117 protein-coding genes and 1 tRNA gene (1 of these 118 only partly in view) are annotated in these 109,831 nt (G+C 64.1%); 75 read left to right on the top strand and 43 right to left on the bottom strand.

Annotated features, from left to right (window positions below):
• The 4 genes from FJ527_RS09320 to leuC form a co-directional block, all read left to right on the top strand.
• Window positions 1-403: the 3' portion of a transporter substrate-binding domain-containing protein gene (locus FJ527_RS09320; protein ID WP_140719745.1), read on the top strand. Its footprint begins 395 nt before the window's first position; the window shows 403 of its 798 coding nt (coding positions 396-798); the start codon falls outside the window, past its left edge; the stop codon is at window positions 401-403.
• Between the two features lie 90 nt (window positions 404-493).
• The gene (locus tag FJ527_RS09315) at window positions 494-1,303 is read left to right on the top strand and encodes an amino acid ABC transporter permease (protein ID WP_140719747.1); all 810 of its coding nucleotides are present in this window, start codon (window positions 494-496) and stop codon (window positions 1,301-1,303) included.
• A gap of 53 nt (window positions 1,304-1,356) precedes the next feature.
• The gene (locus tag FJ527_RS09310; protein ID WP_140822821.1) at window positions 1,357-1,992 is read left to right on the top strand and encodes a class I SAM-dependent methyltransferase; all 636 of its coding nucleotides are present in this window, start codon (window positions 1,357-1,359) and stop codon (window positions 1,990-1,992) included.
• Between the two features lie 255 nt (window positions 1,993-2,247).
• Window positions 2,248-3,657, top strand: a complete 1,410-nt coding sequence (gene leuC, locus FJ527_RS09300) for a 3-isopropylmalate dehydratase large subunit (protein ID WP_140822819.1) — start codon at window positions 2,248-2,250, stop codon at window positions 3,655-3,657.
• A gap of 39 nt (window positions 3,658-3,696) precedes the next feature.
• On the opposite strand, the gene FJ527_RS09295 is transcribed toward leuC, so the two are convergent.
• Window positions 3,697-4,014, bottom strand: coding sequence for a hypothetical protein (locus FJ527_RS09295; protein WP_015315031.1), 318 nt, complete (start codon window positions 4,012-4,014; stop codon window positions 3,697-3,699).
• A gap of 149 nt (window positions 4,015-4,163) precedes the next feature.
• Between FJ527_RS09295 and FJ527_RS09290 the strand changes: the two genes are divergently transcribed.
• Entirely contained in the window at window positions 4,164-5,360 is a 1,197-nt protein-coding gene (locus FJ527_RS09290; protein WP_140822816.1) for a GGDEF domain-containing protein, read from the top strand.
• A 75-nt stretch (window positions 5,361-5,435) separates the two neighbouring features.
• On the top strand, window positions 5,436-6,653 hold the full coding sequence (locus FJ527_RS09285; RefSeq protein ID WP_140822814.1) for a GGDEF domain-containing protein: 1,218 nt from the start codon (window positions 5,436-5,438) through the stop codon (window positions 6,651-6,653).
• Here the strand turns inward: FJ527_RS09285 and FJ527_RS09280 are convergent.
• Entirely contained in the window at window positions 6,637-6,999 is a 363-nt protein-coding gene (locus tag FJ527_RS09280) for a hypothetical protein (protein ID WP_140823081.1), read from the bottom strand. The genes FJ527_RS09285 and FJ527_RS09280 overlap by 17 nt on opposite strands.
• A gap of 253 nt (window positions 7,000-7,252) precedes the next feature.
• On the opposite strand from FJ527_RS09280, the gene FJ527_RS09275 reads away from it, so the two are divergent.
• The 7 genes from FJ527_RS09275 to FJ527_RS09245 all read left to right on the top strand — a co-directional run bounded on the left by FJ527_RS09275 (window position 7,253) and on the right by FJ527_RS09245 (window position 12,568).
• Window positions 7,253-7,678 carry a hypothetical protein gene (locus FJ527_RS09275; RefSeq protein ID WP_181166315.1) on the top strand — a complete coding sequence of 142 codons (426 nt, stop codon included), beginning with the start codon at window positions 7,253-7,255 and terminating at the stop codon, window positions 7,676-7,678.
• A gap of 255 nt (window positions 7,679-7,933) precedes the next feature.
• Window positions 7,934-8,350: a succinate dehydrogenase, cytochrome b556 subunit gene (gene sdhC, locus FJ527_RS09270; RefSeq protein ID WP_140618350.1), complete on the top strand. Its 417-nt coding sequence runs from the start codon at window positions 7,934-7,936 to the stop codon at window positions 8,348-8,350.
• Window positions 8,350-8,745 (top strand): succinate dehydrogenase, hydrophobic membrane anchor protein, encoded by a 396-nt coding sequence (gene sdhD, locus FJ527_RS09265; RefSeq protein ID WP_023771889.1) that lies wholly within the window; start codon window positions 8,350-8,352, stop codon window positions 8,743-8,745. Before sdhC ends, sdhD begins: the two co-directional genes overlap by 1 nt.
• Before the next feature lie 4 nt (window positions 8,746-8,749).
• Complete coding sequence (gene sdhA, locus FJ527_RS09260) at window positions 8,750-10,585, top strand: succinate dehydrogenase flavoprotein subunit (protein ID WP_015315038.1); 1,836 nt, start codon at window positions 8,750-8,752, stop codon at window positions 10,583-10,585.
• A gap of 2 nt (window positions 10,586-10,587) precedes the next feature.
• Complete coding sequence (locus FJ527_RS09255; RefSeq protein ID WP_140822812.1) at window positions 10,588-11,022, top strand: DUF3052 family protein; 435 nt, start codon at window positions 10,588-10,590, stop codon at window positions 11,020-11,022.
• Window positions 11,022-11,801, top strand: coding sequence for a succinate dehydrogenase iron-sulfur subunit (locus FJ527_RS09250; RefSeq protein WP_140822809.1), 780 nt, complete (start codon window positions 11,022-11,024; stop codon window positions 11,799-11,801). Before FJ527_RS09255 ends, FJ527_RS09250 begins: the two co-directional genes overlap by 1 nt.
• A 137-nt stretch (window positions 11,802-11,938) precedes the next feature.
• Window positions 11,939-12,568 carry a DUF480 domain-containing protein gene (locus FJ527_RS09245; protein ID WP_140822807.1) on the top strand — a complete coding sequence of 210 codons (630 nt, stop codon included), beginning with the start codon at window positions 11,939-11,941 and terminating at the stop codon, window positions 12,566-12,568.
• 157 nt (window positions 12,569-12,725) lie between these two features.
• Here FJ527_RS09245 and FJ527_RS09240 read toward each other — a convergent pair whose 3' ends face one another.
• Window positions 12,726-13,151 (bottom strand): OsmC family protein, encoded by a 426-nt coding sequence (locus FJ527_RS09240; protein ID WP_015315043.1) that lies wholly within the window; start codon window positions 13,149-13,151, stop codon window positions 12,726-12,728.
• A gap of 212 nt (window positions 13,152-13,363) precedes the next feature.
• On the opposite strand from FJ527_RS09240, the gene FJ527_RS09235 reads away from it, so the two are divergent.
• The 3 genes from FJ527_RS09235 (at window position 13,364) to FJ527_RS09225 (ending at window position 14,616) form a co-directional block, all read left to right on the top strand.
• Window positions 13,364-13,591 carry a hypothetical protein gene (locus FJ527_RS09235; protein WP_140822805.1) on the top strand — a complete coding sequence of 76 codons (228 nt, stop codon included), beginning with the start codon at window positions 13,364-13,366 and terminating at the stop codon, window positions 13,589-13,591.
• Window positions 13,588-13,944, top strand: a complete 357-nt coding sequence (locus tag FJ527_RS09230; RefSeq protein WP_140822803.1) for a YciI family protein — start codon at window positions 13,588-13,590, stop codon at window positions 13,942-13,944. Before FJ527_RS09235 ends, FJ527_RS09230 begins: the two co-directional genes overlap by 4 nt.
• 141 nt (window positions 13,945-14,085) lie before the next feature.
• The gene (locus tag FJ527_RS09225; protein WP_015315046.1) at window positions 14,086-14,616 is read left to right on the top strand and encodes a hypothetical protein; all 531 of its coding nucleotides are present in this window, start codon (window positions 14,086-14,088) and stop codon (window positions 14,614-14,616) included.
• A gap of 117 nt (window positions 14,617-14,733) precedes the next feature.
• Here the strand turns inward: FJ527_RS09225 and FJ527_RS09220 are convergent, their stop codons facing one another.
• Window positions 14,734-15,993, bottom strand: coding sequence for a ubiquinone biosynthesis hydroxylase (locus FJ527_RS09220; RefSeq protein ID WP_140822801.1), 1,260 nt, complete (start codon window positions 15,991-15,993; stop codon window positions 14,734-14,736).
• Window positions 15,994-16,091: 98 nt separating this feature from the next.
• Between FJ527_RS09220 and tesB the strand changes: the two genes are divergently transcribed.
• The 7 genes from tesB to FJ527_RS09185 all read left to right on the top strand — a co-directional run bounded on the left by tesB (window position 16,092) and on the right by FJ527_RS09185 (window position 24,172).
• Entirely contained in the window at window positions 16,092-16,952 is an 861-nt protein-coding gene (gene tesB, locus FJ527_RS09215; protein WP_140822799.1) for an acyl-CoA thioesterase II, read from the top strand.
• Between the two features lie 298 nt (window positions 16,953-17,250).
• Window positions 17,251-17,589: a P-II family nitrogen regulator gene (locus tag FJ527_RS09210; protein WP_015315049.1), complete on the top strand. Its 339-nt coding sequence runs from the start codon at window positions 17,251-17,253 to the stop codon at window positions 17,587-17,589.
• Between the two features lie 31 nt (window positions 17,590-17,620).
• Entirely contained in the window at window positions 17,621-18,976 is a 1,356-nt protein-coding gene (locus tag FJ527_RS09205; protein WP_023784148.1) for an ammonium transporter, read from the top strand.
• 328 nt (window positions 18,977-19,304) lie between these two features.
• Window positions 19,305-19,583, top strand: coding sequence for a hypothetical protein (locus FJ527_RS09200; protein WP_140822797.1), 279 nt, complete (start codon window positions 19,305-19,307; stop codon window positions 19,581-19,583).
• Between the two features lie 208 nt (window positions 19,584-19,791).
• Window positions 19,792-22,452: a DNA translocase FtsK gene (locus FJ527_RS09195; RefSeq protein WP_140822795.1), complete on the top strand. Its 2,661-nt coding sequence runs from the start codon at window positions 19,792-19,794 to the stop codon at window positions 22,450-22,452.
• Between the two features lie 133 nt (window positions 22,453-22,585).
• Window positions 22,586-23,266 carry an outer membrane lipoprotein carrier protein LolA gene (locus FJ527_RS09190; RefSeq protein WP_140712495.1) on the top strand — a complete coding sequence of 227 codons (681 nt, stop codon included), beginning with the start codon at window positions 22,586-22,588 and terminating at the stop codon, window positions 23,264-23,266.
• 99 nt (window positions 23,267-23,365) lie between these two features.
• Window positions 23,366-24,172, top strand: a complete 807-nt coding sequence (locus tag FJ527_RS09185) for an exodeoxyribonuclease III (protein WP_140822793.1) — start codon at window positions 23,366-23,368, stop codon at window positions 24,170-24,172.
• Window positions 24,173-24,316: 144 nt separating this feature from the next.
• Here the strand turns inward: FJ527_RS09185 and FJ527_RS09180 are convergent, their stop codons facing one another.
• On the bottom strand, window positions 24,317-24,772 hold the full coding sequence (locus FJ527_RS09180) for a cyclic nucleotide-binding domain-containing protein (protein ID WP_015315055.1): 456 nt from the start codon (window positions 24,770-24,772) through the stop codon (window positions 24,317-24,319).
• A 123-nt stretch (window positions 24,773-24,895) separates the two neighbouring features.
• Entirely contained in the window at window positions 24,896-25,579 is a 684-nt protein-coding gene (locus FJ527_RS09175) for a response regulator transcription factor (RefSeq protein ID WP_015315056.1), read from the bottom strand.
• A 144-nt stretch (window positions 25,580-25,723) separates the two neighbouring features.
• Here FJ527_RS09175 and FJ527_RS09170 point away from each other — a divergent pair, with 144 nt between their 5' ends.
• Complete coding sequence (locus FJ527_RS09170) at window positions 25,724-26,260, top strand: L,D-transpeptidase (protein WP_181166327.1); 537 nt, start codon at window positions 25,724-25,726, stop codon at window positions 26,258-26,260.
• Window positions 26,261-26,340: 80 nt separating this feature from the next.
• Here the strand turns inward: FJ527_RS09170 and FJ527_RS09165 are convergent, their stop codons facing one another.
• A complete protein-coding gene (locus FJ527_RS09165; protein WP_140618370.1) occupies window positions 26,341-26,583 on the bottom strand; it encodes a hypothetical protein in 243 nt (80 codons plus the stop codon).
• Window positions 26,584-26,749: 166 nt separating this feature from the next.
• Here FJ527_RS09165 and gcvA point away from each other — a divergent pair, with 166 nt between their 5' ends.
• On the top strand, window positions 26,750-27,682 hold the full coding sequence (gene gcvA / locus FJ527_RS09160; RefSeq protein WP_015315059.1) for a transcriptional regulator GcvA: 933 nt from the start codon (window positions 26,750-26,752) through the stop codon (window positions 27,680-27,682).
• 4 nt (window positions 27,683-27,686) lie between these two features.
• Here gcvA and FJ527_RS09155 read toward each other — a convergent pair whose 3' ends face one another.
• Genes FJ527_RS09155 through tsaD form a run of 7 tightly spaced genes read right to left on the bottom strand, consistent with a single transcriptional unit; the run spans window position 27,687 to window position 32,466 of the window.
• Window positions 27,687-28,430: a glycosyltransferase family 25 protein gene (locus FJ527_RS09155; RefSeq protein ID WP_140822791.1), complete on the bottom strand. Its 744-nt coding sequence runs from the start codon at window positions 28,428-28,430 to the stop codon at window positions 27,687-27,689.
• 13 nt (window positions 28,431-28,443) lie between these two features.
• Window positions 28,444-28,860, bottom strand: a complete 417-nt coding sequence (locus FJ527_RS09150) for a DUF1761 domain-containing protein (protein WP_140822789.1) — start codon at window positions 28,858-28,860, stop codon at window positions 28,444-28,446.
• Window positions 28,861-28,882: 22 nt separating this feature from the next.
• Window positions 28,883-29,566 (bottom strand): methyltransferase, encoded by a 684-nt coding sequence (locus FJ527_RS09145; RefSeq protein ID WP_140822787.1) that lies wholly within the window; start codon window positions 29,564-29,566, stop codon window positions 28,883-28,885.
• Complete coding sequence (locus tag FJ527_RS09140) at window positions 29,563-29,988, bottom strand: EVE domain-containing protein (protein ID WP_140822785.1); 426 nt, start codon at window positions 29,986-29,988, stop codon at window positions 29,563-29,565. Before FJ527_RS09140 ends, FJ527_RS09145 begins: the two co-directional genes overlap by 4 nt.
• 39 nt (window positions 29,989-30,027) lie before the next feature.
• A complete protein-coding gene (locus tag FJ527_RS09135; protein ID WP_140822783.1) occupies window positions 30,028-30,324 on the bottom strand; it encodes a YciI-like protein in 297 nt (98 codons plus the stop codon).
• 37 nt (window positions 30,325-30,361) lie between these two features.
• A complete protein-coding gene (locus FJ527_RS09130) occupies window positions 30,362-31,384 on the bottom strand; it encodes an NAD(P)H-dependent glycerol-3-phosphate dehydrogenase (protein WP_140822781.1) in 1,023 nt (340 codons plus the stop codon).
• Window positions 31,381-32,466 (bottom strand): tRNA (adenosine(37)-N6)-threonylcarbamoyltransferase complex transferase subunit TsaD, encoded by a 1,086-nt coding sequence (gene tsaD / locus FJ527_RS09125; protein WP_174361985.1) that lies wholly within the window; start codon window positions 32,464-32,466, stop codon window positions 31,381-31,383. The genes FJ527_RS09130 and tsaD overlap by 4 nt, the downstream gene beginning before the upstream one ends.
• A gap of 101 nt (window positions 32,467-32,567) precedes the next feature.
• Between tsaD and hemC the strand changes: the two genes are divergently transcribed.
• The 6 genes from hemC to FJ527_RS09095 all read left to right on the top strand — a co-directional run bounded on the left by hemC (window position 32,568) and on the right by FJ527_RS09095 (window position 38,563).
• Complete coding sequence (gene hemC / locus FJ527_RS09120) at window positions 32,568-33,494, top strand: hydroxymethylbilane synthase (RefSeq protein ID WP_140822779.1); 927 nt, start codon at window positions 32,568-32,570, stop codon at window positions 33,492-33,494.
• A 2-nt stretch (window positions 33,495-33,496) separates the two neighbouring features.
• Window positions 33,497-34,213, top strand: coding sequence for a uroporphyrinogen-III synthase (locus tag FJ527_RS09115; protein ID WP_140822777.1), 717 nt, complete (start codon window positions 33,497-33,499; stop codon window positions 34,211-34,213).
• Between the two features lie 109 nt (window positions 34,214-34,322).
• Window positions 34,323-35,711: a COG4223 family protein gene (locus tag FJ527_RS09110; RefSeq protein ID WP_140822775.1), complete on the top strand. Its 1,389-nt coding sequence runs from the start codon at window positions 34,323-34,325 to the stop codon at window positions 35,709-35,711.
• A gap of 10 nt (window positions 35,712-35,721) precedes the next feature.
• A complete protein-coding gene (locus FJ527_RS09105) occupies window positions 35,722-37,314 on the top strand; it encodes a heme biosynthesis protein HemY (protein ID WP_140660480.1) in 1,593 nt (530 codons plus the stop codon).
• A 37-nt stretch (window positions 37,315-37,351) separates the two neighbouring features.
• Window positions 37,352-37,831 carry a TerB family tellurite resistance protein gene (locus FJ527_RS09100; protein WP_140618392.1) on the top strand — a complete coding sequence of 160 codons (480 nt, stop codon included), beginning with the start codon at window positions 37,352-37,354 and terminating at the stop codon, window positions 37,829-37,831.
• Window positions 37,832-37,846: 15 nt separating this feature from the next.
• Entirely contained in the window at window positions 37,847-38,563 is a 717-nt protein-coding gene (locus tag FJ527_RS09095) for a glutamine amidotransferase (protein WP_140618394.1), read from the top strand.
• A 58-nt stretch (window positions 38,564-38,621) separates the two neighbouring features.
• On the opposite strand, the gene FJ527_RS09090 is transcribed toward FJ527_RS09095, so the two are convergent.
• The 8 genes from FJ527_RS09090 to FJ527_RS09055 all read right to left on the bottom strand — a co-directional run bounded on the left by FJ527_RS09090 (window position 38,622) and on the right by FJ527_RS09055 (window position 47,802).
• Window positions 38,622-38,891 (bottom strand): hypothetical protein, encoded by a 270-nt coding sequence (locus FJ527_RS09090; protein WP_051041236.1) that lies wholly within the window; start codon window positions 38,889-38,891, stop codon window positions 38,622-38,624.
• A 15-nt stretch (window positions 38,892-38,906) separates the two neighbouring features.
• Window positions 38,907-40,145: an MFS transporter gene (locus tag FJ527_RS09085; RefSeq protein ID WP_140822773.1), complete on the bottom strand. Its 1,239-nt coding sequence runs from the start codon at window positions 40,143-40,145 to the stop codon at window positions 38,907-38,909.
• A gap of 158 nt (window positions 40,146-40,303) precedes the next feature.
• Complete coding sequence (locus FJ527_RS09080) at window positions 40,304-41,404, bottom strand: aminotransferase class I/II-fold pyridoxal phosphate-dependent enzyme (RefSeq protein WP_140822771.1); 1,101 nt, start codon at window positions 41,402-41,404, stop codon at window positions 40,304-40,306.
• 125 nt (window positions 41,405-41,529) lie between these two features.
• A complete protein-coding gene (locus tag FJ527_RS09075) occupies window positions 41,530-41,994 on the bottom strand; it encodes a MucR family transcriptional regulator (protein WP_140618397.1) in 465 nt (154 codons plus the stop codon).
• Window positions 41,995-42,201: 207 nt separating this feature from the next.
• Entirely contained in the window at window positions 42,202-42,906 is a 705-nt protein-coding gene (locus FJ527_RS09070) for an ROK family protein (RefSeq protein ID WP_015315077.1), read from the bottom strand.
• A 14-nt stretch (window positions 42,907-42,920) separates the two neighbouring features.
• Window positions 42,921-44,297, bottom strand: coding sequence for a glucose-6-phosphate dehydrogenase (zwf, locus tag FJ527_RS09065; RefSeq protein WP_140618399.1), 1,377 nt, complete (start codon window positions 44,295-44,297; stop codon window positions 42,921-42,923).
• Window positions 44,298-44,319: 22 nt separating this feature from the next.
• Window positions 44,320-45,336, bottom strand: a complete 1,017-nt coding sequence (gene gnd, locus FJ527_RS09060) for a phosphogluconate dehydrogenase (NAD(+)-dependent, decarboxylating) (protein WP_140618400.1) — start codon at window positions 45,334-45,336, stop codon at window positions 44,320-44,322.
• Window positions 45,337-45,384: 48 nt separating this feature from the next.
• A complete protein-coding gene (locus FJ527_RS09055; protein ID WP_140822769.1) occupies window positions 45,385-47,802 on the bottom strand; it encodes a glucan 1,4-alpha-glucosidase in 2,418 nt (805 codons plus the stop codon).
• A 210-nt stretch (window positions 47,803-48,012) separates the two neighbouring features.
• On the opposite strand from FJ527_RS09055, the gene FJ527_RS09050 reads away from it, so the two are divergent.
• From FJ527_RS09050 to FJ527_RS09030, 5 genes are all read left to right on the top strand, one after another.
• Entirely contained in the window at window positions 48,013-49,026 is a 1,014-nt protein-coding gene (locus FJ527_RS09050) for an ABC transporter substrate-binding protein (RefSeq protein WP_140822767.1), read from the top strand.
• 49 nt (window positions 49,027-49,075) lie between these two features.
• On the top strand, window positions 49,076-50,596 hold the full coding sequence (locus FJ527_RS09045) for a sugar ABC transporter ATP-binding protein (RefSeq protein WP_246677699.1): 1,521 nt from the start codon (window positions 49,076-49,078) through the stop codon (window positions 50,594-50,596).
• 1 nt (window position 50,597) lies between these two features.
• On the top strand, window positions 50,598-51,578 hold the full coding sequence (locus tag FJ527_RS09040) for an ABC transporter permease (RefSeq protein ID WP_015315083.1): 981 nt from the start codon (window positions 50,598-50,600) through the stop codon (window positions 51,576-51,578).
• A gap of 3 nt (window positions 51,579-51,581) precedes the next feature.
• On the top strand, window positions 51,582-52,529 hold the full coding sequence (locus FJ527_RS09035) for an ABC transporter permease (protein ID WP_140822765.1): 948 nt from the start codon (window positions 51,582-51,584) through the stop codon (window positions 52,527-52,529).
• Window positions 52,530-52,648: 119 nt separating this feature from the next.
• Window positions 52,649-54,718, top strand: a complete 2,070-nt coding sequence (locus FJ527_RS09030) for a 3-hydroxyacyl-CoA dehydrogenase NAD-binding domain-containing protein (protein WP_140822763.1) — start codon at window positions 52,649-52,651, stop codon at window positions 54,716-54,718.
• Window positions 54,719-54,735: 17 nt separating this feature from the next.
• Here the strand turns inward: FJ527_RS09030 and FJ527_RS09025 are convergent, their stop codons facing one another.
• A complete protein-coding gene (locus FJ527_RS09025; protein ID WP_140822761.1) occupies window positions 54,736-55,548 on the bottom strand; it encodes a LuxR C-terminal-related transcriptional regulator in 813 nt (270 codons plus the stop codon).
• Window positions 55,549-55,662: 114 nt separating this feature from the next.
• On the opposite strand from FJ527_RS09025, the gene FJ527_RS09020 reads away from it, so the two are divergent.
• The 10 genes from FJ527_RS09020 to FJ527_RS08975 all read left to right on the top strand — a co-directional run bounded on the left by FJ527_RS09020 (window position 55,663) and on the right by FJ527_RS08975 (window position 65,223).
• Window positions 55,663-56,799, top strand: coding sequence for an ABC transporter ATP-binding protein (locus FJ527_RS09020; protein WP_140822759.1), 1,137 nt, complete (start codon window positions 55,663-55,665; stop codon window positions 56,797-56,799).
• Window positions 56,780-57,943 carry a spermidine/putrescine ABC transporter substrate-binding protein gene (locus FJ527_RS09015; protein WP_015315088.1) on the top strand — a complete coding sequence of 388 codons (1,164 nt, stop codon included), beginning with the start codon at window positions 56,780-56,782 and terminating at the stop codon, window positions 57,941-57,943. The genes FJ527_RS09020 and FJ527_RS09015 overlap by 20 nt, the downstream gene beginning before the upstream one ends.
• Window positions 57,944-58,006: 63 nt before the next feature.
• Window positions 58,007-58,870, top strand: a complete 864-nt coding sequence (locus tag FJ527_RS09010; RefSeq protein ID WP_140822757.1) for an ABC transporter permease — start codon at window positions 58,007-58,009, stop codon at window positions 58,868-58,870.
• A complete protein-coding gene (locus FJ527_RS09005) occupies window positions 58,870-59,682 on the top strand; it encodes an ABC transporter permease (RefSeq protein WP_140822755.1) in 813 nt (270 codons plus the stop codon). Before FJ527_RS09010 ends, FJ527_RS09005 begins: the two co-directional genes overlap by 1 nt.
• Before the next feature lie 10 nt (window positions 59,683-59,692).
• Window positions 59,693-60,454 carry a glucose 1-dehydrogenase gene (locus tag FJ527_RS09000; protein WP_140822753.1) on the top strand — a complete coding sequence of 254 codons (762 nt, stop codon included), beginning with the start codon at window positions 59,693-59,695 and terminating at the stop codon, window positions 60,452-60,454.
• A 285-nt stretch (window positions 60,455-60,739) separates the two neighbouring features.
• The gene (locus FJ527_RS08995; protein ID WP_246677698.1) at window positions 60,740-61,438 is read left to right on the top strand and encodes a hypothetical protein; all 699 of its coding nucleotides are present in this window, start codon (window positions 60,740-60,742) and stop codon (window positions 61,436-61,438) included.
• 283 nt (window positions 61,439-61,721) lie between these two features.
• On the top strand, window positions 61,722-61,976 hold the full coding sequence (locus tag FJ527_RS08990) for a serine hydrolase (protein WP_246677697.1): 255 nt from the start codon (window positions 61,722-61,724) through the stop codon (window positions 61,974-61,976).
• A 336-nt stretch (window positions 61,977-62,312) separates the two neighbouring features.
• A complete protein-coding gene (locus FJ527_RS08985; RefSeq protein ID WP_041163291.1) occupies window positions 62,313-62,546 on the top strand; it encodes a hypothetical protein in 234 nt (77 codons plus the stop codon).
• Between the two features lie 5 nt (window positions 62,547-62,551).
• A complete protein-coding gene (locus tag FJ527_RS08980) occupies window positions 62,552-63,922 on the top strand; it encodes a glutamine synthetase family protein (protein ID WP_140823078.1) in 1,371 nt (456 codons plus the stop codon).
• Between the two features lie 2 nt (window positions 63,923-63,924).
• A complete protein-coding gene (locus FJ527_RS08975; RefSeq protein WP_181166312.1) occupies window positions 63,925-65,223 on the top strand; it encodes an FAD-binding oxidoreductase in 1,299 nt (432 codons plus the stop codon).
• Between the two features lie 54 nt (window positions 65,224-65,277).
• Here FJ527_RS08975 and FJ527_RS08970 read toward each other — a convergent pair whose 3' ends face one another.
• Window positions 65,278-66,048 carry an IclR family transcriptional regulator C-terminal domain-containing protein gene (locus FJ527_RS08970; protein ID WP_140822749.1) on the bottom strand — a complete coding sequence of 257 codons (771 nt, stop codon included), beginning with the start codon at window positions 66,046-66,048 and terminating at the stop codon, window positions 65,278-65,280.
• Between the two features lie 121 nt (window positions 66,049-66,169).
• On the opposite strand from FJ527_RS08970, the gene FJ527_RS08965 reads away from it, so the two are divergent.
• From FJ527_RS08965 to FJ527_RS08920, 9 genes are all read left to right on the top strand, one after another.
• Entirely contained in the window at window positions 66,170-67,027 is an 858-nt protein-coding gene (locus tag FJ527_RS08965; protein ID WP_140719808.1) for a CoA transferase subunit A, read from the top strand.
• Window positions 67,024-67,824: a CoA-transferase subunit beta gene (locus FJ527_RS08960; protein ID WP_140822746.1), complete on the top strand. Its 801-nt coding sequence runs from the start codon at window positions 67,024-67,026 to the stop codon at window positions 67,822-67,824. The genes FJ527_RS08965 and FJ527_RS08960 overlap by 4 nt, the downstream gene beginning before the upstream one ends.
• 1 nt (window position 67,825) lies before the next feature.
• Window positions 67,826-69,031: a 3-oxoadipyl-CoA thiolase gene (gene pcaF, locus FJ527_RS08955; RefSeq protein WP_140822745.1), complete on the top strand. Its 1,206-nt coding sequence runs from the start codon at window positions 67,826-67,828 to the stop codon at window positions 69,029-69,031.
• Window positions 69,032-69,184: 153 nt separating this feature from the next.
• Complete coding sequence (locus FJ527_RS08950; protein ID WP_140662476.1) at window positions 69,185-70,216, top strand: BMP family protein; 1,032 nt, start codon at window positions 69,185-69,187, stop codon at window positions 70,214-70,216.
• A 234-nt stretch (window positions 70,217-70,450) separates the two neighbouring features.
• The gene (locus FJ527_RS08940; RefSeq protein ID WP_140822743.1) at window positions 70,451-71,959 is read left to right on the top strand and encodes an ABC transporter ATP-binding protein; all 1,509 of its coding nucleotides are present in this window, start codon (window positions 70,451-70,453) and stop codon (window positions 71,957-71,959) included.
• Window positions 71,959-73,014, top strand: a complete 1,056-nt coding sequence (locus FJ527_RS08935) for an ABC transporter permease (RefSeq protein WP_140616528.1) — start codon at window positions 71,959-71,961, stop codon at window positions 73,012-73,014. The genes FJ527_RS08940 and FJ527_RS08935 overlap by 1 nt, the downstream gene beginning before the upstream one ends.
• Window positions 73,011-73,955 carry an ABC transporter permease gene (locus FJ527_RS08930; protein WP_140616529.1) on the top strand — a complete coding sequence of 315 codons (945 nt, stop codon included), beginning with the start codon at window positions 73,011-73,013 and terminating at the stop codon, window positions 73,953-73,955. Before FJ527_RS08935 ends, FJ527_RS08930 begins: the two co-directional genes overlap by 4 nt.
• Window positions 73,956-74,219: 264 nt before the next feature.
• Entirely contained in the window at window positions 74,220-74,375 is a 156-nt protein-coding gene (locus tag FJ527_RS08925) for a hypothetical protein (RefSeq protein ID WP_015315103.1), read from the top strand.
• A gap of 138 nt (window positions 74,376-74,513) precedes the next feature.
• Window positions 74,514-75,455, top strand: a complete 942-nt coding sequence (locus FJ527_RS08920; RefSeq protein ID WP_140822741.1) for an LLM class flavin-dependent oxidoreductase — start codon at window positions 74,514-74,516, stop codon at window positions 75,453-75,455.
• 6 nt (window positions 75,456-75,461) lie between these two features.
• Here FJ527_RS08920 and FJ527_RS08915 read toward each other — a convergent pair whose 3' ends face one another.
• The gene (locus tag FJ527_RS08915) at window positions 75,462-76,148 is read right to left on the bottom strand and encodes an isochorismatase family cysteine hydrolase (RefSeq protein WP_140822738.1); all 687 of its coding nucleotides are present in this window, start codon (window positions 76,146-76,148) and stop codon (window positions 75,462-75,464) included.
• A gap of 289 nt (window positions 76,149-76,437) precedes the next feature.
• Between FJ527_RS08915 and FJ527_RS08910 the strand changes: the two genes are divergently transcribed.
• From FJ527_RS08910 to FJ527_RS08895, 4 genes are all read left to right on the top strand, one after another.
• Window positions 76,438-77,229 (top strand): ATP-binding cassette domain-containing protein, encoded by a 792-nt coding sequence (locus FJ527_RS08910; protein WP_181166325.1) that lies wholly within the window; start codon window positions 76,438-76,440, stop codon window positions 77,227-77,229.
• 64 nt (window positions 77,230-77,293) lie between these two features.
• A complete protein-coding gene (exbB, locus tag FJ527_RS08905; RefSeq protein ID WP_140822736.1) occupies window positions 77,294-78,220 on the top strand; it encodes a tonB-system energizer ExbB in 927 nt (308 codons plus the stop codon).
• Window positions 78,221-78,233: 13 nt separating this feature from the next.
• On the top strand, window positions 78,234-78,701 hold the full coding sequence (exbD, locus tag FJ527_RS08900; protein WP_140822734.1) for a TonB system transport protein ExbD: 468 nt from the start codon (window positions 78,234-78,236) through the stop codon (window positions 78,699-78,701).
• On the top strand, window positions 78,698-79,642 hold the full coding sequence (locus FJ527_RS08895; protein ID WP_140822733.1) for an energy transducer TonB: 945 nt from the start codon (window positions 78,698-78,700) through the stop codon (window positions 79,640-79,642). The genes exbD and FJ527_RS08895 overlap by 4 nt, the downstream gene beginning before the upstream one ends.
• Window positions 79,643-79,693: 51 nt before the next feature.
• On the opposite strand, the gene FJ527_RS08890 is transcribed toward FJ527_RS08895, so the two are convergent.
• The 4 genes from FJ527_RS08890 to FJ527_RS08875 form a co-directional block, all read right to left on the bottom strand.
• Window positions 79,694-79,945 carry a hypothetical protein gene (locus tag FJ527_RS08890; protein WP_015315110.1) on the bottom strand — a complete coding sequence of 84 codons (252 nt, stop codon included), beginning with the start codon at window positions 79,943-79,945 and terminating at the stop codon, window positions 79,694-79,696.
• Window positions 79,946-80,013: 68 nt separating this feature from the next.
• Entirely contained in the window at window positions 80,014-80,217 is a 204-nt protein-coding gene (locus FJ527_RS08885) for a nitroreductase family protein (protein ID WP_224529567.1), read from the bottom strand.
• A gap of 240 nt (window positions 80,218-80,457) precedes the next feature.
• Window positions 80,458-81,204 (bottom strand): helix-turn-helix transcriptional regulator, encoded by a 747-nt coding sequence (locus tag FJ527_RS08880; protein ID WP_140822731.1) that lies wholly within the window; start codon window positions 81,202-81,204, stop codon window positions 80,458-80,460.
• A gap of 321 nt (window positions 81,205-81,525) precedes the next feature.
• Window positions 81,526-81,601, bottom strand: a tRNA-Ala gene (locus tag FJ527_RS08875).
• 147 nt (window positions 81,602-81,748) lie between these two features.
• Between FJ527_RS08875 and FJ527_RS08870 the strand changes: the two genes are divergently transcribed.
• The gene (locus FJ527_RS08870; RefSeq protein WP_015315112.1) at window positions 81,749-82,042 is read left to right on the top strand and encodes a YggT family protein; all 294 of its coding nucleotides are present in this window, start codon (window positions 81,749-81,751) and stop codon (window positions 82,040-82,042) included.
• A 7-nt stretch (window positions 82,043-82,049) separates the two neighbouring features.
• Complete coding sequence (locus FJ527_RS08865) at window positions 82,050-82,364, top strand: DUF167 domain-containing protein (protein ID WP_140662490.1); 315 nt, start codon at window positions 82,050-82,052, stop codon at window positions 82,362-82,364.
• A gap of 164 nt (window positions 82,365-82,528) precedes the next feature.
• On the opposite strand, the gene FJ527_RS08860 is transcribed toward FJ527_RS08865, so the two are convergent.
• Genes FJ527_RS08860 through FJ527_RS08850 form a run of 3 tightly spaced genes read right to left on the bottom strand, consistent with a single transcriptional unit; the run spans window position 82,529 to window position 85,270 of the window.
• Window positions 82,529-83,410, bottom strand: coding sequence for a MurR/RpiR family transcriptional regulator (locus FJ527_RS08860; protein WP_140662492.1), 882 nt, complete (start codon window positions 83,408-83,410; stop codon window positions 82,529-82,531).
• Between the two features lie 16 nt (window positions 83,411-83,426).
• A complete protein-coding gene (locus tag FJ527_RS08855; protein ID WP_140616538.1) occupies window positions 83,427-84,497 on the bottom strand; it encodes an ABC transporter ATP-binding protein in 1,071 nt (356 codons plus the stop codon).
• 2 nt (window positions 84,498-84,499) lie between these two features.
• Entirely contained in the window at window positions 84,500-85,270 is a 771-nt protein-coding gene (locus FJ527_RS08850) for an SDR family oxidoreductase (protein ID WP_140712357.1), read from the bottom strand.
• A 181-nt stretch (window positions 85,271-85,451) separates the two neighbouring features.
• Here FJ527_RS08850 and FJ527_RS08845 point away from each other — a divergent pair, with 181 nt between their 5' ends.
• From FJ527_RS08845 to FJ527_RS08825, 4 genes are all read left to right on the top strand, one after another.
• Complete coding sequence (locus tag FJ527_RS08845; RefSeq protein WP_140662496.1) at window positions 85,452-86,678, top strand: sugar ABC transporter substrate-binding protein; 1,227 nt, start codon at window positions 85,452-85,454, stop codon at window positions 86,676-86,678.
• Between the two features lie 431 nt (window positions 86,679-87,109).
• Window positions 87,110-87,979 carry a sugar ABC transporter permease gene (locus tag FJ527_RS08835; RefSeq protein ID WP_015315118.1) on the top strand — a complete coding sequence of 290 codons (870 nt, stop codon included), beginning with the start codon at window positions 87,110-87,112 and terminating at the stop codon, window positions 87,977-87,979.
• The gene (locus tag FJ527_RS08830) at window positions 87,976-88,800 is read left to right on the top strand and encodes a carbohydrate ABC transporter permease (protein ID WP_015315119.1); all 825 of its coding nucleotides are present in this window, start codon (window positions 87,976-87,978) and stop codon (window positions 88,798-88,800) included. The genes FJ527_RS08835 and FJ527_RS08830 overlap by 4 nt, the downstream gene beginning before the upstream one ends.
• Before the next feature lie 78 nt (window positions 88,801-88,878).
• Window positions 88,879-90,363 carry a M81 family metallopeptidase gene (locus tag FJ527_RS08825; protein WP_140822729.1) on the top strand — a complete coding sequence of 495 codons (1,485 nt, stop codon included), beginning with the start codon at window positions 88,879-88,881 and terminating at the stop codon, window positions 90,361-90,363.
• Window positions 90,364-90,397: 34 nt separating this feature from the next.
• On the opposite strand, the gene FJ527_RS08820 is transcribed toward FJ527_RS08825, so the two are convergent.
• From FJ527_RS08820 to FJ527_RS08795, 6 genes are all read right to left on the bottom strand, one after another.
• Complete coding sequence (locus FJ527_RS08820; RefSeq protein ID WP_140822727.1) at window positions 90,398-92,452, bottom strand: M3 family metallopeptidase; 2,055 nt, start codon at window positions 92,450-92,452, stop codon at window positions 90,398-90,400.
• Between the two features lie 90 nt (window positions 92,453-92,542).
• Window positions 92,543-92,977, bottom strand: a complete 435-nt coding sequence (locus FJ527_RS08815; RefSeq protein WP_140662500.1) for a nuclear transport factor 2 family protein — start codon at window positions 92,975-92,977, stop codon at window positions 92,543-92,545.
• On the bottom strand, window positions 92,974-93,618 hold the full coding sequence (locus FJ527_RS08810) for a carbonic anhydrase (RefSeq protein WP_140616544.1): 645 nt from the start codon (window positions 93,616-93,618) through the stop codon (window positions 92,974-92,976). Before FJ527_RS08810 ends, FJ527_RS08815 begins: the two co-directional genes overlap by 4 nt.
• 147 nt (window positions 93,619-93,765) lie before the next feature.
• Window positions 93,766-94,557 carry a DUF429 domain-containing protein gene (locus tag FJ527_RS08805; RefSeq protein ID WP_140822725.1) on the bottom strand — a complete coding sequence of 264 codons (792 nt, stop codon included), beginning with the start codon at window positions 94,555-94,557 and terminating at the stop codon, window positions 93,766-93,768.
• Window positions 94,554-95,438, bottom strand: coding sequence for a pyridoxal kinase PdxY (pdxY, locus tag FJ527_RS08800; protein WP_140616546.1), 885 nt, complete (start codon window positions 95,436-95,438; stop codon window positions 94,554-94,556). The genes FJ527_RS08805 and pdxY overlap by 4 nt, the downstream gene beginning before the upstream one ends.
• Before the next feature lie 13 nt (window positions 95,439-95,451).
• Window positions 95,452-95,703: a hypothetical protein gene (locus tag FJ527_RS08795; RefSeq protein ID WP_140822723.1), complete on the bottom strand. Its 252-nt coding sequence runs from the start codon at window positions 95,701-95,703 to the stop codon at window positions 95,452-95,454.
• Between the two features lie 163 nt (window positions 95,704-95,866).
• On the opposite strand from FJ527_RS08795, the gene FJ527_RS08790 reads away from it, so the two are divergent.
• From FJ527_RS08790 to ppa, 6 genes are all read left to right on the top strand, one after another.
• Window positions 95,867-96,505, top strand: coding sequence for a LemA family protein (locus tag FJ527_RS08790; RefSeq protein WP_015315127.1), 639 nt, complete (start codon window positions 95,867-95,869; stop codon window positions 96,503-96,505).
• 99 nt (window positions 96,506-96,604) lie between these two features.
• Window positions 96,605-97,417 (top strand): YgcG family protein, encoded by an 813-nt coding sequence (locus FJ527_RS08785; RefSeq protein WP_181166324.1) that lies wholly within the window; start codon window positions 96,605-96,607, stop codon window positions 97,415-97,417.
• Window positions 97,418-97,421: 4 nt separating this feature from the next.
• Window positions 97,422-98,312, top strand: coding sequence for a YgcG family protein (locus tag FJ527_RS08780; protein ID WP_181166311.1), 891 nt, complete (start codon window positions 97,422-97,424; stop codon window positions 98,310-98,312).
• Window positions 98,313-98,321: 9 nt separating this feature from the next.
• Window positions 98,322-98,960 carry a TPM domain-containing protein gene (locus tag FJ527_RS08775; RefSeq protein WP_140822721.1) on the top strand — a complete coding sequence of 213 codons (639 nt, stop codon included), beginning with the start codon at window positions 98,322-98,324 and terminating at the stop codon, window positions 98,958-98,960.
• 244 nt (window positions 98,961-99,204) lie between these two features.
• Entirely contained in the window at window positions 99,205-99,711 is a 507-nt protein-coding gene (locus FJ527_RS08770; RefSeq protein WP_015315131.1) for a GNAT family N-acetyltransferase, read from the top strand.
• A gap of 190 nt (window positions 99,712-99,901) precedes the next feature.
• On the top strand, window positions 99,902-100,435 hold the full coding sequence (ppa, locus tag FJ527_RS08765; RefSeq protein WP_140822719.1) for an inorganic diphosphatase: 534 nt from the start codon (window positions 99,902-99,904) through the stop codon (window positions 100,433-100,435).
• Between the two features lie 9 nt (window positions 100,436-100,444).
• Here the strand turns inward: ppa and FJ527_RS08760 are convergent, their stop codons facing one another.
• Window positions 100,445-101,038: a hypothetical protein gene (locus tag FJ527_RS08760; RefSeq protein WP_140719846.1), complete on the bottom strand. Its 594-nt coding sequence runs from the start codon at window positions 101,036-101,038 to the stop codon at window positions 100,445-100,447.
• 44 nt (window positions 101,039-101,082) lie between these two features.
• Window positions 101,083-101,700 (bottom strand): TetR/AcrR family transcriptional regulator, encoded by a 618-nt coding sequence (locus FJ527_RS08755; RefSeq protein WP_015315134.1) that lies wholly within the window; start codon window positions 101,698-101,700, stop codon window positions 101,083-101,085.
• Window positions 101,701-101,774: 74 nt separating this feature from the next.
• Here FJ527_RS08755 and FJ527_RS08750 point away from each other — a divergent pair, with 74 nt between their 5' ends.
• Window positions 101,775-103,058, top strand: a complete 1,284-nt coding sequence (locus tag FJ527_RS08750; protein ID WP_181166310.1) for an MFS transporter — start codon at window positions 101,775-101,777, stop codon at window positions 103,056-103,058.
• A 193-nt stretch (window positions 103,059-103,251) separates the two neighbouring features.
• Here FJ527_RS08750 and FJ527_RS08745 read toward each other — a convergent pair whose 3' ends face one another.
• Entirely contained in the window at window positions 103,252-103,533 is a 282-nt protein-coding gene (locus FJ527_RS08745) for a hypothetical protein (protein WP_140662511.1), read from the bottom strand.
• Window positions 103,534-103,731: 198 nt separating this feature from the next.
• On the opposite strand from FJ527_RS08745, the gene typA reads away from it, so the two are divergent.
• Together typA and FJ527_RS08735 are read left to right on the top strand one after the other, a co-directional pair.
• Entirely contained in the window at window positions 103,732-105,561 is a 1,830-nt protein-coding gene (gene typA / locus FJ527_RS08740) for a translational GTPase TypA (RefSeq protein ID WP_140712379.1), read from the top strand.
• A gap of 77 nt (window positions 105,562-105,638) precedes the next feature.
• Window positions 105,639-106,199 carry a hypothetical protein gene (locus FJ527_RS08735; RefSeq protein WP_140822715.1) on the top strand — a complete coding sequence of 187 codons (561 nt, stop codon included), beginning with the start codon at window positions 105,639-105,641 and terminating at the stop codon, window positions 106,197-106,199.
• Between the two features lie 45 nt (window positions 106,200-106,244).
• On the opposite strand, the gene FJ527_RS08730 is transcribed toward FJ527_RS08735, so the two are convergent.
• Entirely contained in the window at window positions 106,245-106,871 is a 627-nt protein-coding gene (locus FJ527_RS08730; protein WP_140822713.1) for a DUF1062 domain-containing protein, read from the bottom strand.
• A 438-nt stretch (window positions 106,872-107,309) separates the two neighbouring features.
• On the opposite strand from FJ527_RS08730, the gene FJ527_RS08725 reads away from it, so the two are divergent.
• On the top strand, window positions 107,310-107,921 hold the full coding sequence (locus FJ527_RS08725; protein ID WP_140616554.1) for a LysE family translocator: 612 nt from the start codon (window positions 107,310-107,312) through the stop codon (window positions 107,919-107,921).
• Window positions 107,922-107,923: 2 nt separating this feature from the next.
• On the opposite strand, the gene FJ527_RS08720 is transcribed toward FJ527_RS08725, so the two are convergent.
• The gene (locus FJ527_RS08720; RefSeq protein ID WP_140822711.1) at window positions 107,924-109,744 is read right to left on the bottom strand and encodes an aromatic amino acid ammonia-lyase; all 1,821 of its coding nucleotides are present in this window, start codon (window positions 109,742-109,744) and stop codon (window positions 107,924-107,926) included.
• Window positions 109,745-109,831 lie beyond the last annotated feature (87 nt).

The raw sequence follows: 109,831 nt of genomic DNA, 5'->3' as shown, positions 1-109,831 counted from the left end.
CACCGACGCCAAGACCTTCGGCGCCTTCAAGGACGGACTGATCGGCGCACAGGCCGGCACCACGCCTTTCTACACCGCCGTCTACAGTGTGCTCGACGGCAATGAGCAGAACCCGCGCATCAAACTGTTCGAGACGTTTGGCGCCACCGTCCAGGCACTGAAGTCCGGCGACGTCGATGTCGTGCTGACCGACGGCACCGCCGGCAAGGGTTATGTCGATGCTTCGGATGGCAAGCTGAAGCTGATCGGTGGCCCGCTCGGCACCGAGGATTTCGGCTTCATCTTCCCCAAGGGCTCCGACCTCGTGAAGCCGGTCAACGCGGCGATCGCAGCGCTGAAGGCGGATGGCACCTTCGATGCGCTGAACAAGAAGTGGTTCCTTGATTACAAGATGGGGCAGTGAGCCAATCTTGTTGAGGGCCCGGTCTGATGGGCAGGGATTTGCGTTGAGTCTGCGTCCCTCTCGCAGTTCTTGCGTCGCCGATCCCTGCTAATGGCAGCCCCCAGCATTTCCAAACCCGACTTCCCCTGGTGGCTCGCCGTTGCCGGTGTCCTTGCGCTGGCGGCTGCCCTCGCCATCGCCGCCAGCGATCTCTATGCGCAGGTCTTCGCCACTGTCGCCAAGGGCATCGGCATCACCGTCTTCGTCACCGTGATCGCCTTTGTCCTGGCGTCGGTGATCGGCCTCGGCATCGCTTTGATGGGACTGTCGGGTTCGGCCTGGCTGCGGCAGATCGCGCGCTTCTATGTCGAGATCATTCGCGGCGTGCCGATCCTGGTGCTGCTGTTCTGGATAGCCTTTGCCGGCGCGCCGGCCTTCGTCGCGGCCTGGAACGCGCTGACCGCGCCATTGCAGAATGCCGGCGTCCTCGGTGAATTGCTGGTGCGTGACGTGTCGTTGCTGTGGCGTGCCATCATGGCGCTGACCATCGGCTATTCGGCCTTCATCTCCGAGGTTTTTCGCGCCGGCATCCAGTCGGTCGAGAAAGGTCAGATCGAGGCAGCGAAGGCCTTGGGGCTGAGCCGTGCGCAGCGCTTCCGGCTGGTCGTGTTCCCGCAGGCGATCCGCACCATCCTGCCGCCGCTCGGCAATGATTTCGTCGCTCTGGTCAAGGATTCCTCGCTGGTCTCGGTGCTCGGCGTCGCCGACATCACGCAGATGGGCAAAGTGTATGCCGCCGGCTCGTTCCGCTTCTTCGAGACCTATTCGATAACAGCCTATATCTATCTCATCCTCACCGTCGGCCTGTCGCTGGCGCTCAGGGCGCTGGAGCGGCGGCTGCGCCGCACGCGCGAGGAATAGTTTTTGGGCCGCGACAGCGTTACGCTCGGTGCTTGCCGGAGGAGGAGCTGCCAGTGAACATCGACAAGGCCAATGCGGCGCTGGATTCGGTCTACACGGCCGATACGCCCGAAACGCTGGCGCGGGCCTATGCCGCATGGGCCGCGACCTATGATGGCGAAACCGCCTCGCTCGGGTATCTCCTGCCGTTCCTGATCACCGCCTGGGTGACCCGCCACGTGCCTGTGGGAGAAGGGCCGCTGCTCGACGCCGGCTGCGGCACGGGCCTGTCGGGACCGTCGCTGAAGGCGCTCGGCTACAGCGACATTGCCGGACTCGACCTATCGGACGACATGCTCAAGATCGCCGGCAGCCGCAACGCCTACAGCGAGCTGAAGCAGGCAATGCTGGGCGGGCCGCTGCCATGGCCGGACGGGCATTTCCGCGCCTTCTTCTCCACCGGCGTGTTCACCATCAGCCACGCGCCGGCCACCGGCCTGCACGAACTGGTGCGCATCACAAAAAAGGGCGGCCACGCCATCTTCACGGTGCGCGACCAGGTGTTTGAGAGTGGCGGTTTTCAGGCTGTGTTCGATGAGTTGGAACAGGCAGCGAAATGGCGGGCGGTCGAGGCAAGCCCGTGGTTTCGCTGTTACGCCATCGCCGAGCCCGACGCGCTGGTGAAGACTTTTGTGTTCGAGGTGATGTAAGCCGAGGGAAGAAGTGCTGGCGACATGCCGCAATTGCCGAAAAGCCAAAACATTGCTATCTAGCCCGCCATGGAAAAGCTTTTCAGCGATCCGGCCTACAAGGGGTTCGTGCTGCAGGACAGAAAACGCCTGCCGTCGCGCTTTTCCGCGCGCGTGTCCGGCGCCCTGACCAGCCGACTTCGCTGATCCCTGCCGGCCGGCCGCGGGCTTGCGGCATCAGCTCTTTCCCATTCTCATATCGACGGATTTACGCACATGAGCGCACCGCGCACCCTCTACGACAAGATTTTCGACGACCATGTCGTCGACCGCCAGGACGACGGCACCTGCCTGCTCTACATCGACCGCCACCTCGTCCATGAGGTGACCAGTCCGCAGGCCTTCGAAGGCCTGCGCATGAGCGGCCGGAAAGTCCGTCACCCGGAAAAGACGCTGGCCGTGGTCGACCACAACGTCTCGACCTCGCCCGAGCGCAAGTTCGGCATCAAGAACGAGGAAAGCCGCATCCAGGTCGAAGCGCTGGCCAGGAACGCCAGGGATTTCGGCGTCGAATATTATTCCGAGAACGATATCCGCCAGGGCATCGTCCACATCATCGGCCCCGAGCAGGGCTTTACGCTGCCCGGCATGACCATCGTCTGCGGCGACAGCCACACTTCGACGCACGGTGCCTTCGGCGCGCTGGCGCATGGCATCGGCACGTCCGAGGTCGAGCATGTGCTGGCGACGCAAACGCTGATCCAGCGCAAGGCCAAGAACATGCTGGTGCGCGTCGACGGCCAGCTGCCGGAAGGGGTCACCGCCAAGGACATCATCCTTGCAATCATCGGCGAGATCGGCACCGCCGGCGGCACCGGCTATGTCATCGAATATGCCGGCGAGGCGATCCGTGCGCTGTCGATGGAAGGCCGCATGACGATCTGCAACATGTCGATCGAGGGCGGCGCGCGCGCCGGCCTGATCGCGGCCGACGAGACCACCTTCGCCTATGTCAAGGACAAGCCGCGCGCGCCGAAGGGCGCTGCCTGGGACGCGGCGCTCGAATACTGGAAGACGCTGCAGACCGACGAAGGCGCGCATTTCGACAAGGTGATCGTGCTCGACGCGGCCAAGCTGCCGCCGATCGTCTCCTGGGGCTCCTCGCCCGAGGATGTCGTCTCCGTGCATGGCATCGTGCCGAACCCGGAAGACATCACCGACGAGAACAAGCGCACCTCCAAGCTGCGCGCGCTCGACTATATGGGCCTGACGCCGGGGACGAAGATCACCGACATCACCCTCGACCGCGTCTTCATCGGCTCCTGCACCAACGGCCGCATCGAGGATCTGCGCGCCGTCGCCAAGGTGGTCGAGGGCAAGACAGTCAGCCCGCATGTCGACGCCATGATCGTGCCGGGCTCCGGGCTGGTCAAGGAGCAGGCCGAAGCCGAGGGGCTGGACAAGATCTTCCGCGCCGCCGGGTTCGACTGGCGCGAGCCGGGCTGTTCGATGTGCCTGGCCATGAACGACGACCGGCTGAAGCCGCATGAGCGCTGCGCCTCGACCTCGAACCGCAATTTCGAAGGCCGCCAGGGCTTCAAGGGCCGCACCCACCTTGTGTCGCCGGCCATGGCGGCCGCCGCGGCGATTGCCGGCCACTTCGTCGACATTCGCGACTGGAAATAAGCCAGGCTGGAGTTGACCCGAGCCTTTGCAGGGCTTGGGTCAAGCCTTCCTGTCGCGCCGGATGAGTTCATGGAATTCCTCGCGGCGCCCAGGTTCGTCCGCCGCGACCACGAGCGCCAGCTGCTCTTCGTCGAAGAGCTTGAACCACTCGTCCCATTCGACAAGCTCATAGCCGCCGGCGTTGACGGGCCGTTCCGGCTGGTCCTGGTCCTGATAGGCGTGCTGGCCGAAGACCAGCCTAAGCATGGGCTGCGTCCCAGCCTCGGGCGATATGTCGACGATCGCGGGAAAGCCGGCACGCCCGGCAGCCCATGAACGGATTGCATCGTGGTCGGTCAATGTGATCGTGTCGGCCATGGCCTGCTCCTGGATTGTGAATTCAGGAACGCTTCCGACAGCACCGGGTTCCCGCAAACATACGGCGCCGACAGCCCAGGCTTAACGGCTTGTTTGGGCTTGCCCTCTAAGGTCTTCCGCGACGTCAACAGAGGGGAAGTCACAGTCCTTTGGACACCGGCCTGTTCATTGCGTTGCTCAACCCGACGATCGCGCTGGCGCTCGGCGCGGCCTTCCTCATGCTGTGGTTCCATCAGCGCCATCGCCCCTATCTGGCGGTGCTGGCGCTCAGCTACTGCGTCTCGGCGCCCGGCTTCCTGTTCCAATATTTCACCTTGCCCATCGGTGTGACGCTGACCAAGCTGGTGTCGAACATCTGCTTCACCATCGCCGCCTGCTGCCTGTCCGGCGCCATCATCGCCCGCTACGGCCGGAAGGTGCCCGGCGTCGGGATCGCCGTGCTGGCGGGCGGCGGCCTTGCGGCATTCGCGTGGTTCCTGTTCGTCACCCCGGATCTCACCTGGCGCATCCTGGCGATGAATTTCGGTTTCGGCGGCGTCAGCCTGCTCGTCGCCGCCGAACTGCGCCCGGTGCGCAACAACGGCCCGACAGAAAAGATCCTGTTCGTGCTGTCGCTGCTGTCCAGCGTCAATTTCTTCGTGCGCACCCTGGCGGTCGTCATCGCGCACGGGCCCTTCGCCGGTTATGACGGCTTCTACGGCTCGTCCTACTGGACGACGGCGCTGCTGTCGCACGCGCTGCTGTCGCTGCTGATCGCGCTTTGCCTCTTCACCGCCGCCGCGCTCGACGTGATGAAGGCGCTTAAGACGGAAACCCACACCGATCCGCTTTCGGGGCTGCTCAACCGCCGGGGTTTCGAGGAGCGCGCCGCCATGCTGCTGCAGCGTTGCGCCATGGCCAAATTCCCGGTGGCGCTGGTGCTGGCCGACCTCGACCATTTCAAGGCGCTCAACGATATGCACGGGCATGCCGCCGGCGACCGCGTGATCGCGGATTTCGCCGGGAAGCTGCGCTCGGCCACGGGAGCGCGAGGTGCCGCGGGGCGCATCGGCGGCGAGGAATTCGCCGTGCTTTTGCCGCTGACCGATCTCGCCGCGGCGCGGCTCTTCGCCGAGGCGGTGCGCACACTCTATTCGGCTGGCGGCGTCGACGGGCTTCCCGCCGGCACCAAGGTCACCGCCAGCTTCGGCGTGGCGGCCCGCAGCGGCGACGAGACGCTGGAACCGTTGATGCGACGGGCCGACGAGGCGCTTTACAAGGCCAAGAAAAATGGTCGCGACAGCGTGCGCCTCTCCTACGAGCGACCGGAGACGGTGTTCGTGCGGGAGCCGCTCAGGGCCAGCTGACCGCCGCGTCCGCGCTTCGCGTTAACGTCTTTTTCGCCCGTCGATGTTTAGCTGTCGGCGGGGGTTTGAGGATAGATGAGCGGCGCCAACTTCATCCTGTTGATCAATCTGGCGGTTGCCGGCCTGCTGGCGGCATCCTTCATGGCTGTCTCGTTCCATGATGCCGGGCGCGCGCCGGCGCGCTGGATGGCGTCAGCTTATGTCCTGGGCGTGGTCTATTCAGCGATCGAATTCAGCATTCCGGCCTTCAACGATGCGCGGCTTCCTGTGGTTACGGCCTTTGCCGTTTTCCTCGGCGCCACCATTGCCTTCAACGGCGGACTTGCCCGCAAATATGGCGTGGCGCCGCCATGGACGCCGATGCTGTTCTTCCTGGCCGCGACCACCGTCGCGGTCTATTTCGTGCAGGATCTGCCGCGCCAGTCGCTCGCCCGCATCATGGCCTACCAGCTTCCCTACGCCGCCATGCAGTTCGTTGGCCTTGGCATCGTCTGGGCGTCTAGGCAAAGCCGCGGTCGCCTCGATCTGATCCTGATGGCGGTGCTGGCGGCCAGCGGCCTGCAGTTTGCCTCAAAGCCGTTCATCGCGCATGCGCTCGGCGGCTGGGGCGCCAATCCGCAGGCCTATCTGCAAAGCAGCTACGCGCTGGTGTCGCAGTCGCTGGGCACTGTCTTTGCCCTGGCACTGGCGCTGCTGACGCTGGGCATTCTCGTTCGCGATGTGCTTGCCGAAGTGACGTCGAAGTCGGAGGTGGACACGCTGTCGGGCCTGCTCAACCGTGGCGGCTTCACGCGTCATGCGGAGCTGGCCGTACACGACGCCACGCGCCTGGGCGTGCCGGTGGCGATGGTCATTGCCGATCTCGATCATTTCAAGTCCATCAACGACAGCTTCGGCCATGCCTCCGGCGACCGGGTGATCGAGGCCTTTGCCGGCCTGCTGCGAGAAGCGGCCGAGGACCATCACGTGGTTGGCCGCATCGGCGGCGAGGAGTTCGCCGTTATCCTGACAGGCGCCAACCTTGCAGCCGCCCGGCTGTTCGCGGAAGGCACCCGGCACGCGTTCGGCGCATTGCCCATCAGCGGGTTGCCGGCCGACAACCGCTGCACGTCGAGCTTCGGCATTGCCGAGCTCCACGTGAGCGAGGGGTTTTCCGACCTGATGCGGCGCGCGGATGAAGCGCTCTACCTGGCAAAGAATGCCGGGCGCGACTGCGTGCGTGTCTCCACCGGGCCAGCCGATGGGCTGGCCGTGGTCAAAATCGGCCAGGCCCGCATCAACGGCAGGGGCTGAGCTCCGGCATTTCGCCGTCGGACAGGCCGTACATATAGGAGCGGCCCTTGACGAACACCGGCGGGCGATAGCAGTCGCCTTCGCCCGATATGTCGTCGGATTCGTTCTGGTAGATCACCTTGGGCTGGCCGGCGCTGGTGTAGTCGGACAATTGCCTGGCCAGCTTGCCTTCGCCGACGATGATGCGCTTGTAGCCGGCTGCGCTGTCGATGACGAGATTGCCGAACGAATCGGCGTAGACGCGGTCATGATGGCGCAAGCCGGCCTCGGCCGGCGCGGCCACCCCGACGGCAAGCGCTGCCAGCGTGAGGGCCGCGAGGGTCGTCCGCACTGATTTAGCCCGCACTGATCTAGAACGCATGTCGCTCTCCCTTTGTCGGCGCGAGAGATCGCGCCCCGATCTGGTCCGAATCGGAAATTAACCCTTTCTTAACCTTTGTTAAGGGGAGGAGTGGCCCGACGGCCGTTTCTTAATGAACATGGTTAATTTCGCGGTGGCCGCCGATGTCCCCAAGGATCGACATGGCCGGTCTAATCCGGGGTGAACTTGATCTTGGCGCGCCGCGTGGCTAGCGTGCCCGGCCATGAGGGGGCAGCACATGATGTTTGACCGAACGCTTCGGATGTCGTTCGCTATTCCGCTGCTTCTCGCGGCCGGCGCCTGTGTGCCGGAGGATGGCGCGCCCAAGGCCGCCAACACAGCGACACCCGTGGTGGCGCCTGCTGCTCCCGTCCAGCAACAGTCCGCGCGCCCGGCGACCAAGATCACCACCGACCCCACCGCCCCGCGCTTCACCACGGGCACGGCCACCTACAGATGCGGCAATGGCGGCATGATCACCATTCAGAATCTCGGCACGTCGCTGCGCGTGGTCGGCCAGGAAGGCGCCACCGAGGAGTTCGCGGCGTCACCGGCAAACCAGAGCAGCCGCTACCAGGGGGTCACGCATGACGCAATCGTGATCGACGGACGCGAGGCGCTGGTGATGAAGAAGGGATCGACGCCGCAGACCTGCACCCGGTGAGCCAAATCTCGACACGGCCGCGCCCTGGCGAGACATGCTGCACTGCAGCGATATCAAGCCGGCTTCGGCCGTTCGCCCGCTAATCGATTGAAGCCGCATCCGGGCTTTTAGTCAGACTAAATTACGTTTTCGAAACGGTTTTCTGGCTTTGACGCGGTGCAAAAAGAGCATTAGAAACCGGCTGTCCGAAGTCGCAACCGGAAGCGGCATTGCCGCATTTCCACCTGAGGCGGCAGACGCCGAACTGGGGCAGCCATGAGCAAATCACCAGCCACCCAAGCCAGACGCGAAAGGCCGCTTTCGCCGCACCTGAGCGTGTACCGGCCGCCGATCACCATGACGATGTCGATTATCCATCGCATCACCGGGGGCGCGCTTTACTTCGGCACGCTGCTGGTTGCCGTCTGGCTGATGGCGGCGGCATCCTCGCAGCCGGCTTTCGATTGGGTGAACTGGGCCTTCGGCACCTGGCTCGGGCGGCTGATCCTGTTCGGCTATACCTGGGCGCTGATGCATCACATGCTGGGCGGTGTCCGCCATCTGATCTGGGACACCGGCGCCGGGCTTGAAAAACACACGGCCTCGAAGATCGCCTGGGCGACGCTTGCCGGCTCGGTTCTGCTCACGCTGCTGATCTGGGTCGCCGGCACCATGGCGCGGGGAGCCTTGTGATGAGTGCGAAGAACACCGACATGCGCACCCCGCTGGCCAGGGTGCGCGGCCTGGGCTCTGCCCGCGAAGGCACCGGGCATTTCTGGCGCCAGCGATTGACGGCGATCGCCAACATCCCGCTGATCCTGTTTTTCACCGGGTTCCTGATCGCGCTCAACGGCGCCGGCTATGCGCAGGTGCGGGCAGCGCTCGCCAACCCGTTCGTGGCGCTGGTGATGGCCCTGGTGCTCATCTCGCCGCTCTATCATATGCGGATCGGCATGCAGGTGATCATCGAGGACTATGTGCATGGCGAAGGCATGAAGCTGGCGCTGATCGCCCTCAACACATTCTTCACCATAGCAGTCGGCGTCGCTTCGCTCTTCGCCCTGCTGAAACTGGCATTCGGAGGCTGAAGTCTTGGCCCAGGACACGAAATCAGCCAACGCGGCAGGCTACACCTTTGTCGATCACAAGTTCGACGTGGTCGTCGTCGGCGCCGGCGGCGCCGGGCTGCGCGCCACGCTTGGCATGGCCGAACAGGGCCTGCGCACCGCCTGCATCACCAAGGTGTTCCCGACCCGCTCGCACACGGTTGCCGCGCAAGGCGGAATCGCCGCGTCGCTGTCCAACATGGGCCCGGATTCCTGGCAGTGGCACATGTACGACACCGTCAAGGGCTCGGACTGGCTGGGCGACGTCGACGCCATGGAATATCTGGTGCGCGAAGCCCCGGCCGCCGTTTACGAACTCGAACATTACGGCGTGCCGTTCTCGCGCACCGAAGAGGGCAAGATCTACCAGCGGCCGTTCGGCGGCCACATGATGAACTATGGCGACGGGCCGCCGGTGCAGCGCACCTGTGCGGCCGCCGACCGCACCGGCCATGCCATCCTGCACACGCTCTACGGCCAGTCGCTGAAGAACAACGCGCAGTTCTTCATCGAGTATTTCGCGCTCGATCTGATCATGGAACCGGACGGCACCTGCACCGGCGTCGTGGCGTGGAACCTGGACGACGGCACCATCCACCGCTTCTCGGCCAAGATGGTGGTGCTGGCGACCGGCGGCTATGGGCGCGCCTATTTTTCGGCGACCTCGGCACACACCTGCACCGGCGACGGTGGCGGCATGGCGGCGCGGGCGGGGTTCCCGTTGCAGGACATGGAGTTCGTGCAGTTTCACCCGACCGGAATCTATGGCGCCGGCTGCCTGATTACCGAGGGCGCGCGCGGCGAGGGCGGCTATCTCGTCAACTCCGAGGGCGAACGCTTCATGGAGCGCTACGCACCGTCGGCCAAGGACCTCGCCTCGCGCGATGTCGTCTCGCGCTGCATGACGCTGGAAATTCGCGAAGGCCGCGGCGTCGGCAAGGCCAAGGACCACATCTTCCTGCACCTCGATCATCTCGATCCGGCGGTCTTGCACGAAAGGCTTCCAGGCATTTCGGAGTCGGCGAAAATCTTCGCCGGCGTCGACCTGACCAAGGAGCCGATCCCGGTGCTGCCGACGGTGCACTACAATATGGGCGGCGTGCCGACCAATTATTGGGGCGAGGTGCTCAATCCAACCGCGGACAACCCCGACCGGGTCTCGCCCGGCCTGATGGCGGTCGGCGAGGCCGGTTGCGCTTCCGTGCACGGCGCCAACCGGCTTGGCTCGAACTCGCTGATCGACCTGGTGGTGTTCGGCCGCGCCGCGGCGATCCGAGCTGGCCAGGTCATCGACCGCAAGGCGGCGATCCCGTCGCCCAACCAGGCTTCGGTCGACAAGATTATGGATCGCTTCGACCGGCTCCGCCACGCCAATGGCTCGACGCCGACGGCTGTCCTTCGTGAAAAGATGCAAAAGGCGATGCAGGAAGATGCCGCCGTGTTCCGTACGCAGGAATCGCTCGAAAACGGCTGCAAGCGCATTTCGGAAATCTGGACCGAGCTCAAGGATGTCAAAGTCTTCGACCGCTCGATGATCTGGAACTCGGACCTGGTCGAGACTCTGGAACTGGAAAACCTGATGGCGAACGCCATCACCACCGTCTACGGCGCCGAGGCGCGCAAGGAGAGCCGAGGCGCGCATGCTCGGGAAGATTTTTCCGCCCGCGACGACGCCAACTGGCGCAAGCATACGCTCGCCCATCTCAGCGAGGACGGCGCGGTGACGCTGACCTATCGGCCGGTGCACACCGAGCCGCTTTTGGCCGAAAAGGACGGCGGCATCAGTCTGGCCAAGATAGCGCCGAAGGCCAGGGTGTACTGAGGATGGCGACGGCGGCGGGATATTCCGGTACGTCCCTTCCGGCCAAGCTCGGCCTGAAGGATGGGATGATTGCCGCCTTCATCGCCCTGCCGCCGGAACTCACGGACCTCGCCAAGGCCGTCGATTTCGCCGAGGCCAACCGGCTGGCCGAATGGTCCGACATTTCGGGCGTGGTGTTGAAATACGACGCCGTCCACGCCTTCACCAGACAACGCGCCGAGATCGAGGATCGCCTCGGCGCACTTGAGGCGGCGATCAAGCGCGACGGCATGGTCTGGGTCTCCTGGCCAAAGAAGGCCTCGAAAGTGGCCACCGACGTCACCGAGGGCGTTGTCCGTGCTGAAGCGCTCAAGCTCGACCTTGTCGACGTCAAGGTCGCCGCCGTGAACGAAATCTGGTCCGGGCTGAAGCTCGTCATCCGAAAGGACCTGAGGTAATGGTCGAACTCACGCTCCCAAAGAACTCGAAGGTCCAGCAGGGCAAGACCTGGCCGAAGCCGGAGGGTGCCACCAATCTCAGGGAATACCGCATCTATCGCTGGTCGCCGGACGACGACGAGAACCCGCGCATGGACACCTACTTCGTCGATATGGACGATTGCGGGCCGATGGTGCTCGACGCGCTGCTGTGGATCAAGAACAAGATCGACCCGACGCTGACCTTGCGCCGCTCCTGCCGCGAAGGCATTTGCGGTTCCTGCGCCATGAACATCGACGGCTCGAACACGCTCGCCTGCACCAAGGGCTGCGACGACATATCGGGCGCGATCAAGATCTACCCGCTGCCGCATATGCCCGTGATCAAGGATCTGGTGCCCGATCTTACCAATTTCTACGCCCAGCACGCCTCCATCGAGCCATGGCTGAAGACGGTGTCGCCAACGCCGGCCAAGGAATGGCTGCAGAGCCACGAGGACCGCGAAAAGCTCGACGGGCTTTACGAGTGCATATTGTGCGCCTGCTGCTCGACCTCGTGCCCGAGCTACTGGTGGAACGGCGACCGCTATCTCGGCCCGGCGACGCTGCTGCAGGCCTACCGCTGGCTGATCGACAGCCGCGACGAGGCCAAGGGGGAACGGCTCGACAATCTCGAAGACCCGTTCCGGCTCTATCGCTGCCACACCATCATGAACTGCGCGCAGACCTGCCCGAAGGGGCTCAATCCCGCGAAGGCGATCGCCGAGATCAAGAAGATGATGGTGGAGCGGCGCGCCTGACGGCGATCGTTTTTCTTCTTTGTGCGCCTTCGGCGACACGGCTGCCGAGATCAGAAAGATGATGGTGGAGAGACGGGTTTAGGTTCGGCAGCACGGAGGGGTGCTGTCCCGCCAAACTCGAAAGGATAACCAATCCAATGAGCGAAGACCTTCCCATCCTCTCTCCCGCCGAAGCCCGCGTGCTCGGCTGCTTGATCGAGAAGAAGGAGCTGACGCCGGACGTCTATCCGCTGACGCTCAACGCGGCATTTGCCGCGGCCAACCAGAAGACGGCGCGCGAGCCTGTCATGACGCTGGAACAGACGGAGGTGCACAGGGCGTTGAAGCTGCTGGAGCAGAAAGGACTGGTCCGGCAGATGTTCGGTTCGCGCGTCGAGCGCTACGAGCATCAGATGGCGCAGCGTTTCTCACTGACCACGCCGCAGACCGCGTTGCTCGGTCTGCTCTTGCTGCGCGGACCGCAGACGGCACATGAACTCCTGGCGCGAGCTGAGCGCATGGCGCGGTTTTCATCGATCGAAGACCTGCGCGGCGAACTCGACATGCTGATCGGCCGCCGGCCGCCATTGGTCCAGGAAATCCCACGCGGGCCGGGCCAGCGCGAGGACCGCTACTCGCATCTGCTCGCCGGTCCAGTGGATGTTGCCGCTCTCTCGGCTCAGCGCAGTGCGCCGGCCGCGCCTGCCTCCCATCTGGAAGCGAGGTTGGAGGCGCTGGAGCAGGAAGTCGCGGCCCTTCGCGCCCGGCTTGATACGCTGGGGGGTTGAGGCCACCAATCCGAGACGTCGGGGGGACGGCGCCCCCCTCTGTTCTGCCGGGCATCTCCCCACGAGGGGAACATTGGATGCTGCGACCGCTTTCGCCAATCTCCGATGCAGAAACGCCGGCCCTGGAGCCGGCGTTTGTCACTTCAGGCCAAGCCCTTCAGCCAAGCCTGGCGTCGAGCGAAACCTTGATCGCGCCGAGCGCCTGAGAGACCGGGCATTCGGCCTTGGCCTTCTCGGCCAATTCCTTGAACTTCGCCGCATCGATGCCGGGCACCTTGCCGACCAGGGTGATGGCGCTGCCGGTGATGCCGGTGCCGGGAACCAGCGTCACCACGGCCTTGGCGTCGAGTTCTTGCGCCGGCGTGCCGTTTTCGGCGAGGAAATGCGACAGCTGCATGGCGTAGCAGCCGGCATGGGCGGCCGCGATCAGTTCTTCCGGATTGGTGCCGGATTTGCCGCTTTCGTCCTCGAAGCGCGCCTTGAACGAATAGGGCGTACCCTTCAGGGTCCCGCTCTGCGTGTCGAGCGTGCCCTTGCCGTCTTTCAAATTGCCTTTCCAGACGGCGTTTGCGGTGCGGTCCATGAAGTCCTCCTGGGTTGTCGTGAACTTGTCCTGGGTGAGCCAGCGTCCGGCCAACTATAGCGCGGACGTCGGCGAAGACCACTGCGCTGTTTGGACCACGGCACGATGACGGCCCTTTCCGCCGAAAAAATACCCACGCAAAAATGTCGGCCTCCATCCGGGCCGGCCGTCCTGCGGGAGGCCACGGGATTTGTGGCCGGATGGAGGTTGACATGGACAATCTGTTTTTCGCGCTGTGGAAGAGGCCAGGCCGCGGGCCTGGGCGACAGGAGGACTTCTGGCTGGACCCGCCGGCGTCCGGCCTCGGCAGGCTGCTGGTGGCGATTGCCATCATCACGGTCGCGGCATGCCTTCTCGACCATGCGGCAACGGCCGCGGGCAAGGCTGACATGGTTGTCGCCGCAGCCTATGGTTTTTCACAAGAAGGGAGCTCGAAATGAAATATGTCTGCCTGGTCTATGGTGAGGAAAAAGACCTCCATGCCATGACCGCCGAGGGTGCCGCCAAGCTCGATGCCGACTCGCTGGCCTATGACAGGTCATTGGATCAACAAGGCAAGCTGATCATCGCGCAGGCACTGCAATCGGTGAAGACATCGAAGACCGTACGGCGGCGCAAGGGCAAGCAGCTGATCACCGACGGCCCGTTCGCGGAAACGAAGGAGCAGTTGCTCGGTTTCGTCATGATCGAAGCGAAGGATCTCGACGAGGCGCTGGACATCGCCGGCGAGATTCCGCTGGCCGAAATCGGTACGATCGAAGTGCGCGCGATCTACAACGTGCCGGGGTCATAATTCCCTGTCATGCGTTGCGCTCCCTTATAAACCTGGGCGTTCGGTTGAGCGAAGGTCCCGTCTTGCCGGGGCTCAATTCTTGCGTGTTGAAGCAAGCCACGAGTTCTCCTATCGTCGCCCAAGACTTTGGGGGATTTGGACATGCCTTTCCTGATTGCTGTCCTTGGCGTGCTCGGAGCGGCGGCATTGTGGTGGTACCGGATGAAGGCGATGAACGACGCCGCGCGCGAGGTCGCCGAAGTCGTCGGGCGCGTTCAAGGCAACATCCGGCGCAAGAAGCTGCGCAAGCAGGCCGCGCTTTCGCCGCTGACGGCGATCGATGATCCGGTGGTGGCGGCCGCGACGCTGATCACCGCGATCGTTTCGGAAGACGGCCCTGTTCTGCCGCGGCGCGAGGCCGTCATTCGCGAGGTGATTTCGCAGATCGCAGCCGGGCCGAAGAAGACCGACGAGGCGGTTGTCTATGCCAAGTGGGCCGCGACGCAGATAGACGACACCACCATCGTCATCGACAAGCTGGCGCCCTTCCTGCGCGAACGCCTCGACCCGAACGAACGGGACGATCTGCTGCAAATGCTGAACCGGGTGGCTCAGGGCGGAGAGCAGAGCCTGAAGATACCCGACCAGCGCATGCTGCGGCTGCGCCAGAAGCTTGGTTTTGAAGTGAACTGAGATCGCCGGCCTCTGCGATTGGCGCGAAACTCCCGCTGCATCCTCATCCCATGGCGGAGCAAGGAGCGAAGCGACGCGGCGCAGCCCACAGGCCGCGACGTCAAGTCAGCGAGACGATCAGATCGCCTCGCCCTTCAGCAGGCGCGGCGTGCCCGCGGATAGTCCCGATGCCTGGCGGATGAAGAACTCCTTCAGCCGCGGCATACGCTCGACGAGACCGAGGCCGATGTCGCGGACGGTGCGCAGCGGGGTGATGTCGTTGGAAAACAGCCGGTTCAGCACATCGGTCGTGATGCCCATCTGCACCGTGTCGAAACGGCGCCATTGCTGATAGCGTTCCAGCACGTCGAGCGCGCCGATGTCCTGGCCGAGCCGGTCGGCCTCGACGATCACCTCGGCAAGGGCGGCCACATCCTTGAAGCCGAGATTGAGCCCCTGGCCGGCGATCGGATGGATGCCGTGGGCGGCATCGCCGGCAAGCGCGATGCGCGGTGCCACGAAGGCGCGCGCGATGGTGAGACCAAGCGGCCAGGCGCGCGGCTTGTCGGCGACGCGGATTTCTCCAAGTTTCAGCCCAAAACGTTGTTCAAGTTCGTGTTCGAAGACGAGATCGTCGCCTTCGACGAGCGTTTTCGCATCTTCCGCCCGTTCGACCCAGACGATCGAAGAGCGGTTGGTGCCGTCCTCGTCGGGTATCAGGGGCAGCGTGGCGAACGGGCCGGCGGGCAGGAAATGCTCTTCGGCGCGGCCGTTGTGCGGGCGTTCATGGGCCACGGTGCAGACGATGCCGGACTGACGGTATTCCCACTTGACCGTCTTGATGCCGGCCATGTCGCGCAGTTTCGAATTGACGCCATCGGCGGCAACCAGCAACCGCGCCGCCAACGTGGCGCCGTCCGCCAGATGCACTGACATGCCGGCTCCATTGGTCTCAAAACCTTGCACCGCCACGCCTTCGATGATGTCGATGCCGAGCTGTTCGGCTTTGGCCCGCAAGGCGCCGTTCAACGCCCTGTTGGCGACCATATGCGCGAAAGGCTCACCCGGCGCCACCTCGCCGCCGAAGGTCAGGAAGACCGGGCGCACCGGATCGGCGCTGCGTGAATCGGTGATGCTCATCTCGGTGATCGCCTGCGCCTTCGGCGCGATCTCGGCCCAGACGCCGAGCTGGTCGAGCATGCGGCAGGCCGCCGCGGCGATGGCGGAAGCGCGGCCATCCCTTTGCCAGGAACCGGCGGGCGCCGCGTCGACCAGCGCCACGGCGAGGCCCGGGCGAGCCTGTTTCAGCGAGACCGCGGCGGCCAGGCCGACATAGCCGGCACCCGCGACGAGAACATCGATCCCGGATCTGGCCTTGGCGTCCGCCTTGCGTTCCATTGTCTTGGCTCCTTGCGCGCCTACGGGGCTTGCGCCCTTGACGGCTCGTTCTTCCTGTCGGAAACCGCCATAGCAATTTTGCGGCGAGGTCACAAAACATGACGGCGGCGATCGACGAGCTTCTGCGCATTCTCGACCTCGAGAAGCTGGAACACAATCTGTATCGTGGTCGCAGCCCCCAGGTGGAGTGGCAGCGCGTGTTCGGCGGCCAGACCATCGCGCAGGCGCTGGTGGCGGCGCAGCGAACGGTGGAGCCCGACCGTTTCGTGCATTCGCTGCATGGCTATTTCATGCGCCCGGGCGACATCAAGGTGCCGATCATCTACGAGGTCGATCGCATCCGCGACGGCGGTTCCTTCACCACGCGGAGGGTGCTGGCAATCCAGCACGGACAGGCGATCTTTTCGCTGGAAGCCTCGTTCCAGGTCGACGAGAAGGGGCTCGAGCACCAGTTCGCGCTACCTGACGACGTGCCGCCGCCGGAAGGGCTGAAGACGCAGCGCCAACTGCTCGAAACGGCCGACCGGGTGCCGGAGGCGGTTCGCCGTTTCTGGGCGCGCGAGCGGCCGCTGGAGTTGCGGCCGGTCAACCTCCAGCACTATGAAAGCCGCGACAAGCTGCCGCCCCGGCAGAACGTCTGGATCCGCCTTGCCGGGCCGGTTCCCGACGACCGCGCGCTGCAGTCGGTGCTGCTCGCCTACCTCTCCGATATGACGCTGCTCGACACCTCGACCTTCGCCCATGGGCGCGGCCTGTTCGATCCCGACATCCAGGCCGCCAGCCTCGACCATTCGATGTGGTTCCATCGGTCGCATTCGCTCGACGGCTGGTTGCTTTATGCGCAGGACAGCCCCTCGAGTTCGGGATCGCGCGGTTTCAGCCGCGGCACGCTCTATGCCCGTGACGGCACGCTGATCGCCTCGATGGCACAGGAAGGGTTGATCCGGCTCAAGCGTTGAGCATTCGCGAGTCTTGTTTGAGAAAGATTCTTTGCGAAAGCCGATACCATTTTTCCTGATCATGCTCAAAGCCGGCAAATTAGGCAATTTCACAAAATTGCTTAAATTTTGAGCATGCGGCGTGCCGCACATGCATACAGCAATTGGCGGTGGGCGCTCCATTCCCTTTGTTTCCAATAGGTTAACGCCCTGCTTCGGCACTTGGCACGGAGCTTGAATCCTTGGGGGCACTCTCCGGCTCTTTGGGATCGGTGAAGTCGTGCAAACGCGGGGCACCGCAACAGCAAAGGGTGAACCTATGAAAATCGTGATGGCAATCATCAAGCCGTTCAAGCTGGACGAGGTACGCGAAGCGCTTACCGCCGTCGGCATCCAGGGCCTGACCGTCACCGAAGTCAAAGGCTACGGGCGTCAGAAGGGGCATACGGAAATCTATCGGGGGGCGGAATACGCGGTCTCTTTCCTGCCGAAGATCAAGATCGAGGTCGCGGTCGCGGCCGACATGGTCGACAAGGCCGTCGAAGCCATCACCGCCGCGGCCAAGACCGGCCAGATCGGCGACGGCAAGATCTTCGTTTTCGGCATCGACCAGGCGGTGCGCATCCGCACCGGCGAAACAGACAGCGACGCGCTCTGAGCGGCGAACACGTATTCCAATGGAGAGTTCAATGAATATTCCTTCCACCTTGAAGACGACGGGACGGGCGGCCCTTCTGGGCACGCTCGCTCTCGCAGCGCTGGGCAGCGTCGCCGCCTTCGCGCAGGAAGCCGCACCCGCTGCCGCTGCCGCGGCACCTGCCGCCGCGCCCACCCCGGTGCTCGATACCGGCAACACCGCCTGGATGCTGACCTCCACGGCGCTGGTGCTGATGATGACCATCCCGGGCCTGGCGCTGTTCTACGGCGGCATGGTGCGCAAGAAGAACGTGCTCGCCACCGTCATGCAGAGCTTCGCCATCACCTGCCTGGTGACGGTGCTATGGTTCATGTTCGGCTATTCGCTGGCCTTCTCCGACGGCGGCGGCATGAATGCCTATCTCGGCGGCACCTCGAAATTCTTCCACCACGGCATCACCACCGCCAGCCTGTGGCTGCCGGGTGTGGCCAACATCCCTGAATTCGTCTTCTCGATGTTTCAGATGACCTTCGCCATCATCACGCCGGCGCTGATTGCCGGCGCCTTCGCCGAACGCTTCAAGTTCTCGGCACTGCTGATCTTCATGGCACTGTGGCTGCTGATCGTCTATGTGCCGATCGCGCATTGGGTCTGGGGTGGCGGCTTCCTCGGTACGGCTGGCGTGCTCGACTTCGCCGGCGGCACGGTCGTTCACATCAATGCCGGTGTCGCGGGCCTCGTCTGTGCACTGGTTCTCGGCAAGCGCGAAGGCTATGGCACCACCAACATGGCGCCGCACAACCTCGTCTATTCGGTCATCGGCGCATCGCTGCTGTGGGTCGGCTGGTTCGGCTTCAACGCCGGTTCGGAACTGGCGGCCGACGGCCTTGCCGGTGCCGCCATGCTCAACACCCAGGTTGCCACCGCCGCCGCGGCACTGGCCTGGATGTTCGCCGAATGGATCATCGCCAAGAAGCCTTCCGTGCTCGGCATCATCTCGGGCGCCGTCGCGGGCCTCGTCGCGGTGACGCCGGCTTCCGGTTTCGTCAACCCGACCGGCGCCTTCATCGTCGGCATCGTCGCCGGCGTCGTCTGCTACCTCTCGGCGGTCAAGGTGAAGCACATGTTCGGCTATGACGACTCGCTCGATGCCTTCGGCGTGCATGGCGTCGGCGGCGTGGTCGGCGCCCTGCTGACCGGCGTGCTCGCCGACCCGGCGATCAACAGTCTCTCGTCGGGCGCTTCGCTCGGCAAGCAGATCTACGGTGTCGCCGTCACCATTATTTGGACGGCGGTTGCCACCTTCGTCATCCTCTACGTCGTCAAGGCGTTGGTCGGCCTGCGTCCGACGACCCAGGAAGAGGTCGAAGGCCTCGACATTTCCCAGCATGGCGAAGTGGTGCCGTAAGGCATCCTTGCCAATGGGGCCGGCGGAACCCTCCTCCCGCCGGCCCCATGTTTGCCGCGCAATTCCGGAGGGAAAACCGCGAATCCCTTCTGCTGGAATTGCTTTGAAAGGATCCCGTCGTGATGCTCCCGCAAGGAGGTCACGCCTTGAGGCCCGGATCGCTCCGGGCCTCTTTTTTTGCAAATTCGTTCTCGCTTCGTCCAAGTCCGCGCAATCACGTCCGCGTGAAGAAGCTTTCCAAGGAAACATCGACCACTCTGTCTCCGAACTCAGGAGGCGATCGTCGTTCTGACGCTCGTGTTTTTTGAAACCGGGAAGGAATTTTCTCATGAACCTCAAGAATATCTGCCTGGGGGCACTCGCACTTTCCATGGTCGGTGGCTTTGCATTTGCCGGCGCACTGGACGAGCCCGACAACATGGCGCCGTTCTTCACCGATTCCAGCATGAAAACCATGAAGCCGATGGAGGAATTCAAGGCAGCTTTCATGGCCATGCCGAAGGAGAAGCAGGACGCCATGATGAAGGAATGCCAGGACGCGGCGATGAGCAAGCCGCACGCCGAGTTCTGCGCCAATGTGAAGATGCTCGGCGGCGCCAGCAAGTAGCACGCTGCCCAGCCCAACGAATGGATGGCGGGCCAGGGCGCCCGCCATTTTTCTTATGGTGCGGTCACTGGTAGATGTCGGTGCCAAAAGGACGGCCCCCACGGTCTTATAGTTAATGCGCCCTTAACCTTCCCACGCCTAATCTGGCATCCGAATCTGCCGGAGTGCGTCATGCGCTGCGGCCAGGCAATCACTGACGGGGAAGAGCATGCGTTCAGGGGCTTCAGCACCGCTCGCGCTGACCGATACGGGGCACGGCATCCAGGCATTCGCGCGGCGCCAGGTCGGCCGTCTGGTCGGCACCGGCCTGTTCGCGTTCACGGCCTTCGCCGTCGCCAGCCTCGCAACCTGGAACGTCGCCGATCCAAGCTTCTCGCATGCCACCGCCAACATCGTCACCAACGCCATGGGCTATGCCGGCGCGGTGTTCTCCGACCTCGCCATGCAGTTCTTCGGCCTTGCCGCGGTCGCCGCGCTGGTTCCGGCAGTGATCTGGGGATACCTCCTGTTTTCGGCGCGCGGCGTCGACCGGCTGCCCAGGCGCGGGCTGTTCTGGTTCGGTTTCGCGCTGCTCGCCGCCGCCATCGCCGGCTGCATCGTTCCGCCCAAGACCTGGCCGCTGCCCACCGGCCTCGGCGGCGTCTTCGGCGACATGGTGCTCAAGATCCCCGGTGTCCTCATCGGCGGCTATCCAACCGGGCTGGTGGCCAGCGTGCTCGCCATAGTGCTGGCTGCGCCCGCGCTCTGGCTGTTCGCCCATGGCGCGGCGCTGCTCGGGCGCAAGAACGGCTTCGCCGTGATGGAAGAACCGGCCGCCGCGGACCCGCGCGAGGACGAGCTTCTGTTCGACAATGACGAGGACGAGGGCGACGAGGGCATACTGGCGCTCGGCGCAATCACCCATTGGTGGCTTTCTTTCCGCGCGTGGATGCATCGCCGCGCGGTGCGCCGCAGGCAGGAGCGCGACGAGTTCGAACCGGAGATGGAGCCGCGCGCCAGCGCCTGGCGCCGGGCCGCCGAACGCGTCGAGTCGGCCGAGTTCGCCGAGCAGCGCATGAGCCATGACGGCCGCGCCCGTGTCGAACCGGAATTCTTCGCCGCCATGGTCAACGACCGCAGCGTCTCCGTCGACCCGGACGACGACGATGTCTTCGGCCGCGACGACGCGGATATGGATTTCGATGACGAGCCCGTCGCGCAGCGGCGTGCTCCCACGGCCAAGGTCCAGCAGTTCCGCTCCGATGCCGCCACCCGGGTGGAGGCGCCGGCGGCGCGACCCGTGCCGGGCGCCCGCGTCCAGCGCGAGGCGCAAACCTCGCTGATCGGCTCCGACACTTTCGAAATGCCGTCGCTGCATTTCCTGTCCGAACCGAAGAATGTCGCGCGCGACCCAAGTCTTTCCAAGGACGCGCTGGAACAGAACGCGCGCCTGCTCGAAGGCGTGCTGGAGGATTTCGGCGTCAAGGGCGAGATCATTGCCGTCCGCCCGGGTCCGGTCGTCACCCTTTACGAACTCGAACCGGCGCCGGGCATCAAGTCGTCGCGGGTCATCGGCCTTTCCGACGACATCGCCCGTTCGATGAGCGCGATCGCCTGCCGCGTCGCCGTGGTGCCGGGCCGCAACGCCATCGGCATCGAACTGCCCAACGCCAAGCGCGAAACGGTTTACCTCCGCGAGATCATGGCCAGCCGCGACTTCGAGACGACCAAGGCCAAGCTGGCGCTGGCGCTGGGCAAGACCATCAATGGCGAAGCCGTCATCGTCGACATCGCCAAGATGCCGCACGTGCTGGTCGCCGGCACCACCGGTTCGGGCAAGTCGGTCGCCATCAACACCATGATCCTGTCGCTGCTCTACCGCCTCACCCCGCAGGAGTGCCGGCTGATCATGATCGATCCGAAAATGCTCGAACTCTCCGTCTATGACGGCATTCCACATCTGCTGACGCCCGTGGTCACCGACCCGAAGAAGGCGGTGGTGGCGCTGAAATGGACCGTGCGCGAGATGGAGGACCGCTACCGCAAGATGTCCAAGGTCGGCGTGCGCAACATCGACGGCTTCAACGCACGCGTGCAGCAGGCCGAGAAGAAGGGCGAAAAGATCTCGCGCACTGTGCAGACCGGCTTCGACCGCCAGACAGGCGAGGCGATCTACGAGACCGAGGATCTCGATCTCGAGCCGATGCCCTATATCGTCGTCATCATCGACGAAATGGCCGACCTGATGATGGTCGCCGGCAAGGACATCGAAGGAGCCGTCCAGCGCCTGGCGCAGATGGCGCGTGCCGCCGGCATCCACGTCATCATGGCCACGCAACGTCCCTCGGTCGACGTCATCACCGGCACCATCAAGGCCAATTTCCCGACCCGCATCTCCTTCCAGGTGACGTCCAAGATCGACAGCCGCACCATTCTGGGCGAGCAGGGCGCCGAGCAGCTGCTCGGCATGGGCGACATGCTCTACATGGCCGGCGGCGGCCGCATCCAGCGCGTGCACGGGCCGTTCGTCTCCGATGACGAGGTCGAGAAGATCGTCGGGCACCTGAAGCTGCAGGGCGTGCCGGAATATCTCGACGCCATCACCGAGGACGACGGCGAGGACGACGACGAGTCGTCCGGCAAGGGCGGTTCGGGCGGCGGCGGCGGCGGTGGCAATTTCGAGGATTCCGACGACCCTTACGATCAGGCGGTTTCGGTGGTTCTGCGCGACGGCAAGGCCTCGACCAGCTACATCCAGCGGCGTCTGGGCATCGGCTATAACAGAGCCGCCTCGATTATCGAGAAGATGGAAAAGGAAGGCATTGTCGGCCCGGCCAACCATGCCGGAAAACGCGAAATCCTGGTGCCGACAGAAGACGACAAGTTCTGATAGCGCAGAGTTCGCGGCAACTTTGAACCTTCTGGCGCGTTCACCGACTGAGCAGCGATCGCCTCGCCAAACTTCAGCCCAACTGGGGGTTCACGACAGCGACCAAATCAGGAACCGGACGAGAGTGACCGATATGAAAAACGATCTTTCAGCGCTCAGCGATTTTGCCCCGACACGCCGCCAATTGATTGGCCTGGGCCTGGTATTCGCGGGTGCCGCCGCACTCAACGTGGTGCCCGGATTCGAGTTGCTGGCCTCGGCGCAGGCGGCCGTGCCCGCGGCGGCACAGAAGATCGCCGACCATTTCTCGGCGGTCAAATCGATGAGCGGCGAATTCGTCCAGTTCGGCCCCAAGGGCGAGCAGACCGGCGGAAAGTTCTTCCTGGAACGGCCGGGCAAGATCCGCTTCAACTATGACGGGTCCTCGAATTTCCGGGTGATTTCCGACGGCAGATCGGTCGCCATACTCAACAAGAAACTGAACACGTCGGACCTTTATCCGCTGTCGAAGACGCCGCTGAAACTGCTGCTCGACGACCGCATCGACCTCTCCGGCAACCGCGTCAAGAGCGTCAAGGAAGAAGACGACCTCACCACCATCCAGCTTTCCGACAAGTCGGTTTTCGGCAATGCGCGGATCACCATGATGTTCGACCCGAAAACCTATGATCTGCGGCAGTGGACGATCACCGACGCGCAGGGCAAGGACACGACGGTGATGATCTTCAACACCAAGGAAGGCGTCAGCTTCGCGCCCGACACGTTCGCCATCGACTATACGGCCAATCGCGAGCTGAACACCAAGACGCGGTAGGCCCGCCGATATAGCCAGGCCCGTTAGCGGAGCGGGCTGGCTTGTTTTTGCGGCGCGCGACTGGCAGTAGAATGGCGATCTCCTGCCGGACCCCTCCGCATGCCCTTTTCGATCGCCACCTGGAATATCAACTCCGTGCGCCTGCGCATGCCGATCGTCGAACGCCTGCTCGATGAGTACGCGCCCGATGTGCTCTGCCTGCAGGAAACCAAGGTCCCGGACGAGCTCTTTCCCGAAAAAGCCTTTCGCAAGGTCGGCTATCCCTACATCGCGTTCCATGGCCAGAAGGGCTATCACGGCGTGGCGACGGTGGCGCGGCGGCCGATCGAGGTGGTCGAAAAGCGCCGCTTCTGCGACATCGAGGACAGCCGCCACCTGTCGGTGACGGTACAGGCCGGCGGCAAGACCATCCTGGTGCACAATTTCTACGTGCCCGCGGGTGGCGACGAGCCGGATCCCGAGATCAACAGGAAGTTCAGGCACAAGCTCGATTTCGTCGCCGAGATGAACGCCATCCGGGCCGAGCATGGCGAGGTATCGGCGTCGGTGCTGGTCGGGGACCTCAATATCGCGCCGCTGGAGCATGATGTCTGGTCGCACAAGCAATTGCTCAACGTGGTCAGCCACACGCCGGTCGAGACCGAAAACTTCGAGGCGATGCGGCGCGCCGGCGGCTGGGTCGACCTGATGCGGCACAACGTGCCACCGGAACAGAAGCTCTATACCTGGTGGAGTTATCGCGCGCAGGATTGGGAGGCGTCCAATCGCGGCCGGCGGCTCGACCATGTCTGGTCGTCACCAAACCTGGTGCCCAGTTTTGCCGGCTATGAGATCCTTAGAGCCGCCCGTGGCTGGGACCGGCCGTCCGACCATGTGCCAGTTATTGCCCGGTTCGACTTGGATTAGGTTTATCGATATCAGGTGAAGCCGGCCTGCAAACGGCGGCTTCCTCGCTTCCGGTGCTTACGTGATTTAGGTACGGTTCTCGGAATCCGCCGTTTTCGCCTCGGCCTGACCTGAATCTCGACACCTACGGCGCCAAATGCCAGGTCAACCCGAAAATCGTGGCGCCAATTCCTCGATGCGGCGGATCATGTCGTGGAATTCCTCGGAGATGCGCTGATGCAGCTTCACCGCCAATTCCGGGTATTCCTCCAGGATGCGCCGGAACATCTTGCGGCTCAGCCTTATCACTTCCGAGTCGATTTCGGCCGAGGCGCTGGTCAGCCGGTTGGTATCGGCGATCAGCGCCAGCTCGCTAAGCATCGTGCCTGGGCCGACCTTGCCGATCGGGATGCGCTCGCCATCCTGCTCGCGATAGAGCACGATACGCCCGCTGACCACGACATAAGCCGAGTCGGCCACATCGTCCTCGCGATAGAGCTTGTGGTCGGCCTGCACCAAAGTGGTCTCGGCACCGAAGGCGAGCAGGCGCAACTGTTCCTGCGTGAAGCCCTCGAAAAGCCTCACGGCGGACAGGATGCGGATGTCGTCATCCAGCGCCATCTAGCTGTGTCCCCGAACGGTCAGTCCAATCCCTCCTCTGCGGTACGGTCCCAGAATCCCCCTCCAACAGGATCGTACCCGAAAGCGGCCCCGCCCGAACCGCTCATTTGAATGGTGAAATGTTTAAGGAACCAGCTTGTAGCCGCCGCTTTCTGTCACAAGAATTTCAGCATTGGAAGGATCACGCTCGATCTTCTGGCGCAGACGGTAGACATGGGTTTCCAGGGTATGCGTGGTGACGCCGGAATTGTATCCCCACACTTCCTCCAGCAGCACGTCGCGGGTCACCACCTTCTGGTCGGCGCGATAGAGATACTTGATGATCGAGGCTTCCTTTTCCGTCAGCCGCACCTTGCCGCCGCGCTGATCGATGAGCAGTTTCTGGCTGGGCTTGAAGGTGTAGGGGCCGACCGAGAAGGTCGCGTCCTCGCTCTGCTCATGCTGGCGCAGTTGCGCCCGGATACGGGCAAGCAGCACCGCGAAGCGGAACGGCTTGGTCACATAGTCGTTGGCGCCGGCCTCGAGACCCAGAATCGTGTCCGAATCGGTATCGTGGCCGGTCAGCATGATGATGGGCGCCTTGTAGCCGCCCTTGCGCAGGATCTTCACCGCCTCCCGGCCGTCCATGTCGGGCAGACCGACATCCATGATGAGCAGGTCGATGAGCCCGCCGCGCGCAGCGGTGACGCCTTTTGCCGCAGTCGCTTCCTGCAGCACATCGAATTCCTCATAGAGGGACAGTTGCTCGACCAGTGTGCCGCGCAGGTCGTCATCGTCATCGACGATCAGGATGGTACGTGAGGTCATGGATCAATCCGTTGTTTTGAAAAGTGAATTCAGTTGACCGCTGCGTATTTATGCGGAAGCTGGCCGGCACAATAGCCGATCACAGTGATTTGTTCCGTGGCACGATCATACAAGAAAAAACGCGATCGCAATGCAGCCGGCGCAATTTTGGCAAAAGGGCTGCGCGTGCTGACCGTGCGGGCTCGCCCCGGCCATCCAAGCCAGGGCCTGCTGCAGGCCGGCAAAACGGTGTTTGCGTGCGCGCTGGGGCGTGGCGGCATCTCGGCCGGCAAGCGCGAAGGCGACGGCGCCACGCCGCTCGCTTCGATGCGCATACTGACGGGCTATTTCCGGGGAGATCAGTTTGCCGCCGGGCGCAGAACGCGGCTGGCGATGGCGCCGATCGGGCCGGACCTCGGCTGGTGCGAAGTGCCTGACGACCGCAACTATAACAGGCCGGTCAAGATTCCCTACGGCGCCAGCCACGAACGCATGCGGCGCGACGACCGGCTCTATGACGCCTGCCTGGTGCTCGACTGGAACATCGCGCCGCGCCGGCGCGGGCGCGGCAGCGCCATCTTCTTCCATCTGGCGCGTCCCGGCTTCACGCCAACGGAAGGTTGCGTGGCGGTGACCGCGCGCACGATGGCGCGGCTTTTGCCGCTGCTGTCGGACCGGACAGTGGTAAGGGTGGTGAGATAGGGGAATAGGGAATAGGGAATAGGGAAGTCGTCAGCGGCAGCAGACACGCTCAAGCTGCATCATCCTACTCCCCTGCTCGCTTATCCCTTCCTGTTCCGCTGCCAGCCGATGTCGAGAAGGCCCAACCGGCCTGTCTCGCGGTCCATGGCCCGGGCGATGTCCCTGCGGCCGGCCCCGATATCGCGCAACTGGCGATCGGAGAGATCCTCGACGTTCTGGTGAGGAAGGTTGACCGCGACCCTGGCCTGCCGCAGCCAGGTACGGGCAGCCGACAGCCAGTCTGGCCGGGCGATGTATGCGGGGCGAAGAGCAATGTGAGACATGAGGTCATCCGTATTCCCCGGACATCAAATCCGGTTTGATGGTGTCATTGATGCTGCAATCATGCCGTATTGAAAAACAAACGGGAAACGAGTAGTTCTTGTCTCATCATCAAGTTTTATTTGAGGATTGAGGCTCCATGGACCGCTTCGATCAGGTCGCACGCTGATGGCAGCGCTCTTGCCGGGAACGCGGGCGCTCAGGACGCTGGAGGCGGCGGCCCGGCACCTCAACTTCACCCGCGCCGCCGACGAGCTCGGCCTGACGCCTGCCGCCGTCAGCCACCAGATCAAGGAAATCGAGGATCAGCTCGGCATCGTGCTGTTCACCCGCACCAGCCGCACCATCCGGCTGACGGAGGCGGGCACGGTGCTTTACGAGGCGGCGACCGACACGCTCGACCTGCTTGGCCGCGCCGTGATGCGGGCGCGCAAGATGGCGCGCGGCACCGAATTCCTGAAGGTGACGCTGGACGCGCAGTTCGCGGCGAAATGGCTGATGCGGCGCGTCGAGAATTTCCGCCAGCAGCGGCCGGGCATCGAACTCAGGTTCGACATCGCCTATGGCTTGCGCGATTTCGATCTCGACGACGTCGATGTCGGCATCCGCTTCGGCGCCGGCAAATATCCGGGGCTCAGCGCACACCGCCTGTTCGACAACATCATCATTCCGGTGTGCAGTCCGGGCCTCCTGACATCGGGGCCGCCCCTGCGCGAGCCGCGCGACCTGTTCAACCACACGCTTGCCCATATCGAATGGGCTCGCCAGGGCGTGACATGGCCAAACTGGCGCATGTGGATGGCGGCGGCCGGCATCAACGATTTCGACGACAGCCGCACCGTGGTCTTCGGCACATCGACGGATGCGGTCCAGGCAGCGCTCGACGGCAATGCCGTCGCGCTCGCCGATTTCGCCATGGTGGCAAACGACCTGTCCGAGGGCCGGCTGGTGCGGCCCTTCGAACTCAGCATCAGGGTTGCGCCGGAATATGCCTATTTCCTGGTTTATCCCCAGGCCATGGCCGACGATCCCCGCATTGTCGCCTTCCGCGAATGGATCCTAGAGGAAGTTTCCAGGACGCGGACAGCGGACAAGGTGTAGTCCCTCAGGACCGGGCGTTGTGGCCGAAGATCATGCGTCGGTATTTCTTCACGTTCCATTTCAGCTTCTTGTAGAGCAGCGGCTGCATCTTGCCGGCGACGGAAGTCTGGAACGCGCCGTTTTCGCTGCCTTGCTCGACGATTGGCCGCTCGAACCACAGCATCTCAACGCCCAGCTTTTCGTCCATCTGCTCGATCTGGTGGTCGATCACGGTGTAGATCTTGTGTTGATCGATCCAGGCACAACGGGCTTCGGCGACCGGACGGGTGATGAGATAGGAATCCGCGCACCTGGCATGCAGTGCCGGGTAGAGCCTCTGGCCCCTGCGCAATTTCCAGCTCGGCGTGTAGTAGTTGCTGCCGTTGCCGAGATAGATGACGGCCTTGCGCATCGGGCTGCCGAGTTCGGCCAGCCCTTGCCGGAATTTGGCGACGAAGTCGCGCGCGAGGAAGACGTCATCCTCGAAGACCAGGCAATAGGGCAGGTCGGTTTCGAGGAAGTCGCGCCAGATGCCGACATGCTTCAGCGCCAGCGAGACCTGCGCCGGGTGGACAAAATCGGGGGCGACCAATTCAGCACGGATTTCCGGGGTGATATCCGCCCTGTCCCAGTCTGTGTAGAAGGTGACCGGCACGCCGCGCCGGTCGAACTCGCGCACGATGTGCCGGCGCCGGTCGTCGTAGCCCTGCTTGACGTGACAAATCCTGGTGAACACCAGGTCGCGGGGAAATCCGGACTCGTCCGCCATCGTCAACGCACCGTCAGCTTGCAGCGGCGCCGAACCAGCCGATCACCGCGCCGATGATCAACAGCACGCCAAGCCAGTGACCGCCGTCAATGACAGTCAGGTCCCAGCCGAAATTCTCGTAGCGATGGTTGACCGACAGCGTCGTGGCGACAAAACCCAGCCAAAGCACGAAACCGAAGATCAGTCCGGCCAGCCAGGTCGGCTCACCACCCGTCATCGCGCCGACGACCAGGGCCATGATGTAGGCCATCAGCAGTTCGGCGATGAAGGAGATGACGAAGGGCAGCGGCGATTTCTTCATCGTCGCCGGATCGAGCCTGGCGGCCTTCAGCCAGGGCTTGCTCAACACCATGTACCAGGCGGCGCCGAACAGCCAGGCCAAGACGGCGGCGGCGATCACCGCCAGCCAATTCACTGCTGAAAAATCCATGAGTTCCCCCTCCTGTTCGGTTTTATGGAAACGCCTGTTCGGCGATTGCGTCAAGCAGTCGCCATACCGTGGTGCGTTTGACTTCGGCATCCTCGAGCGCCCTTGTCACCGGCACCTGATAGACGGCAAGCGGCTCCAGCCCCGATCGCGGCAGATAGGACCGGCCGGGATCGCCGACCAGAATGTCGGCGCCACGCCGTTTGAGTGTCGAAAACCACGGCGTCAGCCGGTCGGCGAAGGGTTTGTCGTAGAAGACGTCGCCGGCCAGGACCACGTCCCAACCCGCATCGGTGCCCACACAGTCCGTGCCGAGGAACCCGATGCCGACGCCGTTGGCCTCGCTGTTGAGGCGGATCGCGGTGGCGCAGAACGGGTCGATGTCGGCGGCGGTTACCTCGGCAGCGCCCGCCTTGACGGCGGCGATGGCGACGAGGCCGGAGCCCGAAGCGAGATCGAGCACGCGCTTGCCTCGGACCATATCGGGATTGTCGATGACATAGCGGGCGAGGCCCTGGCCGCCCGCCCAGGCAAACGCCCAAAAGGGCGGCGGCAGGCCGATCTCGACAAGTTCGTCCTCTGTTCGCTGCCAGAGATCATGCGCTTCGTCGGCGAGGTGAAGGCGAATCTCAGGTACATGCGGCGGCGCCATCAGCGCCGTGTTGTCGAGAATGAATTGCTTGGCGCTATCGGGTGTAAGTGCCGTCACGGCGCAGGCGTCAGGCCGCCCATGCGGCAGACTTCCTTCCATTCGGCCGGGGTCACCGGCTGCACGGAAAGCCGTCCGAGCCGCACCAGCGCCATCTCGGCCAGTTTCGGATTGGCTTTGACTTCTTCCAGCGTCGGCGGGTTCGGCATGTCCCTCACGGCGCGGATGTCGACACACTCCCAGCGCGGATCATCCGACGTGGTGTCGGGATGGGCCAGCGCGCAGACCTCGGCAATGCCGACCACGTTCAGCCCCTCGTTGGAATGGTAGAAGAAGCCGAGATCGCCGACCTGCATGGCCTTCATGTTGTTGCGGGCGGCGTAGTTGCGCACGCCGTCCCATTGGGTGCCGGCCTTGCCCTTGGCCTTCAACGCCTCGAAGGAGAAAACCGAGGGTTCGGATTTGAACAGCCAATAGTTCATTTTCTCTCCTCCTTGCGGCCCAGTCGCGGGCGCCGCGAATTAACTAGCCGCCGGCTTGTTGAACGTCCAGTTCCACTGGCCGATTTCGACGCTTTCGAACAGGCCGGCCTTGGCATAGGGGTCGGCGGCCGACAGAGCCTGCGCGCTGGCCAGATCAGGCGCCTCGACCACCACGAGGCTGCCATTGGGCTTGCCGTCGGCGTCGAGGAACGGACCGGCAAAGGCCAATTTCTTGTCGCCATTCAGCCCTTCGAGAAAGGCGACATGCTCGGGCCGCGTGTCGAGGCGCACCTGCAGGCTTCCGGGCTTGTCCTTGCAGATCAGAGCAAACAGCATGGTCTTTCTCCTGGGTGGTTGGATCAGAATGTGGGGATCAATCGTTGGTTTCGGTCTTCAGCGGCCGGGTCATCAGCGCCGTCACGGCTTGCTCGATGGTGATGGTGCCGTCCAGTATGGCGGCGACCGCGGCGATGATCGGCGCATCGATTTCGCGCTCGGCGGCGATGCGGGCGGCGATCGCCGCGGTCGGCACGCCCTCGGCCAGCGGCAATCCGGAAAGTGCCTTGCCCTGTCCGAGCGCCAGCCCATAGGCGAAATTGCGCGACTGCGTCGACGAGCAGGTAAGCAGCAGGTCGCCAAGGCCGGAAAGCCCCATCAGGGTCTCGGGCCTGGCGCCGAAGGCGGCACCGATGCGGCGCAGTTCGACGAAGCCGCGCGTCACCATGGCCGCCTGTGCGCTGGCGCCGAGCCCGGCCCCGGTGACAGCGCCGGCGGCGATGGCGAAGACGTTCTTCAAGGCGCCGCCGATCTCGACGCCGATCAAGTCGTCGCTCGAATAGCAGCGCAGGTTTTCAGCCGAAAAACGGGCGGCAAGGTTGGCCGCAAGCGCCTCGTCGCCGGCGGCCACCACCACCGCCGTCGGCAGGCCGCGGGCGACATCGCTGGCAAAGCTCGGCCCCGACAGGGCTGCGACCGGGTTTGGCGGCAAGACTTCGGCAGCGATTGCCGACAGCAAGGCGCCGGTGTCGCGCTCGATGCCCTTGGCGCAAAGCACAAGCGGAATGCCGGCCGGCATATGATTCCTGGCGGCGGCCAGCGTGGCCCGCAACGCCTGAGCCGGCGTTACCGTCAGCACGCAATCGGCCCCAGTGAGGGCTGCCTCCATGTCGCTCGTCGCCTCGATGCCGGGCGCGATGGCGATGCCCGGGAGATAGCGTGGGTTCTCGCCCCGGCCGATCGCGGCCACGGTTTCAGGATCACGCGCGAACAGCCGCACCGTATGGCCGGCGCGCAGCATGGCCAGCGCCAGCGCCGTGCCCCAGGCGCCGCCGCCGAGCACGGCGACATGCCAGCCGCTTTTGCCCGGACCCTCGCTGTTCGTGGCTCGATCGGTCATGCCTTGGCTCCGCGACGGCCGGAGCCGACCATCGGCGCCGAGACGCTGTCCAGCGGCCAGCGCGAGCGCGGCACGAAATCGAAGCCGTTCTCCTGCGCCATGCCTTCTCGCAGGCGTTCGATACCGGCCCAGGCAATCATCGCCGCGTTGTCGGTGCAAAGCTTCAGTGGTGGCGCGACGAAGCTGAAACCGGCGTCAGTGCAAAGCCGCTCCAGCGTTGTCTTGACCGTGCGGTTGGCGGCGACGCCGCCGGCGACGACCAGCGCCGGGTTTTTCGTGCCAGGGAATGTTTCGCGAAAGCGTTCCAGCGCGCGAGAAACACGGTCGGCGAGCGCATCGGCGACGGCCGCCTGGAACGAGGCGCAGATGTCGGCGACATCCTGGTCGCTCAAGGGCTCGATCGCTGTCGCCGCCTGACGCACCGCGGTCTTCAGGCCGGAGAAGGAGAAATCGGGCTGCGCCGAGCCTTTCATCGGCCGCGGGAAGGCAAAACGCGAGGCATTGCCCGACAGCGCTGCCTTCTCGACATTGGGACCGCCGGGATAGGGCAGACCGAGCATCTTGGCGGTCTTGTCGAAGGCTTCGCCGAGCGCGTCATCGATGGTGGTGGCCCAGCGCTGGTAGTCGCCAACGCCGCGCACGGCCAGAATCTGCGTATGGCCGCCGGAGACCAGCAGCAAGAGATAGGGGAATTCGAGCCCGTCGGTCAGTCGCGCCGTCAAGGCGTGGCCTTCGAGGTGATTGACGGCGATCAGCGGCTTGCCGGCCGCCGCGGCGATCGCCTTGGCCGTCATCAACCCGACGATCAGTCCGCCGACGAGGCCTGGTCCGGCGGTCGCGGCGATCGCATCGAGATCGGCCAGCGCCACGCCCGCATCGGCGAGCGCGGCCTCGATAATGCCGTCCAGCGCCTCGACGTGGGCGCGCGCGGCGATCTCCGGCACGACGCCGCCGAACGCGGCATGTTCCTCGATCTGGGAGAGCACGATGTTGGACATGATTTTCGGCGCGGCATCGCCCTCCAGCGCCACGACGCTGGCGGCGGTCTCATCGCAACTCGTCTCAATGCCCAGAACGCGGATCAATTCGTCGCTGTCTCCAGAGATTGTATGTCAGGGCGTTCCTCGTTAGGAGAGTGCCCGGAAACGCAAAGCCAGCCGGGGGTTATCACGGACCGCGCGCCATGCAAACAATCTTGAAAATCGGAACACGCGGCAGCCCGCTGGCATTGGCGCAGGCGCATGAAACACAGGCGCGGCTGATGGCGGCGCACGGCATGCCGGCGGAGGCGTTCGAGGTTGTCGTTATCTCGACCAGCGGCGACCGCATCCAGGACCGGCCGCTGTCGGAGGCTGGCGGCAAAGGCCTGTTCACCAAGGAGATCGAGGAAGCCCTGCTCGCCGGCGCGATCGACATCGCCGTGCATTCGTCGAAGGACATGCCGACGCAATTGCCGCCCGGCCTGGAACTCTCCGCCTTCCTGCCGCGCGAGGATGCGCGCGATGCCTTTGTGGGCAGGGCGGCGAAGACGATCGCGGAACTGCCGCAAGGGGCGAAAGTCGGCTCCTCGTCGCTGCGGCGGCAGGCGTTGATCCGCCGCATGCGGCCGGACCTCGACGTGGTGATGTTCCGCGGCAATGTGCAGACGCGGCTGCGCAAGCTGGACGAAGAGGTCGCGAGCGGCACCATCCTTGCCTATGCCGGCCTGAAGCGGCTGGGCCTGGAAGATGTTGCCACCGATTTGATGCCGCTGGACAGCTTCCCGCCGGCACCAGGCCAGGGTGCGATCGGCATCGAGACACGGATCGGCGACCGCGATGTCGAGAAGATGCTGGTGGCGATCCACGATGTGGCGACAGGGCAAGCACTCGCCTGCGAGCGCGCTTTCCTGGCGGCGCTCGATGGCTCCTGCCGCACGCCTATCGCCGGCTATGCCGCGATCAAGGCCGGAAAGCTCTCTTTCGCCGGGCTGATCATCTCCCCCGACGGCACGCAGTCGCACGCGGTCGAGCTACAAGGGCTGGCACAGGACGCCGCCCGCATCGGTGATGAAGCGGCGCGGACGGTGCGTGCCAAGGCCGGCGAAAAGTTCTTCCACGGCTGGCTCTGAAGATGCTCCGCGTGCTGGTCACCAGACCGGAGCCGGGTGCGTCGCGCACCGCGCGAAAGCTGGAGGAGATGGGTTTTGAGCCTCTTCTCCTGCCCTTGACGGAGACGAAGGCGTTGCCGGTCGATGCCAAGGCGATTCCGGAAGACGTGGCAGTCGTCGCCATCACCAGCGCTAATGCGGTGCGCCACGCCCCCAGAGATCTGATTGCGGTGCTGTCCAATCTGCCTTGTCATGCTGTCGGCAGGAGGACCGCGGAGGCCGCGCGCAAAGCCGGCTTTCTCTCGGTCAATGAGGGGCCCGGCGATGCCGAGGCGCTGGCCGACGGCATGGCAATCGCGTTTTCCGGCAAAACAATCGTCTATTTCTGCGGGCGCGTGCGATTTCCCGCCTTCGAGCAGAAGCTGGAAGCAGCTCACGCCCAGGTCCATGCCGTCGAGACTTATGACACGCTTGCGGTGAGCTATTCGGACGAAGCGATCCTTCCTCTGATATCCGGTCAATCCGTCGATGCGGTGCTGCTCTATTCGGCCATGGCCGCTGCCGAAATGCAGACACTGGCCAGGCGACTTACCTTGCAGCAGGCCTTTGAAAAGACCCGTTTTTTCGCTCTTTCCGCGCGCATTGCCGCCGCTTTCGGCGACGGCACCGGCAAAGCAATGCACGTTGCCGCGCGGCCCGACGAGGAGGCGCTGTTGGCACTTTTGCGGGCACGGCCCTGACCCGCGTCATCACACCGCCCCTTTTCACCGCTTGGTGATGTGCTAGACCCTTTCTGAACCATCACGCGCCGCCAGGCGTTGAGACGAAGCGAATTTGCGGAGCCCCTGCATGGTCAAGACGCCGAAGATGCGACACTCGAAAGGCCGCCGCGAGCCGGTGACCATCGATCTCGATCCGGGCGCCGTCTCACGCATCGTCGACGAGGATGCCGCCAAGAATACCGCCCAGACCGACGAGGCGAAGGCCGAGGAAGCGGCGAACGCCTCGCGGCCAGAGCCGCCGGACGAGCCGGTACATGCCGATCAGGCGGATCTCGAACCTTGGGAGCATGGCGATGCAGCCGCCGGGCAGCCTGGCACCCACGCGCCACCGCAAGCCGAGGCCAAATCCACTGAGCCGGAAATGCTTTATCCCGGTTCGGATACACCCCCCAACCGCGCCAAGGCTTCCGACTACAATTTCGAGGATGCAACCGCCAAAACCGCCGAGACCAAGGCGGCTTCCGGTAAAACCGACGCAAGGAGCGAACCGATGGCCACGCAGCCGAAGCGGGGCGGCCTCAACGGCATCGCCGCCGGTATCATCGGTGGTGTCATCGTCCTGGTCGGCGCCGGTGGCCTGCAATTTGCCGGCCTGCTCGGTGCGCCGGGTGCCGCTCCCGGTGTCTCGCTCGACGGCGTCAATGGCGAGATCGCCTCGTTGAAAAGCGATGTCGCGGCGCTGAAATCAGCGGTCGAACAGGGTGGCGCGGGCGACAATGCCGGGCTTGCCGCGATGGGCGACAAAGTCAAGCAGATCGAAACCTCGGTGGCCGCCCTCGGCAAGGCCGGCGGCGCGGCGCCTGTCGATCTCGGCCCGCTCAACGAAAAGCTGGCGGGTCTCGATGCGCTGGTGAAGTCGACGGGCGAGGCGGCGAAGGCACAGGAAGGCCGTCTCTCCGCGCTGGAGCAGTCGGTGTCGCAGCTTTCCGGCAAGGTCGATGCGCAGGCGTCGCAGCCAAAGATCGCACTCGCCATCGCTGCCTCGGCGCTGAAGGCGGCGCTCGATCGCGGCGCGCCGTTTTCGGCCGAACTCGATACGCTGGCCGCGATTTCGCCTGATGCGCCCGAACTCGCGACCTTGCGGCCCTATGCGGAAAAGGGCGTGCCGACCCGTACCGAGATCGCCTCGCAGATGGACGCCGCCGCCAATGCCATGGTCGCCGCCGCCACGCCGGTCGATCAGAATGCCGGCTTCCTTCAGAACCTGATGTCGAGCGCTGAATCGCTGGTCAAGGTCCGGCCGATCGGTGCCGTCGAAGGCCCCGGCGCACCGGAAACCGTGGCGCGCATGGAGGCTGCGGTCACGCAGGGCGACTATGCCAAGGCACTGAGCGAATATGACACGCTGCCGGAAGCCGCGAAGGCAGCGGGCGCCGACTTTGCCGGCAAACTGAAGGCGCGCATCGAGGTCGAAACCCAGGTCGACGCGCTGATCTCCGGCGCGATGAAGGCATGAGGGCAACACGATGATCCGCCTGCTCGCCTTCCTCATCGTCGTCTTCGCGCTCGGGCTGGGCTTTGCCTGGCTGGCCGATCGGCCGGGCGACATGGTCGTCACCTTCAACGGCTATCAGTACCAGGTGAGCCTGATGGTGGCGGCGGTTGCCGTCGTCGCTGTCGTCGCCGCGGTGATGATTGTCTGGTGGCTCATCAAGTCGCTGTGGAACAGTCCCTACACCATCTCGCGCTATTTTCGCGTGCGCCGCCGCGACCGTGGCTATCAGGCGCTGTCGACCGGCATGATCGCCGCCGGCGCCGGCGACGGGGCGCTGGCCCGCAAGAAGACCAAGGAAGCGGCCAAGCTGATCCGCTCCGACCAGGAGCCGCTGATCCATCTGCTCGAGGCACAGGCATCGCTGCTCGAAGGCGACCATGAAGGCGCGCGCCAAAAATTCGAGAGCATGCTCGACGATCCCGAAATGCGGCTGCTTGGCCTGCGAGGGCTTTACCTGGAAGCCGAACGACTGGGTGACCGCAACGCCGCCCGGCACTATGCCGGCCGTGCCGCCGCAGTGGCGCCGCAACTGGCCTGGGCGGCCGAATCGACGCTGGAGGAACTGACCGCGCGCGGCGACTGGGATGGCGCGCTGAAACTGGTCGACGCGCAGAAGTCGACGCGGCAGATCGAGCGTGACGCCGCCAACCGCCGCCGCGCGGTGCTGTTGACCGCCAAGGCGCAGTCGCTTGCGGACAGCGATCCCGCGGCTGCCAGGACAGCGGCGATCGAGGCCAACAGATTGCAGCCGGATTTTGCCCCCGCCGCCGTTGCCGCCGCCGCGGCGCTGTTCAGGCAGAACGACGTGCGCAAGGGTTCGAAGATCCTCGAAGCGGCATGGAAGGCCGAGCCGCATCCCGAGATTGCCGAGCTCTACACCCATGCGAGGCCGGGTGACGCCGTGCTCGATCGGCTCAACCGGGCAAAGAAGCTGCAGGAGATGAAGAAGAACCACGCTGAATCGTCAATGACGGTGGCGCGTGCCGCGCTCGACGCGCAGGATTTTTCAACCGCCCGCCGCGAGGCAGAGGCCGCGATCCGGATGGACCGACGCGAGGGCGCCTATCTGCTGCTCGCCGACATCGAGGAGGCCGAGACCGGCGACCAGGGCAAGGTGCGGCAGCTGCTGTCCAAGGCGGTGCGAGCCCCGCGCGATCCGGCCTGGGTCGCCGACGGCGTCGTCTCCGAGCGCTGGGCACCGGTCTCGCCGGTCACCGGCCGGCTCGACGCCTTCGAATGGCGCGCGCCGATGGAGCGGCTTGGCCAGCTGATCGACAGCCACGATGAGCCGGACGCCCCGGCAGTGGCCATCGAGGCGCCGGGCAGGCCGGAAAGGCCGGTCGAGGTGATCGATCACGCCGCACCGGGCGACGAGGCGACGGGCAAAGACGCCGAAAGCCGCGAGGATCATGTCACCCCGGTCACGGCCGCCGCCTTTGCCGCGGTGCCCGCCGACGCCGAGGCCGTCGAGCCGGCGGAAGAACTGGCGCGGCTGCCGGACGATCCAGGCGTCGATCCGGACGACGAGGCGGAAAAGTCGCCCCGCCGGTTCCGGCTGTTTTGATTTTGGGCAGGCCGTTGGGCCGTTTGGGAATGAATTGATGTTCGAGCGCGTTCTGTCGTTTCTCAGGGATTTACCGGCTGGCTCCGGCAGCCATGCCAGCACGGACGATCCGCGCGTCGCGGCCTCGGCGCTGCTCTATCATGTGATGAATGCCGACGGCGTGCGCCAGGATGTCGAATGGGAGCGGTTCAAGACGGTGCTGGCGCAAAGCTATTCGATCAGCGGTGCCGAACTCGAAGCACTCGCCGCCGCCGGCGAGCGGGCCGACAACGAGGCGATCGACCTCTACGCCTTCACCAGCGTGCTCAAGCGTCACCTCGACGCGGAGGGGCGCAAGGCGTTCATCGGCCTGATGTGGGAGATCGTCTATGCCGATGGCGAGCTGCATGAGCTGGAGGACAACACGGTGTGGCGTGTCGCCGAGCTGATCGGCGTCGAACGCCACGACCGCGTCGAGGCGCGCCGCAAGGCGGCGGCGCACGCGCCGGGCGCCACTGGAACATCCTCGGACGAATAGGATTTTCGCCGTCCCATGCCGCGCCAGACGAGGTCGAAACCAAAAATCCTGATCGTGCTGCATCAGGAGAATTCGAGCCCCGGACGCGTCGGTCACATGCTGCTCGAAGAGGGCTTCGATCTCGACATCCGCCGCCCGCCGCTCGGCGACGCCTTGCCGGAAACGCTGGATGGCCACGCCGGCACGGTCGTCTTCGGCGGTCCGATGAGCGCCAATGACGAGGACGAGTTCGTCCGTCGCGAGACCAACTGGCTGCAGATTCCACTCAGGGAGAACCGGCCACTGCTCGGCATCTGTCTTGGGGCGCAGATGCTGGCCAATCATCTCGGCGGCAAGGTCGAGGGCCATGGCGAAGGGCTGGTCGAGATCGGCTGGTATCCCCTGAAAGCGACCGAGGCCGGCAAGAAACTGATGCACTGGCCAGAGATGGTCTACCAGTTCCATCGTGAAGGCTTTTCGCTGCCGAGCGACGCGACGCTGCTGGCCACGAACGAGACCTATCCCAACCAGGCCTTCCGCTATGGCGATAATGCCTGGGGCATCCAGTTCCACGGCGAACTGACCCGAGTGATGATGCAGCGCTGGGTGGTGCGCGGCGCCCACCGCTTCGAGCTGCCCGGTGCGCAGCCCGGCCGCGACCATCTCGGCGGCCGGCTGATCTGGGACATGCATTTGAAGCGCTGGCTCGACGAGTTTTTGCGCGCGATTTTTGGCGAGCCTGTGGCGCGTTAGAGCCTGGCCGGTGCTCCGACCCGCCGGCTTCTGACGACCGGCTTTCGGAGCCTAAAAACTAGTCCGAAAACGTTACGCTCACGCCGCGCTGCCGAAAATAAGCCTGCATCAACTTGCGGCCCGAGCGGTTGCTCTGCGCCAATTTGGCAGGATCGAACACCGCCTGTTTTATCCCCTCTCGCGCCAGCGCTGCCTTGAGCGTTGCGATATGGGCGTCGATGTCGGCATTGTCCGCCCGGAGCGACGCGTAGATATTTTCGGTCGCTTCGGCCACGGTCGGTTCGCTCACTTGTGTCGTCCTTTGGTTGGTTCGGCGGCGGCTTAGCATAGATTCGCTGCCCCGTCAGTTTCGTCCTTTGAGGTGCCTCACCTTGCGCAGCGCCGGGAACAGATAGGCCCACAGGCCGGCAACCGCGACGGCGCCGACGCCGCCGATCACCACCGCCGGAACCGTGCCGATCAGCGCCGCCATGGTGCCGGCGCGAAATTCGCCGACCTCGTTGGAGGCGCCGACGAAGACCTGGTTGACGGCGTTGACGCGGCCGCGCACCTCGTCGGGCGTCCACAGCTGGATCAGCGTCTCCCTGATGTAGACACTGAACATGTCGGTGGCTCCGAGCAGGGCAAGTGCCACAATCGAGAGCCAGGTGAGCGTCGACAGGCCGAACAGCACGGTGCAGGCGCCGAACGCCGCCACGAAGCTCAGCATGATCTTGCCAGCACGGTCGCGGATCGGATGGCCCGCAAGCCAGACGGCGACGCAGATGGCGCCGATCCCCGGTGCCGAGCGCAGCAAGCCGAGGCCCCAAGGTCCAAGCTGCAGAATGTCACGCGCATAGACCGGCAGCAGCGCCGAGGCGCCGGACAGAAGCACGGCGAAGAGGTCGAGCGAGATGGCGCCAAGCACGATCTTCTCGCTCCAGATGTAGCGGAAGCCGGCAAACAGCGTCTCCATTGTCGGCTTGTCGGTGGCGGTCTGTTGCGCGGGCTTGGGAATGGTGAAGATCAGCAACGCGGCGGCGAGCATCAGGACTGCGGCCGTCGCATAGGCCACTTCCGCCGACACGCCATAGAGCAAGCCGCCGGCGACCGGGCCGACAATCGTCGCGGTCTGCCAGGCGGAGGAGTTCCAGGCGATGGCATTGGCGAAATCGCGCTGCGGCACGAGATTGGCGAACAGGGAGGACGAAGCCGGCCCGTAGAAGGCGCGGGCAATGCCGAACATGACCAGCACGGCGAAGATCGGCAGCGGGGTTGTAAGGCCGCGCAGGGTCAGAAACAGCAGAGCCAGCGCGCAGGCGCCTTCGACCAAGGTCGCCAAGGTCATGATCAGCCGGCGGCCGAAACGGTCGGCGACGACACCTGTAACCAGCACCAGAAGCAGCGACGGCAGGAACTGGGCGATGCCGACAATGCCAAGATCGAACGGATCGCGCGTCAGATCATAGACCTGCCAGCCGACGGCCACCGAAACGATCATGGTCGCGAAAGTGGTGAGAAAGCGCGCCGTCCAGTAGCTGAGGAAGGCTCTGTGCCGGAAAGCGGCATAGCGCTGCTCCGGCAAGGTTTGTTCTGGTATCATGAAGTGAGGCCCCGTTGCGGTGGGCATCGGCTCGCGGGGCACTTCCCGAATGGGCGCTGTTCGACCAATGGAACTTGGTAAAGTTCGGGGCGGATATGCTTTAAAATCAGATCCGGATCAAGGGACTTTCGATCCGCACCACCGATAGCACGCGGAAGTTACTGCCGCAGCGCAGCTGAAATCGCGTCCAGCCCGCCTTTCAACTCGGCCTCCCTCGGCCAGCCGAAGCCGACGCGGAAGAAGCGCTTTTCCATTTCGAACCAGTGGCCGGGCCCGACATAGGTGCCGTGATCTTCCAGCAGCCTGACATAGAAGCGATCGAGGTCGAAGCCGGGTTCGACATCGAGGCGCGGGAAACCGACGACACCGCCTTCGGGCCGCACCCAGTCGACCAGCGGCTCGCGGTCGATCCAGGCCTGGACGATGTCCCGGCGCCTGGCCATTTCGGGCAGCAGCTTTGCCAGGAAAGCGTCCCGGCCCTCCAGCACGCCGCGCGCTATGCCTTCGTCGATGACGCTGCCGCAGATGCCGATCTGCTCCTTGGCGGCCAGAAATGTCTCCTGAAGGGCCGCATCCCTGGTGATCAGCCAGCCGATGCGGATGCCGGGAATGCCGAAGGCTTTCGACAGCGACGAGACGCTGATGGCCTTTTTGCTCAGCGTGGCCGTGGAAGGCAGGCGCCTGCCATAGGAGAGATCGCGATAGGTTTCGTCGACCAGCAGATAGCAGCCGCTGGTCTCGGCGAGCGCGACCAGCGCGTCCAATTCGGCACGGCTCATCATGGTGCCGGTCGGATTGTGCGGGCAAGTAACGCTGATCAGCTTCGTGTTCGGCCGCATCGCGGCCCTGACGCGCTCGACGTCGATGGCGAAGCCTTCGTCGAAGGCGAGGTCGACAAAGCTGATGGCGCAGCCGATCGCCCGCGGCGTTTCGATGTTGGTGGCGTAGTTGGGCCTGATGACGACGAGGTGATCGCTGGCCGAGAGCAGCGAGGTGGAGATGATGAACAACGCGCCGGCCGCACCGGCCGTGACCAGCACGTCGTCGGGCGCGATGCCGGCATCCTGCGCGGCGATCAGCGCGCGCAATTCCCTGTCGCCGCGATGCTCGCCATAGAAGAGGGTCAGATCAGGCAGCGAGAGGCCAATGTCGGAGAGTTTCTGATCGGCGATCGAACTTTCGGAGAGGTTGTAACGGATGCGGTCGTAACCGTACTCCTCCGGCGCTTCTTTCTCGATCACCATCCTGGTGTAGTTCATGGCTTCCCCCAGATCGTCTTGTCCCAGGTTATCCAAGCCACAAAAGCACGAAGCCTGCCAAGGCGAATTCGCCGGCAGGCTTCTATTCCAGTCGTCCTAACAATTGGCTCAGCGTCCAAATCGCCTCAGGCCGGGACTTTGGCCTTCCGGCCCTTGCCTTTGACGGGGGCGACCACGGCGGCCTTGCGGCCGAGGCCGATCGACTTCGCCAGTTCGGAGCGCGAAGCCGCGTAGTTGGGGGCAACCATCGGATAGTCGGAAGGCAGGCCCCATTTGGCGCGATAGGCGTCCGGCGTCAGGCCGAAATGGACGCCGAGATGACGCTTCAGCGATTTGAATTTCTTGCCGTCCTCGAGGCAGATGATGAAATCCGGCGTCACCGACTTCTTCGGGTTGACGGCCGGGACCAGCGGTGCCGCCACCGGGGCGACCGGCTGGCCGAGCCCGCTGATCGAGGCGCTGACGCTGGCGATCAGCTCGGGAAGGCCGGACGCAGGCAGGCGATTCTTCTCGACATAGGCCGATACGATATGGGCCGTCAGCTCGAGAAGGTCGAGGGTCTTGCTGGCGTGGCTGTTTTCGTCGGTCAATCTATTTCCTCCATCCATGGCGCATAACCTCGAAAATGGGACCGTTTTCAAAAAGGATGATGCGCAAAATTAAAGTGGGTCGTCTTCGTGCGTCGCGCGCGACGCGATGTAGTGGGGCTGACTTCCTAGTCGGCAAATCTGCGCAATGCAATCTATCGCCGCGACATAACACGGCATTTTGAACAACTATACTAAGCTGTAACAATATCAGACGATCAGGGCCTTGTCGCGCCACAGACGAAATCCGCCTTCGAAGGCGCGTGTGTTGTCACCGCGCCTGGAGTCGGGGGGCAATTCGTCTAGCTTGTCGACATTGCCGCCGCCGATGACGACATAGTCTGGCTGCAGGGCGGCGCGCAGCCGGTTGACGACGTCGAAGACATGACCGCGCCACTTCTTCTTGCCGCGCTTTACGAGGCCACGTTCACCGACATAGTCCTCGAAACTCTGGCCTTTTCTGTAGGGAAGGTGGGCGAGTTCCATCGGCTGGCCGACATTGTCGAGGACCATCGCGGCACCGAGGCCGGTTCCGAGGCCGAGGAACAGCATGCGCCCGCCCTCATAGCTGCCGAGGGCCTGCATCAGCGCGTCATTGACCACCTTGACCGGCTTGCCGAACTCAGCGGTGAAATCGAAGCCGGCCCAGCCCTTGCCGAGATTCATGGGATCGAGCACCGGCTTGTTTTGACGCACGGGGCCCGGATACCCCATCGAAATGACGTCATAGGACAGGCCGTCGGCGAGCTTCTTCACCTTGTCGATCATCTGCCTTGGCGTCAGGTCAGGCCCGGAATCGGTCCGGCGCTCGGTGCCACCGTCGCTGGTCAGGATCTTGACGTGCGACCCGCCAATATCGATCGAAAGGACTACCTGCCCGGTGTCCGACGCAGCCTTCTTGACCACCTTGGCCATCTCGTCCCCTCCACTCATGCGACCGGGTCGATCCAGCCATTGGGCGGCCCGAAGCCGGCCATGGCGTCCGCTGGCCCCCACGTCCTCGGTTCGTAAAGATGCGGCGGCGTGGTGTCGCCGAGCACCGGACCGACGATGCGCCAGGCGAGTTCGGCGGCGTCCTGGCGGGTGAAGAGCTGGCCGTTGCCGTTCATGGCGTCGCCGATCAGCCGTTCATAGGGCGGCATGTCGCCCTTGGAATCGTCGAGCGCGGTGAGTTCCACCTGCTCGCCGATCATGTCGTCGCCGGGCGCCTTGCGCTGGGCGCCGATGGCGATCATCACCTGCGGGTCGATGCGGAAGCGGACGTAATTCTGGTCGGCGGGCTTGATCGGGTCGAAGACGTCGAGCGGCGGCCGTTTCAGCCGCACCACCACCTCGGTGACATGCACCGGCATGTTCTTGCCGGCGCGGATGAAGAACGGCACGTCCTGCCAGCGCCAGGTGTCGACGAAAAAGCGCACCGCCGCGAAGGTCTCCACCGGCGAGTTCGGCGCCACGCCGGGCTCGGCGAGATAGCCGGTGAACTGGCCGCGCACGACATCGTCTTTCGTCAATGTCCGGATGGCGCGCAACACCTGCACCTTCTCGTCGATCAGGTCGTCGGCGGAGCGGCCGACGGGCGGCTCCATGGCCAGGAGCAGCAGGATGTTGAGCAGATGGTTCTCGATGACGTCGCGGATGGCGCCGACATCGTCATAGAACCGCCCGCGCCCCTCGACGCCGAAATCCTCGGCCATGGTGATCTGCACGCTCTCGACGTAATTGCGGTTCCAGATCGGCTCCAGCAGGGAGTTGGCGAAGCGGAAATAGAGCAGGTTCTGGATCGCCTCCTTGCCGAGATAATGGTCGATGCGGAAGATCGACTGCTCGTCGAACACCAGGTGCAGCACTCGGTTCAGCCAGCGCGCCGACTGGAGATCGTGGCCGAACGGCTTTTCGACCATCAGTCGCGCGCCATGCGCTGTGCCGGATTGCTCCAGCCCTTGCACGACGGTCTCGAACATGGACGGCGGCACCGCCATGTAATGCAGCGGCCGCTGGGCGCTGCCGAGTGCCGTCTTCAGCTTCTCGAAGGTCGTGGGATCGCGATAGTCGCCGCTGACATAGCGCAGCAGCGACGCGAACTTGGCGAAGACCTTCTCATCGACGGCGCCCAGGGCATGGACGATGCCGTCGCGGGCGCGGTCCTGCAACTGCTTCAAATCCCAGGCGTCGAAGGCGACGCCGATCACCGGTTCGGTGAGCGTGCCCTTGGCGACCATCTGGTAAAGCGCTGGAAATATCTTCTTGTGGGCGAGGTCGCCGGTCGCTCCGAAGAGCACCAGCGTATCGGACCGTTCCTGGCTCATGCGTGCGTCTCCCCTGTCGCCGTCACTTGCCGCCCTTCGGCTTTTCGATGTGCCCGCCAAAGGCATAGCGCATGGCAGACAACAGCTTGTCGGCGAATTCGGATTCGCCTTGCGAGGAGAAGCGGTCGAACAGGGCCGACGACAGCACCGGTGCCGGCACGCCGGTGTCGATCGCCGCCTTCAGCGTCCAGCGGCCCTCGCCGGAATCCGAGACCCGGCCGCCGAATTGCGCCAGACCCGGATCGCTCTTCAGCGCACCGGCGGTGAGATCGAGCAGCCAGGAGCCGATGACGCTGCCATGCCGCCACACCTCGGCCACCTGCGGAAGGTCGATGTCGAACTGGTAGTATTGCGGGTTTTCCAGCGGGCTTGTCTCGGCGTCCGCCGTCCGCTGCCGTTTGCCGGCATTGGCCGACTTCAGGATGTTCATGCCTTCGGCATAGGCGGCCATGACGCCGTATTCGATGCCGTTGTGCACCATCTTAACGAAATGGCCGGCGCCGCTCGGTCCGCAATGCAGGTAGCCATAGGGCGCGGTGCCGGCGGTCTTGTCCGGGGTGGGCGCGCCGGCATCAGCGCCAGGCGCCAGCGTGGCAAAGACCGAATCGAGGTGCTGCACCGCCACGTCGGGACCGCCGATCATCAGGCAGTAGCCGCGCTCCAGCCCCCAGACGCCGCCACTGGTGCCGACATCGACAAGATGCATGCCCTTGGTGGCCAGTTTCGCGGCCTGGTCGACGGCGTCGTGATAGTAGGAATTGCCGCCGTCGATGACGATGTCGCCGGGCTCCATCAGCGCCGCGACCTGATCGATGATCCTGCCGGTGATCGCCGCCGGCAGCATCAGCCAGACACAGCGCGGCTTGGCCAGCTTGCCGACGAATTCCTCCAGGGATGCCGCCCCCAAGGCGCCGTCGCTCACAAGCGCCGCGACGCTGGCCGGGTTGATGTCATAGACGACGCATTCGTGGCCGTCGCGCATCAGCCGCCGCACCATGTTGGCGCCCATCCGGCCCAGTCCCATCATTCCGATCTGCATGGTTTCGTCCCTGTTCCTAGAGATTTTCTGGGGTTGTCGAGGAAGGATCTACTGGCTGTCCTGAGTGCCTGACATGATGGAGAAGTCGACATTCTCCCAATCGCCGGTTCCGGGCCAGAAAAAAGTGAAGATCAGCGTGCTTCCGTTGGGGAGGCTGGCCGTGGGCAGATCGACAAGATGAAGGCCGAAAGCGTTTTCCGCTGTCCGGCTGTCGTGGGCGGTTGCCCAATTGTCCGTGCTCCAGTGGATGGTGGCCGCCGTCAGCAGCTCGACGCGCAATGTCTTGCCCTCGGGCAGTGCGCGGATCTTGTTGTTGAAGCGCCATGCCCTGAACGACGATACGGTCTTGTCCTGGATGTAGCGCTTCACGCCTTGCGGCGGCATGTCGAAGACGGCGCCGTCGCGTAGCGAGCGCACCAGCTTGATGTGTTCGGAATGCGCCCAGACCAGTGGCATGGCGCTGCCCGATGGCTTGCCATGCAGCAGCTCGCGCTCGGGAATATCGGCGCCGTCCCACACCTGTTCGGGCAGCAGGCCGCCAGGCCCGGCCGACTGCTCCAGCGCATCGAGCAAGCTGGACGCCTTGTCCTTGCGCCCGGCGGCCAGCTCGTAATGCGCCCGTTCGCCGGCCAGCAGGGGCCAAGGCCGGCCCTGGCCGGTGCCGTCGAAGGGCGTGCCATCCTCGTGCTCGCCATAGCCGTCGCTGTTATAGCGGTACCAGAGCGGCCCTTGCGGCAGCTCGCAGCGCAGCTGCGCGTCGATGATCTTGACGGTGTCGACGATGCGCGGATCGTCGGCGGCTCTCAGGCCAAAGCGCACCAGGGCCAGCGCGTCAGGGCTGACGATTTCCTCGGCCGGTCGGTCGGTGTCGCCTGGTGGCCGGTTCTTGATCGGGACATAGCCGTCCTTCGGCGAGCCGGCTTCGGGGTCGTCTGGCGGCGCAATGCGGACGTAATAGCCGCCGACGCCGACGGCCTTGCAGATGGCGGTGCCGCTGACATAGGTCCAGCGCTCGACCTGGTCGTTCCAGCAGTCGGCTGTTTCGCGCAGGTAGGCCGCCTCCGCCGCTTTGCCGCAGGCATCGAGCAGGTCGGCGCCGGCAAGCAGTGCCGCGATCTCGACGGCCATCGTGAACGGGCTGTAGCCGGCGTCTTCTTCCCAGCGGTCCTCGCCAGTGACCGGACCATTGCGCACGACATAGGAGGCGGCGCGCTCGATCATCGGCAGGAAGGCCTTCAGCCTGGCACGCGGCAAGTGGCCAGCGCGATGCAGGGCATCCACCAGCAGCAAGGGAAAGGCGCATTCGTCCATCTGGATGCCGGGCCAATAGGCGGAGCCGTCGAGCCAGGCGTTCTGCGGCCAATGGCCGTCCGGCTGCTGGATGGAGCGGAGATATTCCAGGATCCGCAGTGCCGAGGCGGCATCGCCGGCGGCGAGAAAGCCGCCCGCTGTTTCGACCAGGTCGCGTGGCCAGACAAGATGATAGCCGCCGAGATCATCGTCGCCCTTGTTGAATCCCCATGGGATCGACAGGCTGGCCACCGCCGCGCCGGGCATTGCCGACGACCGGTGGGTGGCCAGCACCGCGGTGGAGACGCGGTAGCTGTTCACTCCGGGGACCGCGTGGCGGTCCAGTGGCAGCAGCCCCGCCTGCCATTCGCGCCATTGTTCGACGTAGGATTTCGCCGCCGGTTCAAAACCCCGCTTCAGGCTGGCGAAGGCGTTTTCGGCGGCTTCGTCCGGTGTCGTCCCAAAACCCAGCGCCAGCATGGTTTTTGTGTTGGCGGCGGTGAAGCCGATCTCGCCGGTCAGCGCGACATTGCCGTCCTCGGCACGCCGGCAAGCCGTATCGAGCTTGCCGGCGCTGTTGAGTTGCTGCCAGCCGTCGGAGAAGCCGACATAGCCGGCCGAGCAATCCCGCCAGGGCAGGGACGAGGCCAGCGCCAGGCAGGTGCCGCGCCCCGAGGCAAACAGGACGGGTTTTCCCTGGTACTCGCCGATCCAGGCGGTGTTGCCCATGCCGGCATTGACCAGATGCGGCGCCAGAAGCGCGTAGACGCGGTAGTCGGCCGCGGAGCCCTTGAGCGGACTGAAGGTGATTTCCTGCAGCAAGGTCGGTCGCGCCGGATCGGCCACGATGCGCTTCTCGATCCGGTAGGCGCCGTCGTCGGCTGTATTGACCAGCCTGTAGGCGGGCACGCCGTCCTCGAACGGCTCTATGCCGTGCGAGGCATCGCGCTTCTCCTCGGAGAAATAGCCATCCATGCCGGTGACGATCAGGCCGAGGTCGCGCGTGCAGGCGCTGTCGACGCGCGGATAGTACACCTCGTTCAGGATGCCGTGGCTGGTGGTGAACCAGACGCGGCTGGACGGCGAAAGCGCCGAGCCGACTCCGCTCTTGGCGCTTGAGGTCCAGCGCGCGGGAATTCCCGGCGCGCCCGGCGGCACAATCGGCGTCACTGCCATGCTTGTTCGCTCTCCTGGCCCGCATGCCTAGCCATCAAACGAAGCCATTTCAATCAGCGCACCGCAAGTTGATCGGCGGCGCACATCGGATTGCAGTTGACAGCCCGCCGGCCTTCTGCACTTTTGTCTGACAATAGATAAAAAACAGGATCGCAATCGCGAAATTCGTCGACAATCAAACTGATCAGCAACTCTCGGGAGGAGTATCACATGAAGAAACTATTGGTTCTCAGCACGCTTGCGGCGGTGCTCGCGGCCGGTACGGCTTTTGCCGACACCAGCGGCAAGAAGATCGCGTTCTCCAACAATTATGCCGGCAATTCGTGGCGGCAGGCGATGCTCGACAGCTATGGCATCGTCACCAAGAAGGCCGTCGACGACAAGATCGTCGGCTCGGCTGATGTCTTCACCACTGCCGACAAGGAGGTGCCGACCCAGGCCGCCCAGGTGCAGAACCTGATCCTGCAGGGCTATGACGCCATCGTCATCAACGCCGCCTCGCCGGATGCGCTCAACGGCGCCATCAAGCAGGCCTGCGATGCCGGCATCACCGTCGTCTCCTTCGACGGCACCGTCACCGAGCCCTGCGCCTACCGCGTCGTCGTCGACTTCAAGGACATGGGCAAGCAGGAAGTCGAACAGATGGCCAAGTTCCAGCCCAAGGGCGGCAATCTGCTTGAAATCCGGGGGCTTGCCGGCACCTCGATCGATGATGCCATCCACGCAGGCATCCTCGAAGGCGTGGCCGCGCATCCCGAATTCAAGATCGTCGGTTCTGTCACCGGCGACTGGGACCAGACCACGGCTCAGAAGGCGGTGGCGACCATCCTGCCGTCGCTGCCCGACGTCGTCGGCATCGTCGACCAGGGCGGTGACGGCTATGGCGCCGCGCAAGCCTTCGCCGCCGCCGGCAAGCCGCGCCCGACCATCATCATGGGCAACCGGCAGGATGAATTGAAGTGGTGGAAGGAACAGAAGGACAAGGACGGCTATCAGACCTGGTCGGCTTCGATCGCGCCGGGCGTATCGACGCTCGCCTTCTGGGTGGCGCAGCAGGTGCTCGATGGCCGCAAGGACATTCCGCACGATCTGCTGGTGCCGTATCTGGCCTTCACCCAGGACGATTTCGAGGCGGCCCTGCCCAAGATCAAGGAGGGCGGTGTCGCCACCCACGAATACACGCAGGAAGATGCCATCGCGGCGATCAAAGCCAATATCAAGTGAAAGTCGCAGACGCGTTGCCGCGGGCATCACCGAGCGGATATCGTTGAGCATGGCTGCAGGCGACACGGACATCATCAGACCTGACGGCGCCGAAAACCAATTCGGCGCCGTCAGTGTTGACATCGTAAGACTTGACGGTGCCGAAAAGCATTTCGGCGCCGTCAGGGCGCTGGGCGGGGTGGATTTCCATGTCGGGCCCGGCGAGTGCGTCGGCCTCGTCGGCCATAACGGCGCCGGCAAGTCGACGCTGATGCACATGGTGGCCGGGACCTCGACGCCCGACAGCGGCACGATCACCGTGCATGGCGGCATCGAGGACAACTACTCGGTGTCGCGGGCGCAGCAGCGCGGCATACGCTGCGTGTTCCAGGAACTGTCGCTGTGCCCCAATCTCAGCGTCGCCGAAAACACGCGTATCAACCATGCTTCGCTCACCGGCTTCGGCTGGCGGCGCAAGGCGGCAGAGCTGATCGCCGCCAAGCTGGACGAAATCTTTCCGGACCATGGCATCTCGGCCTGGGACATTGTCGGCGATCTGTCGATCGGCCGGCGCCAGATGGTCGAGGTGGCGCGTGCCTTCACCGTGACGCAGGACCGGCTCGACCTGGTCATCCTCGACGAACCGACCTCGTCGCTCGACGCGCACACATCGGGCCAGTTGCTGGCCTTCGTGCGCCGCTTCGTCGCTGGTGGCAAAAGCTGCATCCTGATCTCGCACGTGCTGGGCGAGGTGCTGCGGAACGCCGACCGGATCGTGGTGATGCGCGACGGCAAGGTGGTGGCGTCGGACGCGGCTGGTGACTTTGATCGCGACCGGCTGGTGACCGTGATGGGCGGAGCCGAGGCGCGTGCGAAGACCGCCGCGCAGGCCGCTGCCGCCAACACAGGCGCCAATCCGCTGCGCGTCCGGGCGCGGCCGGCCGGACAGGCGGATGGCAAGGACCTCGTCGCGCGCGCGGGCGAGATCATCGGCCTTGCCGGCCTGGCCGGTCACGGACAGACCGACTTGCTGCTGCGCATCTTTGACGCCGCCGCGCGCGCCAAGACCGGCATCGAGGTGACGGCGCCGGTGGCCCTGGTGGCAGGCGACCGCCAGTCCGATGGCATTTTCCCGCAATGGTCGATTGGCGAAAACATCGGCATCCGCTCGCTGGCGCGCTTGCGCAACGGGCTGTTGATTTCACCCCAGCGTGAGGCGGAATTGGCCGCGTTCTGGCAGAAGAAGATCGGCATCCGCACGCCTGACATGAACAACAATATTTTCTCGCTGTCGGGCGGCAACCAGCAGAAAGCGCTGTTCGCCAGGGCGCTCGGCTCCGATGCCCAGATCGTGCTGATGGACGACCCGATGCGCGGCGTCGACATCGGTACCAAGCTGGAGGTCTACGATCTCGTGCGCGAGGAGGCGGGCCGCGGACGCACCTTCCTCTGGTACACGACCGAAACCGAAGAGCTCGACAATTGCGACCACATCTATGTCTTCAAGAACGGCCGCATCGTCGCCAATCTGACGCGCGACGAGCTGACCGAAGAGAAGATCATCCAGTCCTCCTTCGGCGATGCGGCCTGAGATGACGGCGACGCCAATCGACAATGGCTTCAAGGGATCGGCGGCACGCAATGCAGCGGCGCGGGCGCGGCTGTTGCGCGGCCTGCTGCCCGCGCTATCGCTGGCGCTGGTGTTGCTCGCGATCGCTTGGCTCAATCCGCGCGCCATCAGCTATTTCGGCTTCAGCCTGATGTTGAACCTGGCGATTCCGATCGCGCTGGCGACGATCGCGCAGATGTTCGTCATCGCCGGCAACGAGCTTGATCTCTCGATCGGCACCTTTGTCGGTTTTGTCGGTTGCGTCACCGCGACCTGGCTTAAGGATGCGCCGCTCATCGGCATCCTCATTCTCGCCGGATCGATCGGCATTTATGCGCTGCTCGGCGCGCTGATCCATCTGCGCAACCTGCCCTCCATCGTGGTGACGCTCGGCATGAGCTTCGTCTGGCAGGGCCTCGCCATTCTCGTCCTGCCAAAACCGGGCGGCAAGGCGCCGGACTGGCTGCTGGCGATCATGTCGTTCAAGCCGCCTTTCATTCCGTTTCCGATCATCGCCGCGCTGCTGATCGCGGCCGTCGTGCATTTCGGCCTGATGCGTACCTCCTACGGGGTGATCCTGCGCGGCTCGGGCGGCAATCCCGCGGCGCTCAAGCGCGCCGGCTGGTCGCTGCTCAAGACCAAGATCGTGCTGTTTGCGCTGGCCGGCCTGTTCGGCGTTCTGTCGGGCATGGCGCTGATCGGCATCACCACCTCGGCCGATGCCAATATCGGCAATGGTTACACGCTGCTGGCCATCGCCGGCGTCATCCTCGGCGGCGGCGAGTTCGTCGGCGGCCGGGTCTCGCCGATCGGCGCCGTCATCGGCGCGCTGACGCTGGCGCTGGCCGCCTCGCCGCTGCTCACCTTCATGCACATTCCGCCCGACTGGCAGGTGGCCGCCAACGGCGCCATCCTGATCATCGTGCTTGCGGCGCGGGTGCTGATCAGCCGCAGGGAAAGGTGAGCGATGGCTTCGCTGAAAACCCTGCTCACAAAACCCTGGATCTGGTCGTTTGTCGGTGCGCTGCTGGTGTGGTTGGCGACGATCGCCTTCACCGGGGGCTATGGCGGCGGCGGCATGGTCACGGCGGCATTGTCGCTTGCCGTGTTTACCGTCATCGTCGGCGTCGGCCAGATGTTCGTCATTACGCTTGGACCTGGCAATGTCGACCTGTCGCTGCCGGCCAATATCGGCCTCGCCAGCGCGGTCGCCATGAAGGTGATGGGCGGCAGCGATGCCATGATCCTGGTCGGATTGCTGGCGGCGCTCGCCTGTGGCGCCGCGATCGGGACCATCAACTATCTCTTGATCTGGGCGCTGCGCATTCCGCCGATCATCGCCACGCTGTCGGCGAGCTTCATCATCCAGTCGGTCGACATCAGCTATGGGCGCGGACTGCAGATCAAGCCGCCGCCTGGCTTCGCCGATTTCACCAACTGGCAGGTGCTGGGCGTGCCCGTGCTGGCGATCCTCACCGTGCTGTTCACCATCGGTGCGGCCATCGCCTTACAGCGCATGATCTATGGCCGCTCGGTGCTGGCGATCGGCCAGAACATCCGCGCCGCCTGGCTCGCCGGCGTCAATGTCGGGCGGATCCGTTTTCTCACCTATACGCTGTCGGGCGCGCTCGGCAGCATCGATGGCGCGCTGCTCGCCGGTTATTTCCGCGGCGCCAATGTCGACATCGGCAACGAATACCTGCTCGCTTCGATCGCCGTGGTCGTCATCGGCGGCACGTCGGTGGCGGGCGGCAAGGCGAATGTGCCGGGCGTCTGGGGCGCGGCGCTGTTCCTGGTGCTGCTGCTCACCATGCTCAACACATTCGGCGTCAGCGCCGGGGTGCGTCTCCTGCTGACCGGGCTTATCATCGTAGGGGTGATTACGGCTGCGGGCGGCGAGAAGGCGGTGCGCTGACCGCAACGTCTCCGGCGCGACCGCAGCCTATCCGCCAACCATTGGACCAGCCGGTTCCCATTCGCGGCGTGGCCTTGTAAACCGGTCCCCGATCTCAGTCGGTCTTGGGAGGCCCCCACTTGTCCAGTTCTGTCAGCGTCGCGAACGAGGGTGGCGTCGCCATCCTCACCATCGACAATCCGCCGGTAAACGCGCTGAGTTTCCACGTCCGCGAACCGCTGATGCAGGCTCTGGTCGCTTTGCGCGATGACGCATCGGTCGCGGCCATCGTCATTGCTTGCGCCGGCCGGACCTTCGTTGCCGGTGCCGACATCACCGAATTCGGCAAGCCGATGCAGCAGCCGGAATTGCGCGCCATCGTGGCGGTGCTGGAAGCCATTGCCAAGCCGACGGTCGCCGCCATCCACGGTACCGCGCTCGGCGGTGGGCTGGAATTGGCGCTCGGCTGCCATTTCCGGGTTGCCGATCAAGGCGCCAGGCTCGGCCTGCCCGAGGTGAAGCTCGGCATCCTGCCCGGTGGCGGCGGCACGGTGCGGCTGCCGCGCCTGGTTGGCGCCGCCAAGGCATTGAAGATGATCGTTTCCGGTACACCGATCGGTGCCGATGAAGCTTACGGCGCCGGCCTGGTGGATGCCGTTTTCGAAGGCGATCTGACCACCCACGCCGTGAATTTCGCCCGCGAAATGGCCCGCAAGGGCGGTCCGTTCACGCCGGTGCGCGACCGCGACGACGTCCTGAAGGAGACCGACCTTGCCGCCTTCGATGCGGAGGCCGCGGATCTTGCCCGCAAAGCGCGTGGCCTCGAAGCGCCAATCGCCTGTGCGCAGGCGGTGCGCAATGCCGTCACGCTGCCCTTCGACGAGGCGCTGGCGGAGGAGCGGGCGCTGTTCGTCAAGCTTGTCGCCAGCGACCAGTCGCGCGCCCAACGGCACCTGTTTTTCGCCGAACGGGAGGCGGCCAAGCTTCCCGGCAAGGACGTCGTCAAGCGCAGGATCGCCCGCGTCGGCGTCATCGGCGCCGGCACGATGGGCGGCGGCATTGCCATGGCCTTCGCCAATGGCGGCTTTCCCGTCACCTTGCTGGACACCAGCCAGGAGGCGCTGCGGCGCGGGTTGGCGACGATCGAGAAGAATTACACCGTCTCGGTTGCACGCGGCTCCTTGAGCGAGGATGCCAAGCGGCAGCGGCTCGCCCAGTTCAAAGGCACGATCGATCATGCCGATCTCGCCGATTGCGACCTGATCGTCGAGGCAGCGTTCGAGGACATGGCGGTCAAGAAAGAAATCTTCGGGAAGCTCGACGCGGTGGCGAGGCCGGGCGCCATCCTCGCCACCAATACCTCTTATCTCGACATCGACGAAATCGCCGCCTCGACCTCGCGGCCGCAGGATGTGCTCGGCCTGCATTTCTTCTCGCCGGCCAACGTCATGAAACTGCTGGAGATCGTGCGCGCCGAAAAAACGGCGCCCGATGCGCTGGCGACCGTGATTGACCTTGCGCGCCGGATCGGCAAGGTGGCTGTCGTCGTCGGCGTCTGTCACGGCTTCGTCGGCAACCGTATGCTGGCCGCGCGCGGCTCGGAATCCGAGGCGCTGCTGCTCGAAGGCGCGACCCCCAGCCAGATCGACAAGGCGTTCACCGATTTCGGCTGGCCGATGGGTCCGTTCCAGATGGGCGACCTTGCCGGCCTCGACATCGGCTGGCGCAACCGCAAGGCGCGGGGCCTGACGGCCGTCATCGCCGACACGCTGTGCGAACAGGGGCGCTTCGGCCAGAAAACCGGCCGCGGCTTCTATCTCTACGAGAACGGCTCGCGCACGCCGGTGCCCGATCCAGAGGTCGAGGCGCTGATCCGCGACAAGGCGGCGGAAAAGGGCATCGTGCCGCGCACGATAGGCGCCGACGAAATCATCGAGCGCACACTCTATCCCCTGGTCAACGAAGGCGCGAAGATTCTGGAGGAGGGCATCGCGGCCCGTGCGTCCGACATCGATGTCGTCTGGGTCAATGGCTATGGCTTTCCCATCGGCAAGGGCGGCCCGATGTTCTGGGCCGGCCTCGAAGGCGCGGTCAGGATCGTCGGGCGACTCAGGTATTGGCATGAGCAGACGGGCAAGGATGTCTTCAAACCGGCGCCCTTGCTCGAGCGGATGGCCGAAACCGGCTCATGGAAGCCTGATCCAGCGTAGTCAGCGGCCTGTGGGAATCACCGGATCCGCGCGTCGATGATCTCGACAAAGCGGGCGAAAAGGCCTGCCTGCGACTTGATGTTGAGCTTGCGGTAGATGTTGCGGCGATGGACCTTCACGGTTCCCGGCACGATGCGCATGGCCCTGGCGATCGATTCCGTCGAATGGCCCTGCAGCACCAGGTCGACGACGTGTTTTTCGCGCGGCGTCAGCGACAGGCTTTTCCAGATATGGGCGCGGTCGAACTCGTTGACCTCGGTGATTTCCTCGTCCTGCTTCGTCTCGGCCGGTTCGTCGGCGGGAAGAGTTGGCCAGCGCAACCTGGTGAAGCTGATCACCGCCGGCGCCATGTCGCGCAGCAGCCTGGCATCGGCGGTGCCGAACGGACCGGAAGCGCTGAGCCGCATCAGCGACAGCACCAGCGCGTCCTTGCCCGGCAGCGGCACGAAGAAGCCGACTTCCTCGGCCAGCCTGGTCTGGCTGTAATAGGAGCGAAAATATTCGCTGGCGTAGAAGCGATCAGGAGCCAGTTCGCGCATGCGCCAGAACCCTTCCTTGCGCTCGACCGCCGCGTGATGGAAGGGGTCGAGCAGATAGGGGCCTTCCTGATAGAGCGCGACGAAGACGTGGCTTTCGGCCGGCGTGAAGGTCTCGAACAGCAGTGGCGGGCGCGCGGCACCCCGATAGCCGAAGATCACGCAATGGTCGAAGCCGACATGCTGCCGCAGCCAATCGACCATCGCTTGGCCGAAGAGATCGCCGCTCGTCTCCCGCGTCGCCGCGACAAGCGTCGCGAGCCGGCTGTATTCGTCGCTGCGGGAAGCGCTCAATCCAATACCCCCTTAAACGGGAAAATAGATCAGATATACCACCTGCGAGGTATATACTAGCTGCCATTAGCTCTGGTAGCGTCTTGAAATCGCATCGTCCTGGAGCCCGCAGCCTTGACCGCAGTGCCCGACATCGAATTTCGCGGCGTCGCCAAGCGCTATGGCGCGGTGACCGCGGTCAGCGGCATCGACCTTGCCGTGCCGCCCTCCGCCTTCGTTGCGCTGCTTGGACCGTCCGGCTGCGGCAAGACCACCTGCCTGCGCATGATCGGCGGGTTCGAACAGCCGAGCGAAGGCCAGGTGTTCATCCGTGGCCAGGACATGGCCGGCACGCCGCCCTACCGACGGCCTGTCAACATGGTGTTCCAGCAATACGCGCTGTTTCCGCATCTCGATGTCGAAGCCAACGTTTCCTACGGGCTGCGCCAGGCAAGGCCACGGCTGTCGTCGCGCGATATCGGCCGGCGGGCTGGCGAAGCGCTCGAAATGGTGCGGCTCGCCGGCTATGGCGGCCGCAAGATCCACGAACTGTCCGGCGGCCAGCAGCAGCGTGTCGCGCTGGCGCGTGCATTGGTCAACAAGCCGGCGGTGCTGCTGCTCGACGAACCGCTTGCGGCGCTGGACAAGAAGCTGCGCACCGACATGCAGATCGAGCTGCAGAACCTGCAGCGCGAGATCGGCATCACCTTCGTGCTGGTGACCCACGACCAGGAGGAAGCGCTGTCGATGAGCGATTTCGTCTGCGTCATGAATGGCGGGCGCATCGTCCAGCTCGGCCAGCCGAGCGAGATCTATGACGAGCCGGCCGACCTGTTCGTCGCCGATTTCGTCGGCAAGACCAATCTCTTGAGCGGCACCGTCGCTGGGCACACGGGCGACCTGGTGGACGTGGCGCTGGCGGACGGCACTGTGATCGCGGCGCGCAAGCGAACCGCGCTTCGACAAGGCGAGACCGTCTCGGTCAGTCTGCGTCCCGAATCACTCAGCCTTGGCGCTCCCGAAAGCGGTCCGCTCAAAGGCATCGTCCGCAACCGGATATTCCTCGGCTCGACCGCGGAATACGCGATCGAAGTGCAGGGCATCGGCACTTTGCTCGCCAAGGCCGATCACCTGATCGGCCAAGGCAATCTCTTCAAGCCGGGTGAACCCGTCGCCATCGGCTATGCCATGGGAACGCCGCTGGCGTTTCCGGAAACCAAGAACAACGGGACCAACCAGAGGGTAAACAAACATGTCGAAATCATATCGTGACGGACTGCCGATAAGCCCCGAGAATTTCGTCGACCAGCTGATGCGCCTGAAGCGCGGCTCGATCGGCCGCCGCGACTTCCTTGGCCTCACCGGCCTTGGCATCGCAACGGCGGTGATGGCGCGCGAGATCGGCATCATGCCGACCCCTGCCTTCGCCGCCGAAAGCCTTGGCGACCGCATGTCGATCGCCACCTGGCCGAATTACCATGACCCGCAGACCTTCGAGAACTTCAAAAAGGACACCGGTGTCGCCGTCGAGGTCAACGTGTTCGGCTCCAACGAGGAGATGCTGGCCAAGCTGCAGGCCGGCGCCTCGGGCTGGAGCCTGTTCGTGCCGACCAACTATACGATCTCGACCTACAAGAAGCTCGGCATTATCGAGCCGCTGGAGATGGCGAAGCTCCCGAATTTCGACGGTACGCAGGAAGATCCGCGCTTCACCTCCGAGGGCACGATCGACAAGGTGATCTACGCCGTGCCGAAGAACTGGGGCACCACGGGCTTTGCAGTGAACACCAAGAAGCTGACCAAGCCGATGACGAGCTGGAAGGAGTTCTGGGATACCGCCATGGCCGAGGGCGATGGCCGCACCATGGTGCACGACTACCAGCTCACCACCATCGGCAACGCGCTGAAATATTACGGCTATTCGTTCAATTCGCTGAAGCAGGACGAGCTCGCCAAGGCAGAGGAACTGCTGCTGAAGGTCAAGCCGCATCTGTTCGCCGTCTCGTCCGACTACCAGCCGGGTATGCGTGCGGGCGACGCGTGGATGACGATGTGCTGGACCAATGACGGCGCGCAACTGCATCGCGACATTCCCGAGATCGCCTATGTGCTGGGCAAGGAAGGCGGCGAGATCTGGACCGATTTTTATGCCATCCCGAAGGACGCGCCCAACAAGCCCGCCGGTTATGCGCTGCTCAACTATCTGATGAACCCGCAGGTCGCAGTGAAGGAGCACCTCGCCAACGGCGCGCCTTCGACGGATGCGCGCGTCAACAAGCTGCTGCCCAAGGAAGTGCTCGACAATCCGATCCTCTATCCGGCGGCGGAGCTGTTGACGCCGCTTGAATTCGGCGCGGCGGCAACGCTGACCGACCCGGGCCGTGCCGAACTGATGGCGCGCTTCAAATCGGCTTGAGACTGGCCTGGATAAAGACAATCGACCGGCGGGCCCATGCCCGCCGGCACCGGGGCGGTTTCGATGCACGGCAACAGATTTCGGCGTAATTTCCTGACCGCCTTGCTGCTCGCGCCGGCGACGGCATGGCTGGTGGTGTTCCTGGTGCTGCCATTCATCGCCATCGCCGTGTTCAGCGTCGGCGAGCGGGCGCCGGAGGGCGGCTACCAGGCAGCCTTCACGCTGGCGCAATATGCCAATCTCCCGGCACGGGCGACCGCGTTCTGGAACACGATGGTGCTGGCGCCAGTGGGCGCGCTCGCCTGCCTGCTTGTCGCCTATCCGGTCGCCTATTACCTCGCCTTGCAGGCGCCGCAGCGCTGGCGGCTGATCCTGCTCGCGCTGGTCGTCATTCCGTTCTGGACCAGCCTTCTGATGCGGACCTATGCGTGGATGTACATTCTGGGTGGACGCGGCATCCCTGCGCTGCTCGCCTTTGCCGGCATCGAGGATGTCAGGTTGATCAACACGCCGGGCGCGGTCCTGCTCGGCATCGTCTACGGCTATCTGCCGCTGATGATCCTGCCGATCTATGTCAGCCTCGAACGGCTCGACCGAAGGCTGCTGGAGGCCTCCGCCGATCTCGGCGCGAGGCCGTTGTCGACCTTTCTCGGCGTGACCCTGAAGCTGTCGCTGCCGGGCGTGATGACCGGCTTCTCGCTGGTCATGATCCTGCTGCTCGGCGAATACCTGATCCCGACGCTGCTTGGCGGCGGCAAGGTGTTCTTCATCGGCAACGCGCTGGTCGACCTCTTCCTGCAGTCGCGCAACTGGCCGTTCGGGTCGGCCATCGCGATCACGCTGGTGCTGGTCTCGGTGGTGGTGCTGATTATCGCCAACCGCATTTCGAACCGCGTTGCGGGCGCTCGCCGGGTGGACCTCATCTGATGCGCGCCTTCGTCATTGTCGTCTTTGCGTTCCTCTATCTGCCGATCGTGCTGGTCGTGCTGTTTTCCTTCAACGCCGGCCACCACGCCAGCGAGTTCACCGGTTTCTCGGTGCAGTGGTATGGCAAGGCCCTGTCCAACCCGTTCCTGGTCGAGGCGCTGAAGAACAGCCTGTTCATCGCCAGCACCAGCGCCCTGCTGGCGGCGGTGTTCGGCACCGCGGCGGCGCTTGGCCTGGCGCGTGTCGGCGCCAGAACCCGCGCCGTCTTCGACGGCCTGCTTGGCGCGGCGATCGTCGTTCCGGGCGTCGTCATCGGCATCTCGACGCTGGTCGCGCTCGTTCAGCTGTTCGCGGTCGTCAATCCGTTCCTCGCCTCGGTCTGGCCGGGCGACCAGCCGCCGCGCCTGTCGCTCGGCTACGGCTCGATCATCGCCGCGCATGGCCTGTTCTCGATGGCGCTGGTAACGACGATCGTCGGCACGCGGCTCGGCAGCCTCGATCGTAATCTGGTCGAGGCCTCCAGCGATCTATACGCCACGCCGTTGACGACCTTCCGCTCGATCGTCCTGCCGCAGATCATGCCGGCGGTGGTCGCCGGTTTCCTGCTCGCTTTCACCTTCTCCTTCGACGACTTCATCGTCGCCTTCTTCGTCGCCGGCGCGCAGACGACGCTGCCGATCTATGTCTTTGCCTCTATCCGGCGCGGCGTAACGCCGGAGATCAACGCCATCGCGACGATCGTGCTCGTCGCCTCCGTCCTGCTCGTGGTGCTTGCCCAATGGCAACTGCGCCAGCGCAAGCCGTCAAACTGAAAGCCGCTCCATGATCCTCAAAAACCGTATCGCCGTGGTGACAGGCGCCGGCTCCGGCATCGGACGTGCCGGCGCCATGATCATGGCCAGGGAAGGCGCGGTGGTCGTCATCGCCGACAGGGACGGGGCCGCCGGCGAGGCAACGGCCGCGGATATCCGGGCGGCGGGCGGCCGGGCCGAGGCGATCGCGACCGACGTCTCGAACGACAATGCGATCGACCAGCTCATCGTCGGCACGCTCGACAGACATCAGCGCATCGACATCCTGCATAATCATGCCGGCATCCAGGTCGGCGGCACGCTGACCGAGGTCGAGACCGCCGGCATGGACGCCTCCTGGCGGGTCAATGTGCGGGCGCAATTCCTCGCGGCGAGGATCGTCATGCCGTCGATGATCGCGCAAGGCGGTGGCGTCATCCTCAACACGGCTTCGAATTCGGGTGTGTTCTACGACCGCGAGATGATCGCCTATGCGACGTCGAAACACGCCGTGGTGGCGATGACCAGACAGATGTCGCTCGACTATGCCCGGCACAATGTGCGCGTCAACGCGCTCTGCCCGGGCTGGGTCGACACCCCATTCAACGAGCCGTTCATCGCCCAGATGGGCGGACGCGAGGCGATCGAAACCTATGTCCGCACCAAGATCCCGATGGGGCGCTGGGCGGTGGCCGAAGAGATCGCCGAGGCGATCCTGTTCCTGGTCTCGGACCGTTCATCCTTCATGACCGGGCAAGCGCTGGTGATCGATGGCGGCGAGAGCATCGGCTGACGCTGCTTTCATCGATCGACCTTTCCCAGTTCAGCCCCGCTTTTTCTGTCGTTTCGCGGGATGCCGGACGGCACAAGACCATGGTCTGGCGGGCATGGGACTTCAGTGCCAAGCCAGGTCAAAGCGGTATATTTCCTTGTCTTTTCAAGTGGTTGTTGATCCGACGCAGCGCGCGCTCTCGGATTGAGACCGCATTTGTCTAAAGTTTACCGGGTATGATTAGCGATTTCTCATACGCAGGTGGTTCAGCGGTGGGTGAGTGCGGCGATTCCCGAGGAGATTAGCATGACAAACCGGAAAACACTGTTCGCGGCCGTGGCCGCATTGGCGCTTCTGGCGTCTCCGGCGCTCGCCGGCAATGGGCATGGCAATGGCGGCGGCAATGCTGGAGGCAATGGCGGCGGCAACGGCAATGGCGGCGGCAATGGCGGCACCCATGGGAATGGCAACGGCAACAGCGGTGCTTCGCACGGCAAGTCGTCGGCACCGGGACGGGCAGCCAAGACGGACACGGACACAACGGCCGACGCCACGGTCGATACGAACACAAAGGTCTCGTCCGTGCCCAAGGAGAAGAATATCCACGCCAAGCTTGGCCGGCTGAACTCGCTGCAGCGCAACGTCAACGCCTATATGAACTCCAAGAGCAAGAAGTTCGCCGCCGTTCAGGCATTCGTGACGCAGTCCGCGAAAGCCAAGAACGCGCAGACCGCGGCTGCGGCGGCCGCTGCCACAGCTGCCGCGGCCCAGGCTCAACTGGATACGCTGAATTCGCAGTTGAGCGCACTGACGTCGCTGTCTCAGGCCGAAATCGACGCCATGACAGCCGAACAGCAGGCGGCCCTGCCCGGCCAGATATCGGCGCTGCAGGCTGACATCACTGCCCAGCAGGCGGTGGTCGACGCCGACAATACTGCGGCCGATGAGGCTGCGGCCGCGGCTGCGGCGGCGGCACCGATGATGCATCGCTCGATGCGGCGCTGACCGACATGGCCAACAAGCCGGTCGACGCCGAGGTCACGGCCTGGGCCCAAGGTGTTCTTGCCGGCAAGATCGACCAGACGGCGGCCAAGCTTCAGGCGGGAACGACGCCGTAGCGGTTCGTCGCTGAAAAGGCCCGTAGTCACCAGAGGAGATGCCGCTGGGCTTGGCCTGGCGGCATCGTTTTCCTCCTGGAGCCGTTCCCGTTCAACGACAACGCAGAACCGCTTCTCGCTTCGACCTGATTGTCGGCGAAAAAAGCCGAGCGCGGCTTGTCGACTGGCTGGTGGCCAACAAGACCGGTGGTGAGCGCATCAGGGCGGGCCTGCCGAGAGGCTTGAAATGCGGCGACAAGACCGGGACCGGCGAGCGCGGCAGTACCAATGATGCCGCCGTCATCTGGCCGGCCTCGGGCAATCCGGTTCTGATGTCGATCTATCTGACCGGCACCGAGCAGAGCCTGAACGGCGCGGCTCTGCCGCGCCGCCGGTTTCACACACATCCAGCCGTTCCGGGTCGTGCATCAACGTCTTCCGGCTGAAGCAATCGTTGCGCGAGCACCTCAATACACTCGACCATCTCGACAACCGGCGATATGAAATGGGTGCCGATCTGTTCGCATCCCCTGCGCCTCTCCCGCAGCCAGGGACCGCAGGCGGCCAGGCAAGGAGCCGCACTGTTCGGCGTGATCAGCCGGCCGGATTGAAGAGGATGAATTGACGCGTAAAGCCAGCCCGACCATCGCGCTGTTTTCCAAGGCGGGCTCTGGCGCCGCGCTGAACTGCATCGGCATCGCCCAGGCCTTGCGCGCCCGGGGCGCCCAGCCTTCATCCACCACGGCGGCAATAAAAGCTTTTGCGAGGCGCTGCGCTTCGGCGTGCCGTCGCTGATCATGCTCTATTGCTGGGACGACAATGCGCAACGCGCCGGAGAGACCGGCGATCATATCGGCCGCGACGGCTGGACCGAAGGGGGATTGAAGAGAGCCATTCTCGGCCTGCTGGCCGATGACGCCACGCCCGCCCGCCTCAGGGACAATTCAGCCGAGATGGCGCTGAAATCCGGAACGGACGTGGCCGCGCAAGCCATTCTCTCCCCGATACGGACATGAACGAAATGCTTGATAAGAACACGAATACCGCAATCAACGACCCCAAGGCCTGGCTCACGCAGCACGGCATCACCGAGGTCGAGTGCCTGGTGCCCGACATGAACGGCGTGTTGCGCGGCAAGGCGCTGCCGACCGCCAAACTCCTCAAGGCGCTGGAAGACCGCGCGCTCTACCTGCCGAGCAGCGCCTTCCTGGTCAGCATCGACGGTCGCTATTCCGGCTCTATCGACGAGGGTTTTGCTTATTCGGACCCCGACATGCGCATGGTGCCCGATGTCTCGACGCTGTGCCTGGCGCCGGGTGCGGGGGCGGGCAAGGCCTATGTCTTCGCCGACGCCTTCCACATGGACGGCAGGCCATGGATGGCCTCGCCACGCCATGTGCTGCGCGCCGTGCTCGATCTCTATCGCCAGCGCGGCTGGGGCGCGGTGGTGGCGCCGGAACTTGAATTCTATCTGACCGCACCGAATCCTGATCCGGACAAGCCCCTCACCGCCCCGGTCGGCGCCAATGGCCGCGCCGAGGGTGTGCAGCATCCCTATGACATGGCCGCGCTGGAAGAATTCGAGCCGGTGATCCGGCGCATCTACGACTATTCAGCGGCGGCCGGTCTGCCGCTCGATACGCTGATCCATGAATCGGGCACGGCGCAGCTGGAAATCAACCTGCTGCATGGTGACGCCCTGCCGCTGGCCGACCAGGTGCTTTTGTTCAAGCGGTTTACGCGCCAGGCCGCGCAGCAATGCGGCATGCATGCGACCTTCATGGCCAAGCCGATCGCGGCCCAGGCCGGCAACTCGATGCATCTGCACATGTCGGTCGTCGACGAGGCCGGCAATGCGCTTTTCGCCAGCCGCGACGATGCCGACACCGGGATGTTCGGCCACTTCATCGGCGGCTTGCAGAAATACGTTCCGGAAATCATGCCGCTGTTCGCGCCAAACGTGAACTCTTTCCGCCGCATAAGGCCCAACCACAGCGCACCCGCCAATATCGAGTGGTCGCATGACAACCGCTCCTGCGGCCTCCGCGTGCCGGCGGGGGGACGCGCAGCGCGGCGGGTGGAGAACCGGCTGCCTGGGGCGGATTGCAATCCCTATCTGGCGATCGCCGGGTCGCTGCTTGCCGGCTATCTGGGCGTCGAGCAGAAATTGGCGCGCTCGGCCGAGGCGTCGGGCAATGCCTACAAGATCAGGAGCACGCTGCCTAAGACCATGGAGGAGGCGCTGGATCGTTTCGAGGCTTGTGCCCCGGTGCGAGAGCTGCTCGGCGAGGACTTCTTCCAGACCTATCTGCGCGTCAAGAGCGTCGAACTCGACCTGTTCCAAAGCGTGGTGACGAGCTGGGAACGCGACCATCTCTTGCTGAAGGTGTGATCATGGCATCTTCAACGGGTTTCAATTCCGGTCTCGACATCGGCAAATCCTACTACGTCGCCACCGCCAATCCGGCGCCGGACCATCCAGCGCTCGTCGGCGATGCCGAAACCGACCTGGTCGTCGTCGGCGGCGGCTGCACCGGGCTGTCGGCCGCCCTTCACGCCGCCGAACGCGGGCTGAAGGTGGTGCTGCTCGAAGGCGGCAAGATCGGCTGGGGCGCATCGGGCCGAAATGGCGGCCAGATGATCCCCGGCCTGCGCAAGGGCGCCAAGGGTCTGGTCAAGCTCTACGGAGCCGAGCGGGCCAAGGTGCTGTTCGACCTCGCTTTCGAGGCGCGCGGCCTGGTGCTCGACATCATCGAACGCAATGCCATCGAGTGCGATCTCAGGCTGACCGGCCATCTGGTCGGCGCGGTCAACGGATCCGACCTCAAGGATCTGGAAGAAGAGGCCAAGTGCCTCGAGAGCGTGATGAAATTCCGCGATGTCGAGATACTCTCGGCGGCGGCGGCTCGGGCCAAGGTCGACACGCCTTATCATGGCGCCATGTATGAGCCGCTCGGCGGCCACATGCATCCGCTCAACTACACGCTTGGGCTTGCCCGCGCGGCTGTCGCGGCCGGCGTGGTCATCCACGAAAACTCTCTGGCCGTGAAGCTGGAGCGCGAACCCTCGATCCGGGTCTCGACGGCAAAGGGATCGGTGCGGGCCAGACATGTCGTGCTGGCGGGCGACGCGCTGCTCAACGGGCTGGAGCCGCGCGTCAACAGTCGCATCATGCCGGTCGGTAACTACATTGTCGCCACCGAGCCGCTGGAGGGCGCGCGCAACGTCATCCCGGCCAATGTCGCGGTGTCCGACACACGCTTCGTCGTCAACTATTACCGGATGTCCGCCGATGGACGCCTGCTGTTCGGCGGCGGCGAGCGCTACACGCCGTCACCGCCGGCCGACATTGCCGGCTTCGTGCGGCCGCACATGGAGAGCACCTTTCCGCAACTCAAGGGCTGCCGCATCGACCGTGCCTGGGGCGGGCTGGTGTCGGTAACGACGTCGCGGCTGCCGCATGTCGGGCACTATGGCGAGGTCTATTTCGCGCACGGCTATTCAGGCAAGGGCGTCATCCTGTCGACGCTCTCGGGCAAGCTTTTGGCCGAGGCGATCACCGGCGATGCCTCACGGCTCGACCTGTTCTCGACGCTGACACCAATGCCGTTCCCGGGCGGCACGGCGCTGCGCGGGCCGCTCTATGTGCTGGGCATGCTGTGGTACGCGATGCGGGACCGGATCAAGCATTGAGGGCGCTATTTAGACGCTGGCGGGCCAACGCCAGGGAAGCCTAACAGGCCTCTATCAGACGACAAAGAAATCCTCGACACGCTGTCTGGCCTCAAGCAGCGCAGGCAAGATCTCCCACTCCATATCCGCGACGGAAAACCGTGCCGACTGGGTCGAGACATTGATCGCCGCGACCGTGCGCCCAGCGCGGTCGCGGATCGGCACGGCGATGGAGCGCAGGCCGAGTTCCAGCTCTTCGTCGACGATGGCGAAGCCATCCATTCTGGCTTTGGTAATGGCCTTTGCCAGCAACGGTCTTTCAACAATTGTCTTCGGCGTTCGCCGCTCGACCGTTGCCTTACGGAAGAAGGCGTCCAATTCCGCCGGTGTCAGCCCCGCCAGCAGCATCCGCCCCATCGAGGTGCAATAAGCGGGTAGCCTGGTGCCGACATCGAGCGATACGCTCAGGATCCGCCGGCCTGGAATGCGGGCGACATAGACGACATCTTGGCCCGACAGGATCGCTGCAGAGCAGGCCTCGTTCAGTTGCGCGGCGACCGCGCGCATGATCGGCGCGGCGAAGCTCCACAGCGAGGCGCCGCCGAGCCAGGTGCGGGCAACGGTCAGCAGGCGCGGGGACAGGGAGAATAGACGCCCGGATTGCGTCGCATAGCCGGTAGCGGTGAGCGTCAGCAGGAATCGCCGGGCGCCGGCACGGGTCAGGCCGGCTTGTTCGGCCATTTCGGTCAGGGTCATGCCGGAGGGATGGCGGGCCAATATCTCCATCACGCCGAGTCCGCGCTCGAGCGAGCCGACGTGATCACGGGAAACGGTCTCGTCGTCCATCTCATCTCTCGGTCCGGGCGATCTCGCCACGATTGACACCCCGGCTCAACGGAGTTTAGAAAGTATCGCATTCAATACATATGTTCGCAATACGAACTTTTGGACTCTGGGAGTCGCCGCGATGGTCAAGTTCCTGCCGCTCAAACAGGCCGTGGCGGAGAACCTGAACGATGGCGACACCGCTGCCTTCGAAGGTTTCACCCACCTGATCCCGACGGCTGCGGCGCATGAGGCGATCCGCCAGGGATATCGCGACCTGACCCTGATCCGCATGACGCCGGACCTGATCTACGACCAGATGATCGGCATGGGCATGGCCCAGAAAATCGTCTTCTCCTATGTCGGCAATCCCGGTGTCGGCCTGCTGCGGCGCGCCCGCGATGCGATCGAGAACGGTTTTCCCCGCTCGATCGCGGTCGAGGAACACAGCCATGCCGGCATGGCCAATGGCTATGAGGCGGGTGCGGCCGGCCTGCCCTGCGCGGTGTTCCGCGGCTATCGCGGCACGGGGCTGGCTGATGTCAATCCGAACATCAAAGCGGTGACCTGTCCGTTCACCGGCGAGATGCTGGCGGCCGTGCCTTCCATCCGGCCCGATGTCACTTTCATCCATGCGCAGAAAGCCGACCGGAAAGGCAATGTGCTGGTCGAAGGCATCATCGGCGTCCAGAAGGAGGCGGTATTGGCGGCGAGGCGCGCGGTGGTGACGGTGGAGGAGGTGGTCGACAATTTTGACGATCTTCACCCCAATCTGACTGTGCTGCCCCGCTGGACGATCGCGGCGATCTCGGTCGTGCCCGGCGGCTCGCACCCCTCCTATGCCCATGGCTATTATGCGCGCGACAATGCCGCCTATATCGAATGGGACGAGGTCGCGGCCGACCGCGAGAAATTCCGGGCCTGGATGCAGGCAAACGTGATCGAGAAAAGTCCCGACGATTTCGCGGCCCGGGTCTCGCATCTGCGGAACGCGGCATGAGCGACAATCAGCTGGGCTTCACCCCCAACGAGATGATGACGATCGCCGCGAGCCGGGCGCTGAGGAATGACGATGTCTGCTTCGTCGGCATCGGCGCGCCGTCCGCGGCATGCAACGTCGCGCGGCTGACGCATGCGCCCGAGATCACCTTGATCTATGAGAGCGGCACGATCGGTACGGCGCCCGACGTGCTGCCGCTGTCGATCGGCGATGGCGAATTGTGCGAAACCGCCGTCACCACCGTCGCGGTGCCGGAGATGTTCCGCTACTGGCTGCAGGGCGGCCGCATTTCCATCGGGTTCCTCGGTGCGGCGCAGCTCGACAAGTTCGGCAACATCAACACCACTATGATAGGCGACTATTTCCATCCCAAGACCCGACTGCCCGGCGGCGGCGGCGCGCCGGAGATCGCGACGTCGTCGGAGGAGATCTACATCACCATGGCGCAGACCAAGCGCGGCATGGTCGAGAAGATCGACTTTGTCACCTCCTTCGGCCATGGCGAGGGCGGCGATCACCGACAGCGGTTAGGCATCGAGACCGCTGGCCCCACGCTGCTGATCACCGATCTTGCCATCTGGAAGCCCGATCCGGTGACCAAGGAATTCACGGTCGTATCGCTGCATCCCAGGGTAACCCGTCAGCAGGTGCAGGAGAGCTGTGGCTGGGTGGTTAAGTTCGCCGAGGCGCTTGACGAAACACCCGCGCCAAGCGAACTCGAACTGACGACATTGCGCGACCTGCAGGCCCGCACCAAGGCGGCGCATGAGGGAACCGGAAAAACAAAGGCTGCATAAAATGGCCGAGGCCTACATCTGCGACTACATCCGCACGCCGATCGGCCGCTTCGGCGGTTCGCTGTCTTCGGTTCGTGCCGACGATCTTGCCGCCATCCCGCTGAAGGCTTTGCTCGAGCGGAATCCCGGCATCGACTGGCAGCGGATCGACGACGTCGTCTATGGCTGCGCCAACCAGGCCGGCGAGGACAACCGCAATGTAGCGCGCATGGCGTTGCTGCTAGCTGGGCTGCCGAAGGAGATACCAGGCTCGACGGTCAATCGCTTGTGCGGCTCGGGCATGGATGCGCTGACCATCGCGGCGCGTGCCATCAAGGCCGGCGAGGCGGAACTGATGATCGCGGGTGGCGTCGAATCGATGAGCCGCGCGCCTTTCGTCATGCCCAAGGCCGACACCGCCTTCTCCCGCAATGCCGAGATCTATGACACCACCATCGGCTGGCGCTTCGTCAACCCGCTGATGAAGAAGCAATACGGCGTCGATTCGATGCCGGAGACCGGCGAGAATGTGGCGGAAGACTTCGCTGTTTCCCGCTCGGACCAGGATGCCTTTGCCGTGCGCAGCCAGGACAAGGCGGTCGCGGCACAAGCCAATGGCCGGCTGGCGAAGGAGATCACCCCGGTGACGATTCCACAGCGCAAGGGCGATGCGGTCACTATCAGCAAGGATGAACATCCTCGCGCCGGCACAACCGTCGAGGCGCTGGCCAAATTGCCGACGCCGTTCCGGCAAGGTGGCACGGTGACGGCCGGCAATGCGTCTGGCGTCAATGACGGCGCGGCGGCGCTCATTGTTGCCTCGGAAGCGGCGGTGAAGACATACGGGCTGACGCCGATCGCCCGTATTCTTGGCGGGGCCGCCGCCGGGGTCGCGCCGCGCATCATGGGCATCGGTCCGGCGCCGGCAACGCAGAAGCTCTGCGTGCGGCTTGGCCTGACGCCGCAACAATTCGATGTCATCGAACTCAACGAAGCCTTTGCCTCGCAAGGCATCGCCGTGCTGCGCCAACTCGGCATTGCCGAGGATGCGCCGCACGTGAACCCGAATGGCGGCGCCATCGCACTTGGCCATCCCCTGGGCATGTCGGGCGCGCGCATATCCGGCACGGCGGGGCTGGAGCTGCGCGAGCGCGGCGGCCGCTATGCGCTGGCCACCATGTGCATCGGCGTCGGCCAGGGCATTGCCATCGCGCTCGAACGGGCCTGAGCAATCGCTCTTCCTGGCTGGGCCAGGAGAGTGGATATGCTCGATCCTGCCAAATTTGACCATGTGGACAAAAGTCCGGACCCGTTCCATAGTTCCCCGTCTGATTTCAGGAACGGCCGGCTCGACACGGCTGTCAAACAGAGGGGCACTTCAATGGAAGACCGGAAGAACAGATCTCATTCGATGCGCGAAGGGCTGTCGCGACGCAACGTGCTGGAGCTGGGCGCGCTTGGCCTGGCCGCGACGATGCTGCCGGGTGCGGCCTTCGCGGCGGGCAAAAAACTGAAGGTGGCGGCGATCTTCGCCACGCCGATCGAGGAACCCTGGGACAACCAGATCCACGTCGCCCTGCAGAAGGCCGAGAAGGAGTTGGGCATCGAATACAAATGGTCGGAGAAGGTCCAGACCGCCGACTTCAGCCGCGTCATGCGCGAATATGCGCAGGGCGGGTACCAGCTGGTGCTGGGCGATGCCTTCGCCGCCGAGCGTGAATCGCGCCGCACGGCAAAGCAGTTCCCCAAGACAGCCTGGCTGTTCGGCTCCGGCGCCGGGCCGGCCGAGCCGAATTTCGGCGTGTTCGACAATTGGATTCACGAGCCCGCCTATCTCTCCGGCATGATCGCCGGCAAAATGTCGAAGTCGGGCACGGTCGGCGCGGTGGCGGCGATGGGCATTCCGGAAGTGAACCGGCTGGTCAACGCCTTCTTCGCCGGCGCCAAGGAGGTCAACCCGAACGTCAAGAAGAAGGTCGCCTTCATCGGTTCCTTCTTCGATCCGCCCAAGGCCAAGGAAGCCGCGGTGGCGCAGATCGATGCCGGCGTCGACGTCATCTACGCCGAACGCTTCGGCGTCATCGAGGCGGCGGTGGAAAAGAAGATCTTCGCCATCTCCAACATGTCCGACCAGTCGAGCCTTGGCCCCGATACCGTCATCACCGGTCCGGTCTGGGACATGTACCCGACGGTCGAGCAGGCGATCAAGCTGGTCAAGGCTGGGGTCTACACCGCGCAGGACTATGGCGATTTCTCGCGCATGGCCAAGGGCGGCTCGTATCTGGCGCCCTTCCACAAGTTCGACAAGACTTTGCCCGCCGAGGTCAAGGATCTGGTCGAGAAGAAGAAGGCCGAGATCCTGGAAGGCAATTTCCGCGTCGACGTCGACGAGAACACGCCGGTTTCGGATTGACGCCATGATTGAGGGGCTGGCGCGTGGCGCCCCCCTCTGGCCTGCCGGCCATCTCCCCCTCAAGGGGGGAGATCAGATGTCACTTCGGCTTTCGCCAATCGCCGACCTTGAAACATAAGCGAAGTCGGCGAAGCTGCCAATCTCCCCACTTGAGGGGGAGATGTCCGGCAGGACAGAGGGGGTACAGCGCCGCCCTCCGCAGCTAAGGCCGGATCGGAAAAATCAGGAGCATTCTTGTCCGCCCCTCTCATCGAAATGCGCGGCATCACCAAGAGCTTCGGCGCCGTCAAGGCAAACGAGGCTGTGGATCTCAGCGTGGCGCCGGGCGAAATCCTCGGGCTGCTCGGCGAGAACGGCGCCGGCAAGACGACGCTGATGAACGTGCTGTTCGGCGCCTATGCACCCGATGCCGGTGAGATCCTGATCCAGGGCCAGCCAGTCAGGATCACGAGCTCGGCCGATGCGCTGGCCGCGGGCATCGGCATGGTGCATCAGCATTTTCATCTGGCACCACGGCTCACCGTGCTGGAAAATCTGCTCATTGGCATTCCGGGCAAATCGGGACGGATCGACCGCAGCGGCGGGCTGGCGCGGCTTGCTGAAATCAGCAGCCGGCACGGGCTGACGCTCGATCCCAATCTGCCGGTCTCGGCGCTGTCGGTCGGCGAGCAACAGCGGCTGGAGATCGTCAAGGCGCTGTTTCGCGGTGCCAAGCTCTTGATCCTTGACGAGCCGACGGCGGTGCTGGCACCGAGCGAGGTCGACGGACTGTTTTCGGCCCTGCGCTCGATGGCGGCGCAAGGCCTGGGCATCATCTTCATCTCGCACAAGCTCAACGAGGTGCGGGCGCTGACGCATCGCTGCACCGTGCTGAGGCACGGCCGCGTCGCGGGCCGTGTCGACGACCCCGCCAACACGACGTCGGCTGCAATGGCTGAACTGATGTGCGGCCATGAGATCGTGCCGCCGGCAAGGGGATCGTCGACGCCCGGCGCCGATGTGCTGACGCTCGACGGCATTTCAACCTCGAAGCATTCCGGCACGGCGTTGCGCGACGTGTCGCTTGCGGTTCGTGCAGGCGAAATCCTCGGCATCGCCGGCGTCTCCGGCAATGGCCAGCGGGCGCTGGCGGAGATTATCTCGGGCACGCGCGCGCCCGACAGCGGTCAAATGACGATAGCCGGCAAACAGGTCGTGCAATTCTCGCCGCGCGAAGTGCAGGCACTCGGCCTTGGCCGCATCCCGGAAGACCGCATGACGACGGGGCTGGTCACCAATTTGCCGCTCGCCGATTCGATGGTGCTGCCGCGCATCGGCACTTCAGCCTTCTCCGCGAAGGGCTTGCTGAAGCCGGATGCGATCCGCGCTTTCGCCGAGGAACAGATCAAGGCCTACGACATCAGATGTCCCGGGCCGATGACGCGCGCCGGCGCGCTGTCCGGTGGCAATCTGCAGAAGGCGCTTCTGGCGCGCGAGCTTGCTTTCGATCCGAAGGTGCTGATCGTCTCACAGCCGACACGCGGCCTCGACATCGGTGCGGCGCGCTTCATCCATGAAAAATTCCTCGACATGCGCGCCAAGGGCTGCGGCATCATCGTCATCGGCGAGGATCTGGAGGAACTGCTGGTGCTGTGCGACCGCATCGCGGTGATGTATGAGGGCCGCATCGTCGGCACGCTGGACAGTGCCGATGCGACCGTCGCCCGGCTCGGCCTGCTGATGACCGGCGCGGAGGGCCACTGATGTTCCGCCTCGAAGTCCGCACGTCCACGCCCGCCTGGTTCAACCTCGCGCTGCCTTTGCTGGCGATTGTCGCCACGCTCATCCTGTGCAGCGGCCTGATCGCGCTGGCCGGGGCCGGGGTGTTCGAATCCTACGGCGTGATGTTCACGGCCTCGCTTGGCGACAGCTACGCCGTCACCGAAACGCTGGTCCGCGCCGCCCCGATGATCTTTACCGGGCTGGCGGTGGCGGTCGCCTTCCGCGCAAAGTTCTGGAACATCGGCGCGGAAGGGCAATTGCTGGCCGGCGCGGTGGCGAGCTGTTTCGTTGGTGCGATCCCGATGCCCGGACCGCTTGCCATGCTTTTCATGGCGCTGGCGGGGGCGGCCGCGGGCGCGGCGGTCGCGCTGGTGCCTGCGACGCTGCGGGTAAAGTTCAAGGTCGACGATGTCGTGAGCTCCTTGCTGCTCAACTCGGTCATCTATTATGCCCTGATGGCACTGATCGAGGGACCGTGGAAGGACAGCTTCAGCGGCTATCCGATCTCGCCGCCGATCGAGGATTCGGCGAACTTTCCGGTGCTGATCGAAGGCACGCGGCTGCATCTCGGTGTCGTCGCGGCGCTGATCGCGGCCCCGTTGATCTGGTTCCTGATCGTGCGCACGACGCTGGGCTTCCGGATCAGGGTCACCGGCGAAAACCCGGAAGCGGCACGCTATGGCGGCATCCATGTCGAGCGCGTGCTGCTGTCGACGGCGCTGCTGTCGGGCGCGTTGGCGGGGCTGGCCGGCGTCGGCGAGGTCGGCGGCGTGCATTTCCAGGTGATGAGCGATATTTCGCCGGGCTACGGCTATTCCGGCATAGTCGTCGCCATGCTGGCGCGGCTCAACCCGCTCGGCGTCGTGCCGGCGGCGATCTTCCTTGCAGCCGTGATGACCGGCGCCGAGGCGATGTCGCGGGCGACCGGCGTGCCGGCCTTCCTCAGCGACGTCATCCAGGGCACGGCGCTGCTCGCCATGTTGGTGGCGCTGCTGTTCACGGCCTATCGCATCCGCCGCGTCGGAGCCGTCGGATGAGCGCGGTGTTCGAACAGATTTTTCAGGTCGGCTTTCTCGCCGCCATCATCCGCATCGCCACGCCGCTGGCCTTTGCCACGCTCGGGGAGATGTTCTCCGAACGGGCCGGCGTGCTCAATCTCGGCATCGAAGGCATCATGCTGCTTTGCGCCATGACCGGCTTCACCGCCACCAGCCTCAGTGGAAGCCTGTGGCTGGGTGTCCTGGTGGCGGTGCTGACCGGCATGCTGATGGGCGCGCTGCATGCGCTGTTCACGGTGGTTCTCGGCCTCAGCCAGCATGTCTGCGGTATCGGCGTCACCCTGTTCTCGTCGGGGCTGGCCTATTTCCTCTACCGGCTGATCTTCGGCCAGCAATCGGTGCCGCCGAGCATCAAGGGTTTTCAGACGCTGCCGATCCCGGTTCTCTCGGACATTCCCGTGCTGGGTCCTGCGGTGTTCGACCAGTTCGCGCTGGTCTACATGGCCGTCCTGGCCATTCCTCTGGCGGGCTTCATCCTTTACCGCACCCCGTGGGGGCTGTCGGTGCGCATGGTCGGCGAGAACCCGCGCGCCGCGGACTCTGCGGGCGTCAGCGTCATCGCCACGCGCTTCCAGGCCGTCATTCTCGGTGGCGCCCTGATGGGGCTCGCTGGTGCTTTCCTGTCGATGGCGCAGTTCAACGCCTTCACCTTCGGCGTCGTTTCCGGGCGCGGCTGGGTGGCGATCGCACTGGTCGTCTTCGGCCGTTGGGATCCCTGGCGCTCGGCAGGGGCCGCGCTGCTGTTCGCCTTCGTCGATGCCTTGCAATTGCGCATGCAGGCGAGTGGGCTTGGACACATCCCCTACGAGGCGTTCCTGATGCTGCCGTTCATCTTCACCATCGTCGCCATGGCCGTCATGTCGCGCAACGCTGTGGCGCCATCGGCGCTGCTCAAGCCGTTTCGAAGGGAAGAGCGTTAGACGAGTAGGATTTGGTGTCCTTCCTATCCCTCCGGAGGGGGAGAGGAAGGGCGTCAAGCTGTCCCGGAATGAAGAAGCTGGACCTTGGGACGCCTCACATCGATACCCCCGCGCTCTTCCGATCGATTGCCTGGAACCCATGCTCACAGCAACTTCACACCAATCTTTGGCGGTCGACGAGAAAATAATTCTGCTATTTGCACAAAAATAGCAATCGACAAAGTCTACAAGTTTTATAGATTAAGCGGCGAGACGGAGGTCGACATGTCCTATTTCCAGAACGCCCAGACCGACAGCAACGGCCAGCGAGTGGCCAATGCCCAGGGCTTTCGCCCGGCCTATGCCGGCGCTTTCGCCTATCTCGTCTTTGCCCTTGCGTTCGTGTTCACCGGGGCAGTCGTGCTGGGCCTTATTCCCTAAGGCGCGGGATCGACAGGGGCTGCTGCCCCACAGCTTTCAGGCAATCGGAGTTGAAAGAGCCGGATCCCGGGGCGGTTTCGCGCGCCTGAGGATTCCCATTTCACAGCATCAGTGATTCCAGTGATGGAGGAGATGACAATGCCGATCGAATTCACGCATGTACCCGGCAAGACCGCCGACGCGGCGGTTCCCTTTTTCTATGACTTCGCCGAGACCTCGACCAAGCTCGGGCTGATCGAGGACGGCGGTTTCCAGAAGATCGTCGTCGACGATTCGGCCGGGCTGCTGACCAACATGGATCTGGCCTCGCAGGTGCTCAACCGCACCGCTTCGCTGGAAGTGGTGCTCACCCACTGGGCCGGCGTGATCGAACCGACGGTGGCTGCCCGCCAGCTGGCGTCCATCGACAGGGAGAGCGGCGGACGGCTGACGCTCAGGATGATCAGCGAGCCCTTGAACGACGACGATGCCGAGACACGGCCGGTCGGACATGGCGTCGTCTGGCAGCGCATCGACGAATATCTGGTGCTGTTGAAGCGGCTGTGGTCGAACGACCGGCCCTTCGACCACGAAGGCGCGTTCTACAGCATCAAAAGCGGTTATGTGCCGCGCAAGGGCCCGCATGGCGCCGACCTCGTGGTCCGCATGGGCGGGCAATCCGGAACGGCGCTGAAGGTGGCCGGCCGGCATGCCGATGTCTTCGAACTGGCGCCGGGGCCGATCGACGATATCAGGCAATTGATGGAGCGGGCACGTGGCGCCGCGGCCGAACATGGCCGTGCGGGCAAACTGCGCTTCGCGCTTCCGGTCAGGATCCACCAGGGTGTTTCTGCCGCCGGCCACAAGGCGGTCGACCTATCCGGCCCGCCGGCCCAGGTCGCGCTGTCGCTGCTCGCCTATGCCGGGCTCGGGATCGATGAGTTCATGATCGTCGGCGTCGACACGCCACTCGAGATCGCGACGGCCGGCCGGGAAACATTGGCGCTGCTGCGCAACTCCCTGGCGCGCCGGGAGGCCAGCGAGTTCCAGCCTGGAGCTTACGCGCCTCGCCCGGGATTGGAGACGCGAGCAGCGGGGTGAAGCCCATCAATCGCCTGCTGCTTCAGGCCTGTCGCCAAGCCGCGACAGGCCTTCAATGACGGCGTCCGAATCGGCCAGCACGCCGAAGACGCCGTCCTCGACCGTCACCATGTGCAACGCCGCTTCATGCGCTTGTCTGTCGCCGCTGGCGCAGGCGTCCGAAATCGTCAGGCACTGGAAATTGCGGTCACAGGCCTCGCGCAGCGTGGTGTGGACGCAGACATCCGTCGTGCATCCGGAAAACATCAGATGCGTGATGCCTTGCGCCCGCAGCACAAGCTCGAAATCTGTATAGGTGAAGGCGCTGTTGCAGGTCTTGTCGACGATGATGTCGTGCGGCGCGACGTCGATCTCCGGGACGATCTGGAACCCAGCGCCTGAGCGCAGCAGGACGTCGGTGCCGTCGAGGCCGGAACGCTTGCGGCGCCATTTCTCGTAGGGCGTCATGTCGGCCATGTCGGCGCGGTAACCCTGTCTTGTGTGGATGACCGTGACGCCGGCTTTGCGCGCGGCCGCGATCAGGCGGTTCACGGCGGGCAGGATCGCCCGCAGCGGCGAGGGGTCATACCCCTTCCTGGCGAAATAGCCCGATGTCGACAGGAAATCCTGTTGCAGGTCGATGACGACGAGCGCGGTGTTTTCGGCAACCAGCCTGCCGTCATAGGGGTAGTCGAAGGGTGTCGCCTTGATCATCCGGAGCTCCTTGCCGCCGGCTCACCCTAGCGTGTCCGCATCGATGCGGCGACACCGGATGCCGACATCGTGTGGCCCGGGACCGAGATCGCCGGCGCGGATCGGCCGGCTGCGCGGGTGAGGGCCCGTACGCGGCAACAATGGCACCGGCCCCGGAGCGTTTCAGGTTTTTGCGGTGCATTCCCATCTTAAATCTTGACTAACAAAATCATGTTTCATAGTCAACCGGGGACCTGCCTCCGCAGACAGGATCGGAATGCGGCGGCGGGGCTGGAGAAATGCCGTGACCATGGCCGAAGCCGATAGCCAGACCGCATTCGATATCGATGCCGTGCGTTTCGCCGTCGGCGAACGGACGCTGCTCGGTCCGGTCTCGCTCGAATTGCGGCGCGCGCGCGTCTACGGGCTGATCGGCCATAACGGTTCGGGCAAATCGACGCTGATCAAGCTTTTGGCGCGCCAGCAGCCGGCAAGCTCCGGCGCCATCACTTTCGCCGCACGGCCGCTATCGCAATGGGGCGCGCGCGAGCTGGCGCGGGCTCTTGCCTATCTGCCGCAGACGACGCCGGCGGCGACGGGCTTGACCGTGCGCGAGCTGGCAACGCTCGGACGCTATCCATGGCATGGTGCGCTTGGCCGTTTCGGCGCCGAGGACAGGCGCCATGTCGAGCAGGCCCTTATGCTGACCGACATGGAAGGATTCACTGAGCGGCTGGTGGATGAATTATCCGGCGGCGAGCGCCAGCGCGCTTGGCTGGCCATGCTGGTGGCGCAGAATGCCGGCGTCATGCTGCTCGACGAGCCGATCTCGGCGCTCGACATCGCGCATCAGGTCGAGGTGCTGGGCCTGGTCAGGGAGCTCAGCCGCAAGCGCGACCTGTGCGTCGTCGTGGTGCTGCACGACCCCAACATGGCGGCGCGCTACTGCGATGAGCTGATCGCGCTGAAGGACGGCAGGCTGCTGACGCGCGGCACACCGAGCGAGATCATGCTGAGCGATGTGCTCAAGGACATTTTCGGCGTCGAGATGGGTGTGTTCGCGCATCCCGTCACCGGCCAACCCGTCGGCTATGTGCAGTGAAGTCGTCGCCAGGGTTGCAGGAACCGGCAAGCGGCTGGCCGCCGTGAGAACAAGGAAGAAGCTCATGTCGAGATATGGTTTGTTGGCGGCGTTGGTCGCATCGCTTGTCCTGGGGGCGACCGGCGCCACGGCCCAGGAGCAACCGGCCGGCTCTTCTCCAGCGGTTGAGGCCCCTGCCGCGCCGGCACAAGCTGCACCGGCTGTCATGGCGCCCGCGCAACCAGCCGGCCAGCCGAGCGCGACAACGCCGGCCGAGGTCGCGCCTGCCGGGGCGATGGACCTGAACCTGCCGCATGACCTGTCGCCATGGGGCATGTTCAAGGCCGCCGACATCATCGTGAAGGCGGTGATGACTGGATTGGCTTTCGCGTCGCTCGTTACCTGGACGATATGGCTGGCCAAATCGCTGGAGATTTTCGGCGGCAAGCTGCGCCTCCGCCGTGCCGCCCGCGCGATCGGCGATGCCGCCACGCTGAAGCAGGCGAGCCGCGCGCTCGACCGCGGTGGCGGTCCCGGCGCGCTCCTGGTGCGGGCAGCGGAAGAAGAGGCCGCGCTTTCGGCCGATGCGCTCGACCATGTCGGCGGCGACGGACTGAAGGAACGGGTCAGCTCGCGCCTGTCGCGCATCGAGGCGGCTGCGTCGCGGCGCATGTCGCGCGGCACCGGCCTGCTGGCGACGATTGGTTCCACCGCGCCTTTCGTCGGCCTGTTCGGCACCGTCTGGGGCATCATGAACGCCTTCATCGGCATCTCGCAGGCTCAGACCACCAATCTCGCCGTGGTCGCGCCGGGCATCGCCGAAGCGCTGCTGGCCACCGCGATGGGTCTCGTCGCGGCAATCCCAGCGGTGGTGATCTACAACGTCTTCGCCCGCTCGATAGCCGGCTACCGGCAGATCCTCGCCGACGCCTCAGCCGGCGTCGAACGGCTGGTCAGCCGCGACCTCGATTTCCGCACGATAGCGGCGGCGACGGCCTTGGCGGCGGAGTAGCGGGAGCGACGCCATGGGGAGCAGAATGCGACAGACCCTGGACGACGACCTCGAGGAAAGCCACGAGATCAACGTCACGCCCTTCATCGATGTCATCCTTGTGCTCCTGATCATCTTCATGGTCGCCGCACCGCTGGCGACGGTGGATGTCAATGTCGACCTGCCCGGTTCGACCGCGACGCCGGCGCCGCGACCGGAGACGCCGCTGTTCCTGACGCTGAAGGACGATCTCAGCCTGGCGATCGGCAACGACACGGTGCCGCGCCCGGCTTTTGCCGCCACGCTCGACAGCCGCACCAAGGGCGACAAGCAGACGCGGATATTCCTGCGAGCCGACAAGGCGGTCGCCTATGGCGAGCTGATGGAGGCGATGAACCTGCTGCGGGCCGCCGGCTACCTGAAGATCGCGCTGGTCGGCCTGGAGGCCGCGCCGGCAGGTGATATCGCCGCACCGGCGCCAGGCAAAACGGCCGCTCCATGACGCCATCCGCCGCCTCGCCCACGGTGGTGCTGTCGCGCTTCGACTGGCGCGACCTTGGCCTATGGGCGTGCGCGGCGGTGCTGATGCTTGGGGCTCATGTCGCGGTCGCTTATGCCGTGCAGAATTTCAGTCCAGTCGACCTGTCGGATGGCGGACCGCCGCCGGCCCTCGTGGTCGAGATGGCGTCGATGATGGTGACGCCGGCGGTGCCCGAACAGGCCGCGATGCCCGACGCGGCGATTCCCGACCGGGCCGAGCCAGTCGAACAGACCGAGAAGGCAGCCGAGGCCGAGCCTGGCAAGGTGGTCGAGCAAGCGGAGCCTGTTGCCGACGCGGAGATGGTGCCGGAGAACGAGCCAACGGAGATGACGAAGGCCGAACCGGTCGAACAGCCGCCGCTGGAAGAGGTCGTCCCCGATATTGTCGAGACCGTCGCGCCGGAGGCTGTCGTTCCGCTGCCGCGGGCAAAGCCGACGGAACGGCGCAAGGAAAAGAAACCGGCCGAAGCCAAGGTCAAAAAGCCGGTCGACAAGCCCAAGCCAAGGCCGAAGAAGGAAAAGGCCGAGCCACCGAAGACGGCAAGTACCGCCAGCGCCGAGGCCAAGCCTGCCGCCAAGGCGGCGGCGCCGAGATCGGCGGCCGGGTTCTCGGGTGTCAGCCCGGCCAAATGGGAATCGCGGCTGACGGCGTGGATCAATCGCCACAAGCGCTATCCGAGCGCCGCGAAATCCCGGCGCGCGCAGGGCAATGTGAACGTGACTTTTACAATGGACCCATCCGGCCGGGTCCTATCGGCCCGGGTCGCCCGTTCGTCCGGCGATGCCGAACTCGACCGAGCAGCACTTGCGGTGCTGCAGGGCGCGACCGTGCCGGCGCCACCGGCGGAACTCGGCCCGCGCGTCAGCCGTACAGCGCCATTCGTGTTCAGTTTGCGGGACTAATGCCCCTCAAATCCGTGCCAGCCGTCCCGCAAGCCCGACAATTGCATCGCGCTACGCTGTTCTTGGCTGAGCGTGGTTGTCTTTCGGGTGTGCCTTGGGGTGCATCGGATTGCCGCTAAGCTGCGCGTGTCGTGCCGGCCGTGCGCCGCGCAAGACGTCGAAGGCTTCGGCATAGGCCATACCGAGCAGATAGGAGATCATGGGGAAGCGGCTCGCTTCGGCCATCTGCACCAGCTCATTGGTCATCGTCGCGATATATTGGAGACTGTCGAGCTCTGACTGACGTAAGGCCTGATTTGACATGTTCTGCTCCTGTCATCGAATGGAACTTTAGGGAATGCGTACTGGCTGCACTAGATGTACTACGCCGGCTAATTGATCGATCGACCGGCCGAATGCGGATCAAGTTCCGGGATTGAGAGGGTCAACGCATAGATGGGCGCGTCGGTGAGGCGGTCGAGGCCCAGAAGGCGCTTGATCGCCGAATGGCTCAGCGCCGCCGTGGGGCAGGCCGACAAGCCGTGCCTAGTTGCCGCCAACATCATGTTCTGGCCAATGTTCACTTTCTTGGTCATTTTCGTCCCTTTCCCCGACCCCAGGGATCTGTTGAAAGATCCCGGAAAGGGATCCGCGGGAAGAAAGGTAAGGTCGGAAGAGTTACTGGTTTGTTAAAACTGTAGTAAATCAGCCATGAGCTAAAATATCTTTCTTGGCTAGAAAGTCTAAAAAATCGATTTTACTCAGATATGGAGTAGGCAATCGCTGGCATACGCTTTTTCGGGATATTCTTGTTCTTATTCAGCGTAAGCAAGCGGCTAACCCAGCCCGTCCCGAGCGAGGCTGACGACGAGCTGGTCGAGGCTGGGATCATCGAGCCTGACGACATGCGCCATGCGGATCGCATGCCTGGGCCGGATATTGGACCTATCCTGCATGATGACCGACACGAATGCCGGCCCGGCTTCGGTCAGAAGCATGGCCTTGCCTGTCAGCACCGGTTCGGAGATAGGCGCCCATTGCACCGAGATCAGCGACGGCTCGCCTGTCTGGCGGCGGTTGACGCCGTTGAAATAGATCCAGTTAAGGCGCGAGATCGCCACGCCATAATGATTGCCGCGTGCCCGCGCCCATGTCGAGCCATGATGCTCCGACCATCCGGTGACCCTGCGGAACGTGACCAGCTCGGCTTCGCGACGCACGAAGGTGATCGCCCGCACCAGCAGATCGGATCTGCCGGGGATCGAAAAATAGGTGAAATAGGTGCCGCCCGCAATCGACGGAGCGGGCGGCCGGATCATCTGGGTGAACAGGCTTTCGGAGATCGGCGGCAGACCGGGAGCCGCGGGCGAGGGGGCGCCGGGGTCCCGGTACAGCTCGGCTTCGTCGACGCGGAAATAATCGCAGATCAGCTTGGCGGTGGCCTTGTTGGGCACGGTCTGCCCTTGCAGGTAACGCTCGAATTGTGTGCGGTTGATGCCAAGCTCGCGGCATACCGCGCTGACAGAAGCATGGTCCTTGCAGAGCCGCCTGAGATTTGCAGCAAGATTCTGGCGAATGGACACTAGTTTGCTTTCGCAGGCAGATACTTCATTTCGACTCGGAATCCGTATAGCGCTTTCGGTCGCCCCCGCCGAAACGCCCTGTCACAACACACAGAAAAAACTGATTTGAGAACGCCACTCTAATGGGGCGGCTTCCAAAAAAAATAGCGCCTACCGGACACCGGCCATCGCCATAAGTCCAATTGACAACCATTTCGCCTCGGAAACGGCGAAATGCCATTTGGCCATTTTTGGGGGGATCGGGGCTACGCCTTGCATCGCGCCGTGGCGGATGCCGGCCGCGCCTTGCCGGGACGGTCAAAAGCCGGACGATTATTCCGCTGGTGGAGCTGAGGAGGATCGAACTCCTGACCTCGTCATTGCGAACGACGCGCTCTCCCAGCTGAGCTACAGCCCCGTCCAGCGGATGGCGCATTTATCGGGCGCCGCGGTTTCCTGTCAAGGCGGCGCTTCACCGAAAACCGGCTGCCGGTCGCGTGGCGGAACCCTGCCCTTGCCGGTTTGGCGCGTAATGGCTACATGTCGGCAACAATTGGAGTCCGGCATGCTCGCCCTCATACAAACCATCGTCATGGCGCTCGACCTCTATTGGTGGGTGATCATCGCCTCGGCGATCTTTTCCTGGCTCTACGCCTTCAATGTCGTCAACTCGCGCAACCAGTTCGTCGGCAGCATCGGGAACATGCTCTACCGCCTGACCGAGCCGGCGCTGCGGCCGATCCGCCGCTTCATGCCCGACCTTGGCGGTATCGACATCTCGCCGATCATCCTGTTGCTGATCCTGTTCTTCCTCAGGCAGTTCATTCTCACCACGGTCGCGCCGCTGCTGCTGGCCTGACGATCGCATGAGCGCGCCGTTCCGCATGCGCGAGAACGGCGTCGATCTGTTCGTGCGGCTGACGCCGAAGTCTTCCGTGGACCGGCTCGACGTTGTCGAAACATTGGCGGACGGACGAAGTCACGTGCAGGCGCGGGTCCGCGCCGTGCCGGAAAATGGCGCCGCCAATCAAGCGCTGGAGAGGCTGGTCGCCAAGGCGCTAGGTGTTCCGGCATCGGCCGTTTCCGTCGTCGCCGGCGGTACGGCCCGCCTCAAGACGTTGCGGATATTGGGTGATCCGGAGGCGCTGGTAACAGGTGTCGAAGCGCTTTTCCAAAATTGAGATGCAGGCGGGACATCGCCCCCTCTGCCCTGCCGGACCCGGTCCTGCGCTGTCGCTCCGGGTGGTCGTCGTTCGGAAAGCCAAGCAATTGGCTTCCCGTCCGCTGCGCGGACCACTCCTCACTCACGCTTTTGGGGGGAATTGGCAATTTCGGCGCCGGCTCGTCAATCGCCCAGCGGCAAACGCGGGTCGTCGACCTTCAGCGTGTTCACGCTCTGCTTGATGCGGCGCAGGTTCTCCAGCACCTTCGGGCCGCGTGTCTCGGCGACCGAGGTCACGATCATGTCGACGATCGCCAGCAACGCGTAACGTGACGATGTCGGCTTGTAGATGTTGCCGTCCTCGAACGGCTGCAGGTGGATGACAGTGTCGGCGACCTTGGCCAGTGCGGAGTCGGGCGCGGTGACCGCCACCGTGGCGGCGCCATATTGTTGGGCGACCTGCACCGCCTCGATGACCGAGCGCGCATAGCCGGAGACCGAGAAGGCGACCACCGTGGTGTCTGGCGTGGCAACGGCGGCATACATGCGCTGCAACTGTCCGTCGATCTGTGCCAGAACCGGCAGGCCGAGCCTGAACAGCCGGTTCTGCATTTCGGTCGCCATCATCGAGGAAATGCCACCCGAACCTATGCACAGCACATTGCCTGATGCCGCAAGGCGCGCGGCGACGTCGACCAGCGTCGTCATGTCGAGGTTCTCGCTGGCGCGCTGGATGGCTGTAACCGCCGCTTCGGTGATGGTCGAGGCAATGCGCTGTTCGCGGGCGTCGCGGCTCAGTGGCTCCGGCGACAGATACTGGCCGCCGATGGCGATGGCCTGGGCCAGGTAGAACTTGAAGTCGCGCAACCCCTCGCAGCCGAGATTGCGGCAGAAGCGGGTGACCGTCGGTTCGCTGACGCCGACCCGCGCGGCGATCTCGGAGATCGCGGCCTTGGAGGCGAAGTCGAGGTCGGACAGGACGAGGCTCGCCAGCCGGCGATCCGACTTGGTGCCGTCCTGCGACATCAGCTGCAGCCGCGTGATGATATCGGCCGGCGTCTTCATATCCGCGTTTCCGTCGTCATCTCAGCGGCAGGCCCGTCGCCGTGTCGAACAGATGGATGTTGCCGGGGTCGACCGAGACCGGCAGCAGGTCGCCCGGCCGCACCGGCACCCGGTCGCGGAACACGGCGCGCACCGTATCGGTGCCAATGGCGCCGTAAACATGGGTTTCGGAGCCGGTCGGCTCGACCACGTCAACCTTGAGCGTCATGGCGTCGGTGGCTTCACCGACGATGAAATGCTCCGGCCGGATCCCCGCCTCAACGGCACTGCCTGCCGGCACCGGGTCGCCGGCAAGCGCAAGCCGGCCGCCGCCGACCGACTCGAACCAGGTCGTCCCGGGCGTCGTCTTCAGTGCCCCGGATACAAAACTCATGGACGGCGAGCCGAGGAAGCCGGCGACGAACTTGTTGGCCGGCCTGTCATAGAGCTCCAGCGGCGGCCCGACCTGCTGAATCCTGCCGCGGTCCATCACGACGATGCGGTCGGCCATGGTCATGGCCTCGATCTGGTCGTGGGTGACGTAGACTATGGTGGATTTCAGCCGCTGGTGCAGCGCCTTGATCTCGGTGCGCATCTGCACGCGCAACTGCGCGTCGAGATTGCTGAGCGGCTCGTCGAACAGAAACACCGAGGGTTCGCGCACGATGGCGCGGCCCATGGCGACACGCTGGCGCTGGCCGCCCGAGAGCTGGCGGGGATACCGGTCGAGATAGGAGAACAGGTTGAGGACGCCGGACGCCTTCTTGACCTTCTGGTCGATGGCGGCGCGGCTCTCGCCCCGGATTTTGGGACCGAAGCCGATATTGTCGGAAGCCTTCAGGTGCGGGAACAGCGCGTAGGATTGGAACACCATGGCGATGTTGCGCTGCTGTGGTGGCAGGTCGTTGGCGCGCGTGCCACCGATCAAGAGGTCGCCGGAACTGATGGTCTCCAGGCCCGCCAGCATGCGCAGCAAGGTCGACTTGCCGCAGCCGGACGGGCCGACGAGCACGACGAACTCGCCGCTCTTGATGTCGAGGCTGATCTCCTCGAGGATCTTGTGCTGGCCGAAGGATTTCGAGAGGTTGCGAAACTCGACGTCGGTCATGGTCACGCTCCCAGTATGTCGTCGATGAACGGCAGGCAGCCGGCGGTCAATCCCGCATCCACGGGCATCACCACGCCTGTTACGCCCGAGGCGCGGTCGGAGGCAAGGAAAGTCACCGCTTCGGCGACTTCGGAGGCGTTGACGATGCGGCCGAGCGGATAGAGCCGCTGCAGCTTGCCGATTATGTCAGGGTTCTTGGCAAGGCGATGGTCCCAGGCGGCGGTGCGAATCGATCCGGGGCAGACGACATTGGCGCGCACGCCGCTACGGCCGAGCTCGACGGCGATCGACTTGGCATAGGCGTTGATGCCGGCCTTGGCGGCGGCGTAGGCCGGATTGCCGAAATGCGCGATGGCGTTGACGGAAGAAATGAAGACGACGCTGCCCGAACCGCGTGCAGCCATCGCCTTAACCAGCGCGTCGGCGAAAGTCATCACACCGGTCAGGTTGAGGTCGAGCTCATGTTCGATCGTGTCCGCCGTCAGCGCATCGAGCGTTTCGGCGCGCGTCCAGCCGGCATTGTTGACCAGGATATCGGGCACGCCGTCCCGGTCGAGAACGGCGGCGATCCCCGCCTCGATGGAAGCCCGGTCGAGAAGGTCGAAGACATGCCGCGAGGCAAGGTGCGGGCTCGCCAGTGCCTCCTCTGATTGGTCGCAGCCGACCACCCGCGCGCCCCTGCTGGCCAGCAGTGCGACGATCGCCGAGCCAAGGCCGCCACCGGCGCCGGTGACGACGGCGGTCCTGCCTTCGAATTCGGCTCTCGAAACCACGGCGCTTGCTCCTCCCGCAGGTCAGGCAGATGCCGGAGAGGCTAAAGAACAGGATGTAATTAAGCAACATATTAATCCGCTTGCGCGCGGCGAATTCATCGATAATGTAGGAAAGTCACATAAATCTTGTGCCGGCACGGCACAAGGAGCGCGAATGCGCGAAACAAATGGGAGAGATCGGATGAACCTTGCGAAATGGACTGCCGGCCTGATGGCCGGAATGGGCATTCTGGCCTTCGCGGCGCAGGCAGAGGCTGGCGAAGTGCGGGTTACCGTCGCCGAATACAGCGCCAAGACCGGTCCGTATTTCGAGCAGGTCAAGAAGGAGTTCGAGGCGAAGAACCCTGGCATCACGGTCAAGTTCGAGGTGGTGCCGTGGGATGTGCTCTTGCAGAAGCTGACCACCGACATCACCGCCGGCACCAACGCCGATCTCTCCATCATAGGCACGCGCTGGCTGATAGACTTCGTCCAGCAGGACGTCGCCGAGCCGCTCGACAGCTACATCACGCCCGAATTCAAGGGTCGCTTCATCGACACCTTCCTGTCGCCCTCGATCATGGGCGGCAAGACCTACGGCCTGCCGATCGCCGCCTCGGCGCGCGCCATGTATTACAACAAGGAGCTGTTCGAGAAGGCCGGCATCGCCAAGCCACCGGCAACCTGGACCGAATTGCAGGAGGATGCTCGCAAGATCAAGGCGCAGGGTGCCTTCGGTTTCGGCCTTCAGGGCAAGGAGATCGAGACCGACGTCTATTACTACTACGCGATGTGGTCGCAGGGCACCGAGATCCTCAACAAGGACGGCACGTCGGGCCTGAGCACGCCGGGCGCGCTCGAAGCGGCCAAGCTCTACAAGTCGATGATCGACGAGGGGCTGACGGAGCCCGGCGTCACCTCCAACAATCGCGAGGACGTGCAGAACCTGTTCAAGCAGGGCAAGGTCGGCATGATGATCACGGCGCCCTTCCTGTCCAACCAGATCAAGGACGAGGCGCCGAGCCTCAAATATGGCGTTGCCGCCATTCCGGCCGGTCCGACCGGTGCGCGCGGCACCTATGGCGTCACAGACTCCATGATCATGTTCAAGAACTCCAAGAACAAGGACGAGGCCTGGAAGCTGATGGACTTCCTGTTCACCACGGAACAGCGCGCCAAGTTCACGCAGGGCGAAGGCTTCCTGCCGGTGAACAAGGAAGAGGCCAAGATGGACTATTACGTCAACAACGCCGACCTGGCCGCCTTTACCGCCCTGCTGCCGGATGCCCGTTTCGCGCCGGTCATCCCAGGCTGGGAAGAAGTTGCCCAGATCACGTCGGATGCCATGCAGAAGATCTATCTCGGCGGCGATCCCGAGGCAGGCTTGAAGGAAGCGGCGGCGAAGGCCAACGCAGTGCTGAAGAAGTAGGGGCCGCGCCCCACAAATAGGGCGTATCTCCCTGCGCCCGTGGCGCGCCCCCGACTCAGGTGGGGCGCGCCACATTTCCAAACAGACATTTGGCTGCGCTCCACGTAAATAACGAAGACTGACAAGCAACCACTTTGGACGAATTGTCGACGTCAGCGCCGCCCCTCATTGCCCTGCCGGGCATTTCTCCCCGTATAGAGACGGGGAGAAAGGGCGGCCGGCATCTCGGAGCCCTTTCTGGACGCTGGTGACTGGCGAAAGCGGTGATGAAAGCGCCCCTCTCCCCGTCTCTATACGGGAGAGGATGCCGGCAGGCAGGTGAGGGGCGGCGCCGCCGCCGGGGAAGAGTTCGAAACCGAGCGCCTGGGAAGAACAGGTCAACTGGCCAACCAGTGCTACTGATGCCTCGCAACGCGGTGTAAAATCAGCCGATGCAAAATCGCTTCCTGCCCTACCTCCTGACCTTGCCCAGTCTGTTCCTGGCGGCGGTGGTCATCTTCTGGCCGGTCTGGGACCTGATCCAGATCGCCACGCATGACGTCAATCGCTTTGGTCAGCTGCGCGAGTTCAGCGGTCTTGCCAATTTCGCCGCGCTGGCCGCCGATCCCGACTTCGTCGCCGCGCTCTGGCGCACGGGGCTGTGGACGGTGCTGGTGGTCGGCGGCGCGCTGCTCCTCTCGGTCCCGGTGGCGATGATCCTCAACACCGATTTCTATGGCCGTGGCCTTGCCCGCGTCATCATCATGCTGCCATGGGCAGTGTCGCTGACCATGACGGCCGTGGTCTGGCGCTGGGCGCTGAGCGGTGAAAGCGGCATGCTGAATTCGGCGCTGATCGGACTTGGCCTGATCGACCACAACATCCAGTGGCTTGCGAGCGCCGAGACGGCGTTTCCGATGCAGGTGCTGATCGGCATATTGGTGACGGTGCCGTTCACCACGACGATCTTTCTCGGCGGCCTGTCGTCGATCCCGGACGATCTCTACGAGGCGGCGGCGCTCGAAGGGGCAACGCCGCTGCAGCAGTTCCGCGAGATCACCTTTCCGCTCCTGAAACCCTTCATCAACATCGCCATCGTGCTCAACACCATCTACGTCTTCAACTCGTTCCCGATCATCTGGGTGATGACGCAGGGCGGGCCGGCCAACTCGACCGACATACTGGTCACCCACCTCTACAAGCTGGCATTCCGTATCGGCAAACTCGGCGAGGCGTCGGCGGTCTCGCTGGTGATGTTCGCCATATTGCTGATCTTCACCATGATCTATGTGCGCCTTGCCATGCGGGAGCAACGCGCATGAAGGCCAAGCTGAAGCGCACCATCATCGCCTGGCTGCTGCTGGCGCCCTTGATCGTGGTGACGATCTTTCCCTTCGCGGTGATGTTCCTGACAGCGGTCAAGCCGCGTACCGAAGTGCTGACGCCGACTTGGTGGCCGAGCGAGTTCCGGTGGTCGAATTTTGCCGACATGTGGGTGGCGACCGGCTTCGGCCGGGCGCTGGCCAATTCGCTCTACGTGTCTGTCATCGCCACCGTTGGCGCCATCCTCATCTCCGTCCCGGCGGCCTATGCCATGTCGCGCTTCCGCTTTGCCGGATATGGAGCGTTCCGCCAGTTCCTGCTGATCTCACAGATGATCTCGCCGATCGTGCTGGTGCTCGGCCTGTTCCGGCTGATGGCTGCCTGGGGACTGGTCGAATCGACCACCGCGCTCGGCTTCATCTACATGGCCTTCAACGTCGCCTTCACCGTGTGGATGCTGCAGAGCTATTTCGACACCATTCCGCGCGATCTCGAGGAAGCCGCCTGGATGGAAGGCGCCGGCCGCTGGCTGACGCTGCGAAAAGTGTTCCTGCCGCTCTGCCTGCCGGCGATCGCGGTGACGGCGATCTTCACCTTCATCAATGCCTGGAACGAATTCGTCGTGGCGCTCACCATGCTGCGCAGCCAGGAGAGCTATACGCTGCCGATCCAGGTGTTCTCGCTGGTTGCCGGGCGGTACACGATCGAATGGCACCATGTCATGGCGGCGACGCTGCTGGCGACGCTGCCGGTGGCGATCCTGTTCATCTGGCTGCAGCGCTATCTTGTCCGGGGCTTGGCGCTCGGGGCTGTCAAATAGCAATCCCAGCAATTCCAGGAAAAGTGCCCAGCGGTTATCCGTCCGGAATTGCGAAAACAAGAAGTCCACGGAGTTTTCATGCGTATCTTCACCGCCTCGCTGGCGACGGAAACCAACACCTTCTCGCCTGTGCCAACCGACCGGGCCTCTTTCGAGATGGCGTTCTATGCCGGGCCGGGCAAGCATCCGGGAACGCCGACCCTGTGCTCCTCGCCGATCGTGGCGCTGCGCCGCCGCGCGGCCGCCGAAGGCCTGACCGTAATCGAGGGCACCGCCACCTGGGCCGAGCCCGGCGGCCTCGTGCAGCGGCAGACCTATGAGGCGCTCCGCGACGAGATCCTCGGCCAGCTCGAGGCCGCCTTGCCGGTCGATGCCGTCATTCTGGGCCTGCACGGTGCCATGGTGGCGCAAGGCTATGACGACTGCGAGGGCGACCTGCTGGAGCGCGTGCGTGGCATTGTCGGGCCAAGCGTGGTGATTGCCTGCGAGTTCGATCCGCACAGCCATCTGACGCCGAAGCGCGTGGCGGCGTCCGACATCATGGCCTATTTCCTCGAATTCCCGCACACCGATTTCTACGAGCGCGGCGAGCATGTGGTCGCGCTTGGCCTGGCCGCGGCGCGCGGCGAGATCAAGCCGGTCATCTCAACTTTCGACTGCCGCATGATCCAGGTGCTGCCGACCAGCCGCGAACCGATGCGCTCCTTCGTCGACCGCATCAAGGCGCTGCACGGCAAGGACGGCGTGCTGTCGGTTTCGGTCATCCACGGCTTCATGGCCGCCGACGTGCCCGAAATGGGCACGCGCATCCTTGTCGTTACCGACAATGACAAGGCCAAGGGCGATGCGCTGGCGGAGCGGCTTGGACGCGAGCTCTATGCCATGCGCGAAACGACCGCGATGACGATGCTGAGTACGGCCGACGGCATCGATCGGGCGCTGGCCGTGCGCAAGCAAAGACCGGGCAAGCCGGTGGTCATTGCCGATATCTGGGACAACCCCGGCGGCGGCGTTCCCGGCGACGGCACCTTCGTGCTACGCCAGATGCTGGCGCGGGGCCTGGACAAGTTCGGCGTGGCGACGATCTGGGATCCGATCGCGGTGACTTTCTGCCAGGCTGCCGGCGAGGGTGCCGTCATCGACCTGCGTTTCGGCGGCAAAGCCGGCCCGCAGGCGGGCGAACCGATCGATGCACGCGTCAAGGTACTGAAAGCGGTTGCCGAGGGCTGGCAGAGTTTTGGCCCGAGCCGGGTGACATTGGGGCCATCAGCGGTGGTGCGCATCGAGGGCACGGAAGTCGATGTGATCCTGAACACCAATCGCACCCAGACCTTCGAGCCGGATGTCTTCTCCAACATCGGCGTCGATCCGCTGTCGAAAGACATATTGCTGATCAAGTCGACAAACCATTTCTACGCCGGCTTCGAGCCGATCGCCGCCGAGATCATCTATGTCGCGGCGCCGAGTTCCTATCCCAGCAATCCGGCGGCGACGAATTACACGAAGCTGACGCGGCCGGTGTGGCCAAGGGTAAAGGATCCTTGGGTCGGCAGCCAAGAATAACGAGGTTAACGTCGGCGCCGACTTCGGCGATTGCCTACACCAATCCGCGCTTGACCATCATCGCTTCCGGCGACGGCATTTTGCCGCGAAACGCCGTGTAGAGCTCTTCCGGATCCTTCGAGCCGCCGGCGGCGTAGATGTTCTTCCTCAGCCGCTCGGCCAGCGCCGGGTTGAAGGGGTCTCCGGTTTCCTCGAAGGCGGCGAAAGCATCGGCGTCCAGCACCTCCGACCACATGTAGGAATAGTAGCCGGCCGAATAGCCCTCGCCGGCGAAGACATGGCCAAAATGCGGGGTGCGATGGCGCATGGCGATCGTATCCGGCATATGCAGCGTCGCAAGCGTTTCGGCCTCGAAACGAAGCGGCTCTTCCGGCGCGTCGGGCCGTGCATGGTAGGCCATGTCCATCAAGGCAGAGGCGGTGAACTCGACGGTGGCGAAGCCGGCGCCGAAGGTGCGCGTGGCCAGCATCTTGTCGAGCAGCGCCTTCGGCATCGGCTTGCCGGTCTTGACATGCAGCGCGTGCTTTTCCAGAACCGCCGGCACCGTCAGCCAGTGCTCGTAGAGCTGCGAGGGCAGTTCGACAAAGTCGCGGCTGACCGAGGTGCCTGACACCGACGGCCAGGTGACGTCGGTCAGCATGCCATGCAGCGCATGGCCGAATTCGTGGAACAAGGTCTTCGCTTCGTCGACCGACAGCAAAGCCGGTTCGCCCGCTGGCGGCTTGGCGAAGTTCATGATGTTGTAGATCACCGGCTTCGAGCCATGGCCAAGCTTGTAACCGGACTTCAGCGCGCTCATCCAGGCGCCGGAGCGTTTTGACGGCCGCGCGAAATAGTCGGCGAGGAACAGGCCGCGCTCACTGCCGTCGGCATTTTTGACCACGAAGACGCGCGCGTCCGGATGCCAGGCGGCGATGCCTTTCTTCTCCTCGAACGTGACGCCGAACAACCGTGTCGCGACGTCGAAGCAGGCGTCAATGACGCGGTCGAGCTGCAGATAGGGTTTCAGCTCCGCTTCGTCGAAAGCGAACTTCTCGGCGCGCAGCTTCTCCTGGTAGAAGCGCCAGTCCCAGGCGGCGAATTTTTCGTTACTGCCGGCCTCGGCCGCCAGACGCTCCAGCTCTTTCTGGTCGGCGGCGGCTTTTTCCAGTGCCCTTTCCCAAACCGGGTCGAGCAGCGCGTGCACCGCCTTCGGTGTCTTGGCCATGGTGTCGTCGAGCTTGAGCGCGGCGAAGGAGGCGTAGCCGAGCAGCTTCGCCTTTTCGGCGCGCAGCTTCAGCATGTCGCGCACCACGGATGTGTTGTCGGACGCACCGCCGTTCTGGCCGCGCATGGTAAAGGCGCGATAGGCGATCTCGCGCAGGTCGCGGCGTTCGGAGAAGGTCGTGAACGGCTCATAGATCGAGCGCGACAGGGTGACGGCGTAGCGGCCCTTCTGGCCGCGCATCTCGGCGGCTTCGGCCATCGAGCTTTTCACGAAATCCGGCAGGCCGATGAGATCGGCCTCGTCGAGGAACAGCGCCCAGTCGCGCTCGTCGGCCAGCACGTTCTGACCGAAAGTCGTGCCGAGCGACGACAGCTCCTCGTTGATTTTGGCCAGCCGCGTCTTGCCGTCGGCGTCGAGCTTGGCGCCGGAACGGACGAAGCCTTTCCAGGTCTTCTCCAGGACGCGCAGCGTCTCGGGATCGAGGTCAAGGCTCTCGCGGCGCCGGTAGAGATCGTCGATGCGGACAAACAGCTTCTCGTTCATCGAGATGGCCGAGAAGTGCCGCGACATCTTCGGCGAAATGTCACGCTCCAGGGCCTGGATGGTTTCGTTGGTGTGAGCGCCGGCGCGGCACCAGAAGATCGATGAGACATGATCCAGCGCCTCGCCGCCGAGCTCAAGCGCGGCAAGCGTGTTCTCGATGCTCGGCGCATCCTTGTTGCCTGATATCGCGTCGATCTCGGCCTCATGCGCCTTCAGCGCGGCGTCGAAAACGGGAGAAAAATCACCGTCGCCAATATGGGCGAAATCGGGCAGGCCGAGCGGCCCTCGCCACGCGGTCAACGGATGGGCGGCGAGATCGACGGCTTTCGGAGAGGGCATGGAGGGTCTTTCGCTGGCGTCAGGAAGGAGGGTGTCACCGATGTAGGGCGCGGTCCGCGGGCCCGCAATATGCCAGTTGGCCGCTCCGCCTCAGTAGCCCTCGCAGTTTTCAGCGATTGCCGCCTGCGAACTGGCGGTGATGCGGTTGTCGCTCACCGCGAAGGTCTCCTGCATCAACATATCATTGTCGGGGAAGTCGTAGCAGGCGATCACGGTGGTGACCCCGCCTTCGGTCTTCTCGATGCGGTGGCGGATCGCGGCTCCCGCAACCGCACCTTTCCATTCGTCGAGCGAGGCGATGAATTCCTGCTTGCTCTGGACAACGCCGAGGTCGTCGAGCTTGATGCGGACGTCGTCGGCGAGCAGGTCCGCCAGCTCGGTGCGATCGGCGACCAGTAGCGCCGAATACCAGCGACTTATGATGGCGCGGTCATCGGCGCGAGCGGCAACGATCGCTATCATCAGCGCGGCCGCCGTGAAAACGACCGGCCGGACACTCATCGCCTGCCGCGCCGTACCGTTCATTCCAGCACCGGCCGCTCGAAATCGCCGGTCTCCTTGTTCATCACCCAGAGCTCGCCGGTCGAAATGTCGAACCAGGCTCCGTGCAATGACAGCCGCCCCTTGCCCTCAAGGATTGAGACGCAGGGAAAGGTCCTGAGATTGGCGAGGGAGTAGCGGATCGAGATGCGCTCCAGGGCCGTCTGGCGTTCCGTCGCCGTCATGAAGGTGCTGGCCGACACCGTTTCGGCGGCCGGCGCGATCAGGCTCATCCACTTGCCGATGAAGTCGCCGGGAGACAGCGGCGCGGAGTTGGTGTCGAGCGCGGCCCGGATGCCGCCGCAGCGGCCGTGGCCCATGACAACGATATTCTTGACCTTGAGGCTCTGCACCGCGAATTCGAGCGCGGCCGAGGTCGAATGGAACTCGCCGTCCGGCTCGTAAGGCGGCACCAGATTGCCGACATTGCGCAAGACGAAGAGTTCGCCGGGGCCGGCGTCGAAGATCGCCTCGGGCGCGGATCGCGAGTCGCAACAGGCGACGATCATGGTCTCGGGCGCCTGGCCTTCGCGGGCGAGCTCGCGATAGCGGCCGCTCTCGGTGAGGTAGCGGCCGTTCATGAAATTGCGGTAGCCGGCGAGGAGGTGTTCGGGAAGATGAGGCATGGGCGGCTAAGGCCTTTCCGGGTTGGAGGCGGCAGCTCGTTGCGGTCGAGGAAAGCCTCTAACGGCAAAAACCCGTTACGAGCAATGCAGAATTGTAGGGGCTAGCTATAAATGCCATGCGCCAGAGCGGGACGCCCGCCGACATTGTCACGCCCAAATGGCGACCGGTATGCCAAAACCGTCAGCGCGAGGCGGGTCGGGAAACGGCTTCGCGTCGCCGCTGGCGATGCGGCCGGCAATCAGCATCATGGCCGCCGCATCGAGGAAATCGTCGGCGGCCGCACCACGTGGCGGCAGCTGGTCGAGGAAATCCATGTCATAGCCGTGCCGGCAAAGCAGCGCCTTGCGCTCCGCCATGCCGGCCAGATTGACGCTGCCCTTGATCTTCTTCGGCAACCGCATGGCCTGATCGCCGTTCAGGCGACAGAAGGCGACTTCCGGATGCGATTCGAAGATGCGGCCGCGCAGTTCGGGCCGCGCGATCAGCAATGTGTCGATCTCGCGGATTTTCGAAAAGATGCCGAAGGCCTGGATGGAAACGCCGCGCGGCGGGTTGGATGTGGCCTTGGCCGCTTCGCTTGCCCTGATATGCGCCGCGTACCAGGCTTCGATCGTGGTGAAGCCGCTGGTGTCGGCATAGAGCGCGGCACGGGACGGAATCGAGAAGACGCTGGACTGGCGAGCGCCAAGCAGCGGCCGCACCAGCGCTTCCGGCCCGCGTCCGCCCTTTTGCGAAAATTCCGGTAGACCGATCGGCATGTCGACGGCGACGATCGCGTCATCGGGGATCGCCGCCAGCAGGGCGGCGAACGAAGGGAAGACATCGACCGAAGGCGCCGTATCCGGGTCACGACGTGTCGAACCGGGTTCGCTCCGCACGGCGATCCAGCCGGCCTTGCAGCCATCGGCGCCGACGAGCACGACCTTGGCCGGGGTCACGCCCGGCGATCCCGCCCCGGATGCGTGAGGTGGCGAAGCTGGACCATGGCCATCGGGTGCGACAGGCTCTGCGCGTCGGTTTCGAGCTGCAGTTCGTCGCCGCCGCGTTTTGCGGTGCGCGCCAGGATTTCGTAGACCGCCGCCGTCGTCGACTGCAGCGCCTTGATCGCCGGCTGGCCGGACAGGATGCGCGCCAGGTAGACCGCTGCCGTCAAGTCGCCAAGGCCGTTCGGCGGCTTGTCGATCAGGCGGTGTTCGGCCAGCAGTGCCTGGGTGCCGTCAAGCAGCAGATTGCCTGTGCCGCCTGACATCATCGACGGAGCCGAGGTGACCAGCATGGTCGACGGTCCGGCGTGGAGTGCGGCCGAGATCACCGATTTCAGGTCGGGCAGCGGCGCGCCGGCCATCCATTCCAGCTCATAGCGGTTCGGCGTGGCGATGTCGGCGATCGGCATCAGCCGGTCGCGCATGGCGGCGGCGGTGGGCTCGGGCACGTAGAGGCCGCCGGAATCACCCATCACCGGATCGCAGATATAGACGGCATCGGGCGTCCTCGCCTTGACCGCGGCGACCAGCGAGGCGACCGCCTCGGCCTGGCCGGCCTCGCCGAGATAGCCCGACAGCACGGCCCCGACCTCGCCCAGCCACGGCGCGCGCTCCAGATCGGCCATCAGCGCCTTGAACTGGTCGAGCGGCGGCACGATGCGGGTCGCGCGGCCATGGCCGGGATGCCAGGGCAGGGTGACCGTAGGCACGGCCCAGACCGGAAAGCCCAGTGTCTCCAGCGCGAAGACGGCCGCGCGGTTGCCGACGGAGCCACGCGCGACATGGCTGGAAATGACGATGACCGCGTGCGGCGCGTCGGTTTTTTCGGCGCTCATTGTTTCTTGATTCCTAGCTGCCCCGGGTGAGGAAAAGCACGAGCCAGACCATCAGGCCCAGCGCCAGAAGCAGGCCGAGTATCCTGCCAACACGCGTGCCCCAGACTTCGATCGGATCCGTGCGATCGGCATCGGCCGCGGAGACGTGGTCGCGCACGCCTTTCGTCGTCCGTGCCACGAAAGAATTGCCGGCCGGATCGGTCTCCTGCGCGACGCGCTGGAGGATACGGCGCGATTCGCTGTCGTTGTCCTGGCGTTTCGCCATGATGATATCCCGTTCTGATCGAACCTTATCGCGTTCACCGGGCCAATCACAGGGCCTTGCGCGGGCACAATTCATGCCGAGCCTGCTTCAGAGGCCGAGGCCGTTTTCTTGCGCGCCGATTGTGGTAATGCTTCGGATGCAACTTCTATCGAGGGATCCCTTCATGCTTGCCCAGCGCCTTGCTCGACCATCGACATTTCGCACGTTGCCCGCCTTCCTGATGATGGCAATCGTGCTGCCGCTGCTTGCCGGCTGCGGCTACAACACGATCCCGACGGCGGAAGAAAACGCCAGGGCGGCATGGAGCGAGGTGTTGAACCAGTATCAGCGCCGCGCCGACCTCATTCCCAATCTGGTCGAGACGGTCAAGGGCTATGCCTCGCATGAAAAGGACACGCTCGACGCCGTCGTCCAAGCGCGCGCCAAGGCGACGCAGATCACGGTGACGCCCGAAACGCTGAAGGATCCGGAAGCCCTCAAGAAGTTTCAGGATGCCCAGGCCGGGCTGACCAGCGCGCTGTCGCGGCTGATCGCGGTGTCGGAAGCCTATCCCGACCTCAAGGCCAACCAGAATTTCCTGGCGCTGCAGGCGCAGCTCGAAGGCACGGAGAACCGCATCGCGGTGGCGCGGCGCGACTACATCCAGGCGGTCAGGGACTACAATTTGACGCTGAAGACCTTCCCGTCGGTACTGTGGGCGACATTCTGGTTCCGCGGCAACGAGCCCTTCGCCAACTTCACCGTCGACGAAGACAAGATGCAGCCGCCGAAGGTCGATTTCGGCACGAAGCAGGGCGGATGAACGGCGACTGTCATCGGAACGAATTCCGCGAAAAGACGGACCGCCGGCGTGCAAACACCCCTCTCTGTCCTGCCGGACATCTCCTCCTCAAGGGGGGCGCTGCGGAACGCCTACCTTTCCTTTCTCGGCCTTCTTGCCAGCATCCTCTTCCTCCCGTTCGCCGCCTTCGCTGCCGATCTTCCGGCGCTGACCGGCCGCGTCGTCGACAATGCCGGCATCATCGATGCCGGCACACGTGCGGCGCTGACCCAAAAACTCGCCGACTTCGAAACCAAGGGCTCGGACCAGATCGTCGTCGCCACCATTCCCAGCCTCGGCGGCGAGGAGATCGAGCCCTACGCCAACCGGCTGTTCCGCTTCTGGAAGCTCGGCCAGGCCAAGGAGAACAACGGCGTCCTGCTTTTGGTCGCGCCAAACGATCGCAAGATGCGGATCGAGGTCGGGTACGGGTTGGAAGGCACGCTGACCGACCTGCACACCAAGCTGATCATCGAAAACGACATGGTGCCGGCCTTCCGAGCCGGCGATTTCTCCGGCGGCATCTCCAAGGCCGTCGACGACATGATCATGGTGTTGGAGGGCAATCCGGAAGAACTGGAAGCGCGCGGCAAGCGCAACGAGCAGGCACCATTCAATTCCGACGACCTGTTCTTCGCCATTTTTATCGGTATCTGGGCGATCATTTTCTTCGGCAGCATCGCAGCCTCGGTCATGCCGCCGATCTTCGGCCAGAAACTCGGGCCCGGACGCTATCGCTGGCTCGGCATGACCTTCGAGCCGCACCGGCGATCATCGTCCGGCGGCTGGTCGTCCGGCGGCGGCGGTTGGTCCTCCGGTGGAGGGTCCTCCGGTGGCGGTTTTTCGGGCGGCGGCGGTTCGTCCGGCGGCGGCGGCTCCTCGGGAGGCTGGTAAGGCCATGGCCAGAGCTGCCGTCCCTTCAATGCCCGGCCAATGCGCTTCGCGGCTGCGCCTGGCCTTAATCATCCTGGCGTCTCTGCTGCTTGCCTCGATCGCCGCCGTGGCCGCCGACCTTCCGGCTCTCACCGGCCGCGTGGTCGACAATGCCGGCATCATCGATGCCGGCACACGTGCCGCGCTGACGCAGAAGCTGGCGGACTTCGAAACCAAGGGCTCCGACCAGATCGTCGTCGCCACCATTCCCAGCCTCGGCGGCGAGGAGATCGAGCCCTACGCCAACCGGCTGTTCCGCTTCTGGAAGCTCGGCCAGGCCAAGGAGAATAACGGTGTCCTGCTCCTGGTCGCGCCAAACGACCGCAAGATGCGCATCGAAGTCGGCTATGGGCTGGAAGGCACGCTGACCGACCTGCACACCAAGTTGATCATCGAGAACGACATGGTGCCGGCCTTCCGCGCCGGCGATTTCTCCGGCGGCATCTCCCAGGCCGTCGACGACATGATCATGGTGCTGAACGGCAATCCGGAGGAGTTGGAGGCGCGCGGCAAGCGCAATCCCGCCGACAACAGCACTCCCATGGATCCGGTCGTCGTGGTGTTCCTGATCCTGTGGGCGACGATGTTCTTCGGTGGCCTGGCGATGGCCTTCCTGCCGCCAATGTTCGGCACAAGGCTGTCGCCGGGCGCGTATCGATGGCTGGGCATGACGTTTCGTTATGGCCAGGGTGCGGGCGGATCATCCGGAACCAGCGGCTGGACGACAAGATCGTCGGGCGGCGGCTGGTCCTCGGGTGGTTCCGGCAGTGGCTGGTCGTCGGGGTCAAGCAGTGGCGGCGGGTTTTCCGGTGGCGGCGGCTCGTCCGGCGGTGGCGGTTCTTCAGGAAGCTGGTGAGACAAGATCATGGCGACACGACCGATCAGCCCGCAGGATCATGAGCGCATCGCCGCTGCGATCCGCGCCGCCGAAGCGCAAACCGACGGCGAGATCTACTGCGTCGTGGCGCATGCCAGCGACGGCTACTTCGCTCCCGCAGCCTTGATGGCGACCCTCGGCATGCTGGTCGTCAGTCTCGCGGTCGCCTATGGGCTGGAGGCCTGGTGGCTCACCATCCGCCTGCCACATTTCGTCATAGCTGAGCTGCTGGCCATGGCCTGCGTGCTGGCCCTGTTGTGGACGCTGCCCGGCCTGCGCATCCATATGGTGCCGCGTCGGCTGCGCTATCAGGCCGCGCACGCCAATGCGGTCAAGCAGTTCCTCGCCCGCAACGTCCACCGCACCACGGCGCGCACCGGCGTGCTGATCTTCGTCTCGATCGCCGAGCGCTACGCAGAAGTGGTCGCCGATTCGGGCATCGACGCCAAGGTCGGCCAGCATGTCTGGGACGGCGTGGTGCGCGATCTGACCGCGCATGCCGGCCACGATCGGCTTGCCGACGGTTTCGTCAAGGCGATCGAGGGGGTCGGGGCCGTGCTGGCCGAGCACTTTCCGGTTACTTCGGGCGATACCAACGAGCTCGACGACCATCTGGTCGAAATCTGAAAAGCCCTACCTGCAAACGCTACTCAGCCGGACGCCTGACGCGGCTTTCTGCGCTTCCGATGCCCACGGACCTAAAAGTCCGCTGCGCTTCGGTACTCGAAAGCCGCGCCATCCGCCTCGGCTGAGTGCGTTTTCAGGCAGGCTTTGGCCAATGTCGGCAGTGTCATGATCGTCTGTGCGAAAGCGGACCATCGGCCGCCGGGACTCTTGCAATCGGGCGATGCGGGTTTATGGTTAATAAATCATGAATACGCTGACGATCGACATTCGGAAGGCAGACCCGCGCGATGCGGGCGCCATCGCCGAAGTGCACCTCGAGGCTTGGCGCGGCGCGTATAGCGGAATCATTCCGCACCGCACGCTGACATCTATGATCAACCGTCGCGGAAGCGACTGGTGGGCCAACGCCATCCGCCGCGCCGCCACCGTCCTGGTCGTCGAGATCGGCGGCACGATCGCCGGCTACGCGACGATCGGCAAGAACCGCGCCAAGGAACTCAAGCAGCAGGGCGAGATCTACGAATTGTACCTGCGCCCGGAATATCAGGGCATCGGGCTCGGCAGGCGGCTGTTTTCGGCGGCCAGGGCACGTCTCGCCGACCATGGGCTGAAAGGCATGGTGGTGTGGGCGCTGGAAGACAATCAGAACGCACTTGCCTTCTATGCCGGGGCCGGCGGCCGCGACATCGCCGAAGGGGTCGAGATTTTCGAGCAGAAGGCGCTGAAGAAGGTCGCCTTCGTCTGGGAGTGACCGCCTGGGGATAATCGCGGAACGCGTGGTCCCGGGCTCACGCACATCACGACCTTGAAACATCTTGTGCCGATGATTGAACGGGTCGACCGCCATCGCGTCTCGCCGGACGCCTGTAAGCACCATTCGCCGCATTGCACCATTTTGCGCCGCCCGCTATCTCCTGCCGACCGAGAGAGGGACAAAAGACATGCGCATCGAAGCCATAGCCACCGGAAAGAATCCGCCTGAGGACGTCAATGTCATCATCGAGGTGCCGATCGGCGGCGAGCCGATCAAGTACGAGATGGACAAGGAGGCCGGCACGCTGTTCGTCGACCGCTTCCTGCACACCTCGATGCGCTACCCCGGCAATTACGGTTTCGTGCCGCACACGCTGTCGGGCGACGGCGACCCGATTGACGTGCTGATCTGCAACACGCGCGCCTTGGTGCCGGGCTGCGTGATCAACGTGCGGCCGATCGGCGTGCTGATCATGGAAGACAATGCCGGCCAGGATGAAAAGATCATCGCGGTGCCGTCACCGAAGCTGACACTGCGCTACGAGAACGTCACCGAATACACGCAGCTGCCCGACATCACGCGCCAGCAGGTGCAGCACTTCTTCGAGCACTACAAGGATCTGGAACCCGGCAAATGGGTCAAGATCGAGGGCTGGCATGATTCCAAATACGCCAAGAAGATGATCATGGACGCGATCGACCGGGCGAACGCGAGCAAGTAGCTCGAGCGGTCAGTTATCGACCCGGCCGAAAGCCGGCACATCGCCAATCACCACGCGCTTGTCCTTGCCGCAGGCGAAGCCTTTCGCCTTCTCGTCGGCGATCTTGCGCGCCTGGTCGTTGGCGGCGGGGTTGCCGGTGGCCAACACCAGGCCGACGGTGCAGCCGTCCCGGGCGTCCATCTGGGCGACCTTGGCGACGAGCAGCACCTCGGTCTTCTTGGTCTCGTCCTCGCCATTGCTGATCGAGCGGCGGTGGATGACCGCGAACGGCACGGCTTTGTCGCCATTGGTTTCGACGCGCCACTCGACCTTGGCTCCGGACGAATTCAAGGCGGAAAAACTTTCCCAGGTGGACGTCATGTCGCCGCCGGGCGGAAAACCATAGAACAGCGATTCGCGGGCGTCGTCATATCCGACCAGCACGGGATAGCCGCGATAGCCGGAGCAGGCGAGGTCGGCCCAGTCGCCGTCGCCCTGCCCGGCCTGCGCATAGGTCACGCAGTCCTTCTTCCAGTCGAGGTCGGTGTAGGTGCTGGATATGTCGCCGGCCTGTGCCGCCTGGCAAAGGCCGGCGAAGGTGAGCGGGATCAACAGGCTGCGCATGGCGGAGATCTCCCTTGGAGGTCGTCCCAGCGTATCGCCAATCGCTATTTCTTCAAGCTGGCTTCGATCAGCAGGTCGGCGTTGCGGGCAACCGACTGCGCGGGTCCGCCGAGGCCGAACAGTTGGCCGCTGATATAGGCGCCTTCGATAAGCAGCAGCAACCCGTCGCCCAGCGTGTCGGGGTCTTGCGCGCCCATCGCAGCCGCCATGGCGCGCAGGCGGCGGCGCAATTCCTGCTTGTTGGCCTCGCTGACGACGCGAGCCGGATGGCTGTGGTCGGGATATTCGACCGCCGCATTGGTCATGCCGCAGCCGCGATAGTCCGCCACTTGCGTTCGCTTGCCGATACGGGTCAGGAAAGCCTTGATCTGAGCGCGCGGGTCGCCGGGGTTGGCGGCGACGGCCTCGTCGAAACGCTCCCAATATTCAAGATCGTATTGCCTGAGGTAGGAGGCGGCCAGCTCGTCCTTGGAGGGAAAGCTGCGATAGAGGCTGGGCTTGGTGACGCCGGCACGCTTGACGATTTCGTCGACGCCGATCGCCCGGATACCGCGCCGGTAGAAAAGGTCATAGGCCACGTCGAGGATCTTTTTGGCGGCCTTGGGTGGCGCCGACGCATGACCGTCGCTGATGGTCAGTTCAATATTTTTGTCGCTTGGCATCATGGGACTCGATTGACAATGTTACCGATCGGTACGTATACATGCTCCCATCTTGCAACGTACCGGTCAGTAACATGATAGCTCAATCCCGTCCCTTTGGCCAGCGCTACGCTTTCGTGGTGGTGGGCGTCATCTTCCTCTGCCTGCTGATCGCGGCCGGCCTGCGCTCCGCGCCTTCCGTCATGATGCTGCCGCTCGAAAACAGCTTCGGCTGGCGGCGCGACGTCATTTCGCTGGCCGCGGGCGTCGGCATCCTGCTCTATGGGCTGACCGGTCCGTTCGCCGCAGCGCTCATGGAACGTATCGGGCTGCGCCGCACGCTGCTGGCGTCGCTGGTGGTGATGTCGGCTTCGACCACGCTCAGCCTGCTGATGACCAAGTCATGGCATCTGTTCATCACCTGGGGCGTTTTTTCCGGTATCGGATCCGGCGCTGTCGCCAGCGTCCTTGGCGCCACCATCGTCAACCGCTGGTTCAAGACCAATCGCGGTCTTGTCATGGGGCTGATGTCGGCCTCCAGCGCCACCGGCATGCTGATTTTCCTGCCGCTGATCGCCTCGCTCGCCCAGACAGGCGGCTGGCAGCCTGTCGTCATCGCGGTCGCGATCGCCACCGCGGCGTTGATCCCTCTGGTCTGGTTGCTGGTGCCGGAGCGCCCGGCCTCGATCGGAATGGTGCGTTATGGGGCCGAGGCGGATGATGTGCCGCCGACTTCGCCCGCATCACAAGGCAATTTCCTGGCGCATACGCTCAGCACGCTGCGCCGCGCCGCCGGCACGCGGGTTTTCTGGTACCTGTTCGCCACTTTCTTCGTCTGTGGGTTCACCACCAACGGGCTGGTCGGCACGCATTTGATCGCCTTCTGCGGCGACATGGGTATCGGCGAGGTGCAGGCCGCCGGCCTGTTGTCGATGATGGGCATTTTCGACCTGATCGGCACCACGCTGTCCGGCTGGCTCACCGACCGCTACGACCCGCGCAAGCTGCTCGGCGTCTACTATGGCATTCGTGGCCTGTCGCTGATCTATTTGCCCTTTTCCGGCTTCTCGGCAACCAGCCTGATCATCTTCGCGGTGCTCTATGGTCTCGACTGGATCGCCACCGTGCCGCCGACTTTAAGGCTCGCCAACGAAGCCTTCGGCGACCGCAGCGGGCCGATCGTGTTCGGCTGGATCGTGGCCGGCCATCAGGTGGGTGCCGCCGCCGCCGCTGCCTTCGGCGGCACCATGCGCGAACTGCAGGGCAACTACGAACTGGCGTTCCTGATTGCCGGCATGACGGCGATCGCGGCGGCTTGTATTTCGCTCCTGATCAACACCAGCCGGCCGGCCTTCGATCCCGAACCGCAGGCGGCTTGAGGCGCGTCGATAATTCAGGTGAGGCCGGCCTGCAAACGGCGGATTCCTGCGCTTCTCCGTTCTACTGCGTCGCAGTAGAACGGAGCTCACGTACAAAATGTACGCTCCGCTCGGATTCTCGAAAACCACTATTTTCGGCCCGGCCTGGCCTGAATCTCAACACACCTCAGCGTGTAAGAACGGGCGCGAACGATCAGTCGGGGTAGCAGACCATTGGAATGTTGGGCCAGACCGCCGCATCGCAGTTGGCGCTCGCCTGTCTCTGCTTGAAGGCGGCACTGACCGGCCCGGTCACCACGGGGTCGACGCCGTCGGGCGCGTCGGCAAAGGCCTGCTGCGCGGAAGGCGCATCGGCCGGCAGGACAGGCCGCGTTTCCTTCAGCGTCGCGGCCGACTGCGCGGCGTTGGCCGCCAGCAGCATCGCAAACGCGGCGGACGCGATAAGCGGCCAAAATCGGTTGAGTCTATCGGTCATTACGTTCGAACTGTCCGGGCCCTGAAAAGGTTCCCGCCTTGGTTAACAAAATCATTTCACACGCAGATGCTTAAGATTTGATGAGTATTTGGTATCGCGCGTCCCCTTTCGCAACTGCGAAAAACCCTGTATGAGCCGCGCAACCGAAAGAGGCAGCGCCTTTGGCCTGCTGCCTGCAACGCTTCCGAGACCAGAATCATGAACCTCCGTAATATCGCGATCATCGCGCACGTCGACCATGGAAAGACCACCCTGGTCGACCAGCTTTTGAAACAGTCCGGCTCCTTCCGCGACAACCAGCGCGTCGCCGAGCGCGCCATGGATTCCAACGATCTGGAAAAGGAACGCGGCATCACCATCCTGGCCAAGGCGACCTCGGTCGACTGGAAGGAGACGCGCATCAACATCGTCGACACGCCCGGCCACGCCGATTTCGGTGGTGAGGTCGAGCGCATCCTGTCGATGGTGGATTCCGCCATCGTGCTGGTCGACGCCGCCGAAGGGCCGATGCCGCAGACCAAGTTCGTCGTCGGCAAGGCGCTCAAGGTCGGCTTGAGGCCGATCGTCGTCATCAACAAGATCGACCGGCCGGACGCGCGCCATGTCGAGGTGGTCAACGAGGTGTTCGACCTGTTCGCCGCGCTCGACGCCACCGACGAGCAGCTCGACTTCCCGATCCTCTATGGTTCGGGCCGCGACGGCTGGGTGTCGGAAAATCCGGAAGGCCCGAAGGACCAGCAGCTTGCACCGCTGTTCGACCTCGTCATCAAGCATGTGCCGGCGCCGACCGTTCATCCCGGTCCGTTCCGCATGATCGGCACCATCCTGGAAGCAAACCCGTTCCTCGGCCGCATCATCACCGGCCGCATCGAGAGCGGCACGCTGAAGTCCAACCAGGCGGTCAAGGTGCTGCACAATGACGGCACCCAGATCGAGACCGGCCGCATTTCAAAGATTCTCGCTTTCCGCGGCCTTGAGCGTCAGCCGATCGAAGAAGCGCAGGCGGGTGACATCGTCGCCATCGCCGGCCTGTCCAAGGGCACCGTCGCCGACACGTTCTGCGATCTGGCGGTGACCGAGGCGCTGCATGCACAGCCTATCGATCCGCCGACCGTGACCATGTCCTTCCTCGTCAACGACAGCCCGTTGGCCGGCACCGAAGGCGACAAGGTGACCAGTCGCGTCATCCGTGACCGTCTGCTGCGCGAGGCCGAAGGCAATGTCGCGCTGAAAATCGAAGAATCGCCCGACAAGGATTCGTTCTTCGTTTCCGGCCGCGGCGAATTGCAGCTCGCCGTCCTGATCGAGACCATGCGCCGCGAAGGTTTCGAGATCGCCGTCTCGCGTCCGCGCGTCGTCATGCAGAAGGGCGAGAATGGCGAATTGCTGGAGCCGGTCGAGGAAGTCGTCATCGACGTCGACGAGGAGCATGCCGGTGTCGTCGTGCAGAAGATGTCGGAACGCAAGGCCGAAATGGTCGAGCTGCGTCCCTCGGGCGGCAACCGCCAGCGCATCGTCTTCCACGCGCCGACGCGCGGCCTGATCGGCTACCAGTCGGAACTGTTGACCGATACGCGCGGCACCGCCGTGATGAACCGGCTGTTCCACGCCTACGAGCCCTACAAGGGCGAGTTGCCTGGTCGCACCAACGGCGTGCTGATCTCCAACGAACAGGGCGAATCGGTGGCTTACGCCATGTGGAACCTTGAAGATCGCGGTCCGATGGTCATCGATCCCGGCGTCAAGGTCTATCAGGGGATGATCATCGGTATCCACAGCCGGGACAACGATCTCGAAGTGAACGTGCTGAAGGGCAAGAAGCTGACCAACATCCGCGCCGCCGGCAAGGACGAGGCGGTCAAGCTCACCCCGCCGATCCGCATGACGCTGGAGCGCGCGCTGGCCTGGATCCAGGACGACGAACTGGTCGAGGTGACGCCGAAGACCATTCGCCTGCGCAAACTCTATCTCGACCCGAACGAGCGCAAGCGTTTCGAGAAGTCGTCGAAGGCGGTCGGTGCGGCTTAGGTCTTTCCAGAAGCCTGCCGACGAGATAAGCAATTCGACCGCATCATGAGCAGTGCTTCAGGTAAAATAGGGGAATAATGGCTGTCGTTGCCGGCAAAGACTTGGAACGGTACTGGCAACATCACGACGCGCTGCTGGCGTTTCATCGTCTGTTCAACGAGCGGGAGACTGTGGACGAACGTGCCATTGCTATAGTAGGCGCTACGTTTCTCGATAACATGCTTGAGCATATTCTCGTCAACTTCATGGTAGATGACGAGAAGGAATCGAAGAGGATGGTTGGTGTAGACTGTCCGTTGGGCACGTTTTCAAGCCGCGTAACCGCGGCTTACTGTCTCGGACTAATCTGCAAGACCGTGCGTGACGATCTCCGCGCCGTTGGCAAAATTCGCAATAAATTTGCGCACCAGCTTGAGGCAGCGTTTGAGATAGAGCCAATTCGCGGATGGTGCCTCTCGCTTAGGTGGCATGAGTTTTCTATGATGATGAAGGCTCCAGCAGACGCCACATCGCGAGATGTTTTCAAGGTGGGCGTCAACCAACTGATCACCCACCTAAGCGGCATCGTGAGCATCGCCCGCTTGGAGCGCCGTAAGGTACGCGACGAAGACAATGGTGGACCTACACTGCTGAGATAGTTCCGGCAGCATGGTCAAGTGCACAATCGTGCTTCTTTGTTGATGTCATCCGCCGGCAGTAGAAACAATGGCTTCTCGGTCGGCTTCGCCCGTGAGTTTGATGCGGATCGTCGTGCCTTCGCGCGGCGGCTTGCTTAACGCCTTCACTCCATCCGGCTCGATGGTCAGCAGCCTCCGCTCGTCCAGCGCCCGAAGGCGCGACCGCGAGATGCCGAGTTCGTTGGCAAGCAGCCGGTCGAGCCTCAACGATACCGGTATTTCCAGACCAAGCCGAAGATCCAGCACCGTCGCGCCTTGCTTAATCCTGCCGATCACCTGCTTGCGCACGACGACGTCAGGGAACTCTTCGACGCGTCCCACCTGGTTGCGCAGGGCGACGATGTCGAAGGCATGGCTCCGGACCAGTGCCGGATCATTGCTTTCGAGCGCCGCCAGCAGTGCCGGCGCGGTATCGCGCCGGTTGCAGCGCTCGAAAATGCCGAAATTCCAGGAATTGTCGCAGTCGACGCAGCGATAGATCAGCCACACGTCGATGCGCTTGCCGTTGGCGTTGACGCGGAATTTCTCGCTGCAGCGGTAGGCTTTCACGAACCCACAGCGATTGCAGTTGATCAGGGGTCGTGGTGCGATTTCAGGCGCGATCGTCCAGTGGACGCGCAGGGCGCAAGACATGCCGGTAAGTCCTTCCCGTTGGGAAGTTCATCCGGTCGGCGCTATCGAGATGCCCATGCGGGCGCGGCGTGGCGGGTGGCTGCGGAGATTGTGACATCAGGTGTCGCTGGCGGTAAGCCGAGCGACAGCGGTTCAGCAGTGCCAAACCGGTCTCGAACCGCCGCCCAGAGGAACACATCAAAAAACAAACAGGCACCGCTGATGCAGCGCCATGCAGGTGTGTCGGGGGAGTTGACGAGACCGGTGGTTACTGGGGCAAAGTGAAGCTCGAAATTGTTTCGCGGCGGCCCTTCTAGCGGCGTGACGCTGGGGCTGCAAGGGGCTCCGCAAGTCACGCCGTAGGGGTCGGCGCCCATGGCCAATATTGTCTTGCCTTTGCCAGAGACGCAGCTGTCGGGTTATTGTGGTTGGTGAAGCCCTGACGCGGAGACCCTCGCCATGCACCTCGCCTCGCTGCTGATTTTCGCCGCCGCCTTGTTCGTGGCCGCCGGTTCGCCTGGCCCATCGATCGCGGCGCTTGTCGCGCGCGTTATCTCGAAGGGGTTTCGCGATGTGTTTCCGTTCCTGCTTGCCATGTGGATTGGCGAAGGCATCTGGCTGTCGCTGGCGGTGTTTGGGCTGGCCGTGGTGGCGCAGACCTTCCATTTCGCTTTCGTCGTTGTGAAATGGATCGGCGTTCTCTACCTGGCCTATCTCGCCTGGAAGATGTGGACGGCGCCTGTCGACGCCAAGGAGGGCGAGATGCCGCGTGAGGATTCGGCCGGCAAGCTTTTTTTCGCCGGCATGGCCGTCACGCTCGGCAATCCCAAGATCATGATGTTTTACCTGGCGCTGTTGCCGACCATCATCGACCTCGCTTCGGTCAGTCTCGTCGGCTGGGTCGAACTGACGGCGACCATGGCGGTGGTGCTGATCGCCATCGATCTCGCCTGGGTGCTCGCCGCCTCGCAGGCGCGCAAGCTCCTCAGGAGCAAGCGCGCCATGAAGATCGCCAACCGCGTCAGCGCCACGACGATGGCCGGTGCGGCGGCGGCCATCGCGGCGCGGTAAGGCTATCTGGGCAAGACGCCGGCCGCAGGCATGGCGGCCGCCTTCGGCGCCTGCGGTCCGCCGGAATAGAATTTCGAGGCCGGGTTCTCCTGCATGAAATCGTAGGCGACCATGCCGAGCGGCCGCTTTTGCCGTTCCGATGCCGCCTGGTGCCAGGGGATCACCTGGCGCAGCGCCTCGAGCGCCGCGGTTGGCGCCTCGCCGAATTTCCGCTGAGGGTTCTGCGCCTTGCGGATTTCCATCCAATAGCTTGCCGTCAACAGGTCCTGCGCCAAGAGATGGAAGGATATGTCGACCGCCTCGCGGGCGCGTTGCGTCTTGATGCGGGTCTGCCCTTCCAGGTCCTCGACGGTGGCGACGATCGCCTGGCCATTCGGCGTCACCGGCGTGCCGAGGTCGGCCAGTTCCTGCCAGAGATCGGTCGGCAGATAGCCGTCGAAGGTCGGGATGTCCTTGCGCTCGTCGGGCTTCAGCGCATCGGTCAGCTTGATCACGGTGAAGAAGGGATTGCGGAAGCGCTCGATGCGCTGCGCCACCGCGACGCCGAGATTGGTGAGAGAGATGGTGAAAGCCTCGACCTGATTGGCCATGGGATAGGGATCCCAGTTGGCGTTGGAGAAGATGTAGCCGGATTTGCCGCCGCTCAGCGGCCCGCCCTTGATGTAATATTTCATGAATTGCGGCGTGCTCAGCTCCGGCGAACTCTGCGGCGTCAGGCCCGGCAGCACGGCCGGATTGTGATCCGACGAATTGATGGAGAGCAGCACGGATTGGCGCAGATCCGCCCAGGCCTGCCAGGCCGAGCCCTGGCGCTGGCTGGAGGCGCGCATGCTTTCCGGATCCTGGATGATGCGGGCCTGATCCTCGTCGAAGAGATAGCTGCCCTTGATCATGTCCATGACCCGCGCGGCATCCCATGTCAGCCATGGGTAAGGCCGCATGGATTGCACGGGTGCGGAAATCGGCGTCACGCTGGAATTCATGCCGTTCAGCCCCATGGCGTAGCTGAGGTCGGTCCACTCCAGCAGTTTTCGCGCGTCCTCCAGCAAAAGCACGGCCTGTGCCTGTGCGTAGGCATTGGTGCTGATCAGCGCGGCCTGGTCGGCGGCGAAAGGCTCGAGAGGCTTCAGACCGGCCTGCGAAAGGGCCTGTGTGGCCGGCATTCGGACGCCATCGAGATAGGCTTCGCCTTCCCCGACCATGGCCGCGCCGATATTGCCAAGCGTCGCGAGGTCGCCTTCGCCTAGCGTGCCGCGCGATTGCACGACCGGCGTCATCCGCTTGTTCAGCATGTCGACCAGCATATGCGTCAGCTGCGGGCTGGCAGCCTCGTAGGACATGGTGTTGGCGCGGATCGCCATGATGGCGCGTACCAGCGCTTCTTCCTGCAGCTCCGGCCCGTAGCCTCTGTTGACGCCGCCCTTGAAGCGGGCGAGCTGCTGATCCTTGAGCAGCTTGCTGTTTTCCGGTGTCGTCGGATCGCCCGAGAAGATCACCGTCTCGCGCTGGTCGCCGGCGCCACGGTTGAACCAGTAGATGGTGACACCTTCGGCAGCACCTTCGAGCAGCAGGCCATAAGCGTCCGCCGAACGTTGCAGCGCCTCGGGGCTGAGCTCGACCTTGGCGCCGTTGCGAGCGATGTCGATGACCTGTTCGACGGTCAGGTCATGGCCAGTCAGCGTTATCGTCTTGGCCGCGGCTGTCTCGAAAATGGGCTGGTAGGCTGTCACCGCCTCGAAGGCGTGGGCGGGTGGAGTGGCAAGCGCCAGCGTCATGGTCAGGGCGCGGAGAAAAACCCCGGGTTTGGCAATTGCATCAAGCATAGGGGGACTCCCATTCACGAAGCGTTGGCCTCGGGCATCAAGTTCACCCCTCGGAAATTTTGTTTCCCGGAAAACTAGCCGGCGGCA

It is taken from the genome of Mesorhizobium sp. B2-4-18, assembly GCF_006441385.1.
Taxonomy (GTDB): domain Bacteria; phylum Pseudomonadota; class Alphaproteobacteria; order Rhizobiales; family Rhizobiaceae; genus Mesorhizobium; species Mesorhizobium australicum.
Note: the sequence above shows the minus strand (reverse complement) of the source record. Positions and strands in the feature narration are given on the sequence as shown.

What these genes read in the sequence shown, in the direction of transcription:
- FJ527_RS09315 (WP_140719747.1), top strand. Translation starts at nt 494, where the DNA reads ATGGCAGCCCCCAGCATTTCCAAACCCGACTTCCCCTGGTGGCTCGCC.
- leuC (WP_140822819.1), top strand. Translation starts at nt 2,248, where the DNA reads ATGAGCGCACCGCGCACCCTCTACGACAAGATTTTCGACGACCATGTC.
- FJ527_RS09295 (WP_015315031.1), bottom strand. Translation starts at nt 4,014, where the DNA reads ATGGCCGACACGATCACATTGACCGACCACGATGCAATCCGTTCATGG.
- FJ527_RS09285 (WP_140822814.1), top strand. Translation starts at nt 5,436, where the DNA reads ATGAGCGGCGCCAACTTCATCCTGTTGATCAATCTGGCGGTTGCCGGC.
- FJ527_RS09275 (WP_181166315.1), top strand. Translation starts at nt 7,253, where the DNA reads ATGATGTTTGACCGAACGCTTCGGATGTCGTTCGCTATTCCGCTGCTT.
- sdhC (WP_140618350.1), top strand. Translation starts at nt 7,934, where the DNA reads ATGAGCAAATCACCAGCCACCCAAGCCAGACGCGAAAGGCCGCTTTCG.
- sdhD (WP_023771889.1), top strand. Translation starts at nt 8,350, where the DNA reads ATGAGTGCGAAGAACACCGACATGCGCACCCCGCTGGCCAGGGTGCGC.
- FJ527_RS09255 (WP_140822812.1), top strand. Translation starts at nt 10,588, where the DNA reads ATGGCGACGGCGGCGGGATATTCCGGTACGTCCCTTCCGGCCAAGCTC.
- FJ527_RS09250 (WP_140822809.1), top strand. Translation starts at nt 11,022, where the DNA reads ATGGTCGAACTCACGCTCCCAAAGAACTCGAAGGTCCAGCAGGGCAAG.
- FJ527_RS09245 (WP_140822807.1), top strand. Translation starts at nt 11,939, where the DNA reads ATGAGCGAAGACCTTCCCATCCTCTCTCCCGCCGAAGCCCGCGTGCTC.
- FJ527_RS09240 (WP_015315043.1), bottom strand. Translation starts at nt 13,151, where the DNA reads ATGGACCGCACCGCAAACGCCGTCTGGAAAGGCAATTTGAAAGACGGC.
- FJ527_RS09235 (WP_140822805.1), top strand. Translation starts at nt 13,364, where the DNA reads ATGGACAATCTGTTTTTCGCGCTGTGGAAGAGGCCAGGCCGCGGGCCT.
- FJ527_RS09230 (WP_140822803.1), top strand. Translation starts at nt 13,588, where the DNA reads ATGAAATATGTCTGCCTGGTCTATGGTGAGGAAAAAGACCTCCATGCC.
- FJ527_RS09225 (WP_015315046.1), top strand. Translation starts at nt 14,086, where the DNA reads ATGCCTTTCCTGATTGCTGTCCTTGGCGTGCTCGGAGCGGCGGCATTG.
- FJ527_RS09220 (WP_140822801.1), bottom strand. Translation starts at nt 15,993, where the DNA reads ATGGAACGCAAGGCGGACGCCAAGGCCAGATCCGGGATCGATGTTCTC.
- tesB (WP_140822799.1), top strand. Translation starts at nt 16,092, where the DNA reads ATGACGGCGGCGATCGACGAGCTTCTGCGCATTCTCGACCTCGAGAAG.
- FJ527_RS09210 (WP_015315049.1), top strand. Translation starts at nt 17,251, where the DNA reads ATGAAAATCGTGATGGCAATCATCAAGCCGTTCAAGCTGGACGAGGTA.
- FJ527_RS09205 (WP_023784148.1), top strand. Translation starts at nt 17,621, where the DNA reads ATGAATATTCCTTCCACCTTGAAGACGACGGGACGGGCGGCCCTTCTG.
- FJ527_RS09200 (WP_140822797.1), top strand. Translation starts at nt 19,305, where the DNA reads ATGAACCTCAAGAATATCTGCCTGGGGGCACTCGCACTTTCCATGGTC.
- FJ527_RS09195 (WP_140822795.1), top strand. Translation starts at nt 19,792, where the DNA reads ATGCGTTCAGGGGCTTCAGCACCGCTCGCGCTGACCGATACGGGGCAC.
- FJ527_RS09190 (WP_140712495.1), top strand. Translation starts at nt 22,586, where the DNA reads ATGAAAAACGATCTTTCAGCGCTCAGCGATTTTGCCCCGACACGCCGC.
- FJ527_RS09185 (WP_140822793.1), top strand. Translation starts at nt 23,366, where the DNA reads ATGCCCTTTTCGATCGCCACCTGGAATATCAACTCCGTGCGCCTGCGC.
- FJ527_RS09180 (WP_015315055.1), bottom strand. Translation starts at nt 24,772, where the DNA reads ATGGCGCTGGATGACGACATCCGCATCCTGTCCGCCGTGAGGCTTTTC.
- FJ527_RS09175 (WP_015315056.1), bottom strand. Translation starts at nt 25,579, where the DNA reads ATGACCTCACGTACCATCCTGATCGTCGATGACGATGACGACCTGCGC.
- FJ527_RS09165 (WP_140618370.1), bottom strand. Translation starts at nt 26,583, where the DNA reads ATGTCTCACATTGCTCTTCGCCCCGCATACATCGCCCGGCCAGACTGG.
- gcvA (WP_015315059.1), top strand. Translation starts at nt 26,750, where the DNA reads ATGGCAGCGCTCTTGCCGGGAACGCGGGCGCTCAGGACGCTGGAGGCG.
- FJ527_RS09155 (WP_140822791.1), bottom strand. Translation starts at nt 28,430, where the DNA reads ATGGCGGACGAGTCCGGATTTCCCCGCGACCTGGTGTTCACCAGGATT.
- FJ527_RS09150 (WP_140822789.1), bottom strand. Translation starts at nt 28,860, where the DNA reads ATGGATTTTTCAGCAGTGAATTGGCTGGCGGTGATCGCCGCCGCCGTC.
- FJ527_RS09140 (WP_140822785.1), bottom strand. Translation starts at nt 29,988, where the DNA reads ATGAACTATTGGCTGTTCAAATCCGAACCCTCGGTTTTCTCCTTCGAG.
- FJ527_RS09135 (WP_140822783.1), bottom strand. Translation starts at nt 30,324, where the DNA reads ATGCTGTTTGCTCTGATCTGCAAGGACAAGCCCGGAAGCCTGCAGGTG.
- FJ527_RS09130 (WP_140822781.1), bottom strand. Translation starts at nt 31,384, where the DNA reads ATGACCGATCGAGCCACGAACAGCGAGGGTCCGGGCAAAAGCGGCTGG.
- hemC (WP_140822779.1), top strand. Translation starts at nt 32,568, where the DNA reads ATGCAAACAATCTTGAAAATCGGAACACGCGGCAGCCCGCTGGCATTG.
- FJ527_RS09115 (WP_140822777.1), top strand. Translation starts at nt 33,497, where the DNA reads ATGCTCCGCGTGCTGGTCACCAGACCGGAGCCGGGTGCGTCGCGCACC.
- FJ527_RS09110 (WP_140822775.1), top strand. Translation starts at nt 34,323, where the DNA reads ATGGTCAAGACGCCGAAGATGCGACACTCGAAAGGCCGCCGCGAGCCG.
- FJ527_RS09105 (WP_140660480.1), top strand. Translation starts at nt 35,722, where the DNA reads ATGATCCGCCTGCTCGCCTTCCTCATCGTCGTCTTCGCGCTCGGGCTG.
- FJ527_RS09100 (WP_140618392.1), top strand. Translation starts at nt 37,352, where the DNA reads ATGTTCGAGCGCGTTCTGTCGTTTCTCAGGGATTTACCGGCTGGCTCC.
- FJ527_RS09095 (WP_140618394.1), top strand. Translation starts at nt 37,847, where the DNA reads ATGCCGCGCCAGACGAGGTCGAAACCAAAAATCCTGATCGTGCTGCAT.
- FJ527_RS09090 (WP_051041236.1), bottom strand. Translation starts at nt 38,891, where the DNA reads ATGCTAAGCCGCCGCCGAACCAACCAAAGGACGACACAAGTGAGCGAA.
- FJ527_RS09085 (WP_140822773.1), bottom strand. Translation starts at nt 40,145, where the DNA reads ATGATACCAGAACAAACCTTGCCGGAGCAGCGCTATGCCGCTTTCCGG.
- FJ527_RS09080 (WP_140822771.1), bottom strand. Translation starts at nt 41,404, where the DNA reads ATGAACTACACCAGGATGGTGATCGAGAAAGAAGCGCCGGAGGAGTAC.
- FJ527_RS09070 (WP_015315077.1), bottom strand. Translation starts at nt 42,906, where the DNA reads ATGGCCAAGGTGGTCAAGAAGGCTGCGTCGGACACCGGGCAGGTAGTC.
- zwf (WP_140618399.1), bottom strand. Translation starts at nt 44,297, where the DNA reads ATGAGCCAGGAACGGTCCGATACGCTGGTGCTCTTCGGAGCGACCGGC.
- gnd (WP_140618400.1), bottom strand. Translation starts at nt 45,336, where the DNA reads ATGCAGATCGGAATGATGGGACTGGGCCGGATGGGCGCCAACATGGTG.
- FJ527_RS09055 (WP_140822769.1), bottom strand. Translation starts at nt 47,802, where the DNA reads ATGGCAGTGACGCCGATTGTGCCGCCGGGCGCGCCGGGAATTCCCGCG.
- FJ527_RS09050 (WP_140822767.1), top strand. Translation starts at nt 48,013, where the DNA reads ATGAAGAAACTATTGGTTCTCAGCACGCTTGCGGCGGTGCTCGCGGCC.
- FJ527_RS09045 (WP_246677699.1), top strand. Translation starts at nt 49,076, where the DNA reads ATGGCTGCAGGCGACACGGACATCATCAGACCTGACGGCGCCGAAAAC.
- FJ527_RS09040 (WP_015315083.1), top strand. Translation starts at nt 50,598, where the DNA reads ATGACGGCGACGCCAATCGACAATGGCTTCAAGGGATCGGCGGCACGC.
- FJ527_RS09035 (WP_140822765.1), top strand. Translation starts at nt 51,582, where the DNA reads ATGGCTTCGCTGAAAACCCTGCTCACAAAACCCTGGATCTGGTCGTTT.
- FJ527_RS09015 (WP_015315088.1), top strand. Translation starts at nt 56,780, where the DNA reads ATGTCGAAATCATATCGTGACGGACTGCCGATAAGCCCCGAGAATTTC.
- FJ527_RS09010 (WP_140822757.1), top strand. Translation starts at nt 58,007, where the DNA reads ATGCACGGCAACAGATTTCGGCGTAATTTCCTGACCGCCTTGCTGCTC.
- FJ527_RS09005 (WP_140822755.1), top strand. Translation starts at nt 58,870, where the DNA reads ATGCGCGCCTTCGTCATTGTCGTCTTTGCGTTCCTCTATCTGCCGATC.
- FJ527_RS09000 (WP_140822753.1), top strand. Translation starts at nt 59,693, where the DNA reads ATGATCCTCAAAAACCGTATCGCCGTGGTGACAGGCGCCGGCTCCGGC.
- FJ527_RS08995 (WP_246677698.1), top strand. Translation starts at nt 60,740, where the DNA reads ATGACAAACCGGAAAACACTGTTCGCGGCCGTGGCCGCATTGGCGCTT.
- FJ527_RS08980 (WP_140823078.1), top strand. Translation starts at nt 62,552, where the DNA reads ATGCTTGATAAGAACACGAATACCGCAATCAACGACCCCAAGGCCTGG.
- FJ527_RS08975 (WP_181166312.1), top strand. Translation starts at nt 63,925, where the DNA reads ATGGCATCTTCAACGGGTTTCAATTCCGGTCTCGACATCGGCAAATCC.
- FJ527_RS08970 (WP_140822749.1), bottom strand. Translation starts at nt 66,048, where the DNA reads ATGGACGACGAGACCGTTTCCCGTGATCACGTCGGCTCGCTCGAGCGC.
- FJ527_RS08965 (WP_140719808.1), top strand. Translation starts at nt 66,170, where the DNA reads ATGGTCAAGTTCCTGCCGCTCAAACAGGCCGTGGCGGAGAACCTGAAC.
- FJ527_RS08960 (WP_140822746.1), top strand. Translation starts at nt 67,024, where the DNA reads ATGAGCGACAATCAGCTGGGCTTCACCCCCAACGAGATGATGACGATC.
- pcaF (WP_140822745.1), top strand. Translation starts at nt 67,826, where the DNA reads ATGGCCGAGGCCTACATCTGCGACTACATCCGCACGCCGATCGGCCGC.
- FJ527_RS08950 (WP_140662476.1), top strand. Translation starts at nt 69,185, where the DNA reads ATGGAAGACCGGAAGAACAGATCTCATTCGATGCGCGAAGGGCTGTCG.
- FJ527_RS08935 (WP_140616528.1), top strand. Translation starts at nt 71,959, where the DNA reads ATGTTCCGCCTCGAAGTCCGCACGTCCACGCCCGCCTGGTTCAACCTC.
- FJ527_RS08930 (WP_140616529.1), top strand. Translation starts at nt 73,011, where the DNA reads ATGAGCGCGGTGTTCGAACAGATTTTTCAGGTCGGCTTTCTCGCCGCC.
- FJ527_RS08925 (WP_015315103.1), top strand. Translation starts at nt 74,220, where the DNA reads ATGTCCTATTTCCAGAACGCCCAGACCGACAGCAACGGCCAGCGAGTG.
- FJ527_RS08920 (WP_140822741.1), top strand. Translation starts at nt 74,514, where the DNA reads ATGCCGATCGAATTCACGCATGTACCCGGCAAGACCGCCGACGCGGCG.
- FJ527_RS08915 (WP_140822738.1), bottom strand. Translation starts at nt 76,148, where the DNA reads ATGATCAAGGCGACACCCTTCGACTACCCCTATGACGGCAGGCTGGTT.
- FJ527_RS08910 (WP_181166325.1), top strand. Translation starts at nt 76,438, where the DNA reads ATGGCCGAAGCCGATAGCCAGACCGCATTCGATATCGATGCCGTGCGT.
- exbB (WP_140822736.1), top strand. Translation starts at nt 77,294, where the DNA reads ATGTCGAGATATGGTTTGTTGGCGGCGTTGGTCGCATCGCTTGTCCTG.
- exbD (WP_140822734.1), top strand. Translation starts at nt 78,234, where the DNA reads ATGGGGAGCAGAATGCGACAGACCCTGGACGACGACCTCGAGGAAAGC.
- FJ527_RS08895 (WP_140822733.1), top strand. Translation starts at nt 78,698, where the DNA reads ATGACGCCATCCGCCGCCTCGCCCACGGTGGTGCTGTCGCGCTTCGAC.
- FJ527_RS08890 (WP_015315110.1), bottom strand. Translation starts at nt 79,945, where the DNA reads ATGTCAAATCAGGCCTTACGTCAGTCAGAGCTCGACAGTCTCCAATAT.
- FJ527_RS08885 (WP_224529567.1), bottom strand. Translation starts at nt 80,217, where the DNA reads ATGACCAAGAAAGTGAACATTGGCCAGAACATGATGTTGGCGGCAACT.
- FJ527_RS08870 (WP_015315112.1), top strand. Translation starts at nt 81,749, where the DNA reads ATGCTCGCCCTCATACAAACCATCGTCATGGCGCTCGACCTCTATTGG.
- FJ527_RS08865 (WP_140662490.1), top strand. Translation starts at nt 82,050, where the DNA reads ATGAGCGCGCCGTTCCGCATGCGCGAGAACGGCGTCGATCTGTTCGTG.
- FJ527_RS08860 (WP_140662492.1), bottom strand. Translation starts at nt 83,410, where the DNA reads ATGAAGACGCCGGCCGATATCATCACGCGGCTGCAGCTGATGTCGCAG.
- FJ527_RS08855 (WP_140616538.1), bottom strand. Translation starts at nt 84,497, where the DNA reads ATGACCGACGTCGAGTTTCGCAACCTCTCGAAATCCTTCGGCCAGCAC.
- FJ527_RS08845 (WP_140662496.1), top strand. Translation starts at nt 85,452, where the DNA reads ATGAACCTTGCGAAATGGACTGCCGGCCTGATGGCCGGAATGGGCATT.
- FJ527_RS08835 (WP_015315118.1), top strand. Translation starts at nt 87,110, where the DNA reads ATGCAAAATCGCTTCCTGCCCTACCTCCTGACCTTGCCCAGTCTGTTC.
- FJ527_RS08830 (WP_015315119.1), top strand. Translation starts at nt 87,976, where the DNA reads ATGAAGGCCAAGCTGAAGCGCACCATCATCGCCTGGCTGCTGCTGGCG.
- FJ527_RS08825 (WP_140822729.1), top strand. Translation starts at nt 88,879, where the DNA reads ATGCGTATCTTCACCGCCTCGCTGGCGACGGAAACCAACACCTTCTCG.
- FJ527_RS08820 (WP_140822727.1), bottom strand. Translation starts at nt 92,452, where the DNA reads ATGCCCTCTCCGAAAGCCGTCGATCTCGCCGCCCATCCGTTGACCGCG.
- FJ527_RS08815 (WP_140662500.1), bottom strand. Translation starts at nt 92,977, where the DNA reads ATGAACGGTACGGCGCGGCAGGCGATGAGTGTCCGGCCGGTCGTTTTC.
- FJ527_RS08810 (WP_140616544.1), bottom strand. Translation starts at nt 93,618, where the DNA reads ATGCCTCATCTTCCCGAACACCTCCTCGCCGGCTACCGCAATTTCATG.
- pdxY (WP_140616546.1), bottom strand. Translation starts at nt 95,438, where the DNA reads ATGAGCGCCGAAAAAACCGACGCGCCGCACGCGGTCATCGTCATTTCC.
- FJ527_RS08795 (WP_140822723.1), bottom strand. Translation starts at nt 95,703, where the DNA reads ATGGCGAAACGCCAGGACAACGACAGCGAATCGCGCCGTATCCTCCAG.
- FJ527_RS08790 (WP_015315127.1), top strand. Translation starts at nt 95,867, where the DNA reads ATGCTTGCCCAGCGCCTTGCTCGACCATCGACATTTCGCACGTTGCCC.
- FJ527_RS08780 (WP_181166311.1), top strand. Translation starts at nt 97,422, where the DNA reads ATGGCCAGAGCTGCCGTCCCTTCAATGCCCGGCCAATGCGCTTCGCGG.
- FJ527_RS08775 (WP_140822721.1), top strand. Translation starts at nt 98,322, where the DNA reads ATGGCGACACGACCGATCAGCCCGCAGGATCATGAGCGCATCGCCGCT.
- FJ527_RS08770 (WP_015315131.1), top strand. Translation starts at nt 99,205, where the DNA reads ATGAATACGCTGACGATCGACATTCGGAAGGCAGACCCGCGCGATGCG.
- ppa (WP_140822719.1), top strand. Translation starts at nt 99,902, where the DNA reads ATGCGCATCGAAGCCATAGCCACCGGAAAGAATCCGCCTGAGGACGTC.
- FJ527_RS08760 (WP_140719846.1), bottom strand. Translation starts at nt 101,038, where the DNA reads ATGCGCAGCCTGTTGATCCCGCTCACCTTCGCCGGCCTTTGCCAGGCG.
- FJ527_RS08755 (WP_015315134.1), bottom strand. Translation starts at nt 101,700, where the DNA reads ATGCCAAGCGACAAAAATATTGAACTGACCATCAGCGACGGTCATGCG.
- FJ527_RS08750 (WP_181166310.1), top strand. Translation starts at nt 101,775, where the DNA reads ATGATAGCTCAATCCCGTCCCTTTGGCCAGCGCTACGCTTTCGTGGTG.
- FJ527_RS08745 (WP_140662511.1), bottom strand. Translation starts at nt 103,533, where the DNA reads ATGACCGATAGACTCAACCGATTTTGGCCGCTTATCGCGTCCGCCGCG.
- typA (WP_140712379.1), top strand. Translation starts at nt 103,732, where the DNA reads ATGAACCTCCGTAATATCGCGATCATCGCGCACGTCGACCATGGAAAG.
- FJ527_RS08735 (WP_140822715.1), top strand. Translation starts at nt 105,639, where the DNA reads ATGGCTGTCGTTGCCGGCAAAGACTTGGAACGGTACTGGCAACATCAC.
- FJ527_RS08730 (WP_140822713.1), bottom strand. Translation starts at nt 106,871, where the DNA reads ATGTCTTGCGCCCTGCGCGTCCACTGGACGATCGCGCCTGAAATCGCA.
- FJ527_RS08725 (WP_140616554.1), top strand. Translation starts at nt 107,310, where the DNA reads ATGCACCTCGCCTCGCTGCTGATTTTCGCCGCCGCCTTGTTCGTGGCC.
- FJ527_RS08720 (WP_140822711.1), bottom strand. Translation starts at nt 109,744, where the DNA reads ATGCTTGATGCAATTGCCAAACCCGGGGTTTTTCTCCGCGCCCTGACC.